104 protein-coding genes, 2 tRNA genes, 4 pseudogenes and 1 riboswitch (1 of these 111 cut by a window edge) are annotated in these 113,092 nt (G+C 61.6%); of the genes and pseudogenes, 42 read left to right on the top strand and 68 right to left on the bottom strand.

The genetic code is table 11. The annotated features are described in order from the left end of the window. Positions 1–4: 4 nt before the first annotated feature. A riboswitch (Fluoride riboswitch) is annotated at positions 5–67 on the bottom strand. 399 nt (positions 68–466) lie between these two features. Next, positions 467–802: a hypothetical protein gene (locus AC0X69_RS00990; RefSeq protein WP_482610430.1), complete on the top strand. Its 336-nt coding sequence runs from the start codon at positions 467–469 to the stop codon at positions 800–802. A gap of 221 nt (positions 803–1,023) precedes the next feature. On the opposite strand, the gene AC0X69_RS00985 is transcribed toward AC0X69_RS00990, so the two are convergent. Continuing rightward, on the bottom strand, positions 1,024–1,506 hold the full coding sequence (locus AC0X69_RS00985) for an ABC transporter permease (protein ID WP_482610429.1): 483 nt from the start codon (positions 1,504–1,506) through the stop codon (positions 1,024–1,026). 454 nt (positions 1,507–1,960) lie between these two features. Between AC0X69_RS00985 and AC0X69_RS00980 the strand changes: the two genes are divergently transcribed. The 5 genes from AC0X69_RS00980 (at position 1,961) to AC0X69_RS00960 (ending at position 6,431) form a co-directional block, all read left to right on the top strand. Next, positions 1,961–2,467 (top strand): helix-turn-helix domain-containing protein, encoded by a 507-nt coding sequence (locus AC0X69_RS00980; RefSeq protein WP_482610427.1) that lies wholly within the window; start codon positions 1,961–1,963, stop codon positions 2,465–2,467. A 928-nt stretch (positions 2,468–3,395) separates the two neighbouring features. Further along, entirely contained in the window at positions 3,396–3,590 is a 195-nt protein-coding gene (locus AC0X69_RS00975; RefSeq protein ID WP_428406465.1) for a hypothetical protein, read from the top strand. 780 nt (positions 3,591–4,370) lie between these two features. Further along, positions 4,371–4,910, top strand: a complete 540-nt coding sequence (locus tag AC0X69_RS00970) for a c-type cytochrome (protein ID WP_482610425.1) — start codon at positions 4,371–4,373, stop codon at positions 4,908–4,910. 141 nt (positions 4,911–5,051) lie between these two features. Next, the gene (locus tag AC0X69_RS00965) at positions 5,052–6,101 is read left to right on the top strand and encodes a Vgb family protein (protein ID WP_482610423.1); all 1,050 of its coding nucleotides are present in this window, start codon (positions 5,052–5,054) and stop codon (positions 6,099–6,101) included. A gap of 33 nt (positions 6,102–6,134) precedes the next feature. Then, positions 6,135–6,431: a GYD domain-containing protein gene (locus tag AC0X69_RS00960; RefSeq protein ID WP_482610421.1), complete on the top strand. Its 297-nt coding sequence runs from the start codon at positions 6,135–6,137 to the stop codon at positions 6,429–6,431. Between the two features lie 163 nt (positions 6,432–6,594). Here AC0X69_RS00960 and AC0X69_RS00955 read toward each other — a convergent pair whose 3' ends face one another. Together AC0X69_RS00955 and AC0X69_RS00950 are read right to left on the bottom strand one after the other, a co-directional pair. Next, positions 6,595–7,713, bottom strand: coding sequence for a PrnB family protein (locus AC0X69_RS00955; RefSeq protein ID WP_482610419.1), 1,119 nt, complete (start codon positions 7,711–7,713; stop codon positions 6,595–6,597). A 241-nt stretch (positions 7,714–7,954) separates the two neighbouring features. Beyond that, on the bottom strand, positions 7,955–8,254 hold the full coding sequence (locus AC0X69_RS00950; RefSeq protein ID WP_175095965.1) for a putative quinol monooxygenase: 300 nt from the start codon (positions 8,252–8,254) through the stop codon (positions 7,955–7,957). Between the two features lie 1,244 nt (positions 8,255–9,498). On the opposite strand from AC0X69_RS00950, the gene AC0X69_RS00945 reads away from it, so the two are divergent. Continuing rightward, entirely contained in the window at positions 9,499–9,972 is a 474-nt protein-coding gene (locus AC0X69_RS00945) for an NUDIX hydrolase (RefSeq protein ID WP_482610418.1), read from the top strand. Between the two features lie 45 nt (positions 9,973–10,017). Here AC0X69_RS00945 and AC0X69_RS00940 read toward each other — a convergent pair whose 3' ends face one another. Then, positions 10,018–12,033 (bottom strand): aconitate hydratase, encoded by a 2,016-nt coding sequence (locus AC0X69_RS00940; RefSeq protein ID WP_482610416.1) that lies wholly within the window; start codon positions 12,031–12,033, stop codon positions 10,018–10,020. 200 nt (positions 12,034–12,233) lie between these two features. Between AC0X69_RS00940 and AC0X69_RS00935 the strand changes: the two genes are divergently transcribed. Next, positions 12,234–13,424: an NADH-quinone oxidoreductase subunit D gene (locus AC0X69_RS00935; RefSeq protein ID WP_482610415.1), complete on the top strand. Its 1,191-nt coding sequence runs from the start codon at positions 12,234–12,236 to the stop codon at positions 13,422–13,424. Positions 13,425–13,524: 100 nt separating this feature from the next. Continuing rightward, positions 13,525–14,901 (top strand): APC family permease, encoded by a 1,377-nt coding sequence (locus tag AC0X69_RS00930; RefSeq protein WP_482610413.1) that lies wholly within the window; start codon positions 13,525–13,527, stop codon positions 14,899–14,901. A gap of 460 nt (positions 14,902–15,361) precedes the next feature. On the opposite strand, the gene AC0X69_RS00925 is transcribed toward AC0X69_RS00930, so the two are convergent. Further along, positions 15,362–16,759, bottom strand: a complete 1,398-nt coding sequence (locus tag AC0X69_RS00925; protein WP_482610411.1) for a cytochrome B6 — start codon at positions 16,757–16,759, stop codon at positions 15,362–15,364. Positions 16,760–17,152: 393 nt separating this feature from the next. Between AC0X69_RS00925 and AC0X69_RS00920 the strand changes: the two genes are divergently transcribed. From AC0X69_RS00920 to AC0X69_RS00910, 3 genes and pseudogenes are all read left to right on the top strand, one after another. Further along, on the top strand, positions 17,153–18,118 hold the full coding sequence (locus AC0X69_RS00920) for a complex I NDUFA9 subunit family protein (protein WP_482610409.1): 966 nt from the start codon (positions 17,153–17,155) through the stop codon (positions 18,116–18,118). A gap of 356 nt (positions 18,119–18,474) precedes the next feature. Further along, positions 18,475–18,633 (top strand): annotated as a pseudogene (locus AC0X69_RS00915) (IS481 family transposase); the annotation flags it as partial. Positions 18,634–19,056: 423 nt separating this feature from the next. Beyond that, positions 19,057–20,136 (top strand): two-component system sensor histidine kinase NtrB, encoded by a 1,080-nt coding sequence (locus tag AC0X69_RS00910; protein ID WP_482610408.1) that lies wholly within the window; start codon positions 19,057–19,059, stop codon positions 20,134–20,136. A gap of 380 nt (positions 20,137–20,516) precedes the next feature. Here the strand turns inward: AC0X69_RS00910 and AC0X69_RS00905 are convergent, their stop codons facing one another. From AC0X69_RS00905 to AC0X69_RS00885, 5 genes are all read right to left on the bottom strand, one after another. Next, the gene (locus tag AC0X69_RS00905; protein WP_482610406.1) at positions 20,517–21,545 is read right to left on the bottom strand and encodes a class I fructose-bisphosphate aldolase; all 1,029 of its coding nucleotides are present in this window, start codon (positions 21,543–21,545) and stop codon (positions 20,517–20,519) included. 544 nt (positions 21,546–22,089) lie between these two features. Next, positions 22,090–22,386, bottom strand: a complete 297-nt coding sequence (locus AC0X69_RS00900) for a hypothetical protein (protein WP_175095452.1) — start codon at positions 22,384–22,386, stop codon at positions 22,090–22,092. Between the two features lie 313 nt (positions 22,387–22,699). Next, positions 22,700–23,902, bottom strand: coding sequence for an NAD-dependent formate dehydrogenase (locus AC0X69_RS00895; protein ID WP_482610404.1), 1,203 nt, complete (start codon positions 23,900–23,902; stop codon positions 22,700–22,702). A 49-nt stretch (positions 23,903–23,951) separates the two neighbouring features. Next, positions 23,952–24,092 carry a hypothetical protein gene (locus AC0X69_RS00890; protein ID WP_175095450.1) on the bottom strand — a complete coding sequence of 47 codons (141 nt, stop codon included), beginning with the start codon at positions 24,090–24,092 and terminating at the stop codon, positions 23,952–23,954. A gap of 219 nt (positions 24,093–24,311) precedes the next feature. After that, entirely contained in the window at positions 24,312–24,641 is a 330-nt protein-coding gene (locus AC0X69_RS00885) for a hypothetical protein (protein ID WP_482610402.1), read from the bottom strand. 115 nt (positions 24,642–24,756) lie between these two features. Between AC0X69_RS00885 and AC0X69_RS00880 the strand changes: the two genes are divergently transcribed. The 3 genes from AC0X69_RS00880 (at position 24,757) to AC0X69_RS00870 (ending at position 25,726) form a co-directional block, all read left to right on the top strand. Next, positions 24,757–25,098, top strand: coding sequence for a hypothetical protein (locus tag AC0X69_RS00880; RefSeq protein WP_482610401.1), 342 nt, complete (start codon positions 24,757–24,759; stop codon positions 25,096–25,098). Between the two features lie 81 nt (positions 25,099–25,179). Further along, positions 25,180–25,365 (top strand): hypothetical protein, encoded by a 186-nt coding sequence (locus tag AC0X69_RS00875; RefSeq protein WP_482610399.1) that lies wholly within the window; start codon positions 25,180–25,182, stop codon positions 25,363–25,365. A 214-nt stretch (positions 25,366–25,579) separates the two neighbouring features. Further along, positions 25,580–25,726, top strand: a complete 147-nt coding sequence (locus AC0X69_RS00870) for a hypothetical protein (RefSeq protein ID WP_482610397.1) — start codon at positions 25,580–25,582, stop codon at positions 25,724–25,726. 261 nt (positions 25,727–25,987) lie between these two features. On the opposite strand, the gene AC0X69_RS00865 is transcribed toward AC0X69_RS00870, so the two are convergent. Further along, complete coding sequence (locus tag AC0X69_RS00865) at positions 25,988–26,167, bottom strand: hypothetical protein (RefSeq protein ID WP_424375760.1); 180 nt, start codon at positions 26,165–26,167, stop codon at positions 25,988–25,990. Between the two features lie 619 nt (positions 26,168–26,786). Here AC0X69_RS00865 and AC0X69_RS00860 point away from each other — a divergent pair. Continuing rightward, positions 26,787–27,083 (top strand): helix-turn-helix transcriptional regulator, encoded by a 297-nt coding sequence (locus tag AC0X69_RS00860; RefSeq protein WP_424375759.1) that lies wholly within the window; start codon positions 26,787–26,789, stop codon positions 27,081–27,083. Here the strand turns inward: AC0X69_RS00860 and AC0X69_RS00855 are convergent. The 6 genes from AC0X69_RS00855 to AC0X69_RS00830 all read right to left on the bottom strand — a co-directional run bounded on the left by AC0X69_RS00855 (position 27,013) and on the right by AC0X69_RS00830 (position 34,398). Continuing rightward, positions 27,013–28,293, bottom strand: a complete 1,281-nt coding sequence (locus AC0X69_RS00855) for a tyrosine-type recombinase/integrase (protein ID WP_482610396.1) — start codon at positions 28,291–28,293, stop codon at positions 27,013–27,015. The genes AC0X69_RS00860 and AC0X69_RS00855 overlap by 71 nt on opposite strands. A 292-nt stretch (positions 28,294–28,585) precedes the next feature. After that, positions 28,586–30,193 (bottom strand): glutamine-hydrolyzing GMP synthase, encoded by a 1,608-nt coding sequence (gene guaA / locus AC0X69_RS00850; RefSeq protein ID WP_482613282.1) that lies wholly within the window; start codon positions 30,191–30,193, stop codon positions 28,586–28,588. Positions 30,194–30,251: 58 nt separating this feature from the next. After that, positions 30,252–30,692, bottom strand: coding sequence for an endonuclease domain-containing protein (locus AC0X69_RS00845; RefSeq protein ID WP_482610394.1), 441 nt, complete (start codon positions 30,690–30,692; stop codon positions 30,252–30,254). A gap of 42 nt (positions 30,693–30,734) precedes the next feature. After that, positions 30,735–32,030, bottom strand: coding sequence for an RsmB/NOP family class I SAM-dependent RNA methyltransferase (locus AC0X69_RS00840; protein WP_482610393.1), 1,296 nt, complete (start codon positions 32,028–32,030; stop codon positions 30,735–30,737). Between the two features lie 73 nt (positions 32,031–32,103). After that, a complete protein-coding gene (gene glpX / locus AC0X69_RS00835) occupies positions 32,104–33,093 on the bottom strand; it encodes a class II fructose-bisphosphatase (protein WP_482610391.1) in 990 nt (329 codons plus the stop codon). Positions 33,094–33,099: 6 nt separating this feature from the next. Further along, the gene (locus AC0X69_RS00830; RefSeq protein WP_482610389.1) at positions 33,100–34,398 is read right to left on the bottom strand and encodes a homoserine dehydrogenase; all 1,299 of its coding nucleotides are present in this window, start codon (positions 34,396–34,398) and stop codon (positions 33,100–33,102) included. A 173-nt stretch (positions 34,399–34,571) separates the two neighbouring features. Here AC0X69_RS00830 and smbP point away from each other — a divergent pair, with 173 nt between their 5' ends. Further along, entirely contained in the window at positions 34,572–34,934 is a 363-nt protein-coding gene (smbP, locus tag AC0X69_RS00825) for a small metal-binding protein SmbP (protein ID WP_482610387.1), read from the top strand. Between the two features lie 39 nt (positions 34,935–34,973). Here smbP and AC0X69_RS00820 read toward each other — a convergent pair whose 3' ends face one another. From AC0X69_RS00820 to petA, 3 genes are read right to left on the bottom strand one after another with little or no spacing between them, the layout of a single operon-like run. Further along, on the bottom strand, positions 34,974–35,888 hold the full coding sequence (locus tag AC0X69_RS00820; protein WP_482613281.1) for a cytochrome c1: 915 nt from the start codon (positions 35,886–35,888) through the stop codon (positions 34,974–34,976). 34 nt (positions 35,889–35,922) lie between these two features. Continuing rightward, entirely contained in the window at positions 35,923–37,161 is a 1,239-nt protein-coding gene (locus tag AC0X69_RS00815) for a cytochrome b (RefSeq protein ID WP_482610385.1), read from the bottom strand. A 54-nt stretch (positions 37,162–37,215) separates the two neighbouring features. Further along, positions 37,216–37,746 carry a ubiquinol-cytochrome c reductase iron-sulfur subunit gene (gene petA / locus AC0X69_RS00810; RefSeq protein WP_482610383.1) on the bottom strand — a complete coding sequence of 177 codons (531 nt, stop codon included), beginning with the start codon at positions 37,744–37,746 and terminating at the stop codon, positions 37,216–37,218. A gap of 201 nt (positions 37,747–37,947) precedes the next feature. On the opposite strand from petA, the gene AC0X69_RS00805 reads away from it, so the two are divergent. The 3 genes from AC0X69_RS00805 to hemF all read left to right on the top strand — a co-directional run bounded on the left by AC0X69_RS00805 (position 37,948) and on the right by hemF (position 40,210). After that, positions 37,948–38,424 carry a tRNA (cytidine(34)-2'-O)-methyltransferase gene (locus tag AC0X69_RS00805; protein WP_482610381.1) on the top strand — a complete coding sequence of 159 codons (477 nt, stop codon included), beginning with the start codon at positions 37,948–37,950 and terminating at the stop codon, positions 38,422–38,424. A 100-nt stretch (positions 38,425–38,524) separates the two neighbouring features. Next, on the top strand, positions 38,525–39,196 hold the full coding sequence (locus AC0X69_RS00800; RefSeq protein ID WP_482610379.1) for an rRNA methylase: 672 nt from the start codon (positions 38,525–38,527) through the stop codon (positions 39,194–39,196). A gap of 63 nt (positions 39,197–39,259) precedes the next feature. After that, positions 39,260–40,210, top strand: a complete 951-nt coding sequence (hemF, locus tag AC0X69_RS00795) for an oxygen-dependent coproporphyrinogen oxidase (RefSeq protein WP_482610377.1) — start codon at positions 39,260–39,262, stop codon at positions 40,208–40,210. A gap of 147 nt (positions 40,211–40,357) precedes the next feature. Here the strand turns inward: hemF and AC0X69_RS00790 are convergent, their stop codons facing one another. Continuing rightward, entirely contained in the window at positions 40,358–40,732 is a 375-nt protein-coding gene (locus AC0X69_RS00790; RefSeq protein WP_482610375.1) for a GtrA family protein, read from the bottom strand. A 2-nt stretch (positions 40,733–40,734) separates the two neighbouring features. Next, positions 40,735–41,037, bottom strand: coding sequence for a c-type cytochrome (locus AC0X69_RS00785; RefSeq protein ID WP_482610373.1), 303 nt, complete (start codon positions 41,035–41,037; stop codon positions 40,735–40,737). A gap of 430 nt (positions 41,038–41,467) precedes the next feature. On the opposite strand from AC0X69_RS00785, the gene carB reads away from it, so the two are divergent. From carB to AC0X69_RS00755, 6 genes are all read left to right on the top strand, one after another. Beyond that, positions 41,468–44,806 carry a carbamoyl-phosphate synthase large subunit gene (gene carB, locus AC0X69_RS00780; protein WP_482610371.1) on the top strand — a complete coding sequence of 1,113 codons (3,339 nt, stop codon included), beginning with the start codon at positions 41,468–41,470 and terminating at the stop codon, positions 44,804–44,806. A gap of 129 nt (positions 44,807–44,935) precedes the next feature. After that, the gene (gene greA / locus AC0X69_RS00775) at positions 44,936–45,412 is read left to right on the top strand and encodes a transcription elongation factor GreA (RefSeq protein WP_482610369.1); all 477 of its coding nucleotides are present in this window, start codon (positions 44,936–44,938) and stop codon (positions 45,410–45,412) included. An 81-nt stretch (positions 45,413–45,493) separates the two neighbouring features. Next, positions 45,494–46,531: a mitochondrial fission ELM1 family protein gene (locus AC0X69_RS00770; RefSeq protein WP_482610367.1), complete on the top strand. Its 1,038-nt coding sequence runs from the start codon at positions 45,494–45,496 to the stop codon at positions 46,529–46,531. 87 nt (positions 46,532–46,618) lie between these two features. Then, positions 46,619–46,694, top strand: a tRNA-Thr gene (locus AC0X69_RS00765). An 814-nt stretch (positions 46,695–47,508) separates the two neighbouring features. Continuing rightward, entirely contained in the window at positions 47,509–48,636 is a 1,128-nt protein-coding gene (locus AC0X69_RS00760) for an IS630 family transposase (protein WP_482608352.1), read from the top strand. A 221-nt stretch (positions 48,637–48,857) separates the two neighbouring features. Continuing rightward, positions 48,858–49,076, top strand: coding sequence for a hypothetical protein (locus AC0X69_RS00755; RefSeq protein ID WP_482610365.1), 219 nt, complete (start codon positions 48,858–48,860; stop codon positions 49,074–49,076). Positions 49,077–49,278: 202 nt separating this feature from the next. Here AC0X69_RS00755 and fabG read toward each other — a convergent pair whose 3' ends face one another. Beyond that, entirely contained in the window at positions 49,279–50,064 is a 786-nt protein-coding gene (gene fabG / locus AC0X69_RS00750) for a 3-oxoacyl-ACP reductase FabG (protein WP_482610363.1), read from the bottom strand. A 38-nt stretch (positions 50,065–50,102) separates the two neighbouring features. Beyond that, complete coding sequence (locus AC0X69_RS00745; protein ID WP_482613280.1) at positions 50,103–50,993, bottom strand: outer membrane protein; 891 nt, start codon at positions 50,991–50,993, stop codon at positions 50,103–50,105. 518 nt (positions 50,994–51,511) lie between these two features. On the opposite strand from AC0X69_RS00745, the gene AC0X69_RS00740 reads away from it, so the two are divergent. Next, positions 51,512–51,958: a four-helix bundle copper-binding protein gene (locus AC0X69_RS00740; protein ID WP_482610361.1), complete on the top strand. Its 447-nt coding sequence runs from the start codon at positions 51,512–51,514 to the stop codon at positions 51,956–51,958. A 111-nt stretch (positions 51,959–52,069) separates the two neighbouring features. Here AC0X69_RS00740 and AC0X69_RS00735 read toward each other — a convergent pair whose 3' ends face one another. Both AC0X69_RS00735 and AC0X69_RS00730 read right to left on the bottom strand, forming a co-directional pair. Continuing rightward, entirely contained in the window at positions 52,070–52,576 is a 507-nt protein-coding gene (locus AC0X69_RS00735) for a hypothetical protein (RefSeq protein ID WP_482610359.1), read from the bottom strand. Then, positions 52,542–53,243: an SGNH/GDSL hydrolase family protein gene (locus AC0X69_RS00730; protein ID WP_482610357.1), complete on the bottom strand. Its 702-nt coding sequence runs from the start codon at positions 53,241–53,243 to the stop codon at positions 52,542–52,544. Before AC0X69_RS00730 ends, AC0X69_RS00735 begins: the two co-directional genes overlap by 35 nt. Positions 53,244–53,455: 212 nt before the next feature. On the opposite strand from AC0X69_RS00730, the gene mgtA reads away from it, so the two are divergent. Then, on the top strand, positions 53,456–56,002 hold the full coding sequence (gene mgtA, locus AC0X69_RS00725) for a magnesium-translocating P-type ATPase (protein ID WP_482610355.1): 2,547 nt from the start codon (positions 53,456–53,458) through the stop codon (positions 56,000–56,002). On the opposite strand, the gene AC0X69_RS00720 is transcribed toward mgtA, so the two are convergent. The 3 genes from AC0X69_RS00720 to AC0X69_RS00710 form a co-directional block, all read right to left on the bottom strand. Further along, complete coding sequence (locus tag AC0X69_RS00720) at positions 55,999–56,772, bottom strand: CDP-alcohol phosphatidyltransferase family protein (protein WP_482610353.1); 774 nt, start codon at positions 56,770–56,772, stop codon at positions 55,999–56,001. The two genes, mgtA and AC0X69_RS00720, sit on opposite strands and share 4 nt — an antisense overlap. 240 nt (positions 56,773–57,012) lie before the next feature. Continuing rightward, entirely contained in the window at positions 57,013–58,200 is a 1,188-nt protein-coding gene (locus AC0X69_RS00715; protein WP_482610351.1) for an acetate/propionate family kinase, read from the bottom strand. Between the two features lie 21 nt (positions 58,201–58,221). Continuing rightward, positions 58,222–63,693, bottom strand: a complete 5,472-nt coding sequence (locus AC0X69_RS00710; RefSeq protein ID WP_482610349.1) for a GH36-type glycosyl hydrolase domain-containing protein — start codon at positions 63,691–63,693, stop codon at positions 58,222–58,224. A gap of 215 nt (positions 63,694–63,908) precedes the next feature. On the opposite strand from AC0X69_RS00710, the gene AC0X69_RS00705 reads away from it, so the two are divergent. Beyond that, complete coding sequence (locus tag AC0X69_RS00705; protein WP_482610347.1) at positions 63,909–64,643, top strand: hypothetical protein; 735 nt, start codon at positions 63,909–63,911, stop codon at positions 64,641–64,643. Positions 64,644–64,646: 3 nt separating this feature from the next. Here AC0X69_RS00705 and AC0X69_RS00700 read toward each other — a convergent pair whose 3' ends face one another. Beyond that, positions 64,647–65,528 (bottom strand): metallophosphoesterase family protein, encoded by an 882-nt coding sequence (locus AC0X69_RS00700; RefSeq protein ID WP_482610345.1) that lies wholly within the window; start codon positions 65,526–65,528, stop codon positions 64,647–64,649. A gap of 125 nt (positions 65,529–65,653) precedes the next feature. Between AC0X69_RS00700 and AC0X69_RS00695 the strand changes: the two genes are divergently transcribed. Continuing rightward, positions 65,654–66,148 (top strand): NUDIX domain-containing protein, encoded by a 495-nt coding sequence (locus tag AC0X69_RS00695; protein WP_482610343.1) that lies wholly within the window; start codon positions 65,654–65,656, stop codon positions 66,146–66,148. A gap of 23 nt (positions 66,149–66,171) precedes the next feature. Here AC0X69_RS00695 and AC0X69_RS00690 read toward each other — a convergent pair whose 3' ends face one another. Then, complete coding sequence (locus AC0X69_RS00690) at positions 66,172–66,717, bottom strand: GNAT family N-acetyltransferase (RefSeq protein WP_482610341.1); 546 nt, start codon at positions 66,715–66,717, stop codon at positions 66,172–66,174. Positions 66,718–66,827: 110 nt separating this feature from the next. Between AC0X69_RS00690 and AC0X69_RS00685 the strand changes: the two genes are divergently transcribed. Both AC0X69_RS00685 and zapE read left to right on the top strand, forming a co-directional pair. Continuing rightward, entirely contained in the window at positions 66,828–67,325 is a 498-nt protein-coding gene (locus tag AC0X69_RS00685; protein ID WP_482610339.1) for a GNAT family N-acetyltransferase, read from the top strand. Next, the gene (gene zapE, locus AC0X69_RS00680; protein WP_482610338.1) at positions 67,322–68,473 is read left to right on the top strand and encodes a cell division protein ZapE; all 1,152 of its coding nucleotides are present in this window, start codon (positions 67,322–67,324) and stop codon (positions 68,471–68,473) included. The genes AC0X69_RS00685 and zapE overlap by 4 nt, the downstream gene beginning before the upstream one ends. Here zapE and AC0X69_RS00675 read toward each other — a convergent pair. The 4 genes from AC0X69_RS00675 to surE all read right to left on the bottom strand — a co-directional run bounded on the left by AC0X69_RS00675 (position 68,448) and on the right by surE (position 71,844). Then, complete coding sequence (locus AC0X69_RS00675) at positions 68,448–68,741, bottom strand: hypothetical protein (protein ID WP_482610336.1); 294 nt, start codon at positions 68,739–68,741, stop codon at positions 68,448–68,450. The two genes, zapE and AC0X69_RS00675, sit on opposite strands and share 26 nt — an antisense overlap. A gap of 157 nt (positions 68,742–68,898) precedes the next feature. After that, positions 68,899–70,263 carry a peptidoglycan DD-metalloendopeptidase family protein gene (locus tag AC0X69_RS00670; protein WP_482610334.1) on the bottom strand — a complete coding sequence of 455 codons (1,365 nt, stop codon included), beginning with the start codon at positions 70,261–70,263 and terminating at the stop codon, positions 68,899–68,901. A gap of 124 nt (positions 70,264–70,387) precedes the next feature. Continuing rightward, the gene (locus AC0X69_RS00665) at positions 70,388–71,074 is read right to left on the bottom strand and encodes a protein-L-isoaspartate O-methyltransferase family protein (protein ID WP_482610332.1); all 687 of its coding nucleotides are present in this window, start codon (positions 71,072–71,074) and stop codon (positions 70,388–70,390) included. Continuing rightward, a complete protein-coding gene (surE, locus tag AC0X69_RS00660; RefSeq protein ID WP_482610330.1) occupies positions 71,071–71,844 on the bottom strand; it encodes a 5'/3'-nucleotidase SurE in 774 nt (257 codons plus the stop codon). Before surE ends, AC0X69_RS00665 begins: the two co-directional genes overlap by 4 nt. A 121-nt stretch (positions 71,845–71,965) precedes the next feature. Here surE and AC0X69_RS00655 point away from each other — a divergent pair, with 121 nt between their 5' ends. Continuing rightward, positions 71,966–72,460, top strand: a complete 495-nt coding sequence (locus AC0X69_RS00655) for an SH3 domain-containing protein (RefSeq protein WP_482610328.1) — start codon at positions 71,966–71,968, stop codon at positions 72,458–72,460. Here AC0X69_RS00655 and serS read toward each other — a convergent pair. From serS to AC0X69_RS00625, 6 genes are all read right to left on the bottom strand, one after another. Beyond that, complete coding sequence (gene serS, locus AC0X69_RS00650; protein ID WP_482610326.1) at positions 72,398–73,858, bottom strand: serine--tRNA ligase; 1,461 nt, start codon at positions 73,856–73,858, stop codon at positions 72,398–72,400. The two genes, AC0X69_RS00655 and serS, sit on opposite strands and share 63 nt — an antisense overlap. A gap of 220 nt (positions 73,859–74,078) precedes the next feature. Further along, positions 74,079–74,870: a twin-arginine translocase subunit TatC gene (gene tatC, locus AC0X69_RS00645; protein WP_482610324.1), complete on the bottom strand. Its 792-nt coding sequence runs from the start codon at positions 74,868–74,870 to the stop codon at positions 74,079–74,081. Beyond that, entirely contained in the window at positions 74,867–75,319 is a 453-nt protein-coding gene (locus AC0X69_RS00640) for a Sec-independent protein translocase subunit TatA/TatB (protein WP_482610322.1), read from the bottom strand. The genes tatC and AC0X69_RS00640 overlap by 4 nt, the downstream gene beginning before the upstream one ends. 136 nt (positions 75,320–75,455) lie before the next feature. Further along, positions 75,456–75,692 (bottom strand): twin-arginine translocase TatA/TatE family subunit, encoded by a 237-nt coding sequence (locus tag AC0X69_RS00635; protein ID WP_482610320.1) that lies wholly within the window; start codon positions 75,690–75,692, stop codon positions 75,456–75,458. Positions 75,693–76,051: 359 nt separating this feature from the next. Beyond that, on the bottom strand, positions 76,052–76,798 hold the full coding sequence (gene scpB, locus AC0X69_RS00630) for an SMC-Scp complex subunit ScpB (RefSeq protein ID WP_482610318.1): 747 nt from the start codon (positions 76,796–76,798) through the stop codon (positions 76,052–76,054). A 24-nt stretch (positions 76,799–76,822) separates the two neighbouring features. Continuing rightward, the gene (locus tag AC0X69_RS00625) at positions 76,823–77,626 is read right to left on the bottom strand and encodes a segregation and condensation protein A (RefSeq protein ID WP_482610316.1); all 804 of its coding nucleotides are present in this window, start codon (positions 77,624–77,626) and stop codon (positions 76,823–76,825) included. Positions 77,627–77,793: 167 nt separating this feature from the next. Here AC0X69_RS00625 and AC0X69_RS00620 point away from each other — a divergent pair, with 167 nt between their 5' ends. Both AC0X69_RS00620 and AC0X69_RS00615 read left to right on the top strand, forming a co-directional pair. Further along, a complete protein-coding gene (locus tag AC0X69_RS00620) occupies positions 77,794–78,087 on the top strand; it encodes a nucleotidyltransferase family protein (RefSeq protein WP_482610314.1) in 294 nt (97 codons plus the stop codon). Next, positions 78,087–78,449 (top strand): HepT-like ribonuclease domain-containing protein, encoded by a 363-nt coding sequence (locus AC0X69_RS00615; RefSeq protein WP_482610312.1) that lies wholly within the window; start codon positions 78,087–78,089, stop codon positions 78,447–78,449. The genes AC0X69_RS00620 and AC0X69_RS00615 overlap by 1 nt, the downstream gene beginning before the upstream one ends. Positions 78,450–78,466: 17 nt before the next feature. On the opposite strand, the gene nagZ is transcribed toward AC0X69_RS00615, so the two are convergent. The 5 genes from nagZ to AC0X69_RS00590 form a co-directional block, all read right to left on the bottom strand. Next, entirely contained in the window at positions 78,467–79,471 is a 1,005-nt protein-coding gene (nagZ, locus tag AC0X69_RS00610; protein ID WP_482610310.1) for a beta-N-acetylhexosaminidase, read from the bottom strand. Between the two features lie 9 nt (positions 79,472–79,480). Beyond that, positions 79,481–80,803, bottom strand: coding sequence for an SPOR domain-containing protein (locus tag AC0X69_RS00605; protein WP_482610308.1), 1,323 nt, complete (start codon positions 80,801–80,803; stop codon positions 79,481–79,483). A 90-nt stretch (positions 80,804–80,893) separates the two neighbouring features. After that, positions 80,894–82,675 (bottom strand): arginine--tRNA ligase, encoded by a 1,782-nt coding sequence (gene argS, locus AC0X69_RS00600; protein WP_482610306.1) that lies wholly within the window; start codon positions 82,673–82,675, stop codon positions 80,894–80,896. A gap of 62 nt (positions 82,676–82,737) precedes the next feature. Then, the gene (locus AC0X69_RS00595) at positions 82,738–83,205 is read right to left on the bottom strand and encodes a hypothetical protein (protein ID WP_482610304.1); all 468 of its coding nucleotides are present in this window, start codon (positions 83,203–83,205) and stop codon (positions 82,738–82,740) included. After that, positions 83,202–84,461 (bottom strand): deoxyguanosinetriphosphate triphosphohydrolase, encoded by a 1,260-nt coding sequence (locus tag AC0X69_RS00590; protein ID WP_482610302.1) that lies wholly within the window; start codon positions 84,459–84,461, stop codon positions 83,202–83,204. The genes AC0X69_RS00595 and AC0X69_RS00590 overlap by 4 nt, the downstream gene beginning before the upstream one ends. 181 nt (positions 84,462–84,642) lie before the next feature. Between AC0X69_RS00590 and AC0X69_RS00585 the strand changes: the two genes are divergently transcribed. The 3 genes from AC0X69_RS00585 to AC0X69_RS00575 all read left to right on the top strand — a co-directional run bounded on the left by AC0X69_RS00585 (position 84,643) and on the right by AC0X69_RS00575 (position 86,206). Continuing rightward, the gene (locus AC0X69_RS00585; protein ID WP_482610300.1) at positions 84,643–84,981 is read left to right on the top strand and encodes a HesB/IscA family protein; all 339 of its coding nucleotides are present in this window, start codon (positions 84,643–84,645) and stop codon (positions 84,979–84,981) included. A 97-nt stretch (positions 84,982–85,078) separates the two neighbouring features. Beyond that, positions 85,079–85,987: a sugar kinase gene (locus AC0X69_RS00580; protein WP_482610298.1), complete on the top strand. Its 909-nt coding sequence runs from the start codon at positions 85,079–85,081 to the stop codon at positions 85,985–85,987. 143 nt (positions 85,988–86,130) lie between these two features. Then, positions 86,131–86,206, top strand: a tRNA-Asn gene (locus tag AC0X69_RS00575). Here the strand turns inward: AC0X69_RS00575 and AC0X69_RS00570 are convergent. From AC0X69_RS00570 to AC0X69_RS00470, 21 genes and pseudogenes are all read right to left on the bottom strand, one after another. Continuing rightward, positions 86,192–87,766, bottom strand: a complete 1,575-nt coding sequence (locus AC0X69_RS00570; RefSeq protein WP_482610296.1) for a recombinase family protein — start codon at positions 87,764–87,766, stop codon at positions 86,192–86,194. The two genes, AC0X69_RS00575 and AC0X69_RS00570, sit on opposite strands and share 15 nt — an antisense overlap. A 140-nt stretch (positions 87,767–87,906) precedes the next feature. Further along, the gene (locus AC0X69_RS00565; protein ID WP_482610294.1) at positions 87,907–88,863 is read right to left on the bottom strand and encodes a lipase family protein; all 957 of its coding nucleotides are present in this window, start codon (positions 88,861–88,863) and stop codon (positions 87,907–87,909) included. A gap of 33 nt (positions 88,864–88,896) precedes the next feature. Beyond that, positions 88,897–90,627 (bottom strand): restriction endonuclease subunit S, encoded by a 1,731-nt coding sequence (locus AC0X69_RS00560; protein ID WP_482610292.1) that lies wholly within the window; start codon positions 90,625–90,627, stop codon positions 88,897–88,899. Further along, the gene (locus tag AC0X69_RS00555) at positions 90,624–92,078 is read right to left on the bottom strand and encodes an N-6 DNA methylase (RefSeq protein WP_482610290.1); all 1,455 of its coding nucleotides are present in this window, start codon (positions 92,076–92,078) and stop codon (positions 90,624–90,626) included. Before AC0X69_RS00555 ends, AC0X69_RS00560 begins: the two co-directional genes overlap by 4 nt. A gap of 11 nt (positions 92,079–92,089) precedes the next feature. Beyond that, positions 92,090–92,812, bottom strand: a complete 723-nt coding sequence (locus AC0X69_RS00550; protein ID WP_482610288.1) for a hypothetical protein — start codon at positions 92,810–92,812, stop codon at positions 92,090–92,092. Further along, positions 92,809–93,222 carry a hypothetical protein gene (locus AC0X69_RS00545; protein ID WP_482610286.1) on the bottom strand — a complete coding sequence of 138 codons (414 nt, stop codon included), beginning with the start codon at positions 93,220–93,222 and terminating at the stop codon, positions 92,809–92,811. Before AC0X69_RS00545 ends, AC0X69_RS00550 begins: the two co-directional genes overlap by 4 nt. Beyond that, positions 93,219–95,672 carry an EcoAI/FtnUII family type I restriction enzme subunit R gene (gene hsdR / locus AC0X69_RS00540; RefSeq protein WP_482610280.1) on the bottom strand — a complete coding sequence of 818 codons (2,454 nt, stop codon included), beginning with the start codon at positions 95,670–95,672 and terminating at the stop codon, positions 93,219–93,221. The genes AC0X69_RS00545 and hsdR overlap by 4 nt, the downstream gene beginning before the upstream one ends. Positions 95,673–95,879: 207 nt before the next feature. Further along, a pseudogene (locus tag AC0X69_RS00535) lies at positions 95,880–96,059 on the bottom strand (HGGxSTG domain-containing protein); the annotation flags it as partial. Further along, positions 95,995–96,678 carry a hypothetical protein gene (locus AC0X69_RS00530; RefSeq protein WP_482610278.1) on the bottom strand — a complete coding sequence of 228 codons (684 nt, stop codon included), beginning with the start codon at positions 96,676–96,678 and terminating at the stop codon, positions 95,995–95,997. The pseudogene AC0X69_RS00535 and the gene AC0X69_RS00530, both read right to left, overlap by 65 nt. Next, on the bottom strand, positions 96,675–97,181 hold the full coding sequence (locus tag AC0X69_RS00525; RefSeq protein WP_482610276.1) for a hypothetical protein: 507 nt from the start codon (positions 97,179–97,181) through the stop codon (positions 96,675–96,677). Before AC0X69_RS00525 ends, AC0X69_RS00530 begins: the two co-directional genes overlap by 4 nt. Next, complete coding sequence (locus AC0X69_RS00520) at positions 97,178–99,121, bottom strand: AICE element replication initiation protein (protein WP_482610274.1); 1,944 nt, start codon at positions 99,119–99,121, stop codon at positions 97,178–97,180. The genes AC0X69_RS00525 and AC0X69_RS00520 overlap by 4 nt, the downstream gene beginning before the upstream one ends. After that, positions 99,118–100,014: a DUF7146 domain-containing protein gene (locus AC0X69_RS00515; RefSeq protein WP_482610272.1), complete on the bottom strand. Its 897-nt coding sequence runs from the start codon at positions 100,012–100,014 to the stop codon at positions 99,118–99,120. The genes AC0X69_RS00520 and AC0X69_RS00515 overlap by 4 nt, the downstream gene beginning before the upstream one ends. Then, on the bottom strand, positions 100,004–100,246 hold the full coding sequence (locus AC0X69_RS00510; RefSeq protein WP_482610270.1) for a hypothetical protein: 243 nt from the start codon (positions 100,244–100,246) through the stop codon (positions 100,004–100,006). The genes AC0X69_RS00515 and AC0X69_RS00510 overlap by 11 nt, the downstream gene beginning before the upstream one ends. Positions 100,247–100,392: 146 nt before the next feature. After that, complete coding sequence (locus AC0X69_RS00505; RefSeq protein WP_482610269.1) at positions 100,393–100,614, bottom strand: hypothetical protein; 222 nt, start codon at positions 100,612–100,614, stop codon at positions 100,393–100,395. Next, positions 100,607–100,876, bottom strand: coding sequence for a DUF5659 domain-containing protein (locus tag AC0X69_RS00500; protein ID WP_482610267.1), 270 nt, complete (start codon positions 100,874–100,876; stop codon positions 100,607–100,609). The genes AC0X69_RS00505 and AC0X69_RS00500 overlap by 8 nt, the downstream gene beginning before the upstream one ends. 26 nt (positions 100,877–100,902) lie before the next feature. Continuing rightward, a complete protein-coding gene (locus AC0X69_RS00495; RefSeq protein WP_482610265.1) occupies positions 100,903–101,676 on the bottom strand; it encodes an ImmA/IrrE family metallo-endopeptidase in 774 nt (257 codons plus the stop codon). 53 nt (positions 101,677–101,729) lie between these two features. After that, positions 101,730–102,077 (bottom strand): helix-turn-helix domain-containing protein, encoded by a 348-nt coding sequence (locus tag AC0X69_RS00490; RefSeq protein ID WP_482610263.1) that lies wholly within the window; start codon positions 102,075–102,077, stop codon positions 101,730–101,732. A gap of 741 nt (positions 102,078–102,818) precedes the next feature. Next, positions 102,819–103,583, bottom strand: coding sequence for a hypothetical protein (locus tag AC0X69_RS00485; RefSeq protein WP_482610261.1), 765 nt, complete (start codon positions 103,581–103,583; stop codon positions 102,819–102,821). Positions 103,584–103,803: 220 nt separating this feature from the next. Continuing rightward, positions 103,804–104,577, bottom strand: coding sequence for a hypothetical protein (locus AC0X69_RS00480; protein WP_482610259.1), 774 nt, complete (start codon positions 104,575–104,577; stop codon positions 103,804–103,806). A 514-nt stretch (positions 104,578–105,091) separates the two neighbouring features. Next, positions 105,092–106,993, bottom strand: a complete 1,902-nt coding sequence (locus AC0X69_RS00475) for a GH25 family lysozyme (protein ID WP_482610257.1) — start codon at positions 106,991–106,993, stop codon at positions 105,092–105,094. Positions 106,994–107,012: 19 nt separating this feature from the next. Further along, on the bottom strand, positions 107,013–107,981 hold the full coding sequence (locus tag AC0X69_RS00470) for a GH25 family lysozyme (protein WP_482610255.1): 969 nt from the start codon (positions 107,979–107,981) through the stop codon (positions 107,013–107,015). Positions 107,982–108,530: 549 nt separating this feature from the next. On the opposite strand from AC0X69_RS00470, the gene tnpA reads away from it, so the two are divergent. The 3 genes and pseudogenes from tnpA (at position 108,531) to tnpC (ending at position 110,815) form a co-directional block, all read left to right on the top strand. Then, positions 108,531–108,932: an IS66-like element accessory protein TnpA gene (tnpA, locus tag AC0X69_RS00465; protein WP_482610253.1), complete on the top strand. Its 402-nt coding sequence runs from the start codon at positions 108,531–108,533 to the stop codon at positions 108,930–108,932. Continuing rightward, on the top strand, positions 108,929–109,285 hold the full coding sequence (tnpB, locus tag AC0X69_RS00460; protein ID WP_482610251.1) for an IS66 family insertion sequence element accessory protein TnpB: 357 nt from the start codon (positions 108,929–108,931) through the stop codon (positions 109,283–109,285). Before tnpA ends, tnpB begins: the two co-directional genes overlap by 4 nt. 50 nt (positions 109,286–109,335) lie before the next feature. Continuing rightward, positions 109,336–110,815 (top strand): annotated as a pseudogene (gene tnpC, locus AC0X69_RS00455) (IS66 family transposase). Positions 110,816–110,819: 4 nt separating this feature from the next. On the opposite strand, the gene AC0X69_RS00450 reads toward tnpC, so the two are convergent. After that, on the bottom strand, positions 110,820–111,257 hold the full coding sequence (locus AC0X69_RS00450) for a hypothetical protein (protein ID WP_482610249.1): 438 nt from the start codon (positions 111,255–111,257) through the stop codon (positions 110,820–110,822). A 785-nt stretch (positions 111,258–112,042) separates the two neighbouring features. On the opposite strand from AC0X69_RS00450, the pseudogene AC0X69_RS00445 reads away from it, so the two are divergent. Beyond that, positions 112,043–113,092: pseudogene (locus AC0X69_RS00445) on the top strand (ISAs1 family transposase) (it continues 68 nt past the right edge of the window).

Raw genomic sequence — 113,092 nt, 5'->3', positions numbered from 1 at the left:
GCATGCGCAAGCAGGAGTCATCAGCCCCGAGGGCGGTTATAAGGCGAACTCCATCGCCCAAGGTTATGTTTTCAAATCTTGACGGGCTTTGTCAACTGGCGGCAGTCCACCCACTCCACTGCTGGCGCACTCCGCGCGACCGACGTGGCGATCATCGGAACGTCGCGGTCATACGCTTCCGGGATGGCATCGGCCGATCGGCGGAAGGGGATATTCGCCACCAAAAATCGACCGGGACGACATGGAAGCTATGCGCGCGCATCTTGCTGGGACCATGCTGGAAAATTCGTGTCGGCGCTCACATTAAATAAAACAATTCATTAAACTTGATTGATGTGCGACTGAAAATCAGGTGAGCGGTGAGCGTTGCGATGGCGCCCCCCAGGAAGCTGCCGAGTCCCCATCGTCATAACCGGCCGGGCCATGCAAGCATGAACACAGGCGATTCGAAATCGGGGCTGCAAAAATGAATGCCAATCGATCGAGTGAACCACGTTTCAACATCGTCATCTGGAAGGGCGCGAAGCAACTGGGAACGTTACGAGATCGCGACGCCAGCCGGGCGCGCAGCAATTTCGGCGGCGTTGTGGCGCGCTATAAAAATTCCACAGACAATCACCGGGTCGAACTTTACGACGGAGCGGACCTGATCGAGGCCTGGTCGAGCGAGGACGGACACAAGGCTCCCTTCGCAGAGACGCCTGTCCCCGCCGGCGGAAAAATTCATCGCGAGGGCGAGTGCGTGGGGCGAGTCATTTCGGTCCCCTGTCAGCTTGTGCCATCACGTTCGGAGAAAGCGTGAGCTAGCGTGAGAAAGTCAGGCCACGGATTTTCTAAGGAACAGCGCTGAGCTGAAGCCGTTCGACATCAAGGTGTTGAACAGCGCGAAGTGATTTCAAACGTTGGCGACGATTTGCATGGCATGCCCGGCAAGTTCAACCGGCCGACTCGTCGCCCACGCAAAAAGAACGCCCCGCCGTTACATCCACGGTCGGGGGCGTTTCTTCGGCGGGACGCTCTAATTTACTCCGCCGCAATGCTCAATTTGACAGGAAGCTGAGTGCGGATCGCGTCCACGATTTTTTGCATGGCAACCTCGGCATCGTCCGCGCGGCGCGTCGATGCGGCCAATTCTGCCGTCTTGGTGGCAAGTTCCGATCGCAGGATCTCGAGATCTTTGTCCGACTGCTCGGCGGCGGCCATCATTTGCTCGACCTGAGCCTCAGCCAAGCGCAACATCTCTTCGGCGCGCTCGGCGCGGGTCTCGGCGTGCTCCAACTCTTCTTTCACCGCATTGGCGACATTGCGCGCGCGAGTTATCGCTTGAGCGGACTCCCGTTCAAGCTCTCTGATCGCCGCCGCCGCTTCCGACACAAGGCCCAGTGCGGCCGTGGCGCCATCGCCAACCTGGGCGGGCGGATGCGTCGACTCAGGGGACGACGTGGTTGAATCTCCGCTCCTCGGGATGATTTCGTCCGTTACCAACTCAAGATCGAGCGAGTCCATTGACGCCTCCAGCCGTTGCACGAGGCCGCTTGGTTGCGCACCTTTCATACTCGTCGCATTCTGGCGAAGAATCTGGCCAAATATCGGCCTAAACAACGGAAGAGGCTGAGAAATGCGGCGCGATAAGTAAGAAACGCCCCGGTCGTACATCCGGGCTCGGGGCGTTCGTGCGACGGCGGATGGTGCTTAGAGCCGCCTACTGTTGCGAGCGTGCTCAAGCAATTCGGCGATAGGAAGGCCGCGATAGCTGGCTCAGAGTTGTCGCCGCAAATCCTCGGACATTAGCCGTTCGGCGAGGTCGAGGTGGCCGGCGTGATCTTCTCCAATGACGACGAGCCCTGCGTGAAGTTGAGGAAAGTTGAAAAGCCTGGGAACGGAAGCTAGCCGTGGGCGAGTGGCGTCGCGACGGTGATGGGGCAAAGGCTTGGGGTTAGATTGAGGAGAGACAGGATCAATGACCCCCACACAATCTCGCACCGCTCGCAGCCTTTTAGGAATCACGCAAGAAGAATTGGCCGAAATGGCGGGCTTGCGCGTGTCGATGATTGAAGATTTTGAGGGTGAGCGTCGAAAGCTTTCCGCTGGAGCGGTGGCGTCTATCGAAGTCGCTCTCGAAGCCGCCGGGGTAATTTTCATTGGTGGGCCTCGGGCTGAAACAGGACGCAGACAAATGACGCGGATTATTGAACACCGCAGCGCTCTGCCGAACGGCCCCGTGGTGGAGGTCCATGTTCGCCGAGATGCGACTACCGATCCCGCCGTGTTCGCCTACGTCAACGTCAATGTGTTTGGCCAGAACCCAGATCCCACCGCCTTCCCTGAGCGCCTGCCTCCCACCGACGCCTTCCTCCAAGCGCTCGCATATGCCGAACGCGCCGGTATCACGGTTGTGTGGGTTGATGATCCAGGCGGTCATTACCCTCCGGAAAAGCGCCCCGTCCGGGATGTAAGCCAACCATAGTCAGCTTTGCGTCGGCGTCGAGTTCATCGAAGAGAACGGCGATAAGCGGGGCGTGCGGCTGAGGAAGGGGCGCGGGAAACGATGAGACCGAGCAGGTGTGGGTCGTCATCGTTAACAACGATCCTAGTAAACGAGACGCAGAGTATGCTTTTGATTATCGATGGCCCACGACTTAAAGCGCCCTAAAAAACTCTGCCCCCAATAAGATAGGGCCTTCGACGGGTGCGATTCCAGCTTCAACATTTTCAAGTTTTCACGGACCAACTTTTAGAGAGCGAATTATGAACCAGGCAGAGGGAACCTTCGAGCCATCCGCCAGTGTGTAAGTTTGGCTCTCGATAAAATCGCCATCAGAAATCGTTTTCGCACGAACCAACGTTAATACGACATCTACGGGAACGCTAACGTCACTCGCGCCGCACCACCACGCTTATCCCGGTTCCGGCGCGTTGCGTTGAATGACGGAATGCCGATGCTCGTCTGAGGTCCGCTTCTCGCGGTTGGCGTCGGCAATGCGGACCATCCGCAGTTGGCCACAATGCGACGATTCAAGAGCGTTCGGAATGGCGGCCCGATACCGCCCGTGGCCGACCTTACGAGCGGGCCCTCCTCGCACATCCTGGAGAGATAACACCGCGGAATACCGTCTTCCGTGAGATCGCGGGTCCGCACCTCGCCCCCTTCTCGCGCCAGAGCAACGGCGCGATCCCGGAGCGATGGGCGGACCGCCGGCCAGGCATAGCGCTTCTGCGCGATCCCGGTCGCGTTTGCGAATCTTCGGCGACTGTGGCGCATCCCGGCAGAGGGTGATAGCAATTCATATTTCTCAGTTGTCGACGCAGTGGAGCCATTAAATTCAAGTAGTTGCGTTGGTTTCGGTCGGCGAGTTTCTCGAGGACAACATCGGCGAAATTTCGTGGGGAGCGACATGGCGAACAAGACGCTGGCCGATTACGCGCAGGAAAAACTGAAAGAGGCGAGCAGGAATTTGGGTTTGGCGGCGATCGACTTTTCAATCCCCGACGAGCAGCTCATAGAAATGCGCGATACCGTCCGCCGGCAAGCCGCCGAGGCTCAGCGCCTACAAAAGAAAAAGGGACTCCTCGGCTTCTTGGGGCTCTAACGGCCTCGCAACGGCCTATCCCTGTCGCCCTGCCCCGCCCCCCTCCCGCACTGCGCGATTTCCGGGCAAGCGCGTAGCCCGGCGCTTGGTTGATGAATGTAAGATCGAGAATTGCATGTTCGCCGTTCCCTCCGTTACACGTTCGACCGAGATAAACAGCTTGTCTGCGGACCGTTCGTCAAAAAGCTCCAGATCCCGACGTGCTTCGAGTTGGTTCGGTCCCTTTTCCAGCGGCTGCCCTGTAACAGTGACGGCCATGATTTCGCTATTCGCCCCGCAACGACGTTCGCCTCGCGCTTTCCTTCCACCCTGTCTGACGTCGAATTCATGACTTTCTTGAAATAGACGCGCCACAAGCTCGACGAATGATCTCGATCTGGTCACGGCTCAGCATGTGACGGCCGCCGCCGTCCAGCGAACAATTTCGCCTCGTTCGCGACTACCGCAAAGCTGGACTGGTTTCGCCGGCGCGGCCGCTTCGCGATCGCGCTCTCGGGTTGCGCCGAGCCGAGGATGGAATCGTATTTCAGCGGCGTCATCTAACCCTCGACACTCTAAAAAAGAGGGAGGCCCCTATGCCTGGAACTGCGCGAGCCCGCGCCGTGGGCTTCAATCATGTCGCGCTGGAAGTAGGCGATATCGAAGCAGCACTGTCATTTCTATGCACGGATATTCGAGTTCTAGCTTCGCTATCAATCGCATCCTCGTAGATTCTGCGACTTCAGTCGCTAGATTTGTACGCTATGCCACTTGAAAAATGGCTGTCGGGGAAGGTACGCTATGAAGTTTCTCGCTGGTTTCGTGACAGCGTTCATCGTCAGCGCGGTCGGCGCTTTTCTCGTCATCGTCAGCGGCGTTTACGACGTCGCCGCAACCGCGCCTCACACGCCATTGGGGCGCGCCATTTTAAGTTGGACCATGCGTAATTCTGTGCGCGTCCATGCGGGAAACGAGTCGCCGGAAACCTGGAGCGAGGATCAGGCGAGAAAGGGATTTAAAGATTATGACGCCATGTGCGTCATTTGCCACAGCGCACCGGGGAAAGAGCGCAGTTACATTAGCAAAGGCCTGCGACCGGAGCCTCCGAATCTCGCCGAAGCTTCAGAGCGATGGAGCAGCGCAGAACTGTTTTGGATCATCAAGAATGGCGTCAAAATGACCGCAATGCCCGCATTCGGGCCTACGCATCAGGATGAGCAAATATGGAATATTGTGGCCTTCGTTCGGCGCCTGCCTCGACTGTCCGCCGAGCAATTCCGGGCGATGGAGAGCGAGATCAGAAAATCCTCAGAGAATGAGCAAGATCGCCATCACCAATAAGTGGCGGGGAAAGCCGACTCGAAGAAAGACGAAATCGCAAGTCGAAGCGAATTCAGCATAGGCGCTGTCGTAGTCCCGCAAGATTGAAAGGGGAACATTCGGCTCTAATTCTCGACAGGCCTCGAGAAGAAGAAGACGCTGATGTTCCGCAAAGAGCGAGTTTTGCTGACCCTCGCGGGCGCGATGAGCGTTGTTTCGCCGATTGGAAATAGCTCCCAAAGCGACGCTTCGATCGCAGGCGTCGTTGTTCGAGACATCCATGTAGCCTTTAAGGAATGGCGCGTGCCGACGCCTGGCTCGCACCCCCACGATCCTCTCGCAACGAGCGATGGAGCGATCTGGTACACCGGACAGATGGCCAACCTGCTCGGCCGTCTTGATCCTAAGACCGGGCAGTTTCGGGAATTCCGTCTGAAAACCACGAACTCGGGTCCGCACGGGCTCGTCTCCGACGCCAGCGGCAATATCTGGTTCACGGCGAGTTTCAAAGGTTACGTCGGCAAGCTCGATCCCACAACCGGCGACATACGAGAATTTCCGCTTCCCGATCCGAAGGCCCGCGACCCGCACACGCCGGTCTTTGATCAGAAGGGAACGTTGTGGTTCACCGTCATCGGCGGAAATATGATCGGGCGTCTCGCTCCAGCGACGGGCGAGATCAAGCTTGTATCGTCACCGACCGCAGATTCGCTTCCCTATGGCTTGGCGGTGAATTCCAAGGGCGCGCCGTTCTTCGCCGAATTCGGCTCGAACAGGATCGGACGTGTCGATCCAGAGACGATGCGGATCACGGAATTTGTCTTGCCAAATTCGCAGGCGAGGCCTCGGCGGATCGCGGTGACCAGCGACGATCTCATTTGGTATTCGGATTACCCTAGGGGCTACATCGGCAGATTGGACCCCGCGACCGGCAAGGTTGCCGAATGGCCGTCGCCTGGCGGCGGGGAATCCGGACCTTACGCGATTACGGCGGTCGACGATATCATCTGGTACGCCGAGTCGGCGGCTACGCCGAACATGCTGGTGCGATTCGATCCGAAAACCGAAACGTTCAAGAGGTGGCCCGTCCCTTCGGGCGGCGGCGTCATCCGCAATATGACACCGACGCCCGATGGCGGACTGGCGCTGGCCTGTAGCGGCGTCAACATGGTGGCGCTCGTCCGAATTACCGAGGAAGCGCCAGCACGATGACACTGATTTTGCCAATCAAGAGGAAATATCCCCATGTCGACGTTTATCATGTTGACGCGCCTCAGCCCCGAGGCCGTGCGATCGCCGCAGGCGCTCGAGCAATTGGAGCGTAAGGCGATGGAGCGTGTGCGCAAAGAATGCCCCGATGTCGAATGGGTCGGCAACTACGCCATTCTTGGGCCTTATGATTACCTGGACGTCTTCCGCGCAAAGGACATCGAGACGGCAAGCAAAGTTTCGATGTTGATCCGGACCTTTGGCCACGCCCAGACCGAAGTTTGGCCGGCGACCGAGTGGAACCGTTTCAAGGAAATCGTGCGGACGCTGTGAAAGCGCGCTGGACAGCATTGCCCAACAACGAGATGCTCGGAAAAGCCGCATCACATTCCGGTTCCAACAATTCGCTCCATGGGCAATCAAATCAGGCGAGCGTGCGCGGTGGCGCGTGATCAGATATCTACAAGACCATCTTGCCGTGCACGTGGCCCACTGCTCAAAGAGAGTGCGCCTCGGTTTCGTCCAGCATCTGTCGTAGCCACTGCATATAAGGAGTGCCGCCCGTTCCGCGCGGGTCATCAGTCCAACGATTGATATATTCCTGAGCCCAACTGTAATGGACCCGCCGGAAGGCCGCCATCGCCTCCAAGACAGCGTTGTAGGCCTCCTTATGCATGGAACTGCGGATATCGGGCATAGCCTCGACCTCCTCGATTAGCGCCCGATGCTTGGCTGGCATGTATCTGCGCATATCGACGAGATGATCCGTGAGTACGGACCGCTGGTGGGGAATTTTCATAAAGGCGACGAGCGTCGGCATGATGCTGCTTTGCGCGCCTGTCTCGCCGCGAAAATGCGCGGGGGGCTGGTCAGCGCCTTCGTAAGTCACATTCTCGAAAAAGCGGATGTAAGGCCGGAAGGTCTTGTAATAAAGCTTGGAATCCATGTGCTCAGGAATGCGTTTGAGCACCGCTACCTGTCGTCGCATGGCCTTTTCGATGCGCCAAAGGTCAGCGCTAAGATCAGCGGCATTATCATCCATCAGCCTGCGCTTGATCGTCGCGATCGCTCTTAGAATGTCTGCTGCTATAGCCTCGATCTCAACATGCACCAGGATGAACCAGTGCTCGTCGTACAAATGGACGAAGTTCTGGATCGTGTCGATGTTCCCGAGCGCGATCGGCCCATCCTTGCGCAAGCGTTTCCAATTGTACAGCGCATAGCCATCGTAACTGAGGATCGGCGGGCGTCTGAGCCGTTTCGCCGCGTTAGTAAGCGGTTCGGCAAGGTTGCGGGGAAGAGACGTAGCCGGCTCTTGACCGACTTGATTGACATAGGCAGAGGCCAGAAACCCGACCCGCACGTAATAAAGGCGAAGCTGCGGAAGAGTCATCTCCGAGATGGGTTCTTCCCACTTCGGAATGCGCAAGGCGCGTGCATAGATTCGGAATCCTTTGTCATAAAGGAGGCTGGTTAGATCGCGCCCAATTTCGTCGAGCGCGGCATAGGGCGAACCCGACGGAAATGCGGCGAGCGGATCGGTTTCGGGAAGAAACCCGCGTCGCGCATATGTCGGCTTCAGCAGCTCACTCTCTTGAATCGTGATCGTCGGCAACTGCTGAACCACTCCTGTTGACTTCGACGAGCGCCAACGTAGCGACCCCGCTGCATACGAGAGCTCTCGGGCGATCTCTAGGACTTCTGCGCATCCCCATTCCGCGCTAGGGCGACGCACGTCCGAGGCTGAACCGTACGCACGCTCTGTTCGTCGATGATGCGAAGCAAAAGACCTTCAGCTGTAATAAGCAAAGCCGCGAACTACCCACTCGGATGCAACGTGGGGGCGTTTTACGCGATCAGCCCAGCTTTGACGCCAGCACGTCAACTTTCTCAATTTTCGGCGGCTGTGAGAATAGCTCCGGCACCTTCGCCATGAGCGCTTTTGCGACCTCACCAGCAAGATGAGCGTCTCTGCCGGCTTCGTCATGGAAGACATCAAAGATGCCGAAGGTGCTGGACGACATTCGGATCGCGAACCACGACACCGTGCCCGGCTCTGCTTCCACGAGGGGCAGCGCCGATTTCAGGAATGTTGCAACCTCGTGCTCCTTGCCAATCTTCGCCTCCAGCGTCGCCAAGATGCCAAAATTTACCATTGCGACCTCCTTAAGAATGTCGGCCTCCGGGCCGTCAGTTTGCACCTTTCGAGGCATTTTGCACAACGAATTGATGGGGCCAGCGCGCGCAATTCGGACGGGAGGCGGATTGTTGCGCGCCATCGATGCGCCGCAGCAATGAATTGGCGATTGCGGCGTTCATTACGCTGTGTCCGGCGTCAGGGCCATTGAGACAGATTGGGCGGCCTCTCCTTGCGCTTGCGTGCAACGTGACGCGCGGCGTTGTAATCCTACCGCTGGCTGGACCCTATGGATTTCCGCCAAATATATTGACTCGGCTTCCATTATTCTTCGGCGTTCGTATTGGCCGATGGAGGAATGCGTGAAAAGAGCGAGCGCGCCGAGCATCGGGATGACAACGCCGCGGTCCAGAGTTGCGAAGTTGGCGTCGAGCATCCAAATTCGACACGGGCTGCTCGCAGCCGGCGCTGCGCTGGCGTATCTCGCGCTCGGACTCCCGCTGATCGCGTTGCCGCTCGGTCCGCGCGCCGCTCATATGCCTTCGCACATTCTGCTGATGAACGCCCTAGCGCCAGTCTTGGCCAGTGCGATCATCTCCCGTTTCGGCGACTGCGCGCCAGCTTCGGCTAGGGTCTTAATCGCCGCCACGGCCATCGCGGTCATCGGGATTCCTTTGTGGTCTGGACACTGAATTGCCTCACGTCGCAACGCCGGGGCGAACGCTTTCTATCGGTCCACGCTCACTTATTGTTAGAGGAATCCCAGTCCCGCGAAGCAGCAACGGTATGGTGAGCCCCTGCACGACGATTGAAAAGCCGACAACGGCGAAGGTCACAACCACGATCTCGTCACGCAAGGGAAGCGTCGATGGGAGCGAGAGCGCCAGAGCGAGACCAAGCGCGCCTTCCAGGCGCTGCAGTCAAAACTCAGGTAGCCTTCTGCGGTTTGGGCTTCCCGATTCGCTTCCGTCTCACCGCGGGCCAGGCGGCGACGCGCCGCAAGCCGCGCCACTGATGGATGGGCTCCCCGCAGAGGTCATCTGGCCGACGCGGCTGTAGCGCATAATGCCTGAAGGCGTTCAGAGCCCTGATTCCTGGCGGCGTGTCACTTCGCTGCTGCGGCCGTACGATGAAATTATCGGCAACATGGATTCCCGAGAGTGGCCCAGCAGTTAGGCCGCCCGAAGCGGCCACATGCGTGAAGGGGGCTCCTGCCAAACGTGTTCTCTTGGAGATTTGAAACAGGGGAGTACGAAGATTGAAATGACCAAGCGGAGCGCGGGGATTCTGTTGTTTCGCCATAATGATGGATCGGTGCAGGTTCTCCTGATCCATCCCGGCGGCCCTTACTGGCGGCGTAAGGACGAAGGCGCCTGGTCAATTCCGAAAGGACTCTTTGGCGAGGTTGAGGAGCCGCTGTCAGCCGCCAAGCGCGAATTTCTGGAGGAAACGGGCATGACGCCGCGAGGCGTCTTCATCGAACTCGGCGAGTTTCGCCAGCCGAGCGGCAAGCGTCTGACCGTATGGGCGCTCGAAGGAGATTTCGATCTGGCCTCCTTTAGAAGCAATACATTCCGAATGGAGTGGCCGCCGAAGTCTGATCGTTTCGAAGATTTCCCAGACCGCGCGGAATGGTTCGATGTCGGAAACGCTACGCGCAAAATCACTGAGGCTCAGCGACCGATCCTCGACGCCCTGTTGCGGCTTCTCAGTTCAACGCCATGCTCGCCGACGTAGCAGGGTAGCAGCAGCGGTTGGCCCGCGTGTTCCATAGATCTTCAGCTAGGCCGAGCGCCTCTCAGACGCCTCGTGCATATGGCCTAGGCGGCGTCGATGTGCAATCCCGCCGCCATCGATAATGACAGCGATTTCCTCAGGCGTCAGGTGATGGACCGTTTCGACATCTCCGTTGCCGCTCGTGAAGACTATGGACTCCCCATTCGTGAGTTTGTTGCGCAAGTTCTCGCAGTTCAACTTATCGCCAATTTGCAGGCGGTCATAAGCATCGTTGTGTGCGAAAAGGAGCGGGAGGATGCCGTAATTGATGAGATTTTGGCGGTGAATCCGCGCGAAACTCTTAGCAATCACCGCGCGCAGGCCAAGATAGCGCGGCGCCGCGGCGGCGTGTTCGCGCGATGATCCCTGACCATAATTCTCGCCGCCGATTACAACGTGCCCAAGCTCGGCGCCGAGCGCGCGGGCGCGACGTGAATAGTCCGGATCAATCGGTTCGAACGCGAAATCCGAGATCCGCACCAGATTTGAGCGGAAAGGCAGCACCTTGGCTCCTGCGGGAAGAATTTCGTCGGTTGATACGTCGTCGCCCATTTTCAACAAAATCTCCAACTCGACCTTGTCAGGGAGAGGATCAAAGTCCGGCAACGAATGAATATTGGCGCTCTTTTCCAAAAGAGCGCGCTTCGCTTCCGCTGGCGGCGGGGGCGGCTCAATCAGCGACAATTCGGACCTTGGCGCGGGCTCAACCATTTCCGGATAAGGAATGCCGATCTTGCGCGGGTCAGCGATGCAGCCCGCGAGGGCCGAAGCGGTTGCGGTTTCTGGTGAACAGAGAAAGACCGAATCTTCCTTCGTTCCGGACCGCCCCGGGAAATTGCGCGGCGTCGTGCGCAAGGAATTGCGGCCGATCGCCGGGGCCTGGCCCATGCCGATGCAGCCATTGCATCCCGTTTGATGAATGCGAGCGCCGGCGCCAAGGAGTGCTGCAAGTCGACGATCGTCGAGCAGCATCTGCAACACTTCTCGCGACGTTGGATTCACGTCGAAGGAAACAGTTGGCGGAATTGTCCTGCCTCGAACCATTTCGGCGCATATAGCGAAATCCCGCCAACCCGGATTAGCGGAAGAACCGATATAGGCTTGGGCAATCTCCCGGCCTTCAACCTCGGTGACGGAAACAACCTTGCCGGGGCTGGAAGGCAGCGCAATCAGCGGCTCGAGCGCCGACAGGTTGATGCTGTCGTGGACATCATATTCACAGCCTTCATCTGCCGCGAGGGCTCGCCATTGCGCTTCGCGCCCGCGCGCGGCCATGAACGCGCGCGTTGCTTCGTCGGAAGGAAAAATCGATGTCGTCGCGCCGAGTTCCGCGCCCATATTGGCGATAACGTGGCGGTCCATCGCGGTAAGGCCAGCAAGGCCGCTTCCATAATACTCAATTATTTTTCCCACGCCGCCAGCGACGCCGTGACGACGCAGCATTTCGAGTATGACGTCCTTGGCGCTCACCCAGGCCGGTAGGGCGCCATTGAGCTCGACGCCGAATATCGCGGGCGTCTCAGTCACATAGGGCTCTCCCGCCATGGCCAGCGCTACATCGAGGCCGCCAGCGCCAATCGCCAGCATGCCAAGCGAACCGGCCGCCGGCGTATGGCTATCGGAGCCGAGCAGGGATTTCCCTGGCTGACCGAAACGCTCCATATGCACGACGTGGCTGATGCCGTTGCCGGGCCGCGAATACCAAAGCCCAAATCGTCGGCAGGCGCTTTCCAGGAAGAGGTGATCTTCAGCGTTGAGATTGTCGACTTGTAGCAGATTGTGATCGACATATTGGACGCTGACCTCCGTTTTCACGCAATCAAGGCGCATCGCCTCAAGCGAAAGCATGGCGAGCGTGCCCGTGGCATCTTGCGTAAGGGTCTGGTCGATGTGCAATGCGAGCGGTGCGCCGATTTCCTCGCCGCCGTCGATACGGTGCAGATCGATCAGTTTCTTGGCGAGCGAACTTCTTTTCGATGACTTTAAAGCCGAAGCCTTGGCCACGGACGTTCCCCCGAACATTCGTCAGAGCCCCCAGATAGAGCGCGGTGCCGATCAAGACAGCGCAGCAGATAGGCAGAAAGCACCAAATTGTTCTTTGGGCGATCTAAGCACGCAGGCCGTGCGCGACAGCGGATTCAGTTTCTTCTACCGGATCGGCGTAATTGACGTGGAACACGCGCCTCTAAGCAGCGTTCCTCCCCAGAAATTCAGAGGCAGCCATGTTCCTTACTTCGGGACGCGACTTCACCGTGAACTTCGGGCCCGCGCACCCAGCGGCGCATGGCGTATTGCGGCTCATACTCGAGCTGGACGGAGAAGTGGTGACGCGGGTCGATCCACATGTCGGCTTTCTGCATCGGGGAACCGAAAAGCTGATCGAGAACAAGACCTACTTACAAGCGCTGCCCTATTTCGATCGATTGGACTATGTCGCGCCGATGAATCAAGAGCACGCCTTTTGTCTCGCTGCCGAAAGACTGCTCGGGCTCGAGCTTCCGAGACGAGCGCAACTCATTCGCGTGCTCTTTTGTGAGATCGGTCGGCTTCTTTCTCATATGCTGAATATTACCACGCAAGCTTCAGACATCGGCGCACTCACTCCCAATTTGTGGGGTTTCGAAGAGCGTGAGAAATTGATGGTGTTCTATGAGCGCGCCTCAGGGGCGCGCATGCACGCCAATTATTTCCGCATTGGCGGCGTGCATCAGGATCTTCCCGGCAAGCTTCTTGATGACATTTATGCCTTCTGTGATCCATTCTTGAAGGTCTGCGACGATCTCGAAGGTTTGCTTACTGATAATCGCATCTTTAAGCAGCGCAATGTCGATATCGGCGTCGTGACCCTCGATGACGCATGGCGCTTGGGCTTTTCCGGCGTGTTCGTCAGGAGCTGCGGTGCAGCGTGGGATCTGCGCAAGGCGCAACCTTACGAATGCTATCCTGAATTCGATTTCGGCATTCCAACCGGCAAACATGGTGATTGTTACGACCGCTACTGCGTGCGAATGGAGGAAATGCGACAGTCGACCCACATCATGAAGCAATGCCTCGACAAACTCGCCTCGAGCGCGGGCGGCGGGCCAATCGCAGTGAATGATCATAAAGTTACACCGCCGAAGCGCTCCGAAATGAAGCGCTCGATGGAGGCGATGATCGAGCAGTTCAAGCTCTATACGGAAGGATTTCATGTGCCCGCTGGCGAGGTTTACGCAGCAGTTGAGGCGCCGAAAGGAGAGTTTGGCGTCTATCTTATCTCCGACGGCTCAAACAAGCCATACAGGTGCAAGATCCGCGCGCCCTCCTTCGCGCATCTCGCCGCCGCGGATTATTTGATGCGCGATCACATGCTGGCGGATGTGTCCGCCATCGTCGGCTCGCTCGATATTGTTTTTGGTGAAATCGACAGGTGAGACCAGCGATGACAAACAACATTTGCACGCTCAGCCACGGTGCCCAACATGCGGTCGTTAGTCGACGATTGTCTCAAGCCTTAGATGCTGATTAATCATTATGTTGAATGAACCTAGTCGGCGCTCGCGCGCGATCCAGCCGACGCTAAAACCGGCGATCGGTCCAAAGTTGCTGTTCTTCTTCGTTATCGGCGACGTCGTCGGCACCGGCATATATGCGCTCATGGGCAGCGTGGCCGAGCAGATCGGCGGCGCGCTGTGGCTGGCGTTCCTAGCGGCGTTCGCAGTCGCGTTCCTGACCGCGTTCAGCTATCTCGAATTGGTCGGCAAATATCCCCGCGCTGCCGGCGCAGCGCTATACGTCCAGCGGGCGTTTCATATTCCTTTCCTCACCTTCTTGGTCGCTTTTGCCGTGATGAGTTCAGGCATTACGTCAGCTGCGGCGGCGGCCCGCGCTTTCGGCGCTTATCTCCAGCCCTTTGTGCAATGGCCGGTCATGCCGGTGGCGGTCGGATTTCTCATTGCCCTAGGCCTGATCAACTTCCGAGGGGTGGCCGAATCGGTGAAGGTCAATATGGCGCTTACCGGCATCGAGGTTTCGGGCCTCTTGCTTGTCATTGCGATCGGCGGCTATGCGCTCGGAGCTGGCCAAGGCGAGCCGAGCCGGATCTTAGAGATTTATACCGGAGGCCAGAGCTTTCTGCTTTCGATCAGCGCGGCCACCTCGCTGGCTTTTTTCGCCATGGTCGGGTTCGAGGATTCGGTGAACATGGTCGAAGAATGCGAGGACGGAGCGCGGATCTTCCCGCGCTCATTGCTTTCCGGACTGGCCGCCGCAGCCGTGCTCTATGAGCTGGTCGCTCTCACCGCTTCGCTGCTGGTCCCTGCCGAAACGCTTTCGGCCGCGAAGTCAGATGCGCTGCTGAAGGTGGTCGCCATCGGCGCCCCTGCCTTCCCGCTAAAATTCTTCGCCGGCATCGGCTTGCTCGCCGTGATCAACTCGGCCCTGATCAACCTGCTAATGGCCAGCCGGCTACTCTACGGCATGGCCAATGAAGGCATTCTGCCCCCTATGTTCACCACTGTGCATCCGTCCCGGCGCACGCCTTGGGTCTCAATCTTGTTCACCGCCGCGCTTGCTGTGGCGTTGGTCGTCATCGTCGGCGAGGACGGAGTGAAGAAGCTTGGCGGCACCACAGCGCTGCTCCTTCTGTGCGTCTTCACCGGAGTTAATATTGCCTGTCTGGTGCTGCGCCAGGACAAGGTCGAACACGCGCATTTTCGCGCGCCTCCCGGGACGCCGCTCCTGGGCGCGCTCTTGTGCGGCTATCTCGCCCTCCCGGGGCTGTCCGGTCGGCCGGCGAGCGACTACGCGGTCGCGGTCGGTCTGCTGGGTGTCGGCATGGCGCTGTGGGAGGTGAATCGACGATGGATCAATCATAGCGCGATCAACGCCAAGACGATCAAAAAGAGCTGAGGGGCGACAAAAAGAGAGCAAAACTCTTGCACGCCCCAGGGACTACCGTTCCCGCCATGCACCCAAATTCCTTCCGCTCGCGTCCATTCCCTGGTGATGCGGTCATTCAAGCGCCGTTGCTAAATTCACCGGAGGGTCGACTCTGCAAGAGAGATGTCGGCAGCCCGAGGCGCTATCAACCACCGATATTGAAACCGCGCTTGGATTGCGTTGTTCAAGCCGACGCGCCACTCCTCGGAGCAGCGTCGCGCATCAGTCAATTTAGCGGCGCCGAAATGAATGAATCGGGATTCATGTAATTAACCGCAGTGTGACATTGCCGAAACAGCCCTCGAAGAATCACGCATGCGCGACTGAACCGCATCCCTTGATCCGCGCCCCATGCGAGGAAGCCAGTTGCTTCGCCGCATTGCTGGAGTTTCCGTCGCGAACCATTCGCCGGCTCGCGACGGGAAAGGCGTTAGAGCGCGCGGAGGAATTGCACCAAGTCTTGTTTCTCCGTCGCCGTCAGTTTGGTTCCGATGACCAGGTTGAAGAACTCGACAGTATCCTCAAGGGTCAAAAGCCGGCCGTCGTGGAAATAGGGTGGCGAGTCCTTTATGCCGCGCAACGGAAATGTCTTGATCGGTCCGTCGGCGGTGACCAGCATGCCGTTGATCATCTCGGGCTTGTAAAAGCGCTCCACCTGCAGATTGTGCATGGTGTTATCGGTGTAGAAGGGCGGCGCATGGCATGCCGAGCATTGCCCTTTGCCGAAGAAGATTTCCTGCCCGCGCAGTTCGGCCGGCGTCGCTTTCGCCGGATCGAGTTTCCCGAGGACGTCCAGCTTAGGCGCCGGCGGGACATCGAACAGCTCCTGCACTTCCGCCATGAAGTGGATCTGGCTGCCGCGCTCCAGGATGTTGACGCCTTTCTTCGTAGCGATGACCGGATCGCCGTCGAAATATGCGCCGCGTTGCTCGAATTCGGTGAAGTCCTCCACCGATTTCATGACGCGTTGCGAGCCGAAGAGCCGCTGGATGTTCACGCCTCGAAGCGTAGGCGTATCGATTCGATGACGATTGGCCTGCGGACGGACATCGCCGGCAAGATGCGTTCCGCCGTTGGTGTGGCCATTCGCATGGCAATCGAAGCAGGCAACGCCACGACTCGGTTTCTCCGAGCGGCGATCCTCGGTCTGGTTGAACTGCTGCTGCGCGAACGGCGTCAGCAATAGACGCAGGCCTTCGATCTGTTTCGGGTTCAAGATGCCGTTGAAAAGCTCGTAAAAGTTGTCGATGGTGACCAGCTTTCCATGGGAAACGTCGCCGAGATCCGGACGAGTCGTTAGAAAGATCGGCGGCGGAAATTCCGGCAGAAAGTGATCGGGAATGTCGAAATCCAGGTCGAAGCGGGTGAGGTCGCGCCCTTCCTGCTTAACGAGCTCGTTGATTTCGAACTTTGGAAAGAGCATTCCGCCTTCAGGATGGTTTGGATGCGGCAGCGGCAAGAATCCCTTAGGGAAGAGTTTTTTGTCGCGAATTTCCGCTGGACTCATCGACGCCAGCTGGTCCCAAGTCACGCCGGAGGGCAGCTTGATGCGAATGCCCTCCTGCAGGGGTTTGCTGCGCGACATCGTCGCGTCTTTGGCGGGCCGATTGCCGAGATCGTAACGCGCGTTGAGAAGATCGGCGTGCTTCTTCATGACGTCAGGTTTCGCCGCTTTCATTCGCGCCATGATCGATGCAAAGGATTCTTTGATGTCCACCGGCAAATAGCTGGTCGCTCCGCGCGGATCCTGTTGGGCGTAGGCGAGACTTAAGCCGCCGACGATGCTGGCCATCGCCAGCAATGCCCAAATCATTTTAGTCCGCTGCATGGCGAGCTCCTTTTGCTCGAACTCGACTGTCTGTGACGAAACCAACAAATCCTGAATGGCAGTTGGCCATCAATCTCCGCTGCCTCGGTTTGGCTCGCTGGACCAAACGCTTGCCCAGAAGCCGTTTGCCCGCCGCCGAACACGGGCTCAATTCATAATGCACATGTCTGCTTCCAGTTCCGCACTACGGAGAATCGGGCCAATCAACTACAGGGCAGCCATTCCGATTGTTATCGTGAATGCGTTTGCAAAAGTCATTTGTTCGTCTGAAACGAGACACGCGCCGTCGTGCCCCTATCTGATATCAGGACTGGGCTGCACCTCGAGCAGCCCCTTGTGTTCTCAAGCGACGCCTGCATTCATAATGCGAGGCTCATGATGAACGATAATCAAATGCGTAAAGGACTGGCGACAGTATTCGGTGGATCCGGCTTTATTGGACGACATGTCGTCCGGGCGCTGATTTGCGACGGCTGGCGCGTCCGAGTCGCATGCCGTCGGCCCGAACTCGCCGTCCAGCTGCAGTCGTTCGGCGAGCGGGGCCAAATCGAGCTAATTCAGACTAATTTACGCGATGCGCAAAAAATCGCCGCCGCGCTCGAGGGCGTCGACGCCGCAGTCAATCTCGTCGGAATCCTGACCGAAAGTGACGATCAGACATTCGCCGATATTCAGTCGCGGGGGGCGCGCGCCGTCGCCAAAGCAGTCAAAGAAGCAGGCATAACGCGCTTCGTTCACATATCGGCGATCGGCGCACGTAAGAACTCTCCTTCCGGTTACGCCCGCAGCAAGGCCGAGGGTGAGGCGGCGGTGCATGAACTCGTGCCGCAAGCCACTATCTTTCGGCCGTCGATCGTATTCGGTCCGGAGGACGATTTTTTCAACCGTTTCGCGGCCATGGCGCGCCTTATGCCGATCTTGCCTTTGGTCGGCGCAAGCACGCGAATCCAACCTGTTTTCGTGGACGACATCGCGCAGGCGATAGTTCTCGCCTTGGATGGAAAGGCGATGCCTGGAGCAACCTACGAACTGGGTGGACCCGAGGTGAAGACATTTCGCGAACTGGTTCAGTATGTCTGTGATGTTACGAGGCGCCGTCGCTATATCATCTCGCTCGGCTTCGAGACCGGGAAGCTCATGGCCGGTGTCACTCAACTCGCGAGCAAGCTGTCCTTTGGATTGTTCCCGAAATTATTGTCCATGACGACCGACCAGGTCGAATTGCTCCGCCGCGACAACATCGTCTCAGACGAAGCGAAAGCCGCCGAAACCACATTGGAAGGACTTGGAGTCGCGCCGCGGGCGATCGAGGCGGTCGTCCCCACCTACCTCGATCGCAATCTCAAGACCGGTCAGTGACGAGGGGAATTGTCGCGCATCTCCGGCGTCAGAGCCTTTGAGCCAGACTATGTGGGACCGATAAATTATGGAATGGCCCGCCCCTCCTACCGGCGTTGTAGTTTCGCCGGAGGCTCAACCGGAGGGAAGGATCATGAAGACGATGTCGGGAGCACCCGGTGCGCTGTGGCAAATGACGTACATGGCGTCATAGTCCTTAAATCCCTTTCTCGCCTGATCCTCGCTCCATGTTTCCGGCGACTCGTTCCCCGCATGGACGCGCACCGAACTACGCATGGTCCAATTCAAAATGACGCGCACCAAAGCCGTGCGAGGCCCGGTTGCGGCAACGTTGTAAACGCCGCTGACGATGACGATATCGTTTGATCGACGAACTGCAGGCCGATCTCGACGTTTGGGTGTGCGACTACAACGAACAGCGCCCGCATCAAGGCCGCTGGTGTTTCGGCAAAACGCCGATGCAAGCCTCTCTGGACGCCATGCCGAAGACGAAGGAGAAAATGATCGCCGCCTGACAAGGTTAGACATCAAAACCGACCGCTCAACCAGGCGCCGTCCGTCAGACCGAGTACCACCTAGTACACCTCATGTCGCACATTGACAGTGCAACGCGCGATCGCACTCGCGAATTGAACGATACGATCCGCAACACGAATACATCGCACGAGACGAATATCGCCCTGCCTCAGCCCGCGGGCGGACGCGCAGCGCGACGCTTACCGGAGCGTCGCGCCGCGAGCATTACGCACTCTCGCCATCTCGATCACTGTCGCGCACGAACAGCTCTAGAATTGGACGCACTATTTTCAACGTGTTAGAAGATCTCCGCCGAATTGCTCTGGCACCGCGAGACGATCGGCCTCGTCCAACAGACAAAGCGATACAGTTCGATGCTCCCGAGCCCCAGCTTGTCTAAGGCTCACTTACGCGAGCCTTTGTTGGCTGCGCTCGTGGACAACGCCTTGGACGGCATCATCACGATTGATGAAGCCGGAACGATCCTGTCATTCAATCCTGCAGCGGTCGCATTATTTGGATACAGCCCCGACGAAGTAATCGGACAAAATGTCCGCATGCTGATGCCCGAGCCATATCGCAGTCGGCATGATGACTACCTGAGCCATTATCTTCGCACCGGAGAAGCCAAGATTATTGGCATCGGTCGGCAGGTCGAGGGACAACGTCAAGACGGCTCGGTCTTTCCTATGGAGCTTGGAGTCGCCGCGGTCGAGGCCGAGGGCGAGCGGTACTTTGTCGGCTTCGTGCATGATTTAAGCGAGCGGCGCAGATTTGAAGCTCGAATGCATGATCTGCACGCGGACCGTCTCGATATTATTGAGAATATGACAGTTGGGCTCGCGCACGAACTCAAACAGCCCCTCTCGGGAATCAACGCCTATCTCCACATGGCGAGCAGGCTCCTTAGGAAGGGGGATTTAACAGAAATAGAGCAGGTCTTGGACAACGCCTCCAAGCAGGTATTCCGTGTTTCTGAAATAGTGGACAATCTGCGCCAATTTATCGCGCGGGGCGAAACGATCAAAACCGTTCATCATCTGAATGAAGTTGTCCGTACCGCCTGCGAATTCACCGATTCTATCGCAAAGGAGTGCGGCGTCGTGACAATGGTCAAACTGGATGCGGAAAAGGACTTGGTGCTCATCAATAGAGTCCAAATCCAGCAGGTCATCGTCAACCTGAAGCGCAATGCCATCGAAGCGATGGAACATTGCGAACGGCGCGAATTAGTCGTGTCCACGCGCGTGATAGACGGACATGAGATCCAGGTCGATGTTGTTGACACGGGCCGGGGCATTTCGGAAGCAATCAAAGCCAGATTGTTCGAACAATTTACAACCACGAAGCCACACGGTATGGGCGTTGGCCTGTCTATCTCGCGCTCTATTATCAATGCTCATCATGGGCGCTTGTGGGTTGCCCCCAATGCCGGTGGCGGCACGATCTTTAGCTTTGTATTGCCCTTGGCAGACCAACATCAAAAGCTCGCGGAAACCTGACAACTGTTTAAAAAAATGGACCGACAAGGCCGCGAGCCCAATCAGACTTGCCGCTTCCGGTCGCTGCCAAACGATACATTGCGCTAATGGTGCGTCTCGACTGTCCCGATACAACGAATTGAGGGCTGCGTCAGTCTACGTGCACATGGCGGATTCGAATGGGAGCATTCACGCTCGCAGCAAGCTGCAGCAACGCCCGTGAAATGGCGCATTCTTGCATTCACTTGCAACGCGACAATGTCCGCCATCGTGCCACGACCAACCGAACATCAAATCGAAGACGTCGCCGCCTACTTCGCGAGCGTCGCTCCGCCGCGCCGCCGGCCCATGCCACCGAGCGCGTCCAATGTGAGGGATATTTCCAGCGGGAACGCAACCAGTCACGGTGCGGCGCGTTCTTCCATTTCCGTCCATTGTCCCTGGGTGGCAAGCGCGTTCATATGAGCTCGGTGAGTGAAAGCCGCCTGGGCGTCGAGAACATTGCTCGGCATTCCGGACCAGGTTTTCAACGCCGCCGTCTGCAAGGCTCGGCCGTAACTGAAAGTCAGCGCCCACGGCCCGCCAAGGCGATTAATGGCGTTGAGATTTGCGGTCGCCTCAATGTCGGATTGGCCGCCCGACAGGAAGGCGACACCTGGAATCGCCGCTGGAACGCAATTTTTCAACGCCCGAACTGTCGAAAGCGCGACTTCTTCGGGCGATGCTCGCTTCGGATGTTTTTGTCCGGCGACGACCATATTGGGCTTCAGCAGCATTCCTTCGAGGAAGATCCGAGCTTCGTAAAGCCGCATGAAGACGGTCTTCAATACGCGTTCGGTCACTTCGCCGCATCGCTCGAGATCATGGTCGCCGTCCATTAAGACCTCGGGCTCGACGATGGGCACTAGATCGGCGTTTTGGCAAAGCGCCGCGTAGCGGGCGAGCGCTTGCGCATTCGTCTCGATCGCGTAATCCGTTGGAATACCCCTATCGGAACCGACGCCGATAACCGCGCGCCATTTTGCGAAGCGCGCCCCTAGGCGACGATAATCGTTCAGCCGTTCGAGCAGACCGTCGAGACCTTCAGTGATCATTTCGCCGGGAAAATTGGCAAGCGACTTTGCCCCCAAATCGACCTTGATGCCTGGAATGGCGCCGGCCGCCTCGATGTATTTGACGAGTGGCGTCCCGTCGCTGGCGGTCTGTCTAATAGTCTCATCGAAGAGGATGACGCCAGAAATATATCGATTAATTGCCTCTTCGGCGCGGAACAGGAGTTTGCGGTAATCGCGCCGCGTCGCCTGGGTAGAGTCGACGCCGATTGCCGCGAACCTTTTCGCGATCGTTCCGGCGCTCTCGTCGGCGGCGAGAATGCCTTTCCCTGGTGCGACCATGGCTCTCGCGGTTCGAACGAGCACGTCCTTGTTCATAATCCTTCTCCTCCGAGCCAGCCCGGTCGATGACAACTACGTTAGAGATGCATCCTTGGGCGCTTTCCTATTCCGCTATGCCGAAGCGTATGTGCCTTTGTTGAAGCTACGAATTGAACAGACGCTGACATGAATGATGCGCTCCCACCCGACGCCGGCCGCCGCCGCGCTTCTTGCCGAGACTGACAGTTCAATGAACTCCGCCCGCATCAAGGAAAATGGTGTCTCGGAAAAAACGCCAATGGAGACCTTCATTGATGCGCTGACTTTGGCGCCGTCGCTTGAGCCACCCAACGGCAGCTCATGCCGTCAGTCAGATCAAGTGCCCACTTGTACAGTCAATAAGACGGGGTCGGAAAAACCAGAAGTTTCAGAGCGCCACGAGCGCGCCAAGCGGATTTGGATCCGATCTGCGTACTTGCCATATGGGCCCGCAGCATTATGAGGCCGGACACATGAAAGCGCCCGACCACATGCTCGCGCCTAAAGAAAATCCTTGCATTGGACGGGGGCGTCCCCACACGAAACACACCATATTCAACACTCAGCGCTCTCGTTTTACTTGTCCCACCCGTGAAGCGAGGTGCGCAAAGGATTGGCTACGGCCCTCGGATGACGCTTGTAACGCCTGTCTCAGAAAGCGCACCGGGAAGCAGATCGCATCCACATTCGCGCCCCGCAGTTCGGCGGGCCGATTAGAATCCGCCACCAGAGCAGATTCTGCTTCCGCCAACAGCCGATCGATTTCAGCTTCCTCGAAAACTCCCTTTTCGCGCAAAGCGACAAGCAGGGCGGAAATGACGACGTAAAGGCCCTCAAGCTGAAGATTCGCAGTATTCATGGTTGCCTCCTGGCGTTGGCATAAAGTCCGCCGCCATCGTTCAGAGGCGTCCCGGGCAATGGATCGTGCGCCCACTCAAACTCCCACACAATAGCCGACGCGTTCTGTCGCATCGCCTGTCGATTGTATTTTAGAGGTCGCTTTTGCTTCGTGGCTTCGAGGTTTGGCGAGAGAAGGTCCGAAAAGCCCTCGGCAAATGATAGCGCTCGAATGAAGTAACTGTTTGGGCTCCCGAGTTCGACACCAAAGCAATGCTTCAGTCGTCCATGATCGGGTCTAGGACCAGCTCCAACGCATCGAGAAGCGGGCAACGTCAGCCTTTCTTGAAGCGGACGGCTTCTTCCGATCCGCTGGTTGCGTCGCCTGCGCTATATGAATGCGCCCCGGCGCCGGCGAGCTTCCCTGCGCTAACGATTAAGTATTCATCGCGGATCGGGCGATTGTCGAACCAGCATTCGAGAATCTCCCGCACGCCAGCTGCATAACGCGTCTGCGCCGTCAGACTGGTGCCAGAAATATGCGGCGTCATGCCATGGTGCGGCATACTTCTCCATGGATGGTCGACCGGTGCTGGTTGAGGGAACCAGACATCGCCCGCATAGCCGGCCAATTGTCCGCTTTCAAGGGCACGCACAATAGCGTCGCGATCGCAGATCTTGCCGCGCGCGGTGTTAACGATGTATGAGCCGCGCTTCATTTTCGCAATTAACGCGTCATTGAACAAATGTTCGGTCTCCGGGTGCAACGGGCAATTTATAGTGACGACGTCACAAACCTCGACCATGCTTTCCACACTGGGGTGATACGTCACATTCAGGTCTCGTTCGACCGACTCCGAAAGACGATGGCGGTCGAAATAATGAAGGCCGACATCGAATGGCTTCAACCTCCGCAGTACTGCCGAGCCGATGCGACCGGCGGCGACAGTGCCGACCTGCATGGCTTCAAGATCGTAAGAACGCGCTACGCAATCTGCTATGTTCCAGCCGCCTGTCACGACCCATTGGTACGAAGGGATGTAATTGCGAACCAGTGCGAGGATCATCATCACCACATGTTCGGATACGCTGATGCTGTTGCAGTATGTGACTTCAGCGACGGTGATATTGCGATCGATCGCTGCTTGCAGATCGGTGTGATCAGATCCAATGCCCGCGGTCACGATGAGCCTGAGCTTGGGCGCCTTCGCAATCCGCTCGCGAGTCATGTAAGCCGGCCAAAAAGGCTGCGAAATGACGATGTCGGCGTCAGGAAGCTCTTGGTCGAGTATGCTGTCCGCGCCGTCCTTGCTGGATGTCACTACTAGGCGATGACCGTTCGACTCTAGGAATTTGCGTAGTCCTAGTTCGCCGGAAACGCTGCCAAGGAGCGTACCCGGCTTGAAATCGATTGCTTTTGGGGAGGGCAGCGTTTGTCCGTCGGGATAGCATTTGGGCTGAGCCACGTCATCGCGCGCATAGGCTTTCGGATAACCGTCGACCGGATCGTCGTACAGCACGCATACGATCTTGGCCATGTTCCGCTCCCTCTCTCGCTGGGATGCAGGGCGTTATGCTTTCGTGGCTCTACCCATCAGCGCCAAGCGCGAACTGGCCTCGCTCATGGATACGCGCAAGCTCCGCCTCACCAGCCTCATCATAGTTGTCGACGTAGATAGCGCAGATCGTTTCATAGGCGATGCGTTCAGGGTTATCTGTCGATTTCACCGAAGACGATATCCAGCGAGCGACGACAGCCGAGATGTCTACCAGGCGGCAATGCGATCGAGAGCGGTAGTTGCCCCCATCCGCCCGGCATTGCCCTGCTTGCACTATAACGCTTTGAATTGATGGCTCAGGTCGAGGCGGGGAAATCGCCGGAAAATTCAAATTAGTTTAACGGTCCACCCACCACGGCCCGAGGCGCGAACCGGCGCATTCTGGCAATTAAGTGCAATGCGACATCGCCGCCACTGGCCGCCGCTTGGCTGCGACGCCGTCCAAAACGGGCCAGTCGCGACGGCAGCGAGCTGCTTCGCCAGACATCTGCTGAAGTTGAGAAGGCGCCTTGCTCGCCGGGTAGTCCAGAAGATGCGGCGAAGGATCGAAGGCGACGATCGAGCTCGTATTGATGATCGACGATCCCGGCTGCAAATGCGGCAGAGCCGCTTTTGCAATCCAGAACAGCGCGTCACTTGCCTTCCGGAGGAACGCCCCGACGCTGGACGTAAGCGCGGGGCGTTTTTTTTTGGTGGCGGCCAGGACAAGGGCGCGCAATCGTAGGTCTCGCGCCGCAGCAACGAATTTCGCCATAGATCGTCGAATGTTGTGGCTGCGCTGCGGCCCTGTGATATCTTTTCGAACTTCAACGACTACAGTGAGGCTCAGCGTTTTGGCGCGTCTTGTCCTCTTAGACAAAAAGAATCGTGTTTGCGGCGACACGGCGGTTTTTTCGCCACGTTGCTCTTATGCCTGGGCGTACGCCTCCACGTGCTGCAAACCGGATATTAAAGGGTTAGCCCCTATCGCCGCCCGCTTGCTCGACGAGAGCTTGGGCAAAACATGTCGTGCCTATAAATTCTCGACGTTCGAGTCGAACGGCGGTTCCGATGGCTATTTCGTCTTTGATTGCGATTGCTACCAAGCGGCCCCGGCGGATTTGGGTGACCCTGCGGCGACGGCGGCGGTCATGATGAGCTGCGTTTATGTCGGCTATGTACGCCGCGACCATTGACCCTCCCTCTCGTTAAGCCAGATGACTTTGGCGGGCGTCGACCTCCGAGAGCAGGACGTTCGCCGAAGGGAGGGATTGGCAATGACGGATCAAAGGCCATCCGGCGAAAGGGAATGGGAAATCACAACCAACACCTATATCTTCGCCGGTGTTGGCGCACTAATTCTGGGCGTTCTCGCCTATCTAAGCCTCGGCGGCATTCCCAACATGATCGCTGCAGCCGTCGTGGGCGGATTGGCCGGCGGCGCCTTGGGTCTCTTTTTTTAAGGTGAGCATGAGCTGACGCGGCAAATTCAGGGGCGCAGCTTACGGGCTTAATTGAAAGAGGCGAAGGCTAGCGCCCCAGGAAGCGACTCAGCGCCAGTAAAAGGCAAGACATCAGGCGTCGAGAAGATTTCGCCGGTGTAGCGGACCAGCCCGACCATGTTGTTGGGGTCGCGCAGATCGACGAGACCGTAGCTGTTGAACAGGCCGCGCCGTCATGCAAATTACCTACACGCCCAAGTTCGGACCCATCGGCCGGTTACTCGATCTTCTGCTGCTGCGCTGGAAAATGAGAGGGCTGATGGACAGCGCGCTCAAGGGTCTCCAGCAGAAATCCGTCGAGAGCTTGGCAGCCAACGGCTAGCACCAGCAATTGACCGAGAAGCAGGACTGTACCCAGCGTGAGCTGGCCACTGAGGAACTGGTCATTTGGCGCTCGCCAGATTCCTGTAAGCCTCAAACGTCGCGCGTTCTATCCAGCATTCCGCGAGCTGTACGTTCTCGCGAAACGAACAGAACTACGTCTGCGTGATTTCATAGATCCTGATGCTCGTCATGTACGGATTGCCCTCCGCCATCCTCTCCGCGTCCTCGAGACTTTCGGCGTTCACCACGATGACGCCGGTTATCGCCGAAGATCACGCGGCAAGGGCCTGGCGCCGTTTCTGGATATCTCTCGGCCATTGATAAGGCCATATTGCTCGACGATATTGTTTTTTATGGATTGGAACCAACGGTTCCACGCTTGCATGATTTCCGGCGTGGGCTTTTCAAATCCGTAGGTCAGAAAAACAAATTGCTTCATCGTGCACTCCTTTCGCAGCGGTCATTACGTTCGCTCATAAAAGTCGCGTTTCAGATGGGCTCAGCGCGGCATCGATCTGGCGCCCGTACTCTTCGAGATGATCCTCTGGGCCGACCGACACGAGAGGACGGCGGCCCCGCCGGAAGAGGTAGAAGTATGGAGCGCCATCGTGCTGGATATCTAGCGTCAATTCACCAGGCGTGGGCTGACTCAGCCGAGTAACCACAGTTACTGTCGACGTCGCACACGCCCATTGTCGGTGTGACACCCGCTACTCGTCATCCCGCCATAGACCGGGTAGCCGACAGCCATGATTCGGCGGTGTTCGCGCGGCGGATCTCGCGGCCGTGCGCCTCGCCACCGTGCGCAGCGCGGCGCCCGGCTTTGAATCGGAGTCGCGCGACTTCGATTCGGCGTGCGTCGAATGAAGCGCGAACTCGGCGGATGGTGGCCGCCGCAGCTTGGAACCATTTCGCATTCGTGAGCGAGAGACGCAGAACATATTGTCCGAATTCTACGCCATGGCCCGCCCTGACCCGATCTCCCCTAATTCAGGCTTCCACTTATCGATAGCTATTGCTTTCAATTCTCCTCAGTCATGAACTCGAGGCGCCGCAAGATGGTCCGTTTGACCGACAAGCCAACTAGACGAACAATCCGCCGGCATCAGTTGCGCGAGATGGTCCCGCTCGCCGACAGCACCGTCTACGAGATGGAACAGCGCGGAGAATTTCCTCGACGCTTCGCTCTCTCACCACGATGCGTTGTGTGGGATCTTGCGGAGGTCGAGGCATGGCTCGCCTCGCGCCGGTCAGCACCCATCCGGCGCGCTCAGTCTCCCGACGTCAGACAACGGCGCTTGCGCCCGGTTCGAGAGCGGGATCCGGTTCAAGCAGCGGCATCGAAGGCGGAATGAGCGTCGGCACGCGCTTCTTGCCGGCGAGCCAGGCGTCGATGATGTCCGACCACTCCTGCATCATGTGGCGACGCTGCACTTCGTACTCGGCCTTATTGTAGACGCCGCGCGACGAACGACCATCCTCGTGCGCCAGGCACTTCTCGATCCAATCACTGTTAAAGCCGAGTTCGTTCAGCAGCGTCGATCCGGTCCTGCGCAGATCGTGGACGGTGAACGGCTCCAGCGGCAGCCCCTCCTTCTTCGCTTGCTCGACGACCGCGTAGGTGACGCGATTGAACGTCGCGCGCGACATCGGCGCGTCCGCGTCATAGCGCGACGGCAAAAGGTATCTCGAATTTCCGGCGCACGTCTTCAGCGCGATCATGATATCGAAAGTTTGGCGCGACAGATAAACATTGTGCGCTTTCGAGCGCTTCATCCGCTCCTTCGGGATGGTCCACACGGCATTCTCGAAATTGACCTCGTCCCAAGTAGCGTCCTGCAGCTCGCTCTTGCGCACCATAGTCTGCAGGTAGAGCCGCATGCCGAGCCTGATGGTCGGCAGTGTTGCCACCTTCTCGAGCAGCTTGAGCATGATCCGAATCTCGGTCGGCGAGAGCGATCGGTCCTTCGGCACGAAGGTTGCGATCGAAGACGGCCCCACATCGTCAGCGGGGTTGGCGACCTTCTCGCCGTGCAAGATCGCGAAGCCGAAGATCTGCTTGACGATGTCGCGGACGTGGATCGCTGTCGCCGGCGCGCCTCGATCGACGATGGCGCCGCAATGAGCTCGGAGGTCATCCGGGGTGATTTCGGTCAGCAGCCTGTTACGCCACTTGGGGAGTAGCTCGCGCTCGAAGATCGACCGGCGCATCGCCCGCGTGCTGTCCGCCATCGGCGCCGCGGTCAACCATTTCTCACCAAACTCGCCAAAGCACTTCGCTTCCAGGAGCCGGCGCTTCTCCCGCTGCTTTTCAATCGCAGGCGATCGTCCTTCGCTGATCGCCCGCTTGGCGTCGATGCACAGCTCGCGCGCCCGAGCGAGCGATAGGCCCGCTGGCCCGTACTTGCCGAACGTGACGGTCTCGCGCCGCCCGTTCATCCGGTAATCCAGCCGAAAAGTGAGGGTCCCCGACGGCTTCACGAGCACATACATGCCGTCCCGGTCCGTCACTTTGTAAATTTTGTCTTTTGATTTCAGGTGCTTAAGGGCTGCATCCGTCAGCATCTCGCCTGTCTCCGTGAAAAGACCGTCAGGCCATTTTCTGGCACGTTTATGGTGAAATCTCTTTTATTTCTAATGAGCTATGCCGAAAAAAAGACCGTCAGATGGTGCTCGGACCCTGACGGTATCGGACGAAATCGATTTTCGCAATGGGGAAGCATACCGTCAGCGAGTCCGTCAGCGGCAATCTCTGCCGGCCGATAGTCTCTGATCGATGGTGGAGGATTTTTTATTTTTAATCAGTATATTACGTCGCATATCCGGATACCCATGGATACGCTGGGAATGGCCTGAATCATTCCCACTCAATGGTCCCCGGCGGCTTCGACGTAACATCATAGACGACACGGTTGACGCCTTTCACCTCATTGATGATGCGCGTTGCGGCGCGGCCGAGAAAACTCATATCGAAGGGATAGAAATCGGCGGTCATGCCGTCGCTAGACGTCACGGCGCGCAGCGCGACGACGTAATCATAGGTGCGCCCGTCACCCATCACGCCGACAGAACGCACCGGCAAGAGCGCGGCGAAGGCCTGCCAGATCTCGTCATACAATCCGGCCTTGCGGATCTCGTCGAGATAGACGGCGTCGGCCTTGCGCAGGATCGAAAGCTTCTCGCGCGTGACGACGCCGGGGCAGCGGATCGCGAGCCCCGGCCCCGGAAAGGGATGGCGCCCGACGAAAGCTTCGGGCAGTCCGAGTTCGCGGCCGAGCGCGCGCACTTCGTCCTTGAAGAGTTCGCGCAGCGGCTCGACCAGCCGCATGTTCATGCGCTCCGGCAGTCCGCCGACATTATGATGCGATTTGATCGTGACCGACGGGCCGCCGGTGAAGGAGACGCTCTCAATCACATCGGGATAAAGCGTGCCTTGTGCGAGAAACTGCGGCGCGCCGCGCCCATCCTGCGCGATCTTCTTCGCCTCGGCTTCAAACGTCTCGATAAACAGCCGGCCGATCGTCTTGCGCTTCGTCTCCGGATCGTCGACGCCTTCCAGCGCGCCGAGGAACAGATCCGCCGCTTCGACGTGATGCAGCGGAATATTGTAGTGGTCGCGAAAAAGCCGTACGACCTCTTCCGCCTCGCCCTGCCGCAACAGACCGTGATCGACGAAGACGCAGGTCAGCGCATCGCCGATCGCTTCGTGAATCAGCACCGCCGCGACGGCGCTGTCGACGCCGCCGGAGAGGCCGCAGAGCACGCGGCCGTCGCCGACCTGGCGCCGGATCGCCGCGATGGCTTCGCCGCGAAACGCCGCCATGGTCCAGTCGGACTTCAGCCCGGCGACCTTGTGCACGAAATTCGAGAGGAGCTTCGCGCCGTCGGGCGTGTGCACGACTTCGAGATGAAACTGCACGCCGTAATAGCGGCGCGCTTCATCAGCAATGGCGGCGAACGGCGCGTTCTCCGAAGCGGCGATGACGCGAAAGCCTTCCGGCAGCTTCGTCACGCGGTCGCCATGGCTCATCCAGACGGGGAAGCTGCCGCCCTTCTCCCACACGCCGTCGAGCAGCGCGCTTCGCTCCAGCGCCGTCACATCGGCGCGGCCGAACTCGCGATGATGGCCGCCTTCGACAAGCCCGCCGAGTTGCGTCGCCATCGTCTGCTCGCCGTAGCAGATGCCGAGCACCGGCACGCCGGAGTCGAAAATGCTTTGCGGCGCACGCGGTGAGCCCTCCTCCGTCACCGAACATGGCCCGCCAGAGAGGATCACCGCCTTGGGGCGAGTGTCGGCGAAGGCGCGCTCGGCGGTCTGGAACGGCGCGATCTCGCAATAGACGCCCGCCTCGCGCACGCGCCGCGCGATGAGCTGCGTGACCTGCGAGCCGAAGTCGACGATCAGCACCTTGTCATGGCGATCGGCGATGTCGTTATGGAAGGAGTCGGTGGCGGTTGCTGGCATAGGTTCTCTAATCATCGCCCCCTCCCTGTCCCTCCCCCGCTTCGCGGGAGAGGGGACCCTAACGATCGACGTCACGCGGTTCGTTATTCGGACCCGGATCGGACTCCCTCTCCCGCGAAGCGGGGGAGGGTTGGGGTGGGGGCAATCTTTCCTCGACGCGCAACCGTATCATTTCAAGCACGCCGTCAAATTCTGCGTAGACCGCCGCATTGGTCACGCGCAAGACCGAGAAGCCGTTATCCTCAAACCAAGCGTCGCGGCGGCGGTCGCGCGAAAGCTCCGCGTCGGTGGAATGGGTCGCGCCATCAATCTCTATGACGAGCCGGGCGGCGTGACAAAGAAAATCCGCGATAAAGGGACCGCAAGGCGCTTGGCGGCGGAATTGCAGCGCATGAAACCTGTGGCCGCGCAACGCCGACCATAATTTACGCTCGGCATTCGACATGTTGCGGCGAAGCTTGCGAGCGAAGGCCCCCTTCGGAACTTTCCCATCCGCCATGCACCCCCTCCCTGTCTCTCCCCCGGTTGGCGGGAGAGAGACCTAACGACTGGCGTGTAGCAAGACGCACACATAAAACCCATCGGTGCCGCTCGTCGCCGGGGACAGGCGGACGCCGGGGCCATGCGGCGACGCGAAGCGGGCGAGCTCCGGCAGGCCCGCCTGTTCAGCCATTTCTGCGGCCGAGCGAGGGGCGAAATCCGGGATCGACACGAGGAAAGCCGCGACCTGGTCCTCGTTTTCCTCGCGCAGCACCGAGCAGGTGACGTAAGCGAGCCGCCCCCCCGGCTTCACGAAACGCGCCGCCTTAGCCAGCAGTTCGCGCTGCTCCTTCAGCCTCAGGTCGAGCGCGCCCGGCGCGAGCCGCCATTTGGCGTCGGGATGCCGCCGCCAGGCGCCGGTTCCGGTGCAGGGCGCGTCGATCAGCACGAGGTCGCAGCGCGCTTCGAGGTCGGCGATCACGTCGGCCTTGCCGCGCGGCGCGCGCACCTGGACGTTGCGCGCCCCCGCCCGCTCCAGGCGCTCATGAATCGGCGCGAGCCTGCGGCCGGCCGAGTCATGGGCGTAGATCTGGCCGCGGTTGTGCATCTGCGCCGCGAGCGCCAGCGTCTTGCCGCCCCCGCCGGCGCAAAGATCGAGAATCTGCTCGCCGGGCGCGGCGGCGCAGAGCAGCGCGGCGAGCTGCGAGGCTTCGTCCTGCAGCTCGACGAGGCCCTTCACATAGGCGGTCTCGCCCGTGAGCGCCGGCCCCCGCCCCTGCCCGACCTCGATGCGCAGGCCGATCGGCGAGAGCGGCGTCGGCGCGGGGGAAAGATGCGCGAGCTTTTCCAGCGCCTGCTCGCGCGAGCCTTTCAGAATATTGACGCGCAGATCGACGGGCGCGCGCGCCGCCAGCGCCGCGCCTTCCTGCGCTGCGCGCGCGCCAAAGGCCGCCGCGAAACGCGGCGCCAGCCATTCGGGATAGTCGCCCCGCACATGCTCCGGCGCAGTCTCGAGCGAGGCCGTCTCCAGGCGTGCGCGCTCCTCGTCGGAAAGCGGCGCCGGCGCATGGCCCGCGCCGGAGCAGAGCGCCGCGATCGCCTCCGCGTCGAGGCCGCGCGCCTCGCGCAGCGCGCCGAGCATGATCGCGCGCGGCGCGTCCGAACCCATGATAAAGGCCGCGGATGCGCGCTTCCTCAGCGCGTCGAAAACCAGGCTGGCGATCGCGGCGCGATCCTTCGAGCCGGCGAAGCGATGCGCGAGACCCCAGTCCTTCAGCGCATCGGCGGCGGGCCGCCGGCGCAGCGAGAGATCTTCGAGCGCCTCGATGGCGGCGGAGACATGGGCGGCGGGGGTCATCGGCGCGACATACCTCCCGTCCGCAATGAAATTCGGTTGCTCGCCAGCGCAGCGCTCTCATGCGCGTTCGACGTCAATCGAACTTCCCCTCGGCGCGATGTATCGCATGGATGCGGCGGATCGTGCCCGTCGCCGAACGATAGACGATCGTCTCCGTGTCGATCGTCGTCTTGCCGAGCGACACCCCGCCGACGAGCGGACCGGCGGTGACGCCAGTGACGCAGACGACGACGTCGCCGGCGGCCATGTCGCCGACCGCGTATTTGCGGCGCGGTTCGAGAAGGCCGAGACGCTGCGCATTCGCGATCTGATCGCGCGTTTCGAGCGCGAGTCTCCCCTGCATCTGACCGCCGGCGCAACGCAGCACGCAGGCGGCGAGCACGCCTTCCGAAGCGCCGCCGCGGCCAAGATACATGTCGACGCCGGTTTCCGAAGGATGGGTGGTGAGAATGATCGCCGCAACGTCGCCGTCGGTAATGAGGCGCACGCAGGCGCCCGCGTTGCGGCAGGTGCGAATGATGTCGGCGTGGCGCGGCCGATCGAGAATGCTCACGGTGATTTCGCTCGGCCGCACGCCCTTGGCGATGGCGAGCGCTCTGACATTGTCGCCCGGATCAAGATCGAGATCGACCGTGCCTTCCGGATATCCAGGACCGATGGCGATCTTGTCCATGTAGACGTCGGGCGCATGCAGGAGCGAGCCCGACGGCGCCATGGCGACGACGGCGATCGAGCCCGGCATGTCCTTGGCGCAAAGCGTCGATCCCTCGAGCGCCGCGACCCCGATATCGACGCGAGGGCCGACGCCTGCGCCAATTTCTTCGCCCACATAGAGCAGCGGCGCCGCGTCCTGGTCGCCCTCACCGATGACGATGCGCCCCCGCACCGGAAGCCGCGACAGTTCCTCGCGCATCGCCTCCGCCGCGGCGAGGTCGGCGGCCATTTCGTCGCCGCGCCCGCGCAGTCTGGCCGCCGCGACCGCGGCGCGCTCGGAAGCGCGCGCAAGCTCCAGCGTCAGATAGCGGTCGATCTGCGACGCGTCGGTTTCGGATTGCTGCGTCATGTCGCGCTACTCGCGTTCGATGCGGATGACCTGCGCGCGCGAGACGATGACGCCGTCCTGATAGATCATGTCCAGCGCCTCGCGCACCAGATGTTCGCTCGTCGCATGGGTGATGAGGATGACGTCGACGCAGTCGCCCGGCGCGCCGCGCGCGCCGCGCTGCACGATGCTTTCCAGCGATATTCGGCGCTCCGCCATGCGCGTGGCGATCTTGGCGAAGGCGCCCGCGACGTCGCGCACCGACATGCGGATGTAATAGCCGCCTTCGTGGCGCTGCATCGGCGTGCGCCTGAGTTCGGCGAGCTTGGCCGTCGGCAGGCCGAAGGGCGCCGAACGCACGCCCTTGGCGATGTCGGCGATGTCGGCGACGACGGCCGAGGCGGTGGCGTCGCCCCCCGCCCCCGGCCCGACGAGCGTCAGCTCATGCACCGCGTCGGCGTCGATGGTGACGGCGTTCAGCACGCCCATCACCTGGGCGATGGCGGAGTTCTTGCTGACCATCGTCGGATGAACGCGCTGCTCGACGCCATCGGCAGTGCGCTGCGCGACGCCCAGCAGCTTGATGCGATAGCCAAGCTCGGCGGCGGCGTCGATGTCGGCGAGCGTCACGCGCTCGATGCCTTCGATATCGATGGCGCTCGCGGCGATGCGCGTGCCGAACGCCAGCGAGGTGAGGATCGCGAGCTTGTGCGCGGTGTCGAAGCCGCCGATGTCGAAGGTCGGATCGGCCTCGGCGTAGCCGAGTTTTTGCGCCTCCGTGAGGCATTCCTGGAAGGACAGCTGCTCCTGCTCCATGCGCGACAGGATGTAATTGCAGGTGCCGTTGAGAATGCCGTAGACGCGTTCGATCGAATTGCCGGCAAGGCCTTCGCGCAGCGTCTTCACAATCGGAATGCCGCCGGCGACCGACGCTTCGAAAGCGAGCGCGGCGTGTTTCTCCTCGGCGAGCGCCGCGAGATGCAGACCGTGCGACGCCAGCAATGCCTTGTTGGCGGTGACCACCGGCTTGCCATGGGCGAGCGCCGTCTCGACGCTGGCCCGCGCCGGCCCCTCGGAGCCGCCGATCAATTCGACGAAAAGGTCGATCGTCGGCGATGCAGCGAGCTTGATCGGATCGGGGAAGAATTCCACGCCCGAAAGGTCGGCGCCTCGCTCCTTTGTCGCATCCCGGGCGGAGACGCCGGCGACGACGATATGCCGCCCGGTGCGGGCGGTCAGCGCCTCGGCCTGGCGGCGCAGCAGGCGCGCTACCGCGGCGCCGACGGTGCCGAGCCCCGCGATACCGACGCGCATGATCTCCGACATTGCAACCTTTCCGGGAAAAATAGCGGGCGATGGAGCGCCCAGAGACGTAGCGCCTTGTGCCTGATTTGACGCGTTCGATCAAGAAATGGCGGACAGCGCGGATTGAGAAGCTTTCGCTGAAGCCCTACCTCTTGGACATGCTATGCCGCCCGCTGGGCGATGAGGAGATGACCATGACGCGCAGAGCGAGCGTATTCGCCTTTGTAGCCGCTGCGATGCTGGCCTTGTCCGGCGGTCATGCGATGGCGGGCATCGGCATTCATGTGGAGGCCGCGATAGAGCACGCTCAGGAGGCGATCGAAGACGGCGCAAAAGGCGACTCGAAGGAAGTCGTGACGCATGTGATGAGCGCGCTCGGCCATGCCCGCGAGGCGCTGCATGAAAAAGCCCTTGAACGGGACCGCGCCGCCAACAAGCTGCTGCACCGCGCGATCCGGCATCTGCGCCTGGCCGAAATGCGCGCGCGGTTTGGCGACACGACCCGCGCCGTCAAGCATGCGACCAGCGCGCTCGCCGAATTGAAGAAGATCAAGTGATGGGTGAGCGTGCGCCCAACGCTGACCGGCGCGCCGCAATCAATGCGGCACGCCCGACCAGATCTTGCGCTTGGTGAAGTAAAGCAGGCCGACGAAAACGACGAGGAAGCCCAGCACGCCCAGGCCAACCCGCTTGCGGGACTCAAGATGCGGCTCGGCGACCCACAACATGAACGCCGCGACGTCCTTCGCGTATTGGTCGATCGTCTGCGGCGCGCCGTCGTCGTAGGTCACGACGCCGTCGGAAAGCGGCGGCGGCATGCCGATGCGCCGGCCGGGCATATAGGGATCGTAGAACTGTCCTTCCGGCAGTTTCACGTCTGGCGGAGGATCTTCGTAGCCCTCCATCAGCGAAACGATATAGTCGACGCCATGCTCCTGATAGGAGAAGCCGGGCAAGGCGTCGAACAGGAAGAGCGGAAAGCCCCGCGAATAGCCGCGCGCCTTGGCTAGCACCGACATGTCCGGCGGATAATTGCCGGCGAGCGCCGCGCGCGCCGCCTGCTCATTGGCGAAAGGCGGCGGGAAGCGGTCGCTCGGGCGACCGGGGCGATCGTAATATTCGCCGGCCTCGTTGGGTCCGTCCTTGACCTTGTAGCTCGCCGCGAGCGCTTCGACTTCCTTTTCCGAGAACTCAGGTCCGCCGGGCTGCGACAGATTGCGGAAGGCGAGCATCTTGATCGAATGGCAGGAGGAGCAGACCTCCTTGTAGACCTTGAATCCTCTGCGCAGCTGCGCCTTGTCGTAGCGGCCGAAAGCGCCGGCGAAACTCCACTCGAAGCGCTTGGGCTTTTCCTCGTGCCGCGTGCTTTCGTGGCGCGCTTCCTTTTCCTTCGCCGAAGGGGCCGCGACCTGATCGGTGGCTGACGGCGGCGCTTCCTGCTGCGTCCAGGCGGGACCGGCCAGCGCCATCGTCGTGGCGACCGCGAGAGAAACCAGCGACAATCGCTTCATCAGTGGATTCTTGCCCAGTGAATATGCATGCGCGTTAAACATGGGACGTTTCCCCGCGCACGATCGAAGAGTCGATCGACTCAGGAACGGGTTCCGGTTTCTCGATCCTGCCGATGACAGGCAGGATGACGAGGAAGTGCAGAAAATAATAGGCCGAAAGCAGACGCGCGAACCAAAGATAGACTCCTTCGGCAGGCTGCGCCCCGAGATAGCCAAGCCCTATGCAGACGGCCAGGAAAACCCAGAACTCCTTGCGAAAGAGCGGTCGATAGACCGCCGACTTCACCTTCGAGGTGTCGAGCCAAGGCAGCGCCGCGGTGATCAAAATGGACAGAAAGAGCGCGATGACGCCGAGCAGCTTGTTCGGTATCGCCCGCAGGATCGCATAGAAGGGCAGGAAGTACCACTCCGGCACGATGTGCGGCGGCGTCACCAGCGGGTTGGCTTCGATGTAATTGTCGGGGTGGCCGAGATAATTCGGCACAAAGAACGTCAGCCACGCATAGACCAGGAGAAACGCCGCGATCCCAACCGCGTCCTTCAAGGTCGCATAGGGCGTGAAAGGCACCGTGTCCTTCTTGATGTTCTTCACCTCGACGCCCGAGGGATTGTTCTGACCCGTCACATGCAACGCCCAGACATGCAGCGCGACGATCGCGACGATGATGAACGGCACGAGATAGTGCAAGGCATAGAAGCGATTGAGAGTCGGATTGTCCACGGAGTAGCCGCCAAGCAACCAGGTGGTGATCGACGTGCCGACAACCGGGATGGCCGAGAAAAGATTGGTGATGACGGTCGCGGCCCAGAAGGACATTTGCCCCCAGGGCAGGACGTAGCCGAGAAATCCCGTCGCCATCATCAGCAGGAAGATGATGACGCCGAGAATCCACAGGACTTCGCGCGGGTCCTTGTAGGAGCCGTAGTACATGCCCCGAAAGATGTGGATGTAGACGGCGAGGAAGAACATCGAGGCGCCATTGGCGTGCGCATAGCGCAGCACCGTTCCCCAATTCACATCGCGCATGATCTTTTCGACGGAATCGAAAGCGAGCGTCGTCTCTGGGGTGTAATGCATCGCCAGAACGACGCCCGTCACGATCTGCGCCACGAGCATGAAGCTCAAAACCGCGCCAAACACCCACATGTAGTTGAGGTTCTTTGGCGTCGGATAGGCGACGAAGGAATCATGCATGAAGCTCAAAATCGGCAACCGGCGCTCTAACCAGCGAGCGAAGCCGCTTTTGGGCGTGTATTGGGAGTGTCCTTCCATGGGCCTGCTGCTCTCGGAATTTCGTGGGAGAAATTGAAGGGCGCTCGGCCTTGGCTAGCCGATCTTAATTTTGTTTTCCGTGAGGAAGGCGTAGGGCGGCACTTCCAGATTCGTCGGCGCGGGGCCGCTGCGAATCCGCCCCGACAGGTCGTAGACCGAGCCATGGCAGGGACAGAACCAGCCGTTGAATTCGCCTTCCTTGCCGGTCGGAATGCAGCCGAGATGCGTGCAGACGCCGATGATGACCAGCCACTCGGGCTTTTGGACCCGCTTCGAATCGGCCTCCGGATCCGGCAGAACCGATAGCGGCGTGTCCTCGGCCGCCTTGATCTCGGCCGCCGTGCGGTGACGCACGAAAACAGGCTTGCCGCGCCATTTCACAGTAACGATCTGGCCTTCGGGAACTGTCGAAAGATCGACTTCCGTCGAAGCCAACGCGAGGGTGGACGCGTCCGGATTCATCTGGGCGATGAGCGGCCAGACCACAGCGCCGGCGGCGCCCGCGGCGGCGACGCCGGTGGCGACATAGAGAATATCCCGGCGGCTGGGCTCCGCCGGCTTCACGGCGGCATCTTTGCTTGTCACGCTCGAACCTCTCCCAACGGTCTCAAGTCTCCGCCGCCTAGGCGGCGGCTGCGCCCAAGGCGACCCGTTTTACGCGAATCTCAGCCGCTGTCCACAATACGCGACAGGGAAATTTGGCCGTGGCCGCCGTGACACAAGACCTTGACGGCATTCGCGGCGATATGCCGCAAATCCGCCGTTTCATCCGATTGGAACGCGCGAATGGCTCCTCTCACGCTTGCTCTGTATCAGCCAGACATCCCGCAAAACGCCGGAACGATGCTGCGAACCTGCGCATGTCTGGGCGTCGCCGCGGCCATTATCGGGCCTGCCGGCTTCCCCATCAGCGACCGCGATTTCCGTCGCGCCGGCATGGATTATCTCCATCGCGTGACGATTGACCGACACGCCTCCTTCTCTGCGTTCCAAGACTGGCGCGCGGCTCGCGCCGAGGCTGGCGAAACGCGCCGCCTGCTGCTGCTGTCCACCCACGCGGCGATCTCCTTTCTCGACTGCGACTACAAGGAAGGCGACATTCTGCTCGTCGGCAGAGAATCCGCTGGCGCGCCGGAAGAGGTCCACGCCGCGGCCGATGTGGCGCTGCGCATCCCCATGCGCCACGGCCTGCGCTCGCTGAACGTCGCCGTCGCCGCGGCGATGGTCATGGGCGAGGCGCTGAGGCAGTTGCACGCCCTTTGACCAGGTGCGCCGCCGCACAGCGCGTCGCCAAAAGCCCCGATTAGTCTGAAACCGTCGGCGTTTTTAACGCGATATTAACTGAGTTGTTCGGGAGGGCGATATGACTCATCAGGCAATTCGCATCTCGCTCGCGCTTTGGGAGCGGCTGCTCAAATCTCTTAACGCAGCTCTGTTCACCATCCTTCTCTGCATCGGCCTCTATGCGCTGGTGACCAATTTTTCGGAGGCGCGCGGCGTCCTCGGCAAGCTCTTCGTCAAGTTCATTCAGATCGAGAGCTTCGAGGGGTTCAACATGAAAGCCGCCTTCAAAGTGGATCAGATCGCCGCGTCGACGCCGATCTATCAGGATCTGCCGGCGGAAATGAAAGACTTGCTGCCCGACGATATCCGCTCGCTCCGCGGGGCGTGGGTGGAGCGGCTCCTCTATGTCGGCGACCAGGGCAAGCTGTGCGACTTCGAATTCGCAAATCAGAAAATGAGCGAGGATTACAATGCGGACCGGCATCTGGCGGCGGACGGTCTGATCACGATGAAGGACTCGCGAGAGGTGAAGGCGCAGGTGGTGGAAGACATGCGACAGGCGAAGCTGAAAAACGACGAGTGGCCGAACGGAGAGCCCCGCCTCTGCTATGTCACGGAACTCACCAAGCGCGGCCGCAACGTCAAGACGGCGCTCGTGCAGTTTCTTCGCGCCGGCTTCGCCGCGGCGACGGGGACGCCCGCCGCCGGGCGCCAGAACTCCAAGATGAAAGTCGCTGATATGGCGCGGTAACTGTCCAGACGAATTGACAAGGCGCGGCGCCGGCGGGATGAAACGGCGACCAAGGAGACGCCTATGAACGCCGCGCCCGATCAGCTCGAAACCCGTAAGGACGCCGCGCGCGCATGGTTCGAGTCGCTGCAACTGCGCATCATCGCCGCCTTCGAGGCGCTGGAGGACGCAGCCCCCGGCCCGTTCGCGCCCGAAGCCGAGGAGCCCGGCCGGTTCGTTCTCACCGCCTGGAGCCGAACGGATCACGGCGGCGCGACTTTAGAAGGCGCCGCTCGAAACATCGGCGGCGCGCCGGGCGGCGGCGGACGCATGGGGATGATCAAGGGCCGCGTGTTCGAAAAGGCCGGCGTCCACTGCTCGACGGTGTTCGGGACCTTCGCGCCCGAATTCGCCAAGCAGATTCCGGGCGCTGCGGAAGACCCCCGCTTTTTCGCGACGGGAATCTCGCTGATCGCCCACCCGTGGAACCCCAATGTTCCCGCCGTGCATATGAACACGCGCTTCGTCGTGACGACAAAAGCCTGGTTCGGCGGCGGCGCGGATTTGACTCCGGTGCTCGACGCGCGGCGCACGCAGGACGATCCGGACACGATCGCCTTTCATGGCGCGATGCGCGGCGCTTGCGAGCGCCATCCCGTGGCCGATTATGCGCGCTTCAAGCAGTGGTGCGATGAATATTTCTTCCTCGCGCATCGCAACGAGCCGCGCGGCATCGGTGGTATCTTTTATGACTATTTCAACAGCGCCGGAGACGCTCAGAATTCGGCCTGGGATCAGGATTTCGCCTTCACCCGCGACGTCGGCGAAAGTTTTCTCGAAATCTATCCGGAGCTGGTGCGGCGCAACTTCGCCAAGCCCTGGAGCGCGGCGCAGCGCGACGAGCAGCTCGTGCGGCGGGGTCGCTATGTCGAATATAATCTGCTCTACGACCGCGGCACGATCTTCGGATTGAAGACCGGCGGCAATGTCGACTCGATCCTCTCCTCCATGCCGCCCATGGTGAAGTGGCCATAGCGAGATCGCACCGAAAAACAGTCCCGTCATGGCCGGGCTTGTCCCGGCCATGCACGCGATCCCGCGCGCGAGGCTTGTCAATGAACGCGATGTCGTGGCGTGGATACCCGCGACAAGCGCGGGCATGACCCGCTGAAACCGCATCGCTCACCCGAACGTCCATCGCCGGTTCAGCGCGAAGGTGACGAACATCGCCAGCACGGTCGTGACCATCTGCGCCGGCAGATAGGGCGCGCCCCAGCGATCGACGAAGAGGCTCATCAGCGCATAGGTGACGCAGAAGCCCGCGAAGGCGACGAGCGCAAAGCGCCATGTCGCCTCGGCATGGGGTCGCTCGCTTTCGAACGTGTGGCGACGGTTCAGCAGGTAAGCGACGACGCCGCCGACCACGTAGCCGCACAGCGTCGCCGGCACGGCGCGCCATCCCCCGCCTTCGACCAGGGCGATGAGAACCGCGTAATGCGCGAGCGTCGCGCCGACGCCGACCGTCGCGTAAGTCGCAAGCTGGCGCGTCGTCGACATGCCTAGCGCGGCATCGTGGCGTAATGACGCGCGATCTCGCGCATCTCGGACTCGGAGAGCCGTCGGCTCATATAGCGCATCTCCTTGTGCGGCCGCGCGCCGGAGCGAAAGGCCTTGATCTGGTTGAAGAGATAAAGCTCATTCTGTCCGGCGAGATGCGGAACGTCGGCGCTCTTCGCGATCCCGTCAACGCCGTGACAGGCCGCGCATTGGACGAACACCTCCGAGAGATCGTCCGCCCGCGCGCAAATCGCGCCGGAAGCGAAAAGCAATACACAGAAAAGCGAGCGGGTCGGAAGGCGCATGAACGTGACTCTCGAAGACGAGAGCGCGATGATAGCGCAATCGGACCTTCTGCGGCGCGGTCTTGGGGTCGCAAGCCCGCTCGGGCGCGCCTCTTCACATGACCGTCAATCTCGTCTAGACATTCCGCGACTTTCGAGCCGGGCGCGCCCCGCTCGCCGCCCGCATGACCGGTCCAATGACAGAATGACGGGCAAGTTCGGGACGCGTTCTGGTCCAAGGGCCGGAATCGCGGCCCTTTTTTGTGCGCGCTTGCCCGAGTGCAGGGGCGAAAGACGAATGGTTGCCTCATCCCGAGGAGGCGGCGCAGCCGCGGTCTCGAGGGAGGGGGAAACCGCTGACACATCTCGCCTTTGCATCGAGACGCGCCTGACGGCGCGCCTCAGCATGGGACGAGAGAGCGCTGACGAGCGGATGAAAAACTGAGGCGGCATGCCGAAAAGAACCGACATCACCACGATCATGATCATCGGCGCCGGCCCCATCGTCATCGGCCAGGCGTGCGAATTCGACTATTCGGGCACCCAGGCGTGCAAGGCGCTCAGGGCGGAAGGCTATCGGATCGTTCTCGTCAACTCGAATCCGGCGACGATCATGACGGATCCGGATATGGCGGACCGCACCTATATCGAGCCGATCACGCCGGAGATCGTCGCCAAGATCATCGAGAAGGAGCGCTACACGGCTCCCGGCGGCTTCGCGTTGCTGCCGACAATGGGCGGACAGACTGCGCTCAATTGCGCGCTCAGCCTCGAAAAAATGGGCGTGCTGAAGAAGTTCGACATCGAGATGATCGGCGCGACCGCCCATGCGATCGACAAGGCCGAGGATCGCGAGCTGTTTCGCGAAGCGATGACGAAAATCGGACTCGATACGCCGCGGTCGCACCACGTCAAGACGCTCGCCGCGGCGCTCGAGGCGCTCGACGACATCGGCCTGCCGGCGATCATCCGTCCGTCCTTCACGCTCGGCGGCACCGGCGGCGGCATCGCCTACAACAAGGCGGAGTTCATCGAGATCGTCGAACGCGGAATCGACGCCTCGCCGACGAATGAAGTGCTGGTCGAAGAAAGCGTCCTTGGCTGGAAGGAATATGAGATGGAGGTCGTCCGCGACAAAGCGGACAACTGCATCATCGTCTGCTCCATCGAGAACGTCGACCCGATGGGCGTGCACACAGGCGACAGCATCACCGTCGCGCCGGCCCTGACGCTCACCGACAAAGAATACCAGATCATGCGCGACGCCTCGATCGCGGTGTTGCGCGAGATCGGCGTCGAGACCGGCGGCTCGAACGTGCAGTTCGCGATCGACCCCAGAAACGGCCGCATGATCGTCATCGAGATGAATCCGCGCGTGTCGCGCTCATCGGCGCTGGCGTCGAAAGCGACGGGTTTTCCGATCGCCAAGGTCGCGGCGCGGCTGGCGGTCGGCTACACGCTCGACGAGATCGCCAACGACATCACCGGCGGCGCGACGCCGGCGTCCTTCGAGCCGACGATCGACTATATCGTCACCAAGATCCCGCGCTTCGCCTTCGAGAAGTTTCCCGGCTCCGAGCCGACATTGACGACAGCGATGAAGTCGGTCGGCGAAGCCATGGCGATCGGCCGCAATTTCGCCGAGTCGCTGCAGAAGGCGTTGCGTTCGCTCGAGACCGGATTATGCGGCCTCGACGAGATCGAGATCGACGGCCTCGGCAAGGGCGACGACATGAATGTGCTGCGCGGCGCGCTCGGCACGCCGACGCCGGACAGGCTGCTCGTCGTCGGCCAGGCGCTGCGCCTCGGCATGACGACGGAAGCCGTTCACGAAGCAAGCAAGATCGACATCTGGTTTATCGAGCGCATCGCGGAAATCATTACGCTCGAAAACAAGGTCAAGAAGTTCGGCCTGCCTGAAGACGCCGAGAATCTTCGCAAGCTCAAATTCGCGGGCTTTTCGGATTCGCGCCTCGCGACGCTCGCCGGCATGGAAGAAGACGCCGTGCGCGACATCCGCCATCGTCTCGGCGTGCGTCCCGTTTACAAGCGCATCGACACCTGCGCGGCCGAATTCGCGTCGCCCACAGCCTATATGTATTCGACCTATGAGGCGCCTTTCTTGGGCGTTCCCGCGAACGAGGCGCATCCTTCGGACAAGGACAAGATCGTCATTCTCGGCGGCGGCCCGAACCGAATCGGGCAAGGCATCGAATTCGACTATTGCTGCTGTCACGCCTGCTTCGCGCTCGCCGAGGCCGGTTTCGAGACCATCATGATCAATTGCAATCCGGAGACGGTGTCGACGGATTACGACACCTCCGACCGGCTCTATTTCGAGCCGCTGACGAATGAAGACGTGGCCGAAATTCTCGACGTCGAGAAGTCCAACGGCCGGCTCGTCGGCGTCATCGTGCAATATGGCGGGCAAACGCCGCTGAAGCTTGCGCACGGCCTCGAGCAGGCTGGCGCGCCGATCCTCGGCACCCCGGTCGATTCAATCGACCTCGCGGAGGACCGCGACCGCTTCAAACGATTGCTCGACAGGCTTGGGCTGAAGCAGCCCAAGAACGGCATCGCCTATTCGGTCGAGCAGTCGCGCATCGTCGCCCAGGAACTCGGACTGCCGCTCGTCGTGCGTCCAAGCTATGTGCTTGGCGGCCGCGCCATGGCGATCATCCGCGACCAGAGCGATCTCGACGATTATCTCCTCGGCACGCTGCCGAGCCTCGTGCCGTCCGAGATCAAGGCGCGCTATCCGAACGACAAGACCGGGCAGATCAACACGGTGCTCGGCAAGAATCCGCTGCTCTTCGACCGCTATCTCACCGACGCCATCGAAGTCGACGTCGATTGTCTCGCCGACGGCGATGAAGCCGTCATCGCCGGCGTCATGGAGCATATCGAAGAAGCGGGCATTCATTCGGGGGATTCGGCCTGCTCGCTGCCGCCGCGCTCGCTTTCGCCCGAAACGATCGCCGCGCTCGAAGCGCAGACCACGAGCCTCGCCAAGGCGCTCGGGGTGATCGGCCTCATGAATGTGCAGTTCGCGCTCAAGGACGGCGAGATCTACGTGCTCGAAGTCAATCCGCGCGCGTCGCGCACCGTGCCCTTCGTCGCCAAGGTGATCGGCAGCCCGATCGCCAAGATCGCGGCTCAGCTGATGGCCGGCGCAAAGCTCGTCGACTTTGATCCCTTGGACACCAAGCCGGCGCATGTCGGCGTGAAGGAGGCCGTCTTCCCCTTCGCGCGGTTTCCGGGCGTCGACACCGTGCTTGGGCCGGAGATGCGCTCGACAGGCGAAGTAATGGGTCTCGACAGCTCCTTCGACGCCGCCTTCGTCAAGAGCCAGCTCGGCGGCGGCACCAAGGCGCCGCGCGAAGGCGTCGTGTTCGTTTCCGTCAGGGACGCGGACAAGGGCCGCATCATCCCCGCGGTCCGGCTGCTAAAGGAGGTCGGCTTCTCCATCGTCGCCACCGGCGGGACGGCGCGCTATCTCGTCGAGCGTGGAATCGCCGCCCAGAAGCTGAACAAGGTTTCAGAGGGACGGCCGCACATCGTCGACGCCATCAAGAACGGCTCGATCGCGCTTGTTTTCAACACGACGGAGGGGGCCCAGGCGCTCGCCGACTCGCGCTCCTTGCGCCGCGCGGCGCTTCTGCATAAGGTTCCTTATTACACGACCCTGGCGGGAGCGGTCGCGGCGGCCCAGGGGATACGCGCCTATGTGTCGGGAGACCTCAGGGTCCGGGCGCTGCAGGATTACTTTACGCCGACCGCGACCAACTGAAATTTTGGGGGTTCCGTCACGCGAGCGGCGATGGCTATTCGCCGCTGCTAGCCAAACTAAGCCAGGCGATTGGCCTGCGCCCGCCGGCGCGTGACTACGGAAACTGAAGAAAGGCGAGAAGCGAGAGCAATGGTGGACAAGGTGCCCATGACCGCCGCCGGCCACGCCGCGCTCACGGAAGAGCTGCGCCGCAGGCAGCAGGAAGATCGTCCCCGAATCATCCAGCAGATCGCTGAGGCGCGCGCGCACGGCGACCTTTCGGAAAACGCCGAATATCACGCCGCCAAAGAGGCGCAGTCGCTGAACGAGGGCCGCATCGCCGAACTCGAGGACAAGCTCTCGCGCGCCGAAGTCATCGACGTGACGAAGCTCACGGGCTCGACGATCAAATTCGGCGCGACCGTCACGGTCGTCGACGAGGACACCGAAGAGGAGAAGGCCTATCAGATCGTCGGCGAGACCGAGGCCGACGTGAAGAGCGGCCGCGTCTCGATCACGAGCCCCATCGCGCGCGCGCTGATCGGCAAGACGGTCGGCGACACCGTCGAGGTCACGACGCCGGGCGGCGGAAAGAGCTATGAGATTTTGAAGGTCGCGTTTGGCTGAGGCGCGAGGCGCCGACCCCTCCCTGTCCCTCCCCCGCTAAAGCGGGAGAGGGAACCCTAATCGCAAAGGTCACGCGGTTTGTTGCACCAGCCCGGAGCGGACTCCCTCTCCCGCGAAGCGCGGGAGGGTTGGGGAGGACGCGCTTCGAGAAGCCTGCTGCCGCCGGCCACGACGATCCGCATTCTCACCGACGGGCGCGCCGGACACGAGGCGCAGACGCTCGGCGTCGCCGCAGCGCTGCGCGTTGCTCCCGATATGCGCCGCGTCGCGCCGCGCGCGCTCTTCGCCGCGCTTGCGCCTTTCGCGCCCACGGACCCGCGCGACGCTTTCGCATACGCGCCGCCCTACCCTGACATCGCCATCGCCGCCGGACGCCGGACCCTTCCGGCGCTCCGGCGCTTGAAGCGCGACTCCGGCGGGCGGACGTTCACGGTCTATGTGAACAGGCCCGCGAACGGCTCCGACGCGGCGGATCTCATCATCGCGCCGCGTCACGACGGCCTAAGCGGCGCAAATGTCTTCTCGCCGCTAACCCCGGCGAACCGGATCACGCCGGAGCGGCTCGCCGCGGCGCGCGCCGCGCCCGATCCCCGCATCGGCGCCCTGGCCGGCCCGCGCGTCGCGCTGCTTATCGGCGGCGACAGCCGGCGCGGCGTCTATGGCGCGCGCGACATCGCCGAGCTCACGCAGATCGCGGCTTCGCTCCTTGCGGCCGGACGCTCGGTCATGGCGACAGCCTCCCGCCGCACGCCGCCCGCGTTGCGCGACGCGCTGGCGCAGGCGCTCGCCGCGCCGGGCGGCTTCCTGTGGGACGGCGCCGGCGACAATCCCTATTTCTCGATGCTGGCGAACGCCGACGCCATCATCGTCACCGGCGACAGCGTCAACATGGTGGGCGAAGCCGTCGCGACGGCCGCGCCGGTCCAGGTCGTCCCGCCGCCCGGCGGCCGAGGCAAGATCGCCGCCTATCTTTCGGCGCTGCGCGACGCCCGCGCCATCCGCCTCTGGAGCGGCGCGCTCGAGGACTGGCGGCGCGCGCCGCTCAATGCGACGCCTTCAATCGCCCGCGCCGTCGCGCAGGCCTATCTGGCCTTCGTTGGGCCGCGGCTGCAATCTTGAGCGCCCCGCCGGTGCGAGAGGCTGCTTGAAAAAGCCGCCGCGCGCCGATAAGAGTGGCGCGCCGCACGCCATTGGCGCAGCGCGATCGCCGCAATAGCTCAGCTGGTAGAGCACATCATTCGTAATGATGGGGTCGGGGGTTCGAATCCCTCTTGCGGCACCAGCCGTCTTGATGAATTCATGTTTTCATACGGTTGCGCTTCAGGCTAGCTGGACCTCGGCGTCCATCGCATCGATGGCGGTTTCAGTTGGATCGTCAGGTTTGCAATGCCCGCATCCTCGCACATTCTTGAGGCCAGTTCCGCGGGCGACTGCAAACGCTTTTTCGCTATTTGGCTGTGGACCGAGCCATTCCGTAGCGAGATGTGCTTTTAATCCCGGCCTTCGCTGGCCCTTTCCTTCATTGCAGTGAGGACATGATCCTTTGTGAACGGTCGCCGACCGGTGGGCTGGAGCCAAGAAAACATAAAAGTTCATGACTGGTTTCTCCGCCGCGATCACCGCTAACAGCTACGACCTGCGATCGGGCTCTCAGCTTGCTTGGAGCTGCACGAATAGACCGACGCTAGCGAAGCTGTCCTTGCGAGGATTTCTGGCGTTACGGCTATCGTGCCTTGATCTGAAATTGCTTCACTCAGCATTCATCATGAGAGGAGTTTCAGCGGCTTCGCCCGGCCAGCCGCACCGGCGGCCATCGCCTCCCGAAAAACGGCGCTGCCCTCATCGCCATGCCGGCGCAGAAGTCGGCGTGCCGCTTGAATGACTCGTGCATAGCCGCGACCTCTTCCGCCGTCGCTGCGTCTGCAAACTCTCCGATTGCTTCAGAAGGCCAGCTTTCAAGCCAGTCAGGATTAGTCTGCTCTTTCATGGCGAAAGTCCTGTGTGCTCAACTCCGGCTAGAGTCCTGTCCCAGAAATTACTAGCCACGTTTTCGCGATTGTGATTCCTTCGGCCCAGGCGGGATTCGGGAGGGCGGCATGGCGAGGGACGGAGCGACCAAAGCGAGCAAGATTAAGCTCAGCGAGAACGAACGGGAATACCTCAAAAGGCTCGTCCGGCGACGCAAGGTGGCGCGTGGGCATGCGCAACGCGCGGAGATCGTGTTGCGGGCCGCTGACGGGCTCAACAACTGCGAGATCGCGGCTGCGGTCGGTGTAACGCGGCAGACCGTGCGCACATGGCGCGAGCGTTTCGCCAAGCACCGTCTCGATGGTCTCGACGATGAGCCGCGCTGTGGCGCGCCACGCAAGATCGGCGACGACCGCGTTGAGGAGATCGTGACCAGGACACTCGAAACGCAGCCCAAGAACGCGACGCACTGGAGCACGCGCGGCATGGCGAAAGCATCGGGCGTGTCGACTTCGTCGGTTCATCGCATTTGGCGTGCATTCTCCCTACAGCCGCATCGCACCGAGACTTTCAAGCTCTCGACCGACCCGCAGTTCGTCGAGAAAGTGCGCGACATCGTTGGCCTCTATCTCGATCCGCCCGACAAGGCGCTGGTGATATGCGTGGATGAAAAGAGCCAAATACAAGCGCTTGATCGAACGCAGCCGCTGCTGCCGATGCGCCCTGGACAAGTCGAGCGGCGCACGCACGACTACGACCGCCACGGCACTACGACGCTCTTTGCCGGCTTCATCGCTGCTGTCACGGCTGAGACGACCGTGAAGGCTGGCAGTGTGATCGGCACATGCATGCCGCGCCATCGCGCGCAGGAGTTCCGCAAGTTTCTCGACGAAGTGGAGAGCAACGTTCCCGCCGGCCTCGACATTCACGTCGTGATGGACAACGCTTCGAGCCATAAGACGCAAGTGATCCGCAACTGGTTCGCCAAGCGGCCCCACTGGCACATGCATTTCACGCCGACATCGTCGTCGTGGATCAATCAGGTCGAACGCTTCTTCGCGCTGCTGGCCGAAAAGCAGATCAAGCGAGGCGCGCACAAGTCCGTCAAAGACCTCATCGCCGCCATCAAGGCTTTCCTCGCCCAACAGAACGCTGATCCGAAGCCGCTGCGCTGGACCAAGTCAGCCGACGACATTCTGGCCTCCATCGAACGCTTCTGCCGTCGCACCCTCGACCTCCAAGCCAAAGCTGGATAGAAACTTCTGAATCAGGACACTAGCGCTCTTTGAGCGCACGACATCAGGGCCGATGCTGGCGCATTCCGCTCAGCGGTGAAATGCGCGCGCGCACATTTGCGCCAAGAAGGGGCCAACCTACCTCGCGCTGCAAACGCAGAATGTCGCCTGCGGTCGATCTTGACGACAGCTCCTCGAGGGCGGAACTTGCCGCTTTATCCGAGACGGTGGAGGGTTCAAAGATGACAAGCCCTAACGATTGCGCCTCCGACGCCGCCGTTCTGAGAGAAATTCGTGAACTCACGGGACGCATCGGCGACCAGCGCATTCAAACCATCCTGCGATCCGTTATTGACGCAGTCGCCCTCAATCCTCAGCCGCTGCCGCCTCGCGCGCATGAATTGCTGCAGGCGGTGGTCAATGCGCTTAACCCGCAGCCGTTGCCGCCTGGGCCATCCTGAGACGCCGGATACGCCGGTTCCACGACGACGCCGAACGCGGCCAGAAGATCCGGCTGAAGCAACAGCATCGTCTCGCCCATGTCTGCGAGGACTATGGCGGGTAACAGCCGCCGTCGGTCACGTATCCCCGCTCGCGCGAAACGCCGGTTCGCAATTTCGCGAAACTATGCGCCGTGGCGGCTCGCGATTTGATTGTCCCGCGTCAGCGGTCCATGTCCGAGAGCGCAGTCAGCGACTCGGGCAGGACCTGCCCGCCGTCGATCACCAGCGTCTGGCCGGTGATGTAGGCGGCTTCGTCGCTGGCGAAGAACAGCGCGGCGTAGGCGATGTCCTCGACGCTTCCGAGCCGGCGTTGCGGGATCGCGGCCGTCATCTGCGCCAGATAGTCTTCGCCGAGTTCATCGAGCCCTTCGGTGCGCACATTGCCCGGCAGAACGGCGTTGATGGTGATTCCGAGTGGCGTCAGCTCGAGCGCCGCCGTGCGCAGGAAGCCGAGCTGTCCCGCCTTGCTCGCCGCATAATGCGTCCAGCCCGGATAGCCGGTTATCGGGCCGGTGATCGACGAGGTGAGCACGATTCGCCCGCGACCGCTGCGCGCCAGCGCAGGCGTGCAGGCCTGCACGCTCAGAAAGGCGCCGGCGAGGTTGGTGGACATCACCTCGTTCCACTGCGCCAGGGTCATCTCCATCATGGGAGCGGCGGGAAAGACGCCGGCGTTCGCGCAGAGAATGTCGACGCCGCCATGCCGCTCAAGCGCCGCGGCCGCCATCCGCTCGACATCGTCGGGATCGCCGACATCTGCGGCGAAACCGCTGGCGCGTCCCCCTTCCGCGCGAATCGCGGCCGCCGTCGCCTCGGCCTGCGCGAGGTCACGGCCGACGACGAGGACCTGCGCGCCCTTGGCGGCGAAAACGCGCGCAATGCCGCGGCCGATGCCCCGACTGCCTCCGGTGACGATCGCGGAACGACCGGAGATTGACGTCAGCATGTGACGGCGCCTCGCTGCGGCTTTCGCGCGACTACGATTCAGAACGCTCCGAGAGCGGCCCAGTTGAAATGATGGTTCACGCCCACACGAACGACATGACCGTCGAAGCGCGTCCTTGCCTGCGTGGCGTTGGCGACCAACAGATTGGTCAGCTGCCAGTCCGTGGTGACCGCGACCGGATATGTGGCGGCGCCAAGATCGAAGTAGAGATATTCAATCCTCGCGCTCCATTGCGGCCAGAACATCCATTCCAATCCGCCGCCGGCCGTCCAGCCGACGCGCGTTTGCGAAAACCGTCCCTGATTGGCGCCGATCAGCAAGAAGCCGGGGAAATCATTGGGCACGGTCTGGAAGAAATTCGTCGTCGACGTCGCCTGACCATAGGCAAGTCCGCCCGTCGCATAGGCAAGCAATGTCGGCGTTATCAGATAGCCGAGCCGACCACGCACCGTGCCGAGAAAATCCAGCGACTTGTTGCCCGAGACGCTCGTCAGCAGGCTCAGTCCCGCCGCTGGCGCCGGCGCGAGCCAGGTTGAGCCGGCATTGCCGCTGGCGCCGGCGACGCCCTGGATGTCAGCTTCCACCCCCGCGAGAAATGCGCCGAACTGCCGGTCATAGCCGACTTGTCCGCCGCCGATGAAGCCGCCGCCGTTCGTAGAGACGACTCCCGAACCCGCGATCGCCGAAGCCGCCGCCCATGGAATGTTGTCGGCGCCGTTGATGACAAACGGCGCGGAAACGAAATTGGTCGCGTTGCTGGCGGCCCATGCGCCGCCTGCATTCAAACCGGCATGAAAACCGGTCCATAGAGGCGGCGGAGGCGGCATATAGGCCGGCGGCGCCTTGCTGGAAGGAAGATCAGCGGCGAAAGCCGATCCCGTTACGAGCGCCAGCGCCATTGATGCGCCTGTGAAGAATTTATCGACCATTTCGTCCTCGGCGATGCAATCGAACTGCAGAAAGCTTGGAGGGTAACTGAGCAAGAGGAGAGGCTTTTCGCAATTCGAACCTGACGCATCGATCGCGCGCCGACGTTGTTTCGTGACCGATGTGCCAATTCTGCAACAGCAATATCTCGCCGTGACGCGCGCGCCCGCGCCAAAGACCGCCGGATTCGCTGACGCGGCTGGAAGCACTTCTCGATGCCGCCGGCTGGATGTTTGGACTGCGTCTCTTCAGAAGCTGTGCGCTGGAAGCGCCGAACGATTCGCGCGCGAACGCCGACGACTGATTCCAGTCGCCGATGTGGTTCGGCCAAATCGCGCACCCATCAGACACATGCGCGGAAATGTCTGTAATCCCGTTGAGATCGTGTCGCAGGCGTGGCCATTTTTAGGCCGCTTTCGTATCGCTCTGATAAGGAACGGTAAGCGGGTCCGAGTCGTTGTCCTCACAAGATCTCGAACCCCGAATTGTTTTCTTGCCTAAGCCTTGAAAGGATCTGTTGATGGAACGTCGTGAATTCATCTCCACGCTGGGCGTCGTCGCCGCCGCCATGTCGGCAACTTCCGCGTTCGCCGAATCAGGTGGCAAGAAACCGGCGGGCGCCGAGCACATGCATCCGGCGCTGTACAAGGCGCTTTCCGAAGCGGCCTCAAAATGTGTGTTGGACGGCAACAACTGCCTGCGTCACTGCTTCGGCATGCTGTCGATGAAAGACACGAGCATGGCGGAATGCACGAAGGCTTCCTTCGATGTGATCGCCGCCTGCGGCGCGCTTGAAACGCTCGCGTCGGTCAATTCGACTTCGACGCCGGCGCTCGCCAAGGTCGTTATGGACATGTGTCTCGCCTGCAAGAAGGAATGCGACAAGTTCCCGCAATATTCCGAATGCGTCGACATGGGCGCGGCGTGCAAGGCGTGCGCCGACGAGTGCCGCAAGGTCGCGGCGTAAGCTACGCGCTTCGGCTGCGGCGTTTCGAACGAACGCTGCAGCCTCAGCGCACTTGATCCGCTGACGCAAAGCGGCTCGGCGACTGCCCAGTGACGCGCGCCATTCGCTTTTTCATTCCCGCTTCAGATTCGGCATGTCGGTGTCGATATAGTCCTTGATCTGCTTTGCCCAGATCCGATTGGCGAGGCCCGTCGGGTGTCCGTCGCCGGGGATGATCAGGCTGTTGGGCGGATAGGCGCTGGCGTCGATCATGGCGTTGAGGACCAGCAGCCCGCCTTCGCGCAGCTTGCGCATGATGTCCTCATTTCCGTACCCGGGCCCCAGCCGATAACGCGCGCGCGCAAGATCGTCCGACAGAAAAAGGATCAGCGTCGGAACCCCGTATTTCTGCCGTGCGACCTCGCCAGCCTTGGTCAGAATCGCGATGTACCGATCGATGTCGGCTTCCTCGAGCGTGCGCTCGCGCCATTCGAAGAAATATTTGAACGCTTCCGTTGAACGGAAAATCGAGCGGAACACCCCTGCAACGCCCGGCGCCCGCGCCGAACATGGACCGCGGTAGACGACCTCGCCCGCCTGCAGCTCATAGCTCGGCGCATGCCAGGAGTTGCTCGTCACGCAGGACGTCCGCGCCGCATGCCACGGCGCGGTGAGCATGATGAACAAGCGCGGGTTTCAGCAAGCCGTCAAACGCGTCGACTTCAAGCGCGCGCAGAAATTGCTGCGGACCGTAAGCCGTGACGGCGAAGTTGAGCACGCGATACTTGCGATCCGTGATGTCGGCGAAGGACTGCGGCAGCGTGTCCTCGTCGTTGAGGCCCGCGCCGAAGGTCATCGAATCGCCGAAAAAGGCGATGGTCGGTCCGGCGGCGGCGGAATCGACCTTGCGCAGGAGATTGGCGTCGATCGTATTGGCGACGTCGTAGACGACGTCGCCATTCGCGGCGACTTTCTTCTCGTGAATGACGCCAGGCCGCGCCGGGCTCCATCCAAGCTCGGCCTTGGGCGCCCAGCTGCCTTTCTCTTTGAACGTCATGGGCGCGCCGGCGACTCGCCAGATCACGAGCTCCAGCACGACGAGGCACAACGCCAGCGACGCGCCCGCGAGCGAGGCGTCGCGCGCGCGCCCGCGAAAGACGACGACAAAATAAAAGAACAGCGCAAACAGAATGAGATATGTCGTAAGGACAAGATAGCGCGACTGTTCAATCGAAACATATGCCGCCGCAAAGGCGCCAAGCGCGATGGCCAAAGCGGCCGCGGCGCGAAACACTGCAGACCTCATTCAGTCCAATCCCCCCAGATTGGCTAAACATTGTTCTCACAACGCGCCGCAAACGCGTGAGAAACAGCGGATGGTTAGACTATCCTTTGTGGCGTGACAATGAGCCGAAATAGCACGGCTGCAGGACGCAAGCCTGCGGCTTCTTGCCGTTGACGCTTTGAAATTCGCCATCACGAGCGCAGTCTCATGCGCCGCGAGAGAAGGGGATCGGGATGGACCGGGTCGAGGATCAGCCCGCCTATTGGAGCCAGGACGCTGCGACGCTGATGGCGGCGCTCGGCTCGGGACCGGCAGGGCTGTCGTCGGCGCGCGCCGCCGCATCGCTCCGCGAGCACGGGGCGAACGCCGTGGAGGACGCCGCACCGCTCAGCGCGCTTCGCCTGTTGTTGCGGCAGTTCGAAAGTCCCCTGGTCCTCATTCTGGTCTTCGCCGCGATCATTTCGCTTGTGCTGCGCGAGTGGGTGGACGCCACGATCGTTCTCGCGGTCGTGCTTGGCAGTTCGATGCTCGGCTTCTTTCAGGAATATCGCGCGTCTCAGGCCGTTCAGGAGCTCAAGCGCCGACTGGCGCTGATGGTTCGGGTCGTTCGAGACGGCGTCGAACGCTCGGCGCCCTTCGCCTCCGTCGTTCCTGGCGACGTGATTCTGCTATCGGCAGGCAATCTTATCCCCGCCGACGGGCTGGTGTTGGAAGCCGCGGACTTTCTCGTCAGCGAAGCAAGCATGACCGGCGAATCATTTCCGGTCGAAAAGCGGCCCGGCGTCGCGCCGCCCGACGCGCCCCTCGCGGCGCGATCGAACGCCGTGTTTCTCGGCGCGTCGGTGCGCAGCGGAACGGCGAAGGTGCTGGCGGTGCGAACCGGCCGCCGAACCGAATTCGGCGCCATCGCAGCGCGGCTCGCGGCGCGCCAGCCCGAGACTGACTTCGAGCGAGGCGTACGACGTTTCGGCTATCTGCTTATCCGGGTGATGATCGTCATCGTGCTCTTCGTGCTGACGGTCAATCTTGCCCTGCGCCGCCCCGCGCTCGAGTCGCTCTCCTTTGCCGTCGCGCTCGCCGTCGGACTCTCTCCGGAACTGCTGCCGGCAATCATCGCCGTCACGCTTTCCGCAGGCGCCCGAGCCATGAGCAAACGCGGCGTGATCGTCCGCCGTCTCGACGCGATCGAAAATCTCGGCAGCATGGATGTTTTTTGCACCGATAAGACCGGCACGCTGACCGAGGGCGTGATCGTTCTTCGCGAGGCGTTGGATCCTCAAGGCCAAGCTTGCGAGCAAGTTCGACAGCTCGGCTATCTCAACGCCGCCTTCGAGACAGGGATCGAAAATCCGCTGGATGCGGCGATCGTCGCGGCGGCCGAGAGCGAGGGATTGACCACGCGAAACTTTTCGAAAGTCGATGAGATTCCCTACGACTTCATGCGGCGCAGGCTCACAGTCGTGGTGTTCGACAACGCAAACGCCGCCGAACATCTCATCGTCACCAAGGGCGCTTTCGCAAATGTGCTGGCCGTATGCCAAAGAATTTCTGTCGGAGACGCGGAACTTCCCTTGGATGCGGCGCGGCGCGAAGCGCTGGATCTAATCTTCCGAGAAAAGAGCGCCCAAGGCTTTCGCGTGCTTGCCGTCGCGGCGCGCCGCACCGCGCCGCGCGCAACCTACACGCGTAACGATGAAACTGACATGACATTTCGCGGCTTCCTGGTTTTCTACGATCCGCCCAAAGCCGACGCCCAGTCGACGATCAGGGATCTTGCCGCGCTCGGCGTTCGCATCAAGCTCATCACCGGCGACAACCGCTACGTCGCGGCGCATCTGGCGCAGTCCATCGGGGTCGATCCAGGAGCAATGCTCACCGGCGATCAGCTGGCGTCGCTCACCGACGAGGCTCTCTGGCATGTCGCGCCGAAGATAGATTTGTTCGTGGAGATCGATCCGCAGCAAAAGGAGCTGATTGTCCGGGCGCTGCAGCACGCCGGCCACTCCGTCGGCTATCTGGGCGACGGGATCAATGACGCGCCGGCGCTGCACGCCGCCGACGTGGGCATTTCCGTCGAGGGCGCGGTCGACGTGGCGCGCGAGAGCGCGGACATCATCCTGCTCGACCGCGATCTCGACGTCTTGCGCGTCGGAGTCGAGGATGGGCGGCGCACCTTCGCCAATACTCTGAAATACATCTCCATCACGACGAGCGCCAATTTCGGCAACATGGTCAGCATGGCGCTGGCCACGCCGTTTCTTCCGTTTCTGCCGCTCGCCGCCAAGCAGGTGCTGCTCAACAATTTCCTTTCTGATGTGCCGTCGATCGCGATCTCGACGGACAATGTCGACGCCGAAAGCGTGATGCGGCCGCAGCGCTGGAGCATCGCGAACATCAGACGCTTCATGATCGTATTCGGGCTTGTGAGCTCGATCTTCGACATCTTGACGTTCGTCATATTGCTGCAGTTCTTCCACGCGGAGCAGCCGGTTTTCCAAACGTCCTGGTTCGTCGTTTCGCTGCTCACTGAACTCGTCGTCGTTCTGGTGCTCCGCACCCACAAGTTTTCGTTGAGCAGCCGACCAAGCGCCCTGCTCCTGTGGTCGACGATTGCCGTCAGCGTGCTGGCGCTTGCCTCTCCATTCCTGGGAAAATTGAGCGCCGTTTTTGGCTTTACGCCGCTTCCCGGGTCTTTGTTCGGCGCGATCGGCGCGATCGTCCTTGGCTACATCGCCGCGACGGAAGCGGCTAAGGCCTGGTTCTTCCGGCGCGCAACCTAGCCTGCCGACGAAATCTCTTTGTCCGCCTGAGCGGCCGAAGGCCGTCGGACGGGCGCAAGATGCGGAAGGATGGAAATGACCTCGCCGTCGTCAAAGAACTCTTCATCGCTGTCGTCACTGGCGTCCTGCTCCCGGAGCCGGACGCGCGCCAGATCTCGCCGGACGATGAAGATGAACATGACGAAGGCGCAAATCGACAGAGCCCCGACGATGACGTCGAGCGCCACGAATGAGAGCAAGCGTCGCGACGCGAGTTCATGTCCCATGAACGCCGCAAAGAGCGACCAGCCCATCACCAGCAGCCGAAGCCCCTTCGGCTCGAACCCGCCGTGCGGCTGCGCGCCGCCATGGATCACCACGAGCAGATATTTGTATGAACTCAGCAACAGATAGAGAGAGAGCACGAGCAGCGCGGAGGGAACGGTGAAATAAGGCGAAAAGCCAAGCGCCATGATGATCAGCGTTTGAGCGACGAGGTCCGCGGAGTTGTCGATGAAATAGCCATAGAGCGGACGCGCGGCGCCACGCCGTTCCGAAACAGCGCGCATCAGGCCTTCGCTGAGCCAGTTGCAGGCGAGCCCGAGCGCCACGAGCCCGAGGAACCAGTTGGACCACCGGCTTGCGACAAATCCGACGGCGACGCAAACGGCGCCGGCGAGTCCGGCATAGGTGAGATGATCCGGAGATATAGCTCCCGGGATCCGCCGCGCGAAGCCGGCGAGGAACTCGTCTTCAGACGACTGGCCTTCGTTATCGCTGAGGTTGGGCACTACGACCTCGGTCAATGCGCGCCAATCAGATGTGACGGCGATATGCGATTGATTGATCCCGCGCCGCTGCGGGATAACCACGCCATTTATCGGAAATAATCCTAAACATTTTGGACGTTTAGGGGGGGAGGGTCAATCGATTTTGTCGGCTTCTGCCCGCCTTCAATGGTCGGCGAAGTTTGTCAGATTCTCGCCAACGACTGCGTGGAGCGCTCGCCTTTCGCCGCGCTCCGGCGCAATTCACCCGATCACGGCCGACAATCCCGCCGTTTCAATCGTGTGACGCGCGATCATCGCTTCTTCGTCGGTCGGCGTCACGTAAATCGGGATGCGCGATCGGGACGCGGAAATGACCGAGTCATTCTGCGAATTGGCGGTGGCGTCGAGCGCCAGCCCCAGCCAGCCGAGCCCTTCGACCACGCCGGCGCGAACGCGCGGCGAGCGTTCGCCAATGCCAGCGGTAAAAACCAGCGCGTCGAGTCCGCCGATCGCGGCCGCCAGCGCGGCGATTTCCATTTTGATGCGATGAATGAAGTAGGCGATGGCGGCCTGCGCGCGCGGTTCTTCGGACGCCTCGAGCGCCCGCATGTCGTGCGAAACGCCCGAGAGGCCAAGAAGCCCCGAGCGTTCGTAAAGCAGGCGCGACAGCTCTTCGGGTGTCATCGCGTCACTTTGCAGCAAGTAGAGCAGCAGTCCCGGATCGATCTGCCCGCAGCGGGTGCCCATCGGCAGGCCCTCGAGCGCCGAGAAGCCCATGCTGGTGGCGATCGAGCGGCCGCCCTTCATCGCGCAGAGCGATGCGCCATTGCCGAGATGCGCGACGATCACGCCGCCTTCGGCGTGGATCGGATCGATCTGACGCAGACGCCGGGCGATAAATTCATATGACAAGCCGTGGAAGCCGAAACGGCGCAGCCCACGCTCGTAATACGCATACGGAAGCGCATAGGCGTCATCGACGAAGGCGTGTCCGCGATGGAAAGCCGTGTCGAAACACGCGACCTGCGGCACGTTCGGGAACGCCTCCCGGGCGCCCTCGATGCCGGCGATGTTGTGCGGCTGGTGCAGCGGCGCCAGCGGGATGAACTCCCGCAGTTGCGCGATCGCTTCCGCGTCGACGATGATCGGCGCGGCGAACCGCAGCCCGCCATGCACGACGCGGTGCCCGATCGCGCTCACCGCCGCCGCCGGATAGGCGTCGTCGATCCACTCGAAGATCGCGGCGATCGCCTGCCGATGGGTGAGCGTTCCGGCGAGCGCGTTGTCGCTTGCTTCGCCGCCGACGACGGCGACGCGAAAGCGGGGCTTCGCGCCGAGTCCCTCGACGGCGCCGGAGACGATCAGCCGCGGCCAGTCCTCATCCGGCGCAAACAGCGCGAATTTCACCGAGGACGACCCGGCGTTGAGCGTGACGACGCGATCGGCCATGTCCCCCCACGTCTTCAGGCGCTACCAGACACGTCGGCGTTTCTCCGCCTCGAACGTCTTGCCAAGGTAGACAACGCGCTCGAGCCGCAAGTCGCCCTTGGGCCGGAACGCGTCGGGACGCGGCTTCAATTCGCCATTCTCGAATTCGAGACCCAGCAGCGCATAGGCGGCCGACAGCATTCGGGCGGCGGCGCCCGTATACCAGCCCCAGCCGCCGCGGCCCTCATAGCCTTCGCCGCTATACACGTCGGCCGGCTGCTGGTGCGGCGGCAGGCCGTAAATGTCGGCGGCGGCGGGCGTCGCGAGCTTGGAGATCGGAGAAATCGCGATCCAGGTTTCGAACGCTTTTTTGAACAGCTCGTCGGCCGCGCGCGAATCGCCGTCCTGCTGCGCCTGTGCGGCGAGCTTCGCCAGCGCGTCGACGAACCAGGAGACGCCATGCGAATACTGGCCGCCGTTTTCACGGACGCCTGGGGGATATTCCGCGCTGCGCCCCGGATAGGGTCGCGAATGTTCGTCGTAAGGCGGATGGACGAGCAGCACGCGATCGCCGAGGCCGAGGACCGCAAGGGCGTTCTCGATCGCCTCGCGGCCGCGCGCTGCGTCGACGGCGCGCGTCAGAGTCGGCCATGAGGACGTCATCGCGCTCATCGGCGCGACCTCCTCGCCGTCATCGGCGTAGGCGCGGATATAGCGGTCCCCGCGCCAGCAGCTTTCCAGAGCGGCGCGAAGCTTCCCGGCGCGTTCGAGATAGCGCTCGGCGCGGCCCACGTCGCCCTTCGCCTCGAACAGCGGGGCGATGTCGAGCAGGATGCCGTGCAGAAAGAAGCCCAGCCACACGCTCTCTCCGCGTCCGTCTTCGCCGACGAGATTCATCCCGTCGTCCCAGTCGCCAGTTCCCATCAGCGGGAGGCCATGCGCGCCGAACCGGTCGAGCGTCCAGTCGATGGCGCGGGCGCAGTGCCCGAGCAGCGTGTCCTTGTCGCGCGATGTTAGCGGCACGGTGGCTTCGCCCTCCTGATCTTGCGGAACAGGATTCGCTTCGAGGAAGGTCTCCACTTCGTCGAGGATGCGGTAGTCGCCGCTCCCGCGCACATAGCGGATCGTCACATAGGGCAGCCACAGATGAGGATCCGAAGAATGCGTGCGGTCCGCGAGTCCCGTGCCGCCGTTGGGCGCGCGGTGCCACCATTTGCAGGCGTCGCCCTCGATGTATTGATGCGCGGCATGCAGCAGAATCTGCGCGCGGGCGCGTTCTGGCGCGAGATGGATGAGCGGTATGACGTCCTGCAGCTGATCGCGATAGCCCGTCGCGCCGGAACGCTGCGAGGGGCCCGTGCGTCCCCACAATCGCGCGGCGAGCAATTGATAGGGCAGCCAGTCGTTGACCAGTCGGTCGAAGTCCGGACGATTGGTCTTGATGCGCAACACCGACAGTTGATCGTCCCAGGCGCGCGCATTCGCGGCGAGTTCGGCATAGGCGTGCTGAGGATCGCGGGCGTATTCCGCGAGCCGCCTGGCTTCTTCGATCGTGGTCGTCTGTCCGAGCGCCACCACGACGACCGCCTCTTCTCCTGCAGGCACGTCGAGGGCGCCGCTGAAGGCGGCGACTTTTCGTTCATGCGCGGGCGCGCCTGCGTCAGGATGGCCGTGCTCGACCATGTAGGGGAGATAAGGATCGCGGCTCTCATGACCTAGGAAACGACGGCGCGACGTCTCGGCGAATTCCGCCGGCAGCGAAGTAGTCACGAAGGCCCAGCCCTTCACGAAATTATTGCGAGGGTTGCGGAAGTATATCGAATGCACATTCTCGTCGATGATGGATTCCAGGGCGCCGAGACTCTCATTCGGCGTTTCCGCCAAAACGATTTCCATCGATGGCGTGATCTGCAGCAGACGCTCGTGATCGCTCTTGTTGCGGATCTTCAGGATCTTGAACTCAATCGGCTGGGTGGGGCTGACGAACACCGTCATCTCGAGCCGGAGATGATCGCGCTCGGCGTGAAAGACGGCCGCGCCCGGCGAGTACGTCACCTGATATTCCGTATCGCGACGGCGCAGCGGCACGAATGTTGGACTGTGCGCGTCGGTGCGCGCGAGATCGTAGACGTAGATCCGCTGCCCTGCCGGCGCCATGCGGCCCTCGCCCATGCGAAACGGCGTGAAGCTATTCAGCCGAGAATTGCCGTGAAAGGAAAAAATCTCGCCGTCATTGGTGAGCACCGCGCCTTGCCCGAAGGCGTTGGCGATGACATGCGCGAAAGGACGCGGCGTCCCTGGCGCGAGCGTGATGCCCCGCCCGTCCTCAGAAAAGGTATAACGCGGCCTTTTTGGCGGCGGCGGCAGGATGAGCCCGCGGCGACGCGACAACGCCCTGTCGAGCGTCTCCGGCGCAACAGGGGCTATGCCCAGATGCCGGGCGATGGAATCGGTCGCCCGTCCCATGTCGCGCGCCCAGCCGTCGACAATGATTAGCTCAGTCGCACCGGCGGCGGCGAGTTCGACTTCGACGCGCAGACTGGCGCAGGGCTCGAAACCGTAGAGCAGGCCCTCGTCTTTCGGATCGCGCGGCGCCGCCAGCCCGAGCAAGCTGTCGGGCGCATGCACCGATCCCATTCCGTAAAAGCGCGATTTCACGTCCTCGTAGCCAAGGACCGTAATCTTCGCGTCGGTCCCGGCCCCGATGGCGTGAAACCCGATCTCGGGCGACAGCCTGCGTTCGGACTGACGGCGCGCGCCTCCCTTCAGCAGACGGTTCTGCGCAAAGATCGCGTTCAGCGACCGGACGTACCAAGTGCCGATGTGAATGGCGTTGTAGGCGGCGTCGCGCAGTTCGACGCCGGTCTCGTTCAGCACCCATTCGCGCAGCGACGCGAGCACCAACTTGCGATGACGTTGCTCGAGATTGACGATCTTCAGTCTGGTGATCTCGACGGCTTCGTCCGCGGCGAGCGCCACGCGCGCCTCAACCGCGAACCCATTGCGCTCCGCCATGAAGAACAGGCAGTTCTCGCCAGCGTCGATGAGCGACGCCTGAGCCGCTCGGCAGCGCGTCGGCGCCTCGCCGATCGACCATAACTCGCCGCCGTCCTCGCGCAGGAAGAGGAAACGACCGCGCGGGTGCGCGTGATCGTCAGGGCGCCGCGTCAGGTCGATTGGAGGGCCGCCGCGCGCTACGCCTTCAATACGGATGGCGCCCTGCCCGTCCTGAAACCATTCGCTGGTCATCAGCCCGTTGGTCAGTTTCAACGGCCGCGAACCCGGCACGCCTCCCGCGCCGGTGATGCCTTCGATCGTGACTTTCTGGGCGCGCGCAAGCCGTCCGAGAAGGAAGATAACGAGGCCGAAGGCGACAAGGCCGGCGTAAATCAGATAGCCGCTGACGAGATAGGCGTAGGACGGCGGCCGCGTATGCGACATCTGCTCGGCGGCGCTCCACGCGCTGTCCCATTCGGCGCCGCGCGGAATATAGAAAGGCAACAGCAGCGGCGCCCAAGTGCCGAAACGGCGAATGCCTTCCGGGATGGCTCGGCTGGTTTGCGCCTTTCCAAGAAAGCGCGCCGCTTTTTCGTCGGCGACATCGCCGCCGACGAAGGACAGATTGACCAGCGTCGCCACCCGCAGGCCCATATGGTCAAACCAGATCAGCACCCGCAGCGCGTCATAGGCGAGCAGCGCGGTGAAGATGTCGAGGCTCCAGGCGCGGAAATCCGAGTCCGGCAAGATGTAGCTCATCCAACTCGCGACGCCGGTGCGGATGAGGCCGTCCTGATTGTACCAGGCGGGGTCGGGCGAAGCCTTCAGGAAGGAATAGATCACCGGCGCCATCCAGAGGCCCCAGCGCAAAACGCGCACGGCGTTTTCGATGAGCATGTCGAGTCCCTGCCAACTCGCCAGCTGACGAAGCGGCTGAAGGCTGCGCTCGACAAGCGCGGTGAGGAAGAAGAGATTGATCGAGAAGAGCGGCGCCGCGAACACCCACTGGATGACGCCTGAGAGCGACTCGTCGAACAGCAGCCGCACGCCGCCGTCGACCACGCCGAGATTCGTCGCGCCCCACTTCGAGAACAAGGGACGAATGACATATTCGGAAAGCGGGCGCTTGTCCGCGCCATAGTCGAGTGACGTGTAAGCGAAAAATTTCGCGGTGATGTTTTCGACCTGGCCAACGTCGAGATACCAGGCGACCGCGCCGGCGACGAGCGCGCCGAGAACGGCGCCGAGCGAATAGACCCGCCAGCTGCGCAGATGCTGCCGGCGCCCTTGCGTCAACGCCGCGAAATCGATCGCCGCATCGACGCCGGCGTAGGCGAGCGCGCCCGTAACGGCGCCGAACAGAAAACGTCCGCCGCCACTCGCCTCGGGAAGCCCGATCATCAAGGCGAGTCCGATCGCCGCGCCGGCGACCCCGCCACGAAAATAATTCGAGGGGTGCAGGTAGAGCTCCTCGGCGCGCGCGAAGAAGGGCGGCGTCGAGTCGGTGCTCTCCACGATCCCCCGCGCGAGCGGAAAGAGCGCGGCGCCGATGAGCGCGCCGCCGATGGGGCCCGAAGCCGAAATCACCGTGACGGCCGGCGCGAAGGAGACGACCAGTCCCACCGCGAGCAACAGCGCCATGAACACGAAGCCGTAGACGGCGCCCTTTTCGGCGCCCGTGCGCCAGTCGTTGAACACGACGACCTGCAACGAGGGCGTCGCTCGCAGCAGGCCGGCCATCGCCTGCGTCACGAGATAGGTCTGGCCCCAAAGCCCCGCCTGGGCGAGCGCCGCCGCCAGCGTCGCGACGAGCGCCGTCACCGGATAGGGCAAATAAGGCGCGACGAAATACGAGACGGAGGTCGCGATATAGGGCGTCAGCGAAGCGACGAAGGCCGAGGCGAGCAAAATGCTGTGCGGCCGCCACTGCCGCGGAAGAAACCGACCGAGCGCGAGAGGGACGCCGACGACGATCGATTCATTGAGCAGAAACAGCACCAGAGTGCGCCCGGCGATCTTCTGAAACGCCTCCGGAACGTCGAGCCCCAGAAACAGCGCGCCGCCAATCTGGGTCACGGGCGGCGACCCGAGAGCGATCAGCAGGCTGAACTGCAGCGGCAAAATGAAAAGGGCGGCGCGAACCGCCATGCGCGAGCGCGCCCGCAGCGTGACGACGCCCGCAAGGTAGAGAATCGTGGCCGTCGCCGCGCCGACGGGCGAGAACCGGAAGAGTTCGGCGAGGGTCTCCGGCGATCGCCACAGCACGCCTGAGCGATCGCAGAGCAGCGTAAAGGTCGCGACGGCGAGGAAATCGACGGCGAAGTCCGCCGCCTGGCGCGCGCTTTCGGATGAGCGCCGCAGCACGAAAATCGACACCCCGGCGAAAAATCCGGCGACGATCGCGTGCTCGCCCCCGCCCGCCGCCTCAAGCGCCGCGAAGATGGCAAGGCCGACGCCGATCATGATGCGCTCGAACAACGCGCTGTTGACGTCCGATTCGCCCCGATTGGCGGCCATGGATTCCCTCCGCGCCTCTGTTGAATCCGGCTTTTCTTATCGTTAATGGCCGGAATCAGCGGCTATCGTATGGAATTGCTTGCCGGAGCCGGGGGAAAAAGTCGACTCCCGCGGCCCTTCGTCGCGCTCGCGCTTCGCACGGCCCCCGAGAGCCGCTATAGTCCACAGCGTGTATCGCCCCGGCAGCGTAGCGAGGGCCTCAGCGAGTGGACGAGATGGAAGAGCCCCTGCCCGCGCCCCCAGCCGACACTCGCGACGCTGACCAAACAAACCTGCCCCCCACGCCGGCCGAGCGGCTCACCCTTCTCGTGGAGCGCGAACGCGCCGCCCGAAAAGGCGCGAAGGGTTCGCTCGACGAGCGCATGGCGAGTCTCGCCGGCGCGCTGCGCCGCGCCCGCCTGGAGAACGCCGAGCGCTCCGCCGCGATCTGCGATTTACGCGCCGCGGAAATCGCGCGGCTGGAGATGCTCAGCGACGCGCTGGCCCCTGTGCTGGCGCAGGTGCCGCGCGACTGCGATATTTTCGACGTCGGAGTCGCGCCGACGGAACGACCGCGCCTGTTCATCGACCAGCTCGGCTTCGTCGAGATGGATCACGACCGGCGCACCTATCGTTTTCTACAGGATACGCGTCACGGCCGCGTGACGCTTCGCGAGAGCGACAGCATCGACGAGATCGTCGAAGCGGTCACCGGCTACATCGCGCACCGGCTGATCGAGCGCGAAAAGGCGCTGGCGGCGGATTATGCGAGCGGCGGCGCGGCGCAGGCGCTTGGCGTGAAGGTCGCCGCGGCGCGCGAGAAGGCGAACGCGCGCGAGGAAGACAAATCTCTCGCCGGCAGACTCACGCGCGCAGCGGCGTTCATCGCGGAATTTTTCGGCGCAGCCGCTTTCTTCGCCTTTTTGACGGTGCTGGCGGCCTGGATCTATCGCGCCTATTTCGCAAGCTGAATATCACAGCTTCACCGATTCAAGCGCAACGACGTCTCCCGCCTCGTTGAATCCGCGCCTGTGCAGAAAGATGCTGAGGCCATCGCCTTGCCGCTCAATCTCGTAAAGATTGTAGGCGGCGCCCGGATGGTGACCGCCGGGCCGCGCCGAAGCCGACGCGACGCCGACGACCGGGATGCTGACGCCAGGTCCGGGCATCCGATGTAAACTCGGCTTGTGATTATGGCCGTGCAGAATCAGTTCGGCGCCATGGCGGGCGATGACGTCTTCGAATTCCGCCGCGTCCTGTAGGCCGCGTAGCCGCTTGGCGCCGCCGACATGCGGCGGGTGGTGGAGGCAGACGACTCGCGCAAGCCCCTCCGCCTTGGCGCGCTCCAGCAGATCCGCGAGCGCCGCGCGCTGTTCGCCGCCGAGTCGGCCGGAAGCGACGAAGGGCGCCGTCGGCACGCCGGTGTCGAGACCGATCACCGCGACGCCGTCGCGCCGCCGCAAATAGGGAAAGCCCGCTCCTGCGCTCTCGCTGGTGGTCCAGGGCGCGAAGACGTCGTGAACGAGATCGGTCACGCTCGCGACATAGGCGTCGTGATTTCCGGGCGTGAAGCTGACTTCGCTTGGCGCGCCGAGGGTGGTGAGCCAGTCCTTGGCGAGGTCGATTTCGCCGGGAAGCCCAATGTTGACGATGTCGCCGGTCATGACGACGTGATCGGGCGCCTGGGCCTTGATGTCGGCGACGATCCTGGCGAGCACGCCCATGTCGTGCTGACCGCCGCGCTTATAAAGCCAGTTCACATAGCCCGTGACGCGCTTGCCAAGGAGTTCGGCGAGATTTGGCCGAGGAATTGGACCGATGTGCGCGTCCGACAGATGGGCAAGCCGAAAGTTCAAAAATCCTCGCTCGTCGCGTTGGTCGCGCCGAACCGAGCGGGCGGCGCTTCCCTCACTGGGGTAGGCCGGGGACACTAGAGGTTTCGCGCCTCATTTGCCATAGTTTGCGTCGATTGGAGGCGGTTTTGACGAAGGTTGAGGCGGCGCGCGCGGCGCCATCGGCGCGCGCTCGTTTTGCATCTCGGCTCATCGCGTTCGGCGCACGCTTTCAGCGTCCGATGACGCTGGGCGTGCGTGGCCTCGTCCTCGACGAAAATAACCGCGTGCTGCTGGTTCGGCATACCTACGTCGAGGGATTTTATTTGCCCGGCGGCGGGGTCGAAAGCGGCGAAACGCTTGAAGAAGCGCTCAGGCGCGAGCTGAGCGAAGAAGCGAACGTCCTGCTCGACACGCCGCCTGAATTGTTCGGCGTCTATCTCAATCGACGCTTTTCGATGCGAGATCATGTGGCGCTTTTCGTCGTGCGCACTTTTCGTTTGACCCACCCGCGCGCGCCAGATCGGGAGATCGCCGAGGCCGCCTTCTTCGACCTTGACGCCCTGCCCGCGGATACGACGGCCGCGACGCGGGCGCGGCTGTCGGAGGCGTTGGAGAAAGCGCCGGTTTCGCCCTATTGGTGACGCGTCGCGTGCTCAAACAGCGTTCAGACCTCGGTCAAAGCGCGCAGATCGCGCCAGCCATACGCGATGTCAGGAAGCGCGACGCCTTCAATCTCCCACACGCCCTCGACGCCAATGGGCGCGGCGCCAAGCCCTTCATAGAAGCTGCGGGCCGCCAGAGAATCGCGCAACACCCAGACTGCGGCGCTGGAGCAGCCGACGCTCAGGAGGTGATCCGCGAGCCGCGCCATCAAGCGTCGGCCCAGTCCACGGCGCTGCGCGCGCCGCAGCAGGTAAATGGAAGCGATGTCGCCCTCGAAGCCGAGCGGCGCGAGCTTGGGGTTGGACTGGCGGCTGCAGCGGGCGAAACCGACCGCCGCCTCGTCCTCGAGAGCCACGAAGGCGGCCTGATCGGCGTCGCTCGAGCCGATCCGCTCCTGCCAGCGCCTTGTCCAGTCGTCCAGATCGATGGCGGCCAGCGCTTCGGCGCGCATGACCCCGGCGTAGGTCTCCCGCCAGGCGGCGGCGTGGGTCTCGGCGATCAAACGCGCGTCATCGACGCTCGCGCGGCGCAAGCGATACTCCGCCATCGGGCTCCTCTCCGCCTTCAGGCTCGCACGGCGGCATGCCGCGGCGCAACGAGAGGTTTTGCCGCGCTGACGGCGCGTGATATGGCCTGCGCCCAGGGCCAAGCCAGCACATGATCGATCTCGCCGTAAAATTTGCGCCGCTTACCGCCGCCGACGATGCGCATATCGAGAAGCTCGACGAACGCGCCTTCGGTCCCGGCAGATATGCGCGCACTGCCTATCGTCTGCGCGAGGGCGTCGAGCCGGACCGCACGCTGTCCTTCGTCGCGCGGATCGGAACGCTGCTCGTCGGCGCCAATCGCATGACGCCGATCCTTGTGGGGGCGACGCCCGCGCTTCTGCTTGGGCCGCTAACCGTCGAGCCGGCATTCCGCCAGCAGCGCGTCGGCGAAACGCTCGTCAAATACTCGCTGGACGCGGCGCGGCAGGCCGGCCATGGGCTCGTCCTGCTCGTCGGAGACGAGGAATATTACGCACGGCTTGGGTTCGCGCGCGTGCCGCGCGGCAAGATCACCATGCCGGGCCCCGTCGACCCCGAGCGGCTGCTGTATTGCGAACTCCGTCCAGGCGCATTCGCTGAGGCGAACGGCAGAATGCGGCGCCTATGACCGCGCGCGCCCAGACCATCATCGAGAAATATGATGCGCTCGTCGCGAAAGGCGCGCTTGAGCGCGACGCGTCGCAGCGCGCGGCGATCGAGACGCTGCAGGCGCTCGCCGACGCCCTCGTCGACCGCGAGCCCAAGGGCGCCGGCTTGAGGCAGGCGATCCTCGCGACCTTGCGTCCACGGCCCCGGCCGGTGCGCGGCCTCTATCTCTGGGGGTCCGTCGGGCGCGGCAAGACCTTCCTGATGAACCTGTTCTTCGATGCGCTTCCCGTCGAGAAGAAGAGACGCGCGCATTTTCACGCGTTCATGGTGGATGTGCATGATCGGCTGCATCGGCTGCGCAGGCGCCCAAAGGGTTGCGATTCCGATCCGGTCACCTGCGTAGCGCAGGAGATTGCGCAGGAAACGCGCGTGCTCTGCTTCGATGAATTCGCTGTGAACGACATCGCTGACGCGACGATCCTCGCGCGGCTATTTTCTTCGCTGCTCGCGTCGGGCGTGGTCGTCGTCGCAACCTCCAATGTTGAGCCGTCGCGGCTCTATGAAGGCGGCCGCAACCGCGACTTGTTCCTCCCGTTCATCGCCCTGCTGCAGGAGCGACTGGATATCCTGCGCCTCGAAGCGGCGAGCGACTATCGCCAGCGACGCGAACATCTCGGCGAGGTTTATTTCATGCCCGCGGACTGTCGCGCGAGAGCGGCGATCGACGCGCTCTATGCGACGCTCGCTGACGGCGCCGTGGAAACGCCGATCACGATCGAGGTCAAGCGACGACGCATCGAAATCCCGCATACGGCCGGACGCGTCGCGCGCATGAATTTTGCAGCGCTTTGCGGTCAGGCGCTGTCGGCGGCGGACTATATGGCGCTCGCCGAGAAATTCGACGCCGTCATCGTCGAGAACGTTCCGACGCTGGCGCCCGAACAGCGCAACGAGGCGCGCCGCTTCATCACGCTTATCGACGTTCTATACGAGGCGCGCGCCCTGCTGATCGTTTCCGCCGCGGCCGAACCTTTCGATCTCTATCGCGCGGCGTTTGGCGCCGAGGCGCGCGAATTCGAGCGCGCCGCGTCGCGACTGATCGAGATGCGTGGAAAGGATTACATCGAGGCGCGCGCGCGGCTCACGGCTTCGACATGCATTCCTTGATATCGCTTTCTTTCTTCATCTGCTCGAACCGGTCGACGCAATAGCGCGCGAGATCGGCGCGTTTCGTAGGATCCGTCGCCGCGGCGCGAATTCCCATTGCGCCGTCGAGCAGCTCCTTTTGCGCTTCATGAACCTGACGAGGCTGCAACTGGCCCGAGCAGGCTTCATAGCGCTTGAGCAAGGCGTCGCATTCCGGGACGCCAGTCGAGTCGACGGCGAAGGCGGGCGTGGCGGCGAGCAGAAAAACGGAAGCGAGACGATATTTCACGGGCGCGGATCCCTCCGGTTTAGGATCCGCGGCATATAGCATTTCGTTGGCGGCAGAGGGCAAAAGAACGAGAGCGGCGGGCCTTTCTTTGGACCCGCCGCCCCGAGGGCTCCGGCGTCTGTTGTCTCGCGGACACCGGAGGTTCTGGCGTCGACGCTTACAACCCGGCGAGATAGCGCGTCGGGTCGACCGGCGTCGAACCCTTGCGCAGCTCAAAGTGAAGCTGCGGCGAGCCGACATTTCCTGACTGGCCGGATTTAGCGATCGTCTGACCGCGCTTGACCTGGTCCCCGCGCTTCACGTCGATCTCGCCATTGTGGGCATAGGCGGAGACGAATCCGTTCGGGTGACGAATGAGCACGAGATTGCCGTAGCCCTTGAGCTCGCTGCCGGCGTAGGCGACGACGCCGCCTTCCGCAGCCTTGACCTGAGTGCCCTCCGGCACGGCGATGTTGATCCCGTCATTCCCGCCGGACGAGAAGCCCTGGATGATGCGTCCCCGCGCTGGCCAGCGGAACTCCGGCCGGCTTTCGTCCGAAGCGACTGCTTTGTCGGTCGCGGGCGGAATGGAGGCGGTCGCGGTGGTGTCGACCTTGCGAGTTTCCGCCGGCGCTTCGGCGACGACCGGCCTGCTGCGCGCTTCGGGCGCTTCCGCCTGGACCTCGGCGGGAGCGGTCGAAGGCGCCGCACGGGCAATCCGCTCGGTCTTCACGGCGCGCGCCGGCGTGGCGGCGGCGATGCGCGGCTCCGCCTTGACGAGCGCCTTCTCGGGAGCGGCCTTGGCGAGGGCCTTTTTGTCGACTGGCTTGGCTTTCGCCGTTTCCGGCTTCGCCGGTTCGGCGTCGGTCTTCCGCAGCGGCTTCGCGGGCTCCGCCGGCTTGGCGGCGGCCACGGGCTTGGCGGCGATGGACTTAGCCACTGTCGCGGGCGCTGGCGCGGGCGCGGCTGCCGCAGTTCGAACCGGAGCCGCCGGGGCGCGGGCTGTGGCCACGGGCGCGGCGCCGGCGCGGTAGACCGGAATCACGAGGCGCGAACCGGGCTGGATCTGCGACGCGACATTGTAGCCGTTGGTCCGGAGCAGCGCGTCGGCGGGAACGCCATAACGGGTGGAGAGCAGCGCCGCCGTTTCGCCCTGGGCGACGATGATCGGCGTTCCGCCTTCGGCGCTCCAGTGACCCGCGGCTCCTGCGGCGACGCGAGGCGCCGAGGCGTTTGCGGGCGTGCGTGGGGCGGCCGAGGCGACGGCGCCCGGGATGGGCGCGCTGGCGCTCGGCGCAGGCAAGGGTCGAGACTCTACCGCCGATGAAGGCGCGCTCTGCGCGGGCGCGGCGGCGATGGCGCCCACCGGCGACCGATCAATCCCCTGCGAAGCCGTCCTGGCCGAGCCTGAGAAGGGATCGGAAAAGGGATCTGCCCCAAAACGGGAGGCGTCGGAGCAACCGGCGACGAGCGCAGCGACGCCCGCCGCCGCCATCAGCCGCACAGCGGCGCGTGAATGAGTAAATGGACGCTTGTTAGCCATGACGCGACCCACCCGAACGCAACATTGAACGGTCTATGGGTAGCAGCGCGGCGGTTAAGGAGGCGTTTAAGATGAACGCGCAGCGTGCGCGACTATGAAAATTTTCAGCATTCGGACAGGGAGTTCAGAGCGCCTGCGCCAGGCCGGGGATGGCCGGGCCCAGGCGGCACGGGCCGAGATCGGCCTCTCGAAGTTCGCCGTCCTCGTTGCGATCAAGCTTAATCAATCGTTCCTTCGCCTGCTCGCCGGCCATGGCGTGCTCCCTTCGGGCGAAAAGCATGACGCCGCCCGGCGCGAGCAGTTGGATAAGCGCCGCGGGCGCGGCGATCACCGAGGCCTGAACGATGATCCGGTCGAAACGCCCCAGCTCAGGAGGCGGATCGAGGCCGTCGGCGTGGATGGCCGTCACGTTTGCCGCGCCGTGGGCGGCGAGACGGCGCGAGGCCTCGATCGCGAGCGTCTCGAACCGCTCCAGGCTCACCACCTCGCGCGCGAGCTGGGCCAGCGCCGCCGCGCCATAGCCGGAGCCCGCGCCCACCTCCAGCACCCGATGGCCGCGGCCAGTCTTCAGCGCCTCGAGGCGCTTCGCGAGTTCGACCGGACGCGACATGGTCTGGCCGCAGCCGATCGGCAGGGAGAGATTGCGGTTCGCGAGATCGCGAAAGCGAAAAGGCGCGAAAGCCTCGCGCGGGGTCGCCTCGATGGCGCGCAGGACCGACAGATCGCGCACGCCTGCCTGTCGAAGGGTGAGAAGCAGCGCCGCGCGCTCTTCGAATTCGGCGGCGTTGGGCGCGCCGCGCTCGCCGGTCATTCGCCGCCCTCGAAGGCCGCCGCCAGGCGAGTCACGGTGGGGTGATCGGTAAAGTCGAGCTGCAGCGGCGTGATCGAGATCTTCTTCTCCTCAAGGGCAAGGAGATCGGTGCCGCGCCCCGGCCTGAAGTCGCCGCGCTGGAAAGTGATCCAGTGATAGGGATTGCCCCGCCCGTCCTTGCGATCCTCGATCCGCATGATGTCGCTGCTGCGCCTGCCCTGCATGGTGATCGCGACGCCGGCGACGTCCTGCGGCGGACAATTGGGGAAATTCACGTTCATCAGCACGTTTTTCGGGATCCCCGTCGCGAGCAGCCGGCGAACGACATCGACGCCGTGCGTCGCCGCGCACTCCCAGTGGACGGTCTTCCGGTTGGCGAAGAAATCATAGACCTGCGAAAGCGCGATCGACGGTATCCCCAGAATCGTGCCCTCCATCGCTCCAGCGATGGTGCCGGAATAGGACACGTCCTCGGCGACGTTCTGGCCGCAGTTGACGCCGGAGATGAGAAGATCGGGCGGATGGTCGAGCATCAGCTTGCGAAGGCCCATGATCACACAATCCGTCGGCGTGCCCTTCACGGCGAAATGCCGGGGCGAGATCTCCCGAAGCCGCAGCGGATCGTTGAGCGAGAGCGAATGCGAGACGCCGGACTGTTCGAATTCCGGTGCGATGACAATAATGTCGTCGGTGAATTCGCGCGCGATCGCCTCGGCGATTCCAAGGCCGCGCGCGTGAACCCCGTCATCGTTGGTAATGAGAATGCGCATGCTGACAGCGGTTCGCTTCGCTTTGGCGGGCGCTGACGAAGCCCGGGTTTCTTTGGACGATTCGACGCCGAAGGTCCACAATGACCTATATCGTCCCGCCGCATTCTCCGGAGGAATTTTGATGCGCGCACGACTTGCGCTTTTGCTGGCGGCGGGGCTCGGCGCCCTGCCCGGCTCCGCCGCCGCATTCGAGGCCTATGTGGCCGCGGTGATGCCGCTCCAGGTCAGCCCGAGCTCCAGGGCGCGGCCGGTTGCCACCATGGCGGCGAATATCCCCTTCAATGTGCTCGGCTGCGGCCGCTGGTGTCAGGTGCAGTATGGCGGGACCATGGGCTATGTTCCCGCGGCCTTCGTCATTCCCGGCGCGCCGCCGCCGGCGCCGGGCGCCATCGCGCCCCCCTTCGTGCTCCCCTTCGCCGCGCCCGGCCTGCTCAGCGACGGATATGCGCCGCGCAGGGATTATGGCTATGGCGTCGCGCCCTACTTCGGGACCTCGCCCGAGCCCTATTGCGAGGAGACCGCGACCCGCACCGCATGCGTCTCGCGTCCACGTTCAACCCGGAATGCGCGCAAGGCCGCCCATATAAGGCCGAAGGACGCGGGGGACGTCCACTGAGCCGTCGGCCTGCTGATAGTTCTCCAGCACGGCGACCATGGCGCGGCCGACCGCGACGCCGGAGCCGTTGAGCGTATGAACGAAACCGATTCCCTTATTCTTGCCCTTGCTTTCGCTTGGCCGATAGCGGGCGTTCATACGCCGCGCCTGAAAGTCGCCGCAGACCGAGCAGGAGGAAATTTCGCGATATCTTCCCTGCCCCGGCAGCCAGACTTCGAGGTCGTAGGTTTTTTGGCTCGCGAAACCCATGTCGCCGGTGCAGAGCGTGACCTTGCGATAGGGCAGTTCGAGAAGCTGCAAGACCTTCTCGGCGCATTCGGTCATGCGCTCATGTTCCTCGAGCGATTGTTCCGGCGTCGTGACCGACACCAGTTCGACCTTGTAGAACTGATGCTGGCGGATCATGCCGCGCGTGTCCTTGCCGGCGGCGCCCGCTTCGGCGCGGAAGCAATAGGTGCCGGCGGTTAGCCGCATCGGCAGTTGCGCTTCGTCGAGGATGGATTCGCGCACGAGATTGGTCAGCGGCACTTCGGCGGTGGGGATGAGCCAGAATTTCTTGCCAGCTTCATAGCCGCTTGGTCCTCCCTTCATCCATTCAACCATCGCTTCGTCGAACGCGACGGAAAGATCGGGCAGGGGTTCTCCCGGCTTAATAAAAGTCTTTTGGCCTCCGAATTTGTCGAGAATTTTTTCCTTTAGTTCTTGATACGAAGAAGCTTGGACGCTGGTCCCCGTCTCAAATTGATCCTCGCGAAACTTCGGCAATTGCGCCGTGCCGAACATTGCGGCGTCGCGCACGAGCAGCGGCGGGCTCACTTCCATATAGCCATGCTCGTTCGTATGCAGATCGAGCATGAATTGCGCGAGCGCGCGCTCCAGCCGCGCCAGTCCGCCCTTGTTGACGACGAAACGCGCGCCGGAAATTTTCGCCGCCGTCTCGAAATCCATCAGCCCGAGGCCTTCGCCGATTTCGAAATGCTCCTTCGGCGTAAAGTCGAATACGCGCGGTTCGCCCCAGCGCGCGACTTCGACATTGTCGTTCTCGTCCGCGCCGTCCGGCACTTCATCAAGCGGCGTGTTGGGAATGCTCGCGAGCGCATTATCGAGTTCGGCGATCGCATAGCGCTCCGCCTCCTCAAGCGCCGGCCAGTTCTCCTTGATCTCAGCAACTTCGGCTTTGAGCGCTTCGGCTTTGGCGCCGTTGCCCGCCTTCATCGCCGCGCCGATCTCTTTCGAGGCCGCGTTGCGCCGCTCCTGCGCCTTCTGCAATGCGCCGATCGCCGCGCGGCGCGAATCGTCAAAGGCGAGAAGCTGCGCCGAGATAGTCTCAAGCCCGCGCCGCATGCGGCCGCGATCGAAAGTTTCGGCGTTTTCACGAATCCATTTGATGTCGTACATATCGGCCTGCTGGCGCTGGGGAGTAACGGGCGAACCATTGCAAACGCGTCATGCCCGGCCTTGTGCCGGGCATCCACGAATGCGACTGCGTCAGATAAGAATGCGAGCGCAGCGTCTCGGCGTGGATGGCCGGGACAAGCCCGGCCATGACGGCGGGGACGTTGTCTAGGGCGCCTTTCTCCCGCGCGCGTAAAGCAGCGTCAAGCGGGCGAGATGTCGCCTAAGATCCGCCTGCCGCCGCTTGCGCCGCGGCGCGCTTCTTCTCGACCGCGCGCACGGCGTAGATCGACGCTTCGTAGAGCAGCATGCCAGGCAGCGCCAGCGCGAGCTGCGAGAAAACGTCCGGCGGCGTCAGCACCGCGGCGACGATGAAGACCAGCACGATTGCGTAGCGCCGCTTCTCTTTCAGGAAGTCCGACGTCACGATGCCGACCTGTCCGAGCAGCGTCAAAACCACCGGCAACTGGAACACGATGCCGAAGGCGAGCACCAGCGTCATGATCAGCGAAAGATATTCGGAGACGCGCGGCAGCAATTCGATCTGCGCCTTGCCCGGCTCATTCGCCTGCTGCATGCCCATGAAGAAGCGCAGCAGATTGGGCATCACCAGGAAGTAGACGACGAGCGCGCCAATCGCGAAAAAAATCGGCGTCGCGAAAAGATAGGGCCGAAAGGCCGCGCGCTCGTGCCGATAAAGTCCGGGCGCAACGAAGGCGTAGATCTGCGCAAACACGATCGGACAGGAGAGAAACGCCGCCGTGAACAGCGCGACCTTGATCTGCGTGAAGAAATATTCCTGCGGCGCCGTGTAGATGAGCCGCGCCTCGGCTCCCGCCACCTGCGTGTAGGGAATGACGAGGAGATTGTAGATGTCCTTGGCGAAGAAGAAGGACAGCACGAACATCGCGAGAAAGGCCAGCAGCGCCTTGATCAGACGCTCGCGCAATTCCATCAGATGTTCGATCAGCGGCGCCTTGCTGGCCTCGATTTCGGCTTCGTCGGCCTCGTTCATGCGCCAGCTTTCTTCGAAGAATCGGCCTGACCGGAAACCTCATCCTGAGGAGCGGCCGAAGGCCGCGTCTCGAAGGATGCGATTGGCGACTCCTCAACCTTCAAAACGTCGCTGCGCTCAGGATGAGGCGCTTCTGCGCGCGAAAGCGAGTCGCCCTTGATGGCGCCGGTAATCTGCTTGCGCGCCTCGGCCATCGGGTCGAAGGCGCCGTCGAGCTTCACGCTCTCTTTTACGGCGTTCTTCATCTCGCTGACCTCTTTGCGCAAATCGTCGAGCTCGGCCTCGCGCATGGCCTCCATGAACTGTCCCTGAAACTCGGCCGCCATGCGGCGCATCTTTCCGGTGAACTGACCCAGCGTGCGCAAGACGCGCGGCAGGTCCTTCGACGGAATCGCAATCAGGGCGACGATGGCGATGACGATGAGCTTACCGGGTTCGAAATCGAACATGTCATTCCCTGCTCTCGCCCCGCCCCAACCCTGCCCCGCTACGCGGGAGAGGGAGCAAGAGCCGCCTTTCGTCCCCAGGGTACGCTGCTCGCAAGGGTCCCTCTCCCGCGATAGCGGGGGAGAGACAGGGAGGGGGCTAAACCTTCTTGGTGTCGGCCTTGTCGCTCTCCAGAGCGCGGCGTTCGCTGGTCTGACCTTCCAACGTCTTTTTCGCATCGTCGGCGGCGACATCGTCTTCCGCCATGCCCTTCTTGAAGGCCTTGATACCCTTGGCGACGTCGCCCATCACATCGGAAATCTTGAACTTGCCGCCGAAGAGGATGAAGGCGACCGCGCCGACAATGATCCAGTGCCAGATCGACAGACCGCCCATAGCGCGCATCCTTCCGAAAGAGAAAACCGGGACTACCGGCGTTTGCCCGGAAACTATGCGCCCGCCGCCTCAAAAACAAGGACGCCCGGAGCAAATGGCTGCGCCTGGAGTCGTTCCGCGATCCGAAATGAGGGCGGTCTGGTGAACAACGATTTCAAGCGTCTGGCGGATATACCTCCCCCTCGCGGGGAGGTCGGCGGGCGCAGGCAAGTTTACGCAGCCTGCGTAAACTTGCTGCACGACCGCCGGGTGGGGGGCACCGCGCCGCTTGAGCGGAATTTACCCCACCCGGCCCCGCTTTGCGGGGCCACCCTCCCCGTAAGGGAGGGATGCGCAAACGGCCAGCATTCTCGGCTTGGTCAGAGCTCTCCGCTGTCTGGCTCCTCGGGCGCCTCGGGCTCGTCCGGAAACTCCATTTCGAGAAGTTCGGGCGCTTCGTCCTCGAGCGGGTCCTCGTCGTCGCGCAAGGCGGCGTCATCCGACGGCTGCGGCACCCCAAACCCTTTGGGCAGCCGTCCGTCGAACAGTCCGGCGCCCTTGAGTTCGTCGAGGCCTGGCAGGTCGCCGATCTGCTCAAGCCCGAAATGCATCAGAAAGGCGTCGGTCGTGCCATAGGTGATCGGCCGGCCCGGCGCCTTGCGACGCCCGCGCAGCCTGATCCAACCCGTGTCGAGCAGGACGTCCAGCGTGCCCTTGGAGATGGCGACCCCGCGTATCTCTTCGATTTCGGCGCGGGTTGCCGGCTGGTGATAGGCGATGATCGCGAGCGTCTCCAGCGCGGCGCGGGAAAGCTTCTTCTCTTCGACCTGCTCGCGCGCGAGGATCCAGTTAAGGTCCGCCGCGGTGCGGAAGAACCACTTCTTGCCCACGCGCGTGAGGTTGACGCCGCGTCCTGAATAATGAGCGCGCAGGCGCTCCAGGATGCGGTCGAGCTCCACGCCCTCTTCGAGACGGCGCGTCATTTCCGCTTCGTCGAGCGGTTCGGCGGAGGCGAAGAGCAGCGCTTCGATGATGCGCTCCGCTTCCCGCAGCCGAGCCTCCTGACGCGCAAGCTCCTCGTCGCTGTTCACGTCAAACAGTTCGATCTTTTCCGCCGCCTGCGCCACCGCGCGTCCTCCTATATTCCGGGGCTAAGACGCGCCCGCAGACTCTTCCGCTTCCTCCGGCGCGCGCCGCCGCACCCAGAGCGGCGCGAAGTGCCGGTCCTGTCGTATGTCGAAGCGTCCCTCCCGCACCATTTCGAGCGAGGCGGTGAAGGCCGACGCCCGCACGGTGCGCGCCGTCTGCATGTCGACACAGTAATGCAGCAGAAAATCGTCGAGCACGGTCCACTCGGTCGCGACGCCGACCAGCCGTTCAAGGGCCTCCCGCGCCTCGGCGAGGGACCAGACCGCGCGCTGCCGCAGCACGACCCGCGACGTGGCCGTCTTCTGCCGCTGACGGGCGTAGGCGGAAAGCAGATCGTAAAGGCTCGCCTGGAACTTGGGGTGAGAGATCGTCTCCACGCCTTCCGGGCCGCCGCGCAGAAACATGTCGCGGCCGAGCCTTGCGCGTTCCGTGAGCTTGTCGGCGGCGCGCCGAATGAGCTCCAGCCGGCGCAGGCGCTCGGCGAGCGCCGCGGCGAGATCGGACGCCGACGGCTCCTCGCCCTTCGGCGGCTCCGGCAGCAGCAGGCGAGACTTCAGGAAGGCGAGCCAGGCCGCCATCACCAGATAGTCGGCGGCGAGTTCAAGCCGAACGCGGCGCGCCGCCTCGATGAAGGCGAGATATTGCTCGGCGAGCGCGAGGATCGAAATGCGCGCGAGATCGACCTTCTGCCGGCGCGCGAGTTCGAGCAGCAGGTCGAGAGGGCCTTCGAACCCGTCCACGTCGACAAGGAAGGCGTCTTCGCGCTCGCGGGACTCGTCCAGCTCGAAGGTCAATTCCTGGGCCATTCTCGCTTCGGGTCTGTTTACGCTCACGAATCGGCGTCGCTGAGCATTTCGGGCGGAGATTGGCCCCTAACCCGGGCTATCGCAAGCGCGGCCGCCGCTCCGTCGGGGCCATCCACAGGAGAGAGCCTTACGTGGAGCATACAGCCCAAAGCTGATAAGGTGCGCATATGAAACGGGAAGACGCGATGGAGATACTGCGGACCCGCCAAGCAGATCTACAAGAGCTTGGCGTCAAGAGCTTGTATTTGTTTGGCTCCACTGCCCGAGACCGCGCGGGAGAGAATTCCGATGTCGACCTGTTTTTTGATTATGAAAAAGGCAACTTCGGCCTTTTCGAATTGATGGACGTAAAGGAGTTTGCAGCTCGAATTCTCGGCCGCCGTGTTGATATCATGACCCGCGATAGCCTGCATAAGCGGTTGAGGTCGCAGATAGAAGCAACCGCGCTTCGCATCTTTTGATGAACGCTCGCACCGCTGCTCTGCGTCTGAGGGACATAATCGAGGCGATCGAACGCATTCAAACTGTGCTAGCGGACGTGTCGCTTGAAACTTACGAGACGGATTGGCAACGTCAGTGGGTCGTTGAGCGCGGCATTGAAATCATTTCTGAGGCCAGCCGCCACCTCGCCGATGACATCAAATCGAAGTATCCTGAAATTCCGTGGAGAAAGGTTGCCGGCATCGGCAACGTGCTGCGCCATGATTATGAGAGCGTCGCCGCCCCTATCATATGGAAATTGGCGCAAGTAGACCTTTGCCTATTAGAGCAGGCCTGTCGCGACGCATTGCGCGTGCTGCACGACGGCGAGCCGAGCGAGTGAGGTCAACTGGCAAGACCTCACGCCACGGCGCGCATCGCCGCGTCAAACTCGCGCGTGGCCTCGGCTACATCGAAAGGCTCGATCCGCCGCACGCATTCGAGCGCCTTTTGGGCGCGCGCCAGCGCCTGACCTTCTAGCGGCGGCGCGCCTTCGGCGACCGGCCGCGCTTCCGCAAGATCTCCGTTGCAGTGCAGGACGATATCGCATCCGGCGCCGATCGCCCGCTCGGCGCGCTCGCGAAATCCGCCCGAAAGCGCCTTCATCGACAGATCGTCAGTCATCAGCAGGCCATCGAATCCGATCTGGCCGCGAATGACGTCGCCGATCACCGTCTTCGACAGCGTGCCGGGCGCCGCAGGATCGATCGCCGTGTAGACGACATGCGCGCTCATCGCCATCGGCAGATCGGCGTTGGCCTGAAACGGCGCGAAGTCGACCCTCTCCAGTTCTTCGCGGCTCGCGTCCACGACCGGCAGCTCCAGATGGCTGTCGGCGCGGGCGCGCCCGTGCCCGGGAACGTGCTTCATCACCGGCGCGACCCCGCCCGCCATCAGGCCTTCTGCCGCCGCGCGGCCGATCGCCGCGACGCGCGCCGGATCGCGGCTGTAGGCCCGATCGCCGATGATGCTGTGGGAGCCCTCCGCCGGCGCATCGAGCACCGGCAGGCAGTCGACGTCGACGCCGACTTCCCGAAGATCATGCGCGATCAGCCGGGCGCCGAGCCACGCGAGCCGCTCGGCCTGCGCGGCGCTGGAAGCGGCGATCTCAAACCGCGCGGCGGCCGGATAGGCGCGCCAGTGCGGCGGACCGAAGCGCTGCACGCGGCCGCCCTCCTGATCCACCAGAATGGGCGCATGCCGTCCGAGAACGTCGCGGATTTCCGTCGTCAGGCGCGAAACCTGCTCGGGGGCGTTGATGTTGCGACGAAACAGGATCACGCCCCAGGGCGCCGCCTCGCGCAGGAACGCGCGTTCGTCCGCCTCGAGCGTGAGACCTTTTAGTCCGCAGATGAAGGCGCGCATGTCGTCGCGTCAATTGCCCGCGACGAAGCAGGCGCCGCCGGTGGCTTTCACCTTGCTGCAGATCGCGTTCGCGGACTCCTTGCTCACGCCGGCGACGCGGACGCGGTAGACGGTCTTTTCGTTCACGGTGGCCATTTTGAACGTCGGCTTCAATCCGCCGAGCTGCGCGCGATATTTGCTGGCGATCGTCTTCAGCAGCGCGCGCGCGTCTTCTTCACTCTCCGCCGCACCGAACTGCACCGCGTAACCGCCCTTGCCTGCAGGGGCGGCGTCCACGTCGGACGCCGCGTCCGGCGCTTCTTCGGCCGAAGCCAGCTTGGGGGCGGCCTTGGGCTTGGCGATTCGCGGCGGCGTCGCCGTCGGCTTCGCCTGGCTGGGCGGCGTCGCTGTGGCCGCGCCGATCGCGCTGGCTGTTGCAGCCGCCGCCTGCTCCGCTGGGCGGCTCGCCATCGCCACCGCCGGCGGCAAAGCGCCCTCCTCCACCCGGCTGCCATCCGGCCGAACCGTGACGGTCTTCACCCTCTTCGGCGGGGCGATGGCGGGAGCAGCTTCATGTGGCAGATTAACGGGCCCGGCGCCGAGCTGCGCCACATTTGGCGCGACCGACGGGTCGACCGCCTGTTCCTGATTAGTGACGACCTGCTGAACAGGAGCCTGCTCCTTACGATCCAGGACGACGGCGGAGCTGGCGTCGGGAGCGCTGGCGTCGGCCTCAACGCTTGGCTTCACCTTCACCGGCCCTTCAGGCGCGACGATGGTCGCGATCTCGCGTGAGGCGTTTAAGCCGCTGCGATGCCAGAAGGCGAAGCCGATGCTCAGAACCGCGACGAGCGAGATCGCCACTACGGCGTGCCATGGCCGGAACCTGGACCGCCAGCCGCCGTAACGGTCCTCATAATGTTCGTCGGACTGGCCGTAATCGAGGTATTGCGCGTCGTCGCTCCAGCCGCTTTCTGCGCCATAATAGGCGGCATCATATGCCGTTCCCTGCTGCGGGTCGTAGCCCGGCGGCAGGTCGCGGTAGTCGGGATCCACCGGATAGGCCGGCTCCAGAGGCTGGTCCATCGAGGGCTGTGGATAATAGGGCGGCTCGGCCGCAACCGGCGGCGCCGCGTCATAAGATCCCCGCAGTTGCGCGGCCTCGGTATGTGCGTCGCGCGTTTCGGCGAGAATCCGGCCGTAGGGATCCGAAGCCTGGGCCTCCTCCCCATGAACCAGCCGCGCGAGTTCGCTCAGCGGATCTGCGGCTTGGGCGGGTCTTTGCGGGCCGCGCAGCCGCCGCTCGAACTCGCCAAGGTCGATCGCCGGGCCTCTAACGGATGTCTCGCGCATGATGCACCTCGTTCACCTGAATTCCTGTGGGGGCGCGAAAGCAAATCGGTAAGCGCGTCCTTCGCCTGGCCAGGGCCGCTCAAGCGTCGATTAGCGCATCTCGTCGGGGGCGCTCACGCCAAGCAGCCTCAAGCCTGACCCCAGGACGACCGTTAAAGAGCTAACCAACGCGATCCGAGCGATGGTCAAATCTCTCTCATCAGACTTAACAAAGCGTAATTGCGGCTGATCTTTGCCGCGATTCCAGTGCGAATGGAACACGCTCGCCAGTTCGTGCAGATAGAAGGCCACGCGGTGCGGCTCGTGCGCCGCAGCTGCAGCCTCGATCACGCGCGGATACTGCGCGAGGATTTTGGCCAACGCAAGTTCGCCCTCGTCCGCCAAAAGCGTGAAATCCGCTCCGGCCAAGCTTGAGGCCGAGAGGTCGAGGTCCGGAAATGCGGCGAGCGCCTGCCGCAGCGCCGACTTTCCGCGCGCGTGGGCGTATTGGACGTAAAAGACCGGGTTGTCCTTCGATTGTTCGATGACCTTGGCGAGATCGAAATCGAGCGGCGCGTCGTTCTTCCGGTAGAGCATCATGAAACGGACGGCGTCGACGCCGACCTCGTCCACGACTTCCCGCAGCGTGACGAAGTCGCCGGCGCGCTTCGACATTTTGACCGGTTCGCCGGCGCGCATCAGCTTGACGAGCTGACACAGCTTGACGTCGAGCGTCACGCGCTCGTCGGAAAGCGCGGCGACGGCCGCCGTCATCCGTTTCACATAGCCGCCGTGATCGGCGCCCCAGACGTCGACGAGCGTATCGAAGCCGCGGTCGATCTTGTCCTTGTGATAGGCGATGTCGGCCGCGAAATACGTCGGCGAGCCGTCGGATTTCTTCAGCGCGCGGTCGACGTCGTCGCCGAATTGCGTCGATCTGAACAGCGTCTGTTCGCGATCCTCCCAATCCTCCGGCAACTGGCCCTTGGGCGGCGGCAATCGGCCCTCATAGACAAGGTCTTTCGCCCGCAGCCACTCGATCGCGGCGTCGATCGCCGAAACTCCTTCCTTCGTCTTGTGCAGGGCGCGTTCGGAAAAGAACGTCTCATGCGTGATGTTCAAGGCGGCGAGATCGGCGCGGATCATCTCCATCATGGCGTCGATCGCGGCGTCGCGAACGATCGGCAGCCATTCGTTCTCGGCCTTGTCGAGCAGCGACTTGCCCTGCGCCTTGGCGAGCGCCTCGCCGACGGGTTTCAGATAGTCCCCGGGATAGAGCCCCTCGGGAATCGTGATCGTTTCGCCCAGGGCCTCGCGGTAGCGCAGATAGGCGGAGCGGGCCAAAACGTCGATCTGTGCGCCGGCGTCATTGATGTAATATTCGCGCGTCACCTCGCAGCCGGAGAAAGCGAGGAGATTCGCAAGCGCGTCGCCAAAAACGGCGCCCCGGCCATGGCCGACATGCATGGGCCCGGTCGGATTGGCCGAAACATATTCGACATTCACCTTGCCCTGCAGGGCGCCGTCGCGGCTCTTGGCCAACCGGCCGAAATTCTGCGGATCGTTGAGCGTCGCGCGCAGAACGTCCGCGAAAATCTGCGGCTTCAGGCGGATATTGATGAAGCCGGGGCCCGCGACTTCGGCGCTCGCGACATTCTCCGTCTCAGCAAGCGCGAAGCAAATCTCGACGGCGAGTTCGCGCGGAGAAGAAAAATGCGGCTTCGCCTCCTTGGCGAAGACCATGGCGGCGTTCGACGCGAGATCGCCGAGCGACGCGTCCTTCGGCGGCTCGACCACGAACCGCGCATGATCCAGGCGCGGCAGCCGGCCGTCGGCGGCGATGCGATCGAGTATGGCGGCGATGCGGGCGTGAAAGTCGTCGAAAATGTTCATGGAGGTCCGGACGCATAAGTTCGGCCGCCCGTTTAACAGTTTGGGCGAGGGAAATCACCCCGTCAGCCGTGACTTCCTATGACGGCGCCCAGTACGACGATCAGGCTTGCCGCGATGAGAAATTGGTGCAGCCTTTCAATCAGGACGAAAGTCCCATCGGGGTCGCGCGCCGCCTGTGCGTTGAACCAGCGATGCAGGAAAAGCGGTTCGGCGACAAACAGCATCAGCGTGAAGACGGCCCATACTGCAACCATCCCATGCATCCACCAGTAGCCCGCCGACTTGAAGCGATCCCACAAGTGTAGATCGGCAGTCATGTAAAGGCCGGTCACTCCTACGATCAGCGTTGTCGCTCTTGCCTGCCAGGCGAAACGCCGCTCGACCGAGTCGAAAAAGGCCAGTCGCTCCTGCGGCTTCTTGAAACTGCGGATCGCCGGCAGCAGCACCGTCGCGACAAAGGCGACGCCGCCAATCCAGAGCACAACGGCGCCGACATGCAGCGCACGGGCTAGCGTGACCTTGTCTGTCATACTCTCCTTGTATCTCCCGCGGCATCTTGTCCAAACACTCGTTTAACCTCGTTCAGCGCGTATCGGTCGGTCATGCCGGCGATATAGTCGGCCACGACCACGGCGCGATCCGCCCCTTCAAGCGCGATAGCCTGAGCCGCCCACTCCTCGGGCATCAGACCGGGGTTCTCGAAGAAAGCCGGAAACAGTCGCGAGATGGCGTCGCGCGCCCGTTCCCAGACGCCGGTGATCTTCTCATGCCGGTACATGTTGGCGAACAGAAAAGCCTTGATGTCGCGTTCGGCGTCGACCATGGCCGGCGAAAGGCCGACAAGCGTTTCGCCCGCCAGTCGCGCCTCATCGGCGCTCTTTGGCGCGACGCGCGCGATGCGTCGCAGCGACTCGCCGATGGCGTCTTCGACGAAGGCGGTGATCACCCGGCGCACGAGTTCGTGAATGACGCGATGGCGTTCGAGTCGCGGGTGCTCGTCCCGAACATGCGCCAGCACCCCTGCGATGAAGGGCGTTCGCGCGATGTCCTCGAGCGAAAACAGTTCGGCGCGCAGCCCGTCGTCGATGTCATGGCCGATATAGGCGATGTCGTCGGCCTGGGCCGCGGCCTGCGCCTCGACGCTAGCGAAGCTTGACAGGTTTAGCGGAAAGATCGCGTCGAACTGCGCGATGTAGCGCGACAGCGGACGGCGATGCGCGTCACCAGCCCTAGGCTCCTCACGATGAGGGAAGGGAGGCTCATCGCGTGCGCTGGGCAGCAGCGGCCCATTGTGCTTGACGATCCCTTCAAGCGTCTCCCAGGTCAGATCGAGACCGTCGTAGCGGGCGTAGCGGCGCTCGAGCAGCGTCACGACGCGCAGCGCCTGGGCGTTGTGATCGAAGCCGCCGTAAGGCGCCATGCAGGCTTCGAGCGCGCCCTCGCCCGCGTGGCCGAACGGCGTGTGGCCGAGATCATGCGCGAGCGCCACCGCCTCCGCGAGATCCTCGTCGACGCGCAAGGCGCGGGCGAGCGCGCGCGCGATCTGGCCGACTTCGATCGTGTGCGTCAGACGGGTGCGAAAATGATCGCCGTCGAGCGGCACGAAGACCTGCGTCTTATGCGCGAGCCGGCGGAAGGCGGTGCAATGAATGATTCGGTCGCGGTCGCGCTGGAAATCGCTGCGCGTCGGCGACGGCGGCTCGGCGTACAGCCGCCCGCGCGAACGCGCGGCGTCGCTGGCGTATGCCGCAAGAGGGCCGCGAACCGCCACATTGCGCTCCTTCATTGAAACGCCTCAGGTCTGGACCTATCTTGCGGCATGAAGCATATCGCTCAAAGCGCCGGCGAGGCGCAAAGCGCGCATATGCCGGAATTCGATTTTCGGGCGGATGATCTTCGATCGGGCGGCACGCTCGAGCCGAGCTGTAGCGCGCGGCGAACCGCGCAAGCAAGTGATGGAGAAACGGATGACCACGGCGCCAGGCGATATTGCGCTCACAGAACAGGCGGCGCGGCGCATTCACGCAATCCTCGCCAATGAAGCGCCGGGCGCGGTGTTTCGCGTTTCCGTGGAGGGCGGCGGCTGCTCCGGCTTTCAATATCACTTCGCGGTCGATCCTGCCCCGGGCGACGATGACGCCCTCCTGGAGGAAGCTGGCGCCCGCGTCGCCATCGATCCGGCGTCTCTCGGCTTTCTCGCCGGCGCCCGGATCGATTTCGTCGACGATCTGTTGGGACAGTCGTTCCGCGTCGAAAATCCCAACGCGGTCGCCTCCTGCGGGTGCGGCACGAGCTTCTCCATCTGACGCCGACGCGTCGGTCTGCGGACGCGCCGAGGCGCGGCCGCTCAGGGCATCCGCGGCGTCCGCCGCTCGACGCGATCGACATCTGGGAGTTTGAGCCTTGGACGCGCTCTTCATCGGCCACGCCTATATCGACATCACCATGCGCGCGGAGCGCATGCCGACCGGCGACCAGAAGACGGTGGCGCGCGATTATGCGGTAAGTTTCGGCGGCAACGCCGTCACCGCCGGCTTCGCCTGCGCCAAGCTCGGCCATCCTGTCGATGTCTTGACCACGGTCGCGCCCGATTGGCTCGGCCACATGTTCATGGACATGGCCCATACTTACGGGATCCACGTGCATCCGCGACGCGTGGCGCGCTCCTCCCTGTCCTTCGTCTGGCCGAACAACGGCAAGCGCGCCATCCTGCGCGCGCGCGACGACCATTATCTGCAGACTTTTCCGCGGCTCGACATGTCGGAGGCGCGACTCCTCCACCTCGATGGCCACATGGCCGACGCGGCGCTTCACTATGCGAAAGCGGCCAGGGCGCGCGGCGCTCTCGTTTCGCTCGACGGCGGCGCGCTGAGGCCCTGCATCGAGGAGTTGACCGGATATGTCGACGTCGCTGTCGTCGCCGAGAAGCTCTGCGAACAGATGTCGCTCTCCGAACTCGATATGCTGGGATGGCTGAAATCGAAGGGCTGTCGAATCGGCGGGGTGACGAGCGGCGAAAAAGGCATGCTGTGGTACGACGAGAGCGGAGAAATTTCGCAGATGCCGTCGCTCGCCGTGCCGCACGAGCTGATCGTCGACACTTCCGGCGCCGGCGACGTCTTCCACGGAGCCTATTGCGCCGCCTATCTCGAGCGGCCGGACGCACCCTGGCGGGAACACTTCGAATTCGCCCGCGCGGCCTCGGCGCACAAGATCCAGAATCTCGGCAATGAAGCTGGGTTGCCGTCGCCGGACGATGTGGCGGCGGCGCTCGCCGCCTTTGCGCCGGCGGACGCGCTGAGCCCCGTCTGAGCGCAAGTCTGCGAAAAATGTCGCAGCGGCCGTGGAAATCGCAGCCTCTAATCCGACATTTACGCACATCGCACCCGTGACGCCGGACGTGCGCACGGCGGGCTTGGCAAAACGCCGCCCGCCCTGTATAGGCGGGACCGCATTCCCCGATAGCTCAGCTGGTAGAGCACGCGACTGTTAATCGCTAGGTCGTAGGTTCGAGTCCTACTCGGGGAGCCAGTTTTCAAAAACGGGCGCAGAAGCGGTTACAGCGGCGTGTTCGCCTCTGGTCTCGATGACCGTTTCAGCAAGCATGTCAAATGGTTGGCGGAAGCTCGCAGCCACCTTGCCATCCTCCCAAGTGCAGTTCGATAGTAGGAAGTTCAGCAGGCGGCGTTTTTCGCGCGGTTCCTGCTTGGCGAACAGCCGTTGGGCGTTGCGGGCGAGGCCGAGAAGCGCGATTCCCTCGCCGAGATAGGATTTGTCGGCATTCCGGTGCCGTTCGATCTCGCGCTGGCAGCGGGCCTGCTCCTCGCGCCACTGGTTCGACATTCTTTCGAAGAACGCCGTGTCCACCAGTCCGTCGAGCTTATCGACATACATTGCGTGAATGCGATCGTTCAGCCGCTTCGCTTCGGCCTCAAGCCGCTTGATCGCTTCGTCATGCTCGCGGCGCTCGTCGGCATGGCTTGCATGAAGCGCATCGCGCACCCATTCCAGCACCTCGTCATCGAATCGCAACCGCCCGAGGAGTTCGGTGAACTGCGCTTCGAGCACTTCCTCGCGGACATACTTACGGCGGCAGTCGGCGGGCTTGCCCTGGAACTTATCCGCATAGCCGGTGCAATGGTAATAGACGTAGCGCTCCTTCTTGATCTCGCCGACCACGGCGCAGCCGCAGGCGTGACAGGCGATCAGGCCCGAGAAAGCGAAATCCCGCCTGCCCTTCTTCGCGCCGCGCGCGTTGCGCCCATCCATCACGTCCTGCACCCGTTCCCATAGCTCGGTGGGAACAATGGCCTCATAGCGGCCCTGATAGGTCTTGCCGTCCCAGTCGAAGCGCCCGGTATAGATGCGGTTGCGTAGGATGGTGGCGACGGTGCTTTTCGGGATTCGCCCGCCGCTTTTCTTGAAGACAAGGCCCGCCGCCCGCGCCTTCTTCGTCACCTCCTGCGTGGACAGGTCGCCCCACGCATACCATTCGAACATCTTGCGGATGATCGGCGCAGCGGCTTCATCGGGCACGATGATCTTGCGGCCATCCTCGCGCGTCATGTTGCGATAGCCGAGCGGCGCGTTCGACGGCCAGAAGCCCTGCGCCGCCTTCTCGGTCATGCCCTTGCGCGTTTCCTCCGACAGGTTGTCGATATAGTTCTTCGCCATCAGCACCTTGATGCCGTGCATGAACTTTTCCGAGGAGCGCGACTCGCGCGACAGCACCACGCCCTCTTTCGGGAAGTGCATTTCCAAGTTCAGTTCGTCGATTGTCACCCAATCCTTGAGGTTGCGATAGAGCCGGTCGGTCTTTTCGACCAGCATCACGCGGATGGACGGATGCGCCTTGAGATAGGCCACCATCTCGCCGAAGGCGGCGCGGCCCGTCTGCTTGGCGGTTTCGACATCAACATATTCTTGGACTACCGCGAAGCCGTTCGCCGCCGCGTATTCCCTGAGTAGCTTCATTTGCGCCGGGATCGAAAAGCCCTCCTTCTCCTGCTCCTTGGATGAAACGCGGGCATAGATCACCGACTGATTGCGGGCGGGGTCGGCGGCGGGTGATGGTTTCGAAGCTTTTCTCATGATGTTTAGTGTAAACTGAACACGCCTAAAATTGCAAATGGTGGCCGCCTTTCCTTTGCGCCCCTCGGTTCCCGCGATCAAGCGCGGCACGCCTAGTATCCAGCCCTCCACTCCACCGCGTTCTCGCAAGAATGCTATGCTTACATAGGAAAGTCGTAATCGGGACGCCAATGGCCTTCAATTCGAGGATGCTTTTTCGCTTCTTCGATTACTTCGAAACGGTAACGCTCCATGGCGTGGTTCTTTGGAAATTGGCTGATGGAGAGTCCGCCAAGCCATGACAGAAAGAAGTACATTTCACTACTGCCCGCCGATACGTAATCCGTTCCATTCGGGGCAAGCTTGTGCAGGTAATCTGAATAGCCGAATGCCTTTGGCGGACAGTGGGGTACTATATCGAGGCGTCTCTGGACCGCAAATGGCTGATGTTGACACAAGAATGTTTGTGCAGCGGATATCCGCGGCGATCCGAACGTGTAGCACGCGCTGATCGGTAACGGTAACGGCATTTGATTGATGATCGCAGCAATTGCGCCACCCAGCGAGTGCCCGGAGAGCCAAATCGTGCACTGGCCGCGATATCCACCGATGCGTTGGGCATATCGAGCGCCAAACCGCTCGCAAAGCCCTTCGGCCAGTTTGCGTGCTTCTCGCAAGAAGCCTCTGTGAAAACGCTCTCCATTAGCATCGCTCGCCTTAATGGCATTCAGGTTTATCAACCAGTCATAGGCAAATTGCGTTCCCCGGATGCCAATGAGGAAAAGGTCCCGAGCAGGGATAATGACCGCGACAAACGATTTGGTTTGCACAATCTCCACATCTTGAAAATCGACGCTGCGAAGGGCCTCAATGAAATCGAAGTCCTGTGCAGCAAGAAGTTCTTGAAAAACATGACACGGGACGACCTTTGCACGATTCTTCCGCTCTTTTTCGTCGGCTCCAATCGCGCAATAGGCCAAATGAGCGACGATGCTACAAGCTCCGCTCCGTATAATGTTGAAATTGTCGAAGTCCGCAGGCGCAACCGAATGATTGATGAGCAACCATAGCGGCGCAGCAACCTTCCGAACTTCCTCGCGGGACGCATCTCTATGCATGGTTCCCTCATCGATTATGGCAACGGCGCCGGTTTATTCCGCCGGCTCCATTTGGCGGGCGTCCACCGGCGCTAGGGCTTCGGCGAGGAGGGCGTCGAGAAGGCGGCGGCGGGTGGCGGCGGTGGCGGTGAGGCTCGCCTCCAGTCGGTCGCAGAGCGCCATCAGCGCATCGACCTTGCCGACGATGCGGTGTTGTTCGGCGAGCGGTGGGAGGGGAATGGTCAATGCGCCGAACTCGGTGAGGTTGACGTTCTTCAAACCAACTGCAGATCGAATTGGCCGTTCGATCTGGTCGCGAACGTCGGTCGAGTTCAGCGCCAGCCAGATGTATTCCGGCTTGATGTTCGCCAAGCTCAGCCGAAGGCGCACGAGGTAGCCAGCAAAAGCCATTCCATGTGCTGCAGGGGTTACAACAGCAGACCGTCCCACGATGTCGAGGCTACCATTCGACCGGATCATCAAGAGGTCGCCAGCGTTCAACGCCAAGTCGCGCATCTCGCCAGCGGTGAGTGGTCCGAACTTGATGTCATCGAGTGAGACGACTCCATCCGATACATTCGGAATACGCAATACCGGAACGCCGGGTGCCGCATACTCGCACTTGGTCGAAGTTCCATATCGCATCGACAGTGCAATCTCGTCGATGTTTGTCCAAAGCCAACCGACCGGCAAAGGCGTGTCTGACCGAAGGCTGGAAACATCGGCTTCGCCGTTTCGGCGGGCCTTCTTCAATGATTGAGCACCTGTCCGCTCCTTCGCGATCCGCTTCAGCAGTTCCGAAGCCGGTTCGTAGGTAGCATCCTGCGGCACGAGTTTGCCGCGCACGGCGAGGTTGAGGATGGTCTGGCGCAGGCGCTTGATCTGGTCGGGGCGCGTGGTGAGGGCGGGCAGCGCGTCGAGGGCGAAGCGGGCGTCGGCCTGAAATGTTTTGGGATCGGGCGCGTTGAGGCGGGCGAGGCTCGCCGCCGCCAGCCGGTCGCGCGTCGCTTCGCGGCCCGACCGCGCCGCCTCCAGCCGGTCGCACAGGCCCATCAGTTCATCGACCTTTGCGACGATGCGGTGCTGCTCGGCGAGCGGTGGGAGGGGAAAGGGCGCAACAATCGCGTCTGGCGTTCGAAGGCGCGGCATCTTAGTGCCGCGTCCCAATCTTTCGACATAGGCCACGAAGTCCGGGCGACGAAATGCGAGGGCGCAATATTCCGGGCATATCCGAAGAAACGGACGGATCGCGACGATCTCGGTTGTCGAGTAGCCGGGCTCATCGGCGACCACCACCTTGTTCAGATAGGGGCGCAGTTTGCCGTAAAGAATGTCACCTGGTTCAAACTCGGACTTCGTGCTTTGAGAGTCCCGATCGCTGACACGCAGCCGTGCGACAATCCTAGACGTGTCCTTCTCGATGTCCTCAAGCTCCAAAAGCCATCGCGATTGATCCAACTCCTTCGGATCGCGCTTTGTCCCGGCATCGTAGTCGAAGATTTCGCCGACACGCACCCAAACCCATGTCCTCGGCAATGTGTAAAGCGCTTCGGCATCTGTGATCGGCTCAAGCGTTGGCGGCTTTCTGATCTCGACGGCCTTCGCCACCCGCGCCTTTTCCTTCGCGATCCGCTTCAGCAGTTCCGACGCCGGTTCGTCGGTCGCATCCTGCGGCACCAGCTTGCCGCGCACGGCCAGATCGAGAATGAATCGGCGTAGCTGGGCAATCGCGTCGGGCGCGTCAGCGACCTTTTCATGGTGCGCCAGCAGGCGTTCGGCGTTCATCGGGCCAGCGCCTCGGCGAGGATCGCCTTCAGCTGGTCGCGATAGCCCACCGTCTCGGCTTCCGCGCGGGCCAAATCGGCCAGCAGCGTTTCCGGGTCGCCGTGATCGTCGGCGATGCTGTGCGGGTTCTTGATGTCGAGATTGTAGCCGCGCGCCTTCACCTCCTCGGCGGTGATGCGCCAGGCCTGCGGCGTCTCCTCGCGGCCTTTCCGCTCCTTGTCGCCCCACCAGTCGATGCAGGCTTGAAAATGCTCCAGCCGTATTGGCCTGTTCATCGAATAGGCTTTCTGGCCGTCCGGCACGCGGTGCTCGTAGAACCATGTCTCCTTCGTCGGCGTGCCCTTCTCGAAGAACAGCAGGTTCGTGCCGATCGAGGCATAGGGCTTGAACACCGAGTTCGGCAGGCGAACGATTGTGTGGAGGTTGCACTCCTCCATCAGATGTTCCTTCAGCCGCGTCTTGACGCCCTCGCCGAACAAGGTGCCATCGGGCAGCACCACGGCGGCGCGCCCGCCATCCTTCAATAGCCGCACGATCAGCGCGAGGAACAAATCCGCCGTCTCCTTGGTGCGGAAGGTGGGGAAGTTGTTCTCGATGCCGTCTTCCTCTTTTCCCCCAAAAGGAGGATTTGTGAGCACGATATCCACGCGCTCATCCTTGCTCCACGAAATCAGCGGCCGGGCCAATGTGTTGTCATGGCGCACGAAGCTCGGGTCCTCGATGCCGTGCAGGAGCATGTTGGTGACGCAGAGCATGTGGGGAAGCTGCTTCTTCTCCACCGCGCGAAGGGCGTATTGCAACGCCTGTTCCTGCTTCGGCGTCTTCACATAGCGCTCGCGCATGTGGCGAATGGAACAGGTGAGAAAGCCGCCCGTGCCGCAGGCGGGATCGAACAGGGTTTCGCCGGGATGCGGGTCGATCCTGTTCACCATGAAGGCGGTTACAGCGCGCGGCGTGTAGTATTCGCCCGCATTGCCCGCCGATTGCAGATCGGTGAGGATTTGCTCGTAAATGTCGCCGAAGTGCTGGCGTTCGGCGAGATTATTGAAATCGACCTGCGCAATCTTGTTGACCACTTGCCGCATGAGCTGGCCGGACTTCATATAATTATAGGCATCCTCGAACACATCGCGCACGACGCGGCGGCGATCGCCTGGTTTTCCGGTGAGTTGGAGACCTTTGAGCGCAGGAAACAATTCGCCGTTGATGAAAGAGGTGAGCGCCTCGCCGGTGATGCCCTCCGGGTCCGCTGCCCAACTGCGCCATTGGAAGCGCTCGGGGATCGGCGAGCGATAGCCGGTTTGTGTGATTTCGAGTTCCTGATCCTGATCGTCGATGATCTTGAGGAAGAACATCCAGCACAACTGGCTGATGCGCTGCGCATCGCCGTCGACGCCGGAATCCTGGCGCATGATGTCTTGGATCGATTTGACGAGAGTGCGGACGGACATGGGTTACTGCCTTAGAAGGGGATACTCGGATCAACGTTTTCTTGTTGAGGTGCAAAGAATGGACTGATTTTCTCAGTCCGAGCACGCATCAGTCTGTAGTCGTAGTTTTCGGCAATCATCACGTTGATGCCCCTCTTTTCATAAGCGCCGACTATCTGTGACGAATTCCCCGAGTAATGCCCAAGAACCACCAAAGCAGGTGGCAAGAATGAATTTTTAGCAGGGCCATTTTTCCTTTTCTTCAAGAACGATGGCATTATCTCATGAACTATTCCGATGAATTGAGCGAGAAGCATCGGATAAATTACTAGTTTTTTTGCCTCGACAAATGAAATTAGGTCCTTGTTGGCGGCGCAAATCCATTTTGTCTTCGTCTTTTTCGCCGGTATAGCTCCAGCCTTAACAATGCCAACGTCAACACAATAGACGCCTTCATCATGAGCGCCGCGCACCATTAGGTTCATGTGAATTTCGAACCTTACTTCTCCAGATACAATTTCGAATCTAGAGAAATTCCAAGGATAACCCCTTGTGCTCGTCTTGACCAAAAACGTGCCGGCGGGCGACTTCCCAGCGACCCTTATGTCAAAACCGAGAGACTTGAAATGCTCTGCCACGCCCGTAACAGCAGCAAGCTCAAGCAGCTTCGACTGGCTTGAGGCCACTGCTTTGAGCGCTTCTGGATGTCGTTTCAACACACGCCTGATAGCGCTTTCGACTTCGTCTATATTCATTCCTGATATGTCCGACGCAGGGCGTCCTTTGGGGATTCTTCCATCTTCTCTCGAAATGAACCGTTCGACGCTGCTTCCTCTAAGGCTGCCAACAGTTCGCGCATCTTCGAATAAGAATCCGATCCGCGTGAAAAATCCGAACCGCCGATTCGAATGCGTCCGACATCGCTGCGACTCAATATCTCGATGCTGTTTTCCAATGTCCAAAAGGTTGCTGTAACCAAGCTATATATTTTGCGAACGCCAGCCCAAAAAACGACCTTGTCGGCTCGATCTTGCTCGAAGGAGCGACCGAGTTCTGCGAAGACCTCGGGCATAACGCGTTCGACGCTCTCCGCGTAGCCAATAACCTGATCCCTAAGCACGGGCGGCAGTTCTGAAGCGAGGGACACGACACGCTTGAGGCTCATGATACTCTCGCCGAAGCATTGGGCAGGTCGTAGAGCGCATCCTGCAATTCATGGACGGCTTGTTCGAAGCCTTTCTTGCCGCCGAACGCATTGATGAGTTGCACGACGCTGCCCATCGCGCTGAAGGGTGCAATCTTCAGCACATTGGCGTCGTCGAGATTGAGCACGCCCTCGTCGCGATACTTTTCGAGCAGCGCGTCGAGAACGATGCGGGCTTGTGGCCCGTATTTCGTGAACACGTCGCGCTTCTTGACGTTCTCGGCCCGCTCACGGCGGGTGAGCGGTTTCTTGTCGAAGGCGATGTGGCAGATCAGATCGAAAGGATCGAGGTTCTTGCCGAGTTCATCCGCGATGGCGTCGAGCGCCAGGCCCTCGGCTTCCAGTTCCTCGATGATCGCCTGCTTGCGTTCCGCCGATTTCCAGCGCTTGAGGAAATCGTCGAGGCTCGCGAAGCGCTCCTTCAGCGCCGTCTTGGTGAAGTCGCGCAGGGATTCGGTGACGAGCTTGCCGTTCTCATCGAGATATTCGACGCGCTCGGCGAGGATGCGGGCGCCGACCCCATCGACATAAATCTTGCGGATCGGACCACCGGGCGGCAATGGCAGGCCCGGCTGATCGACCACGGTTTCGTCGTCGCCGGGTTTCGGCGGGATGGTATCGTCGCCCTGCGGCGCGTCGTCGGGCGGCGTGATCGGATCCCCTTCAGCGGGCGTGTAAATCTGTACCGGATCGCCATCGAAATCCGGGTCGGCGAAATGGCTGGTCGCGCCGCGAAAGTCGATCAGCGTGAAGAAGAACTTCTTGGTGTCTTCGTGGACGCGGGTGCCGCGCCCGACGATCTGCTTGAACTCGGTCATCGAGCCCACCGCGCGATCGAGCACGATCAGCCGGCAGGTCTGCGCATCGACGCCCGTCGAGAGGAGCCGCGAGGTCGTTACCAGCACCGGATATTTCGATTCCGGGTCGATGAAGTTGCCAAGCTGGTCCTGGCCTTCCTTGTCGCTGCCGGTGATGCGCATGACATAGCGCGCGTTTTCCGCCACCAGATCGGCGTTCTCATTGACGAGCGCCTGCCGCATCCGCGCCGCGTGCTCCTCATCGACACAGAACACGATGGTCTTCTGGAAGCGCTCGCCGCTTTCCTTGAGGAACTCGGTGATCTTTTTCGCGGTCAGCACCGTGCGATCGTCGAGCACGATGTGCCGGTCGAAATCCTTGGCGTTGTAGATGCGGTCTTCAACCTCGTTGCCGTCCCGGTCCAGCTGGCCGAGTTCCGGGCGATAGCCTTCCACGTCGCGATCGATATGGACCTTGATGACCTTGTAGGGCGCGAGGAAGCCGTCGCTAATCCCCTGCCGCAAGGAATAGGTGAAAACCGGCTCGCCGAAATAATAGGTGTTGGAAACATATTCGGTTTCCTTAGGCGTGGCGGTAAGGCCGATCTGCGTAGCGCCGGAAAAATGGTCGAGGATTTCGCGCCAGGCCGAATCTGCCGCAGCGCTTCCGCGATGGCACTCGTCAATAACGATCAGATCGAAGAAGCCGGGCGAAAACTCGCGGTACAGCTTCTGCCGATCTTCCGGCCCGGTGATTGCCTGATAGAGCCCGAGATAAATTTCGAAGGCGGTGTCGATGCGCCGCTTGTTATCGAGCGCCAAGGTCAGATCGACCGTGCTGCCGTCCTGCCGCTCAATGGTCTTGGCGTTAGTTGAAAGTTTCGCCATCGCCGCGCCGAAGGGGCGGAAATCGTTCACCATCGTCTGGTCGATCAGCACATTGCGGTCGGCGAGGAACAGGATGCGCTTCTTGCGGCCCGCCTTCCACAGCCGCCAGATAATCTGGAACGCCGTGTAGGTCTTGCCGGTGCCGGTCGCCATCACCAGCAGCACGCGGTCGCGGCCCTTGGCAATAGCCTCGATCGCGGCATTGACGGCGTTCACCTGATAATAGCGCGGGGCCTTGCCGCTGCCGTCGTCGAAATAATCCTGAAGGACAATCTGCTCGGCTTCCGCGTCGAGGCTCTTCCAGGCGCGATAGCGCGCCCACAGATCGGCCGGCGATGGGAAGGCATCGAGACCGAGATTCGTTTCGACCGGAACGCTTCGCCCGGTGCGGTCGTGGAAGACGAAGCCGTCGCCGTTGGAGGAAAATACGAAAGGGATATCCAGCGTTGCCGCGTACCCGAGGCCCTGCTGGATGCCGTGGCCGACGCTGTGATTGTTGTCCTTGGCCTCGATCAGCGCGATCGGGATATTCGGCTTGTAGTAGAGAACGAAATCGGCCTTCTTCGCCTTGCCGCGCGTCACCAGCTTGCCGCGCACGATGATCCGGCCCTTGGTGAAATAGACCTCCTCCCGAACCTGCACCATCTCGTCCCACCCGGCGCGCTTGACGGCCGGCAGGATGAACTTTGTGCAGATATCGCGTTCGGTGAGGCTGCGTTTATCCATCGTGCAAGGCGAATCCTTCAACTATTAAGGCAAAAAGCGGTATTGGCACGGCTTCGCCCAAATCGCACTGGGTGCGAACCCGCGAACCCAAGGTGCGAACGGGCTCGCATGTCTGCCGCTGGCGGAAGCCCGCGCTGCCCCCGCCCGCATACGCCAAGCGCTGGAAGAACCTAACCGGGCGCGCCTGAAATCGGAAGGCGGGCAGGTTCATTCCCCACCGTCCACCTCGTCGATAAAGCCCTTCATCTCGCGCAGCAGTTCCGCGAAGTGGCGGCGTTCTGCGATGTGTTCGGCGGTGTAACGGCCATGCTTAAAAGCGTGGTTATTGCCCTTCGACGCGCCCTTTGCTTTGCCGCCGTGCATGCGGCAGCGTCCGTTCGCCATTGCGGGCGACTGGCACGGCGTCCCGGCTCGGGTCCGGGCATGGCAACGCGGGCTCAGGTGCATGGGCAATCTGCTTTGCATGGGGTTGTTCCTCGAATTTGCTGGTGTCCCCACCCCCCGGTTGACCGGGCGGCGTGGCCACCATGCCGACCACCGCTTGCCCGCCCGCGTGGACGTGGACGTGCTCAACCGTGACCTTCTGCTGGCCCTTGCCGCGGTGGCGGTTGAGAGCTTCGAGCAGCGTGGTGTAGGTGCGAGAAAGCTTGTTGGCCTGGGCGAGGTTCTCGCGCCGGCCCTCGAAGGTTTGCTCGCCGATCATGGCGCGCCGGTAGCATTCCATCGCCGCGTTGTGTGCGGCAATCAGTTGCGCCGCCATCATGCCTTCCAGTTCGTCCTTCGGCCCGATGCCGATCAGCGCCGAGACGGTGGCGCTTAATTGCTTGTCTCGTTCTTCAGGGCTTGAGTTTTTTACCCAAAGCGCCTGCGCCGCCTGATTGGCAAGAATGTTGTTCCAGTGGTCCGATTGCGACCCCCCGATGACTTTCAGTCGGCCCTTGCGATCGTCTGGATCGTCGGCGACCACAGTTTTCGGCATGTTGGCGGCGGGCTTCTTGGCGCTCATGACGATGTCCTCATTTCGGGAATTTCAAATGCTGAAAGGGCAGTGACGGCTTCGGCCTTCCGGCTGGCGTGCCAGGCGGGCCAGCAGTGCGAATGCAACCAGGCGTGGCCGGTCGGTTCCGTTCCGAAGGGAAGCAACGGGTCGTGCCCGTGTTCGGCTTCACCGCAGCCAAGACAGCGACCGGGTGGCGAGCGCACCGGATTGAGGTTGAGCCATTCAGCGACACAACAGGCGAAGGCGCGGACCTCGGCTTGATCGCGTGGCAAACCGCCGTCGAACTCGGCAATTCCCGCCCGTTCATCGAAGAAGGCCCGCCAGTCTTCACCCGACCAGCCATCGCCGCCAGGGCGCAGCAGCGCGATCACCTGCGCCTTGTGGCTGGCGAACAGGTCGATCACCTCGGGCGGCGGCGCGGCGTCGGCGTCAAGGGTGAGGGCATCGCCGTCGATCCCGATCCGAACGCCAGCCGCCCGCGCGATCTTCAGGGCGTGAACAGCGCTCATAGCCGCGCCCTCCAGCCTGCGTTTTCAGGCGCGGAATGGGAAGGGTGAACTTCGTCCACACCGTCCGCATCGGTCTTATTGTGGGTTTTCAGCGGGTTGGCACGGACGGTTGCGCCGTTCTCAGCCCTCGAAGCGTCCGCTGGATCGCCGACCGTCCGCAGGTTTCGGGTTCCGAAGCCGTTGCCGATACTGGCTTTCATCGGATCGGCGGACGGCGCGGACGATGCGGACGGTCTTGCCCCTCGGGATTCTGGCGCGGCAGTCGTGATGCGGATCATCCGCGTCCGCGCCCTCCCTTCGCGCTCGAAGCCGATGTCGATGCCGACCTTGCGCAGGAACGTCGCGGCCCGGCGCAAGCGGCCCGCCAGCGCCCGTGGGCTATCGGGCCAGGTCTTCGACTTGGCGACGCGCGCCCCCGCCATTTCGGCGAGGGCGCCCAGAAGGTCCGAGGCGGTTCCCGTCCACTCCGTCCGCGTGGTCATCACGGCGCGCACGGCGGCGGCGATCGGATCGGCGTCGATCACGCCGTCCACCGCCTCGTCGCGGTTGCCGCAATAGGCCGACCAGAACGTGCCCGAGGGCCACAACGCGGTTTCGCAGGCCGTCACCCACAAGGCGAAATCCGCCATGCGCGGCAACTTATCGAGCTTCGTGCGCGGCAATTCAGCCAAGCCCTTCGCCACCGCGTCGAGCAGCACGCCGAGGATGCGCGGGCGCTCAAGCTCGAACGCCGCCCACAATTCCTGCTCTGGGCGGCGGCGCTCCTCGGGGATCGGTTCGAGCGTGAGGAACACGGCGCGATCGGCGAGGTCTGGCCGCGTGACGATATCCTCGATCCCGTTGAGGATCACCGGCCGGGCAGCGTCGAACAGCACTTCATCTTGATCGGAATAGAGTTGGCGCACCGCGAAGCCGCCGCCCGTGGCGAGGCGGCAAAGCGTGTCCGAAATCCAGGCGGGCAGGCCCGACACATTGTCGAAAGCGAGCACATGACCGTTGCTTGCGGCGATGAACAGGTCGCGATCCTCACGCGGCAAGGCCCGAAGCGGCGCGGTGTTCGGGTCGAGCAGCGCCCGCAGGATCGCCGAGAAGGTCGATTTCGCCGAACCCTGCTCGCCCGACAAGACGATCACCGGATAGGGACCGCGATTGCGAAGGCAGGCCAGCATCCAGGCGACCATCAGCACGAAATCGGCGTCGGTCTGCACATTGAGGAACGAGCGCAAGGTTTCGATCGAGCCGCCGCCCACCGGGATCGGCATCGGCTTCATGCCGGATGCGCGCCGGAAACGAACGGGGGGGTTGTAAACGATACGCCAGCCGGTGGCGTCGATCTCGATGGCGCGCCATGCCTCATCGCCGAGGTCGAGATAGAGCCGCCCGTCGAGCCCGCCGACGCGGATATGCACCTGCCGTTCCGGCGCATCGAAATGCGCTTTGGCCTCGATCACGTTCAGCGCCGATTGCAGGGCCTCGGAACTCGGCGCGCCGCCCGTCTCCTCGAAGAAGCGCCGCGCCAGCCAGCGACGGAAGCCCTTGGCACGGATCGGCCAGGTCTCGCGATGGCCGTTGATGTCGACGTCGGCATAGCCGCTACCGTCTGGCGCGTGGAACAAGGCGACGGATTGCGCGAGGTCGATCAGGATATCAGCTTGCGTCGGCCCGCGCCCGCCTGCATCGCCGTTTTCCTCGGCGATGGCGTCGTCAAGCGCCGTCACGCGGGCTCCGGCCTTCTTCAGTTGCGAACGCAGCGCCTCGAAGGCGGCGCGGTTGTCCTGTTTCAGCGCCGCGAGGGCTTCGAGGATATCAGGCTTGAACGGCGCGCCGGGATCACTTGCCGTCTGTTCGACCAGCCCGGCCAGCGGATCGGGGATAGCCTCAGCAGCTTCGATGGCATCGAGAACCAGGCATGCAGGTTCAAGCTTGGCGTCGGTGCTCATTCCGCGCCCTCCGTCAAAACGGGGTTGCGGGTGTTGAGTAGATCGTTGAAGTCCATGACGCATGGCGGGCGGGCGATCCGAACGGTTCGCCCTTCCCGTTGCCATCGCCTGGCGCAGTCCTGCGCCGCCGCTTCGCCCGGCGCGTCACCATCGGCGAGCACGATCACGTCGCGAAGGGCGCGTGGCAGATCGATCGACCGAAGGCCCGCAGTTGAAAGCGCCGCCCATGCCGGTTTGCCGGTGGCTTGCATCGCGGCAAGACAGGTCTCGATCCCTTCGCCGACCATCAGCACGTCGCCGGCTTCGCCCAGGCGAACTGCACCGCCACGACAAGGCCCGAGCATCATCTTCGCCGGATCGACCGGCGCCTTGCCGCTGCCGTCGCGGGCGAGGAAGGTGCGGTGAATGGCGATCGGCGCTCCGGTGGCGCCGTGCGTCACGAGCGCCACCATCGCCGGCCAGATGCCGCCCGAGGGATGTTTCAGGCCGGGATGGAAGTGCAAACTCGCTGGCGGCGAAATCGTGATTCCGCGCGAACGCAGATAGGTTTCGCCGGGCGAGCCCGCGATTCCTTGTGATGCCCGCCAGATCGAAAGAGCGGCCTCCGTGCGCGCCTTTGCGTCGGCATCGGGTTCGGCGGCAAGTTTTTTCTGGCGCTTGCGGGCAAAGCGATCAGCGCGGTTGCCGCTCGCATCCCAAAGACCGCGATCTGAAAGGGCGGCGATCACATCACGCTGGTTGCAACCGGCATGGCAGCGCACCAGCACTTTGCCATCCTTGCCCGCGCTGATCGAAAGGCTCGGGCTTGAATCGTCATGTGCCGGGCAGCGCGCCATCCATGTTGCGCCCGCGCGATGCCCGCCGAGGGCTTTGGCGATGGCTTCAGCGGTCATGGCGCACCTCGCCATCATTCGGTTCGACCGGTGCGGCGCAGTCATTCGCGGCGGCGAGCAGTTCGGCGCGCCGCCATTCGGCGAGCACGCCGAAAAAGCCGGTGACAGAGTGGAGGATTTGCCGCGCGTCCTCGTCAGTGAGGTTGCGACCCATGCGCGGCTGCCAGATTTGGCGGGTGCGGGCGATCTGCCGCCCCAATTCATTGTCGTTTGCAGCGTCGTGACGTTTCATCGAAGACCTCACGGGCGGTTCCGCCGCTCCGTGCTCCTGGCCTCCGGTCTCGGAATCCCACCGATGACGCTGGACCCAACAGGGATTTGCATCTTCAGGCGTCCCCGTCTCAGGGATCGCCGGCCGTTCTCATGTCTCGGGTTGCTTCAGCGTGGCACTTCGTCCTCAGGGATCGTGAACTTGTGGCTCTTGCCCGCCCGGATCACGAGCTGGCGCTTGCCGCCGTTGGCGACCTCGCAGGCGATCGAATAGTCGAAGAAGCCGTGCTTCAGGCCATCGACGACGAGCCCTTCGAGCCGGTCGAGAGCTTCGCGGACCTGCCCGCTTTTGGCGCGCTGGAATGGCGGGTTGGTTTCCGATTCAGCCATTGTGCAGCAATCCCTTCATGTCCTTGATGGTGGCGGCGAAGGCCAGCGGCCGAACGCTGGTCGCGTCGCCATAGAAGGCCATCACGTCGGCGCGCCGTGTGGCGCGATCCCGAAAGACGAACACCTTGCGCCGGCCCTCGTCGCGCAGGTTCACAAGCTCGTAGCCGGCGCAGCGCAGGAAACAGGCGAGATAGAAATCGCGCGTCTCGAACGCGGCGTCTGCCGGGTTCGGCTGCGCGCGGATCGCTCGTTCAGTTGACACTTGACGATCTCCTCAAAAAAAGGGGTTCATATGCCGTCTGACAGAAGCCGTTGAAGCGGCACCGTCCGATGCAGCAGGCCGAGCTTTTCTAGCCGGATGCGCATGGCGATCGGCGAGACGAGGAACTTCTCGGCGAAGGGCTTGGCGAAGCTTTCCAGCGCCTGATCGTCGCTTTCGGTGAAAGCAGCGCCGGGAGTGCGGCTCTCGAAGCGCGCGATCTCGACGAAGGGATGGTCGATCGGTTCGGAAGGCTGAAGAACCCGCTGCTTGCGATCGGGGAATGCATCGTCCCAAGCGGCGAAGATTAGCTTGCGCGGCATCAGCACGCAGGAGGCATAGAGGTCGGCCTGCAATTCGATCCGCGCCTTTGTCTGGCTAGTTCGGCAGATCACGCTCGGCGACGCTTTGGCATCGAGCAGCGAGGTTTGCGCTGGGTCCTTGCCGAACAGGCCGCGATGCAGGCGCCAGTGGCCGACCTCGTGCGCCGCCGTGTAGCGATAGCGCCCTTCCTTGGCCGGGTTGGCGTCAGGATCGAGGCTTTCGTCGATCACGATTCGCTTCTGCTCGAAGAAGATGGCGCCGAGGATATCGGGATCGGACCCGGTGCCCGAACGCGGCACGCCGAACAGACGGTTCGTGTCGTCGAACTCGATGCCGATCTTAAGGTGCTTTTCGATGATGTCGTCGATCGCGATAGGCGTCTCGATCGTGACGCCGCGCGTATGGGCATATTCGGCCAGGAGCGCGTGCGCGTCTTTTTCGATCGCCTCGTCGGGCACATAGGAAACGAACTTGGTCATTGATCGCCGATCCTCATCTGCATCTTCGAAATCGTCATCGCCCGATCAGGCGCTCACTTGTCTTTCGCCTTCTGCGCGTTGTGGGCCAGCCGTGCGATGTCTTCCGTGGTCAATCCTTTCGTAGTCCGCAGCAGCGCCGCCAGTTCAACCGGGTGGCGCTTGATGATGTCCGAAAGGTCGCTCGCCACCCGGCCCGCCCGCGCCAGCAACTCATCAACATCGCAGCCGATGATCTGCGCAATCGCCTTGACCTTGTCTTCGGCCGGTGGCGCGAACTCGTCCCGCTCCACCTTCGACAGATAGGTCGGGCTCACCCCGATCATCTTCGCCATTTCGCGCAAGCCGATGTCCTTAGCCTCACGTGAACGGCGGACGAACTCGCCGAACTTCTCCCCTGACATGCCGGTCTCTCCCGTCCCGTGTTTATAAACCACTTTACACGCGATTCGCGTCAATCCGTCAACTGATACCTAAACACTTTCGGTGGATGGCCGATCAGGCGGCGAGCCGAAGCTCGCGAACGTCCTCAAGAATGCGCCGGAAATCAGGGCTCGGCGCGAGGCACATGGTTCGATATTGCGATATGAAGGGGAGCCATCGCCTTTACTACTCTACGGCACGATGCTGCGCGCCAACGCCAGAAGGACCCAGTTAGGTGGTACTCTGAGCGCGATCTGGGTCTACGGACCTGGCAAGAATGAGGTCATGGCGTTCACCACATCGGCATCGACACGCTGGTCGATCTGAGAAATTCTAAATGGATAACCTCACGCTTCTGGAACGTTGAGAGCGCCAAATCCTCCATACCGGCGGCCTACGCCGGATGGCTACCGAGAATGTCGAAACGGCTTTCGAGGAGCCGTGTTTTTTCCCCTTGCACGTTAGGCGTCATCGAAAAAGCACATGGCCACATTGAATGGTGCCTGGATCGACGTGCTGCCCGCAAAAGCCGCTGGCATTGACTATGAATGGCCGGCGGTCCGCCAAATCTGCCGTGTGACGCGGTGGCACCAACGCAAAGCGAACGGTCAATCGCGAGCGCCGCGCGAAGAAATCGTTTATCTCATCACCGGACTGACGGCTTGACGCCTCGCCCAATCACGAGAACTCAGATATCTTCTTCGTCCACATGGCCTAATAGTTCATTGTAAACATTTCATAAGGCGTGCGATTCCGCCCCAGCGGGCAAAGGCTTCTTGCGCTCTTTGCGCCAACGCCTGCTCGTCTTGGTGATCGTAGCGTGCGGGCGCTACGTTATGCCCGAAGAAGACCCACAGCACTCTCGGATCGTCGATTTGACCCGCATAACGGTTACGGCGGGTTACGGTGTCGGTAATCTGCAGACCTGATACCGATCGGGCTAAGGCCGGAGTACCCTCCCCAATGCGCGGCCCGCCATCCCCGACAACGAATGGCACTGCGATACGCTTATTTCTATCCATTGCAACGCCGAAAGAGCCCATGGTTACGCCGTTTTGTTTTAGGGCGACATTGGCCGGAATGACTGCCGCAGGAATGTGTAGCGGGTTGATGTAGCGTTCTTGCACTGCCTCGTCAGCAATTGAAGTATCAGCAAAGGTAGTCGGTGAGACGTAAAAGCCCGTTCCATCCGACTGGACCACCGGTTTCACGCCTTTAACAGATCGTCCATGGATGCGTGCCTCTCCTTGGCCTAGGATCCCATACCAGCGGATCGCTCCGACCGATGAGTCATTCCACCCAGCGGCTTCTATACGAGCGAAGTCCTGCATGAAGCGTCCAGCGCAGGTTGCGTTATCGATGGACCCGTGATACCGAGCTCCGCTCGGGAGGAATACTTCCCCCGCGTTGCATAGATGAATCAACGCTCCCGCCGAGGCATTTTGGGGGTGATACGCACGATCATAGCCGTCAATATTGATGTTCATTTTAGCGAAGCCAGCAACGGTCCCGTCGGGCAGAATTTTCCCATTTCGCAACCCAGGGACCGTGGCAATGGATAATCCCTGGCATGATACCGTTTGAGCCACCACAGGTGAGGTAACTACGCTGATGGAAAGAATGATTATACACAGGACGCGCATTTCTTCCTCCGAATTGAAAGATTTTCTTTCGTAATGAAAGACCTTCGAAATTCGCTGCTGGCTGCTACTGTTGAGCCTCAGGGATTTTGAGCTCGAAGCTCTGGCGCTCAACGGTCGATGAGATCATCTGACTCGCAGCTTCTTGCGGTATGCGCATGTCTGCCTGGAAGTCAACACCTAGCGTCCGCTTACCGCCGTTGAACCGTGCCTGCTTCCAAGTGTATTGAAGAACAGGAGCTGCTTTCCATTCGAATCGCAGGCGCTCAACGCCTTCCTTCAGCCCTTTTGCAAGCTCGCCACCTAAATCTCTTCCGGAAATTACGTAAGCACCCGCTTGCCACGGAAATGGGATTTCTATTAGTTGATTACTTAGGGTTAAAGCAAGCGCATTACCGTTTAGCTGCGGTTTCGCATCAAATCCTATCCTGATGTCACCGGTAACACGTGGGGCTCCCGCACATGATGGCGATACATTGGCGCCGAACTCGATGTTAACTGCATCGTCCTTCGAAAGTGCGCGAAAATAGTTAAGTCTGTTCACAGTAACAAGGCACTTTGGGCTAGGCTTAAACTTGTATGGAATAGTTTTTTTAGAAACCCTAATAACGAAGGTTTCTAGCTTGTCTAGATTCAATGAAATATCTCCCCTCATCTTGGCATTTATTGAGTCTGCTTCTGTGACGCCATCCAACCATAGCGTAGCAGATGGCTTTAACGTTGCGCCCTTGGCCAAAACGTGCAGTTCAAACGGACCCAGGCGGAATTCCGAAGCAGAGGCGCTCAAGGAAGACGAGAGAAGAGTGGTTAGGGACATTAAAAAGACAGTTTTGGTGTTCATGTTTCTACCGAGCGGTTGGTTTAGGAGGCGACATCTTAATACGTATCTTCACGTGGGCGGACCGGGGCTGTCATCGGAATACTTCGGGACCGATTTTTCGATGTTAGCGATCTGATCGGGTGCCAGTTCGCATAGATCAAAAACATGATACGCTCCTCGCGCGATACCAGCTGAGCTTGGGCCTACCAATTATCATGGAAGCGTCGGCCTGTCTTCCGGTCTTCCCGCCCCATCGTCGCCCTTAGATAGGCGAAACGGGATCGGTGCGTTTAATTCCAGTCGCTGCTCTCCGACCTTCTTCCAGTCGACATCCCCCACGTAATGCGACAAGTCTTATTTCGTGGACTGGTTAAACACCTTAGGTTTCGGGCCGCCCCAGCAGACTACTTGCAGGGGGACGGTATTCTGAAATTCAAAGCTTTCCGGTCTCGAAAACCCTGAAACGAAGAAAAAACTGCCGAGTGAGCTTTTGGGTGGCATGTAGTGTTCCTTGCCACTCAGTGACCTTTCAAGGCTATTGCCCAGTGCCACGCGGGGGATCTTGAGTAATAACCGGGATTTGTGGGCTATACTTATCCTTTATATCAATTTTTTTCGTTACGCTTTCGACCAGAGCAGTATTTTCTGTTCCTTTTTTGAAGGCAACATACTGCTTCTCATTTCCAAAGAATACATCTCCATTAACATTGTCGCCGATACCCTTTACAGAAAGGTGAGCTGTATATTGCCAGATAGTCCAAGGATTTGATCCTGGCAGCCTTATGTCAGCCCCATTTAATGAGGACCCTGACTTATAAATTGCTAGCCAAATCATATATTTATCAAACGAATTATCAACGAATGTTGCGAGGGAATTCCGATTCCCAGATATAAGGGGTGTCTTTCCATAAGTATTTTTCAGCTTTGCCGCAAGCTCAACAATTCTTTTTCTAATATCAACAATGTTTGAACCCTTATAGCACTCATATTGCTTACGATTGAAGTTTTCTGGTGGAACTTGAAGCTCGATTGCAAAAGGTAGGTTATCAGCCTCGTTGGGAAGGCTTTCTCTTATCTGTTTGTGCTGGTCTTCCACTGTCATGCAGTAATCAAAGACGTGGTAGCCCCCACGATCAAGGCCAACGCGTTTGACTGCGGGCCAGTGCGAAGGAAAGCTTGGATCTTTCCCCGCCCAGCTACTAACACGCACATATGCAAACCGGAACTCGCTGCTCGCCGCCACCTTCTTCCAGTTTATGTCCCCTTCATGAACAGTGACATCAAGCCCTCTGATCGGATACTCCTCCTGAGCTCCAAAAACTTTGATATCGGGCCGCCCGGGAACACTGCTGAGCGGCCCTGGCGGGAGCGCAATAGCGGTTTGCCCCGAGGCTAATTTTATTGGAGACAAAAAGAAAAAACCGCCCCTTGACACCACGCTGCCAGCGACTGAACCTATCCAAGGTCTATCTAACTTTAGGATGCTCCCTTGATAGGGCATGCGGCTTTTATTGATCAAATCGAATTCCGTAACGAGATAATTCGACAAGGCCCCTAGCCGTGTGATCCCGCCCTGTTGGATCAAGCTGCCATCACCCGCAATGAGCCTCTGATAGTCGACATCAGCCTCGCCCGACGAAACACCTTTAATAATTGAGTCAAAAAAAACGCTGCCCTTTCCATCACCCAGTGACGCCACCTCCTTCTCCGCCGAGCCTGCAGTTAGCCCGTACGCGCCGGGCAGATCGCTGATACTCGGATTTCCGCCGCCTCGCTCGGTATCAAACACATTTCCTCCGTAGCAGGCATTTATCATCGCGAGGACGTGGAAATAGTTTGCCGCCAACGTATGGAGCCGCAATCGCAAGACGTCCATAGAATAATGGTTCGATGAATCTTCAACGGTCTTCGCGCCTGAAAGCAGAAATGCGGCGGGACGCGTCGGCAACTTGTTCAGTCCATGACCAGTATATGCAACAACCAAGCGCGCCTTCTGTTGGTATTCTACACCCTGCTGAGGAAGATAGTTTGTAAGGAAATATTCGATGTTCTGTAGCGTCGCGTTAGCATTCTCTAATAGTATGACTTCGTCAAATTTTTGACTATCAATAAAAAACTCCTTTAGATTGTTGGCATCTATCTTTGCAGCAGTTAGTTTCTGCATCTTAATTGGCAAAAGAGGATATTCACTATTGCTAATGATAAAGGCAATGGATCTAACGGGCCCATCCAATTCCGAGTTGACTTTTTGTGCGATTCGCGGGTCTGGGCTCGCAGATGAAGGCAAGAATACTTTGAAAAAAGCGCAGTATTTTTGATCCTCCACGGAGGGGCCGTCGTTTTGGCATTGATACGCGAAGGCGCCACCGCCATAGAACGTGGCCAAGAAGCTAGATAGCCAGAGAACTCGGAGGATGGCGGCCTTTGCATTGAACATCACAATAATCCTTAAACGACTAAAAGCGCCTGATGTCGAACGTGTCATAAAATTCCGCGTCGGATCCTTGAAATATGTTCGCGTCAAACGCTCCATCATAGCCCGCCGCTAACGTAGCCCCATCGGTGAATTGCCAAAGGACGGTTTTCAGATGTTTGGGTTTTTTTGGAACTTCGACAGCCCGTGAACTCTTTGAATAGTCGGCAGCCCAAACTGGATAGTGGAGATCTGCAAGCTCTTTCATCTTATCTTCGAGTCCCGGACGACCGCGGATCCAAGCCCGAGCTGTGTAGATGATAGGCTTCCGATGCGTTGAGCTTTCAACCGCGGCCAGCCACTTTTTTACAGAGCTGATAATTTCGTCCGCAGATTTATTAGCCCATTGATCCGATCCCGCCCTATTATCCCACTCCAAGTCTACCACTGGCGGCATATCCGTGTTCTTGAGGCCTCCGTTCGCATTCAAGACACGGATAAACGTGGCGGCTTGAGCCGCTCCGTCTCCGTTCGCGGAGAGAAAATGATATGCACCTCGATGGATCTTATGTCCGTCAGCTTGATTCCAGAAACTGCTGAATTTTCCATCGCGAAAGCCTGTGCCTTGGCTTGCCTTCATAAAAATAAATTTGACTTGCTTTCGTTCAAGATCTTTTACAGGGAGACCCTCTTTTTGATGATGACTGACATCGATGCCAAAGATGCTGTTTATCCTGTTGTGACCTTCGACGACGTCCCAAATGGTGTCATTTGGAAACCGAAATGGCCCGTAAAGGTTGAACAGTTCTATCGACTCTGACGCTAAGTTCTTATCTTCGCTTTCTGCTGCTGCTTTAACAAGGCCAAATAGCTCTTGCCGGGATGGGTCGTCGGTAAGGAGCTGTATGTCGGAAAGATCATCTTGCGTTTGCGCACCGGCATATATGACGCCTCCGAGCAAGGCCGAAACCAGTGCAGATGTTGTCGCAAGCTTGAGTTTTAGTGATTTCATCACTTGGTCCCTTCCGCAATATCATTACAAAAGTCGGCGCGATGCGCCCTTCGCCGCCCGTTGATCGAAAAAATTGAGTTCGGAAAAACACACACCGAAGCGTCTTAGTTGCTAACCGTGGATCTTCGCGTGTCCTGTCCTACGACCTCGCATATTCCGTCACCATCTCGTACCGCGTCGAGCTTACGCATAACGAAGCGGGCGTCCAGGGTAAAGTTAACCCGTGCGCGGTAAAGACACGGATGTCTCGAACCCGTCGAGGTCAGCGCTCGAGACGTAGTCTCCGGGCGCTCAGAGATTGACGGTGTAATCGTCGTATTCCCCGTTCCTGATCGCCCACCAAGCTCGCTGGGTGGTAGCGATCGTCCTATACGTCGCCTGATCGGGGCGCAAAACGGTAGAAGCGTCACGAAAATAGCGAACGCAGCGCCGACAATTCATATGTAGAAGTCTTAACTTAATCGTAACCGGCGCGACCACCCCATCTCGCGTTAGTTGGCGCGATGAGCGAGACTCGCCGCGATCGATTGGCCGGAGGTGACAAATTCCATGCATCAGGTCAGGCATGATGCCGACTCGTATCGACGCATCGAGGTGATCACGGGCGGACGTCGGCGGCGCGACTGGAGCGATGAGGAAAAGGCGCGGATCGTCGCGGAGAGCGCGGATCCGGACGCCAACATTTCCGAGGTCGCACGGCGCAACGGGGTGATTCGCGGTTTGCTGACTGTGTGGTGCCGTCGGGCGCGTGAAGCGTCGCATGGCGCGTCACTGTTCGCGCAGGTGCGGGTCGAGAGCCCCGCCGTCGGCGCGGTCCCCGTCGTAACGGATTGCGCGGCGCCGGACGACCGGATCGAAATCGAGATCGCTAATGCGCGCGTGTTCGTTCCGTCAGGCGCCGACGCTGCGACGCTGAAAAATGTCGTCGCGGCGCTGAAGTCGACGCGGTGATCTCGTTCGGATCGCAAGCGCGCGTGTTCGTGGCGACGGAGCCGGTCGACTTCCGCAGAGGCGTGCATGGGCTGGTCGCCTTGGTTGCGGAGGGTTTGAAGGGCGATCCGTACAGCGGAGACGTGTTCGTCTTCAGGTCGAAGCCCGCCGACAGATTGAAGTTTCTGATTTTCGACGGAACCGGAATGATCTTGGCGACGAAGTGGCTCGAAGAGGGCCGTTTTACATGGCCGCCGATCCGGGCGGGAACGATGCAATTGACGCCGACGCAATTCGCGATGCTGTTCGAGGGCGCGAGCGAGTGGCGTTGGATGGAACAGCATGTTGTGAAGCGGCCGGCGATTGTCGCTTGAAACACTTGGTTTTGCTGGCGTTTCGGCGCGGTTCACGTTAGCTTCGCCTTATGCCGCTTCGACCCGAAGACCTCTCTCGCGATCCTGCCGCGCTGACCGAAATGGCGCTCGCGTTGCAGGGTGAGAACGACGCTCTTCGCGCGGAAATCGCGATGCTGAAAACGCTGATTTTCGGAACACGCTCCGAACGCGCGGCGGTCGTGTGCGCCGAACAACTGGCTTTCGGTCTGGGAAGCGACGCAGCTGCGCCGGCTGCGGCGAATGATGACGATACGGCGTCGCGCCCAGCCGGCAAGGCGCGCGCCAAGGCCCGGCGCAACATCGGCGCGCTTCCGGCGCATCTGCCCCGTTGCGAGCAGGTGATCGAACCTGCTTCGACGTTCTGCCCGTGTTGCGCGACGCAAATGCGCCGGATCGGCGAAGATGTCGCCGAAGCGCTCGACCGTGTTCCAGCGCGGTTGCGCGTGTTGCGGACGATCCGCCCCAAATACGCTTGCCGCGCCTGCGAGGGACCAATCGTCCAGGCGAAAGCGCCGGCGCGGCTTATCGAGGGCGGCATGGCGACGACGGCGCTGATCGCGCATATCGCCGCGGCGAAATACGCGTGGCAGTCGACGCTCTATCGTCAATCCCGGATTCTCGCGGGCTGGGGCGTGGTCGTCGACCGCGCACGGCTTTGGGCGACTGTTCTGCGGCGAGACGCCGATGCCGGTGCTTGCGCCGGGCCGGGGTCGAACGCGAACCTGCCAATTCTGGGCGCACGCGACAGATGATCGGTCCTGGCAGGGACCCGCGCCGCCAGCAGTCGCCTATGTGTTCGCAGGCGGCCGGGGCAAGAAGGAGATCGCTGGACAACTCTCCGGCTTCGAGGGCGTGTTGCACGTCGACGGCTACGCCGCCTATGCGTCCCTCGCGGGCGGAAAAGAGACGCCGGGCAAGATCCGTTTGACCTATTGCCTTGTTCATGCGCGCCGCAACATCGTGAAGGTCCACAAGACGACGAACTCGCCCTTCGCCAAGGAGGTGATCGAGCGGATCGGCGCGGTCTATGCGATCGAGGAGCGGATCCGCGGTCTCGCCGCCGACCAGCGTCGTGCGGCGCGTCGGGCGGAAACGAAGCCACTGATGGAGGCCTTGAAGGTTCGTCTCGAGGCGGTGAAGGACGGCGTCTCTCGCCAATCGACGTTGATCAAGGCGATCAATTACATGCTCGAGCGCTGGGATGGGTTGACGGCGTTCCTCGACGATGGTCGGCTGGAGCCGGACACGAATGCCGTGGAGCGATCGATCCGACATATCAGCATTGGAAAAAAGAACAGTCTGTTCAGCGGGGACGAAGGCGGCGGAGAGACCTGGGCGATCCTGGCTTCGCTCCTGAACACGGCAAAATTGCATGGCGTCGACCCCGAGACTTATCTGGCCGACGTCCTCGAACGCATGGTCAGCGGCGCCACGAAAAGCAGCCGGCTCCACGAACTTCTGGTCTGGAACTGGAAAGCCGCGCGCGAGCAGGAGACCCGTGCCGCGTGAGCCTTCAGCCGAGCAAGCTCGGCTCGGCCGTCGTCTCGGCGTCCCGCGTGTCGGCGCAGATCGCGTCCTTGATCAACTTCTCCGTCGTCTGCTGGAAATGGATCCACAGGTCCGTGTGCACGTCGGAGAACTGCCGCCACACCACCGCATCAAAAAACCGACGCGGCGCCCTCACCATGATCGTCGTGCGGCGCTGGCGCGTGTAGCGGAAGGGGCGAAAACCGTAACGACGACAAAGCGCGATGAACAATTGCACCGACCATTCGTCCGGCAGGCTGAACTTCATCTCGACGGGAGGGTCGAGCCGGGACGCTTCGTCGAGCCGCGCCTTCAGGCGCTCGGCGGCGGCGCCCGCAGCCTCACGCTCTCCGGCGCTCGTCGCCCCAAAATACAGCGCCTCGACCTTCCGCAGGCGCTCGCGTAGCTGATTTTCGATCTCCACCGTCGTCCCGCCTTTCCCACGGAACGACGCCAGTTCCCCAAGGCGTGGTCAACATCGCGCGTGAAGCTGTCCACAGCCGATACCCGCGGCGCCGCCGCACCGCTTACACTTAATCTAACGGACGGTGTTTTCAGCCACGCAAGGAAGCCGTGGCGGGGCGGAGTTGGTGTGGTAGCGCAGCCCCCGCCACGGCGACTCCAGAAAGACACCGATATGACCAAGAATCAGAAAGTGATCCGCGCCAAGGCCCAAGCCGCCGATGATAATATCCGCTGCTGAATGATCGCAGTGTAGATCTCGCGAAGACGCGTGCCGGCATCAAATAAGCAGTAGCGTCTTTCCAAAAATGGAAGCAATATCCACCGGTCAGGCTGAGCCTGCGTATCTGACGGATCTGCCCTGACTGCCCCGTCGTTCATTTCTGGAGCACGCCCTTTATGACGATTAGACTTGCCTCCAGCTTGATCTCAGCCTTTTTTGCGTTGATACCCGCTCAAGCTTGGAGCTACGACATTGACCTCGGTCCATTAGGACACGCCTGTGATACGTGCGGAGGAGGCGTTATAGGCGGCCTACCTATTGTAGGTCACGCGCTCAACGAAGCACAGGCGCAATCGTCAGGTATTGCGCTTGAGCAATGGTTCTATGCTTCCCGGAACACAGCAATAAGGGGTGCCCTCCCGATTCAGGGCTGTTCAGTTCTCTGAACTGTGAGGCATTTTCCCGATTCCCGGCTCGGTAGATATGTGAATCTATATGCGACAACCCGAATCGGAGGTTGTCGCATGCAGGCGTCGCTGCTGGAGATTTTGCGCGAGATACCGGACCATCGTCGGCGAGAAGGCAAGCGGTTCGATTTGGCGACCGTGCTGCTTTACTCGATCCTCGCCATGGTCGCCGGCGCGAATTCCTACCGGCAGATGCATGAGTTCATCCGTGCGCATCTGCAACGGCTCAATGCGGCGTTTGGCCTGGAGCTGCCTTATTCTCCGTCCTACACCGGATTGCGTCTGATCCTGCAAAGCATCGACCCGGCGGCGCTGGAGACGGCGTTCCGTCGTCACGCCGCGAGCTTGCCGCGTCCGCCGCAGGCAGAGGAGCTGACCGCAATCGCCGTTGACGGAAAAACGCTACGCGGCAGCTTCGACGCCTTCGCTGATCGCAAGGCCGCGCATATGATGTCGGCGCTGCGTCACGTCGACCAGATCGTGCTCGCACATGTGATGGTGGCGGAAAAGAGTAATGAAATTCCTGCGGCGCCCGAATTGATCGAAGCCTTGGGGCTGAAGGATTGCCTGTTCACGCTCGACGCCGAACATTGCCAAAAAAATTGTTCGAACGCGTGATTGCATGCGGCAATCATCTGCTGACCCAGGTGAAAGACAATCAACCCAAGCTGCGGAGCCGGCTCGAACTGGGCGCCGCGGGCCGCAAGCCGAGCGGCTATGCCAAGAGCATGGCGAAAGGCCGCAACCGTTGGGAGACGCGCGAACTGACGGTCTTTCCCGCCAAGGCGTGGTTCCGCCATACGCCTTGGGAGCCGCTGATCAAAACCGTATTGCGGCTTGAGCGCACGGTTTGCCGGCGCAATCCGGCGACCGGGCTTTTCAAACAAACGACGGAGATCGTCTTTTGGGTTTCTTCCGCCGTCGGCTCGCCGCCGGAACAATGGAACGAATGGATCAGAGGCCATTGGCGCATCGAGAACGGCAGTCATTATGTGCGCGACGTCGCCTTCGCCGAAGACGCCTCGCGCATCCGCAAAAACCCCGACATCGTCGCACGCATACGCTCATTCGCCTACAATCTGCTGCGCGCAGACGGCTGCCAAAACA

Source organism: Methylocystis sp. Uni0008 (assembly GCF_056838045.1).
This window is presented reverse-complemented; position numbering and strand designations above follow the sequence as displayed.

What these genes read in the sequence shown, in the direction of transcription:
- AC0X69_RS00615 (WP_482610312.1), top strand. Translation starts at nt 78,087, where the DNA reads ATGAACGCTCGCACCGCTGCTCTGCGTCTGAGGGACATAATCGAGGCG.
- AC0X69_RS00975 (WP_428406465.1), top strand. Translation starts at nt 3,396, where the DNA reads ATGGCGAACAAGACGCTGGCCGATTACGCGCAGGAAAAACTGAAAGAG.
- AC0X69_RS00515 (WP_482610272.1), bottom strand. Translation starts at nt 100,014, where the DNA reads ATGACCGCTGAAGCCATCGCCAAAGCCCTCGGCGGGCATCGCGCGGGC.
- mgtA (WP_482610355.1), top strand. Translation starts at nt 53,456, where the DNA reads ATGGACCGGGTCGAGGATCAGCCCGCCTATTGGAGCCAGGACGCTGCG.
- AC0X69_RS00950 (WP_175095965.1), bottom strand. Translation starts at nt 8,254, where the DNA reads ATGGTAAATTTTGGCATCTTGGCGACGCTGGAGGCGAAGATTGGCAAG.
- AC0X69_RS00990 (WP_482610430.1), top strand. Translation starts at nt 467, where the DNA reads ATGAATGCCAATCGATCGAGTGAACCACGTTTCAACATCGTCATCTGG.
- AC0X69_RS00625 (WP_482610316.1), bottom strand. Translation starts at nt 77,626, where the DNA reads ATGGCCCAGGAATTGACCTTCGAGCTGGACGAGTCCCGCGAGCGCGAA.
- AC0X69_RS00635 (WP_482610320.1), bottom strand. Translation starts at nt 75,692, where the DNA reads ATGGGCGGTCTGTCGATCTGGCACTGGATCATTGTCGGCGCGGTCGCC.
- AC0X69_RS00520 (WP_482610274.1), bottom strand. Translation starts at nt 99,121, where the DNA reads ATGAGCACCGACGCCAAGCTTGAACCTGCATGCCTGGTTCTCGATGCC.
- AC0X69_RS00865 (WP_424375760.1), bottom strand. Translation starts at nt 26,167, where the DNA reads ATGAAGCAATTTGTTTTTCTGACCTACGGATTTGAAAAGCCCACGCCG.
- AC0X69_RS00945 (WP_482610418.1), top strand. Translation starts at nt 9,499, where the DNA reads ATGACCAAGCGGAGCGCGGGGATTCTGTTGTTTCGCCATAATGATGGA.
- AC0X69_RS00545 (WP_482610286.1), bottom strand. Translation starts at nt 93,222, where the DNA reads ATGAGCCTCAAGCGTGTCGTGTCCCTCGCTTCAGAACTGCCGCCCGTG.
- AC0X69_RS00815 (WP_482610385.1), bottom strand. Translation starts at nt 37,161, where the DNA reads ATGGAAGGACACTCCCAATACACGCCCAAAAGCGGCTTCGCTCGCTGG.
- AC0X69_RS00710 (WP_482610349.1), bottom strand. Translation starts at nt 63,693, where the DNA reads ATGGCCGCCAATCGGGGCGAATCGGACGTCAACAGCGCGTTGTTCGAG.
- AC0X69_RS00565 (WP_482610294.1), bottom strand. Translation starts at nt 88,863, where the DNA reads ATGCATAGAGATGCGTCCCGCGAGGAAGTTCGGAAGGTTGCTGCGCCG.
- AC0X69_RS00830 (WP_482610389.1), bottom strand. Translation starts at nt 34,398, where the DNA reads ATGTCGGAGATCATGCGCGTCGGTATCGCGGGGCTCGGCACCGTCGGC.
- AC0X69_RS00740 (WP_482610361.1), top strand. Translation starts at nt 51,512, where the DNA reads ATGGAACGTCGTGAATTCATCTCCACGCTGGGCGTCGTCGCCGCCGCC.
- AC0X69_RS00655 (WP_482610328.1), top strand. Translation starts at nt 71,966, where the DNA reads ATGCGCGCACGACTTGCGCTTTTGCTGGCGGCGGGGCTCGGCGCCCTG.
- AC0X69_RS00550 (WP_482610288.1), bottom strand. Translation starts at nt 92,812, where the DNA reads ATGAATATAGACGAAGTCGAAAGCGCTATCAGGCGTGTGTTGAAACGA.
- AC0X69_RS00855 (WP_482610396.1), bottom strand. Translation starts at nt 28,293, where the DNA reads ATGCTGACGGATGCAGCCCTTAAGCACCTGAAATCAAAAGACAAAATT.
- AC0X69_RS00490 (WP_482610263.1), bottom strand. Translation starts at nt 102,077, where the DNA reads ATGTCAGGGGAGAAGTTCGGCGAGTTCGTCCGCCGTTCACGTGAGGCT.
- AC0X69_RS00800 (WP_482610379.1), top strand. Translation starts at nt 38,525, where the DNA reads ATGACTCATCAGGCAATTCGCATCTCGCTCGCGCTTTGGGAGCGGCTG.
- AC0X69_RS00840 (WP_482610393.1), bottom strand. Translation starts at nt 32,030, where the DNA reads ATGACCCCCGCCGCCCATGTCTCCGCCGCCATCGAGGCGCTCGAAGAT.
- AC0X69_RS00570 (WP_482610296.1), bottom strand. Translation starts at nt 87,766, where the DNA reads ATGAGAAAAGCTTCGAAACCATCACCCGCCGCCGACCCCGCCCGCAAT.
- AC0X69_RS00485 (WP_482610261.1), bottom strand. Translation starts at nt 103,583, where the DNA reads ATGAACATCAATATTGACGGCTATGATCGTGCGTATCACCCCCAAAAT.
- AC0X69_RS00895 (WP_482610404.1), bottom strand. Translation starts at nt 23,902, where the DNA reads ATGGCCAAGATCGTATGCGTGCTGTACGACGATCCGGTCGACGGTTAT.
- AC0X69_RS00560 (WP_482610292.1), bottom strand. Translation starts at nt 90,627, where the DNA reads ATGAACGCCGAACGCCTGCTGGCGCACCATGAAAAGGTCGCTGACGCG.
- hemF (WP_482610377.1), top strand. Translation starts at nt 39,260, where the DNA reads ATGAACGCCGCGCCCGATCAGCTCGAAACCCGTAAGGACGCCGCGCGC.
- surE (WP_482610330.1), bottom strand. Translation starts at nt 71,844, where the DNA reads ATGCGCATTCTCATTACCAACGATGACGGGGTTCACGCGCGCGGCCTT.
- tnpA (WP_482610253.1), top strand. Translation starts at nt 108,531, where the DNA reads ATGCATCAGGTCAGGCATGATGCCGACTCGTATCGACGCATCGAGGTG.
- AC0X69_RS00805 (WP_482610381.1), top strand. Translation starts at nt 37,948, where the DNA reads ATGGCTCCTCTCACGCTTGCTCTGTATCAGCCAGACATCCCGCAAAAC.
- AC0X69_RS00845 (WP_482610394.1), bottom strand. Translation starts at nt 30,692, where the DNA reads ATGGCGGATGGGAAAGTTCCGAAGGGGGCCTTCGCTCGCAAGCTTCGC.
- AC0X69_RS00470 (WP_482610255.1), bottom strand. Translation starts at nt 107,981, where the DNA reads ATGAAATCACTAAAACTCAAGCTTGCGACAACATCTGCACTGGTTTCG.
- guaA (WP_482613282.1), bottom strand. Translation starts at nt 30,193, where the DNA reads ATGCCAGCAACCGCCACCGACTCCTTCCATAACGACATCGCCGATCGC.
- AC0X69_RS00985 (WP_482610429.1), bottom strand. Translation starts at nt 1,506, where the DNA reads ATGGACTCGCTCGATCTTGAGTTGGTAACGGACGAAATCATCCCGAGG.
- AC0X69_RS00685 (WP_482610339.1), top strand. Translation starts at nt 66,828, where the DNA reads ATGATCGATCTCGCCGTAAAATTTGCGCCGCTTACCGCCGCCGACGAT.
- AC0X69_RS00900 (WP_175095452.1), bottom strand. Translation starts at nt 22,386, where the DNA reads ATGAATACTGCGAATCTTCAGCTTGAGGGCCTTTACGTCGTCATTTCC.
- AC0X69_RS00510 (WP_482610270.1), bottom strand. Translation starts at nt 100,246, where the DNA reads ATGAAACGTCACGACGCTGCAAACGACAATGAATTGGGGCGGCAGATC.
- AC0X69_RS00530 (WP_482610278.1), bottom strand. Translation starts at nt 96,678, where the DNA reads ATGAGCGCCAAGAAGCCCGCCGCCAACATGCCGAAAACTGTGGTCGCC.
- AC0X69_RS00480 (WP_482610259.1), bottom strand. Translation starts at nt 104,577, where the DNA reads ATGAACACCAAAACTGTCTTTTTAATGTCCCTAACCACTCTTCTCTCG.
- AC0X69_RS00670 (WP_482610334.1), bottom strand. Translation starts at nt 70,263, where the DNA reads ATGGCTAACAAGCGTCCATTTACTCATTCACGCGCCGCTGTGCGGCTG.
- AC0X69_RS00760 (WP_482608352.1), top strand. Translation starts at nt 47,509, where the DNA reads ATGGCGAGGGACGGAGCGACCAAAGCGAGCAAGATTAAGCTCAGCGAG.
- AC0X69_RS00475 (WP_482610257.1), bottom strand. Translation starts at nt 106,993, where the DNA reads ATGTTCAATGCAAAGGCCGCCATCCTCCGAGTTCTCTGGCTATCTAGC.
- AC0X69_RS00715 (WP_482610351.1), bottom strand. Translation starts at nt 58,200, where the DNA reads ATGGCCGATCGCGTCGTCACGCTCAACGCCGGGTCGTCCTCGGTGAAA.
- AC0X69_RS00505 (WP_482610269.1), bottom strand. Translation starts at nt 100,614, where the DNA reads ATGGCTGAATCGGAAACCAACCCGCCATTCCAGCGCGCCAAAAGCGGG.
- hsdR (WP_482610280.1), bottom strand. Translation starts at nt 95,672, where the DNA reads ATGGATAAACGCAGCCTCACCGAACGCGATATCTGCACAAAGTTCATC.
- AC0X69_RS00640 (WP_482610322.1), bottom strand. Translation starts at nt 75,319, where the DNA reads ATGTTCGATTTCGAACCCGGTAAGCTCATCGTCATCGCCATCGTCGCC.
- AC0X69_RS00870 (WP_482610397.1), top strand. Translation starts at nt 25,580, where the DNA reads ATGCAAATTACCTACACGCCCAAGTTCGGACCCATCGGCCGGTTACTC.
- AC0X69_RS00605 (WP_482610308.1), bottom strand. Translation starts at nt 80,803, where the DNA reads ATGCGCGAGACATCCGTTAGAGGCCCGGCGATCGACCTTGGCGAGTTC.
- AC0X69_RS00495 (WP_482610265.1), bottom strand. Translation starts at nt 101,676, where the DNA reads ATGACCAAGTTCGTTTCCTATGTGCCCGACGAGGCGATCGAAAAAGAC.
- AC0X69_RS00860 (WP_424375759.1), top strand. Translation starts at nt 26,787, where the DNA reads ATGGTCCGTTTGACCGACAAGCCAACTAGACGAACAATCCGCCGGCAT.
- fabG (WP_482610363.1), bottom strand. Translation starts at nt 50,064, where the DNA reads ATGCTGACGTCAATCTCCGGTCGTTCCGCGATCGTCACCGGAGGCAGT.
- AC0X69_RS00595 (WP_482610304.1), bottom strand. Translation starts at nt 83,205, where the DNA reads ATGACAGACAAGGTCACGCTAGCCCGTGCGCTGCATGTCGGCGCCGTT.
- tatC (WP_482610324.1), bottom strand. Translation starts at nt 74,870, where the DNA reads ATGAACGAGGCCGACGAAGCCGAAATCGAGGCCAGCAAGGCGCCGCTG.
- AC0X69_RS00555 (WP_482610290.1), bottom strand. Translation starts at nt 92,078, where the DNA reads ATGTCCGTCCGCACTCTCGTCAAATCGATCCAAGACATCATGCGCCAG.
- AC0X69_RS00965 (WP_482610423.1), top strand. Translation starts at nt 5,052, where the DNA reads ATGTTCCGCAAAGAGCGAGTTTTGCTGACCCTCGCGGGCGCGATGAGC.
- AC0X69_RS00585 (WP_482610300.1), top strand. Translation starts at nt 84,643, where the DNA reads ATGACCACGGCGCCAGGCGATATTGCGCTCACAGAACAGGCGGCGCGG.
- AC0X69_RS00960 (WP_482610421.1), top strand. Translation starts at nt 6,135, where the DNA reads ATGTCGACGTTTATCATGTTGACGCGCCTCAGCCCCGAGGCCGTGCGA.
- AC0X69_RS00620 (WP_482610314.1), top strand. Translation starts at nt 77,794, where the DNA reads ATGAAACGGGAAGACGCGATGGAGATACTGCGGACCCGCCAAGCAGAT.
- AC0X69_RS00705 (WP_482610347.1), top strand. Translation starts at nt 63,909, where the DNA reads ATGGAAGAGCCCCTGCCCGCGCCCCCAGCCGACACTCGCGACGCTGAC.
- greA (WP_482610369.1), top strand. Translation starts at nt 44,936, where the DNA reads ATGGTGGACAAGGTGCCCATGACCGCCGCCGGCCACGCCGCGCTCACG.
- AC0X69_RS00920 (WP_482610409.1), top strand. Translation starts at nt 17,153, where the DNA reads ATGCGTAAAGGACTGGCGACAGTATTCGGTGGATCCGGCTTTATTGGA.
- AC0X69_RS00525 (WP_482610276.1), bottom strand. Translation starts at nt 97,181, where the DNA reads ATGAGCGCTGTTCACGCCCTGAAGATCGCGCGGGCGGCTGGCGTTCGG.
- AC0X69_RS00785 (WP_482610373.1), bottom strand. Translation starts at nt 41,037, where the DNA reads ATGCGCCTTCCGACCCGCTCGCTTTTCTGTGTATTGCTTTTCGCTTCC.
- smbP (WP_482610387.1), top strand. Translation starts at nt 34,572, where the DNA reads ATGACGCGCAGAGCGAGCGTATTCGCCTTTGTAGCCGCTGCGATGCTG.
- AC0X69_RS00730 (WP_482610357.1), bottom strand. Translation starts at nt 53,243, where the DNA reads ATGAGGTCTGCAGTGTTTCGCGCCGCGGCCGCTTTGGCCATCGCGCTT.
- carB (WP_482610371.1), top strand. Translation starts at nt 41,468, where the DNA reads ATGCCGAAAAGAACCGACATCACCACGATCATGATCATCGGCGCCGGC.
- AC0X69_RS00690 (WP_482610341.1), bottom strand. Translation starts at nt 66,717, where the DNA reads ATGGCGGAGTATCGCTTGCGCCGCGCGAGCGTCGATGACGCGCGTTTG.
- zapE (WP_482610338.1), top strand. Translation starts at nt 67,322, where the DNA reads ATGACCGCGCGCGCCCAGACCATCATCGAGAAATATGATGCGCTCGTC.
- AC0X69_RS00930 (WP_482610413.1), top strand. Translation starts at nt 13,525, where the DNA reads ATGTTGAATGAACCTAGTCGGCGCTCGCGCGCGATCCAGCCGACGCTA.
- AC0X69_RS00980 (WP_482610427.1), top strand. Translation starts at nt 1,961, where the DNA reads ATGACCCCCACACAATCTCGCACCGCTCGCAGCCTTTTAGGAATCACG.
- AC0X69_RS00665 (WP_482610332.1), bottom strand. Translation starts at nt 71,074, where the DNA reads ATGACCGGCGAGCGCGGCGCGCCCAACGCCGCCGAATTCGAAGAGCGC.
- AC0X69_RS00925 (WP_482610411.1), bottom strand. Translation starts at nt 16,759, where the DNA reads ATGCAGCGGACTAAAATGATTTGGGCATTGCTGGCGATGGCCAGCATC.
- AC0X69_RS00820 (WP_482613281.1), bottom strand. Translation starts at nt 35,888, where the DNA reads ATGAAGCGATTGTCGCTGGTTTCTCTCGCGGTCGCCACGACGATGGCG.
- AC0X69_RS00970 (WP_482610425.1), top strand. Translation starts at nt 4,371, where the DNA reads ATGAAGTTTCTCGCTGGTTTCGTGACAGCGTTCATCGTCAGCGCGGTC.
- AC0X69_RS00790 (WP_482610375.1), bottom strand. Translation starts at nt 40,732, where the DNA reads ATGTCGACGACGCGCCAGCTTGCGACTTACGCGACGGTCGGCGTCGGC.
- AC0X69_RS00940 (WP_482610416.1), bottom strand. Translation starts at nt 12,033, where the DNA reads ATGTTCGGGGGAACGTCCGTGGCCAAGGCTTCGGCTTTAAAGTCATCG.
- nagZ (WP_482610310.1), bottom strand. Translation starts at nt 79,471, where the DNA reads ATGCGCGCCTTCATCTGCGGACTAAAAGGTCTCACGCTCGAGGCGGAC.
- AC0X69_RS00905 (WP_482610406.1), bottom strand. Translation starts at nt 21,545, where the DNA reads ATGAACAAGGACGTGCTCGTTCGAACCGCGAGAGCCATGGTCGCACCA.
- AC0X69_RS00875 (WP_482610399.1), top strand. Translation starts at nt 25,180, where the DNA reads ATGACGGATCAAAGGCCATCCGGCGAAAGGGAATGGGAAATCACAACC.
- AC0X69_RS00590 (WP_482610302.1), bottom strand. Translation starts at nt 84,461, where the DNA reads ATGAAGGAGCGCAATGTGGCGGTTCGCGGCCCTCTTGCGGCATACGCC.
- glpX (WP_482610391.1), bottom strand. Translation starts at nt 33,093, where the DNA reads ATGACGCAGCAATCCGAAACCGACGCGTCGCAGATCGACCGCTATCTG.
- AC0X69_RS00935 (WP_482610415.1), top strand. Translation starts at nt 12,234, where the DNA reads ATGTTCCTTACTTCGGGACGCGACTTCACCGTGAACTTCGGGCCCGCG.
- AC0X69_RS00745 (WP_482613280.1), bottom strand. Translation starts at nt 50,993, where the DNA reads ATGGTCGATAAATTCTTCACAGGCGCATCAATGGCGCTGGCGCTCGTA.
- serS (WP_482610326.1), bottom strand. Translation starts at nt 73,858, where the DNA reads ATGTACGACATCAAATGGATTCGTGAAAACGCCGAAACTTTCGATCGC.
- AC0X69_RS00755 (WP_482610365.1), top strand. Translation starts at nt 48,858, where the DNA reads ATGACAAGCCCTAACGATTGCGCCTCCGACGCCGCCGTTCTGAGAGAA.
- argS (WP_482610306.1), bottom strand. Translation starts at nt 82,675, where the DNA reads ATGAACATTTTCGACGACTTTCACGCCCGCATCGCCGCCATACTCGAT.